Raw genomic sequence first — 113,344 nt, forward strand, 5'->3', positions numbered from 1 at the left:
GGGTGGTGGGTGTTGGATCTGATTTTTTGCGGTGTTCTTTCGGCCCTGCCTACACACATCCTTCTGCCTGACTCAATGCGCCAAATGCGCCTTGGGAAACAGCTTGCGCAAAATTCCGGTACGCCCGCACAGCACCGACACGCCATAAAAAGCGCTGGCAGTCAGTACGATCGACGGCCCGGACGCAACGCCGGCGTGGTAGGACACGATCAAGCCGATCAACCCCGACAGCGTGGCGATCAACGTCGAGATCAACATCAAGGCGCTCAGCGAGCTGGCCCAGAAGCGCGCAGCGGTGGCCGGCAGCATCATCATGCCCACGGCCATCAGAGTGCCGAGCGCCTGAAAACCAGCGACCAGATTGAGCACCACCAACAGCAGAAACAGCACGTGATACAGCGAGCCACGGCCGCCCACCGCGCGCAGGAAGCCGGGGTCGAAACATTCCAGCACCAGCGGCCGGTAGATCACCGCCAGCAGCAGCAAGGTAAACGAGGCGATGCTGCCGACCATGTACAACGCGTCGTTATCGATGGCCAGAATGGTGCCGAACAACACGTGCAGCAGATCGACGTTCGAGCCATGCAGCGACACGATCAACACGCCCGCGGCCAGCGACGTCAGATAGAAACTGGCAAAGCTGGCATCCTCGCGCAGGCTGGTCAGGCGGCTCACCAGCCCGGCCAGCAGCGCTACCAACAACCCAGCGATCAAGCCGCCAAAGCCCATGGCCGGCAGCGACAGGCCGGCGAACAGAAAGCCCACCGCCGCCCCCGGCAGCACCGCATGGCTCATGGCATCTCCCACCAGGCTCATGCGCCGCAGCATCAGCAGCACCCCCACCGGCCCCGAGCCGATGCCCAAGGCCAGGCACGCCACCAACGCGCGCCGCATAAAACCGAACTCTACGAACGGCTGGACCACCGCGGTGTACAGGATCATCCCTGACCTCCCATGCCCGTCGTGCCGCACAGCTCGGCATCGGCGCTCCAGAACTCGCCCATCTGCCGGGCCTTGCGCAAGTTATCGACGCTCAGCGCCGTTGCGGTGTTGCCCCAGGCAATCAGCTCGCGAGCCATCAGCAAGGTCTGCGGGAAATGGTCGCGAATTTGCTGCAGGTCGTGCAGCACCGCGATCACCGTGCGCCCCTGGCCGTGCCAGACCCGCACCAACGCGAGCAAGTCGGCGGTGGTGCGCGCATCGATCGCGGTAAAGGGTTCGTCCAGCAGGATCACCGCCGCGTCCTGCAACAGCAGCCGGGCGAACAGCACGCGCTGGAACTGCCCCGACGATAACGAGCCGACACCGCGCTGCGCGAAACCTTCCAGCCCCACCGCCCGCAGGGCCTCCTGGGTCTGCTCGGCGTGGCGCCGGCTCAGCCCGCGAAAGGCGCCGATGCTGCGCCAGGCGCCCATGGCCACGGTGTCGGCGACCGACAACGGGAAACTGCGGTCGATCTCGGCCGCCTGGGGCAGATAGCCCAGCTCGCGAGTCGGCAAGGCGCCACGGTCGACGCGCCCGGCCGCCGGGCGCAAGGTGCCGGCGATGGCCTTGATCAGGGTCGACTTGCCCGCACCGTTGGGGCCGACGATAGCGGTCAGGCTGCCCGCCTCGAAGCGCCCGCTCAAATGATGCACCGCGGGGCGGCGCTCGTAGGCGACGGTCAGATCGTCAAGGGCGATAGCGGCGCTCATGGAATGGCCACCGCCCAGACGATGGCCAGCCACAGCACGGCGAGCATGACGATTGCCAGCATCAGCCGCTGGCTGACCGAACGCGCCAGCGCGCTGGCGGTGATGGAAGGAAGGCGAGGGTTTTTCAAGGCGGGTTTTCCGGAATCAATTTGATACAATATAACATCTCTTTTTATAAACACGAGATGAAAATGCAGCCATGTTCCGCCCAGCCCTACGGACCCTGTGGGAATGAGGCTGGCAACACGCGTGCTAACACATCAGCATCACCACCGCCTGAAAAACCGAACCATTTGCCCCACGCCGTCCTCGAACAGCAACAACTGTCGAGAAGCTGCCATGCGCATCGGTGTCCTCACCCACCTCAAACACCCGGTTCGTCAACCCTTCCCCGGCGGCCTGGAGGCGTTCACCTATGATGCGACGCTAGGCCTGCGCGACCTCGGCCACGACGTCACTCTGTTCGCCAGCTCCTCCAGCGCCGCAGAACTGCACGCGGTACCGATCCTCGATGACAGCACCTACCAGCACGGCAACCGCCCGCTCGCCAGCGAGTACATCGACGAGCACCATGCCTACCTCAAGACCCTGCTGCAGATCGACCGCTACGGTTTCGACGTGATCTTCAACAACAGCCTGCACTACGTGCCCGTGACCATGGCGTCGCTGATCCACACGCCCATGCTCACGGTGCTGCACACACCTCCGTTTTTCGAATTGGTCGAGGCCCTGAGCAATACGCGTCGCAGCGGCTGGTTCTGCACCTGTTCGACTGCCAATGCCCGCGCCTGGCGCGCCCAGGTGCCGGACTGTGAAGTGATCGCCAACGGTATCGACCTGGATTTCTGGTACCCGCGCGGCACGGTCGGCGAGCATGTGCTGTGGTTCGGCCGACTGATCCCCGATAAAGGCCCACAGCTGGCGATCGCCGCAGCGCTGCAGGCCGGCGTACAACTGCGCCTGGCTGGGCAGATCACTGATCAGGCATTTTTCGACGAACAGATCGCCCCGCACCTAAGTGAACAGATCCGCTACCTCGGCCACCTCGATCGCGAGGCGCTGGCCGCCGAACTGGCCAGCGCCTCGGCGGCGTTGGTCACGCCCTGCTGGGAAGAACCCTTCGGCCTGGTAGTGGCCGAAGCCCTGGCCTGTGGCACTCCAGTCGCCGCCTTCGCCCGCGGCGCGTTGCCCGAACTGCTCAACGAGGACACCGGGGCCCTGGCCCCGGCCGGTGATGTGCCGGCGCTGGCCGAGGCCCTGCTCGTCGCCCGCGGCAAATCCCGCGTAGCCTGCCGTGAACGTGCCGAGGCGCAATGGAGCCATGCGCTGATGCTCAAACGTTACGAGAAGCTCCTCTACGAAGTGATGGCCGCCCATGCCGAACAGCAGCGCGACAATCGATCAACCGCGCCAGCCATGCCGGCCAGAGCGCAGCTGGGTGGCCATAATGGCTGAGGCGCCATTCTCAGGCGCAGACGCCACCCCTCAGGTCGGTTACTACGTTCACCACCACGGCCATGGCCATTGGCGCCGCGCCCAGGCCATCGCCGAACACCTCCAGTGCCCGGTCACGCTGATCGGCAGCCACCTGCCGCCGCTCCCGGCACCGCTCCAACGCCTGGACCTGCCCGCCGACACCGCCCCAGGCATGCAGGTCGAACGCTTCGCCACGCTGCACTACGCGCCCTTGGCCGTCGACGGCCTGCGCGAGCGCATGGCGCTGCTGACGGACTGGATGAACCGCCACTGGCCGTGCCTGCTGGTGGTCGATGTTTCGGTCGAGGTGGCCCTGCTCGCGCGCCTGCTGGGCGTTCCGACGGTGTACATCCGCCAGCACGGTCAGCGCGACGACCCTGCCCACCTGCAGGCCTATGCCTGTGCCTCGGCCCTGTTGGCGCCGTGGCCGGCCTTGATGGAAAGCCTCGATGCCGAGCGCCCAGGCACCCCCGCCATCGTGGACCACACTCGCTACAGCGGCTGGCTGTCGCGTTACCCTCAAGGCCGCAACGCCGCCGCTGAAACCGGCCGGGTACTGGTGATCATCGGCCAGGGCGGCACCGCCATCGGCACTTGCGAGTTGCTCGCCTTGGCCCAGGCTTGCCCAAGCTATCAATTCAGAGTCATCGGCTTGGCGCCCGACCACGGCCGGCTGTGCGCCGCCAACTTGGTCGATCTGGGCCAGGTGCCTGAGCCCTTCGACGAACTGTGCCGCGCCGAAATCGTCATCGGCAGCGCCGGCGATGGCGTGGTCTCCGAAGCCGCCAGCCTGGGCTGTCGCTATGTGGCCATTGCCGAATCGCGACCGTTCGATGAACAGCTGCACCAGGCCCGACGCTTGCAGGCTTTAGGCCTGGCCATCGGCCTGGATGCCTGGCCTGCTGCCGAGCACTGGCCGCAACTGCTGCAACAGGCTCGCGCCCTGGACCCTGGGCAATGGCAACGCGGCGGCCCGATGGCTGATTCGCCCGCGCACGCGGCACGGATCATTGAAGACACCCTGCGCGAACACTTCGTCAGTAGCCCCGCGTCGTAAGGCAAGCGTCGATCTGCGCCTGACTGGGCAGGCGCAGCACTTCAAGCTCGCTCGCCGTCCAGCGCACCAGCCCGCGCTCCACGAAGCCCTGCAGCCAGCCCTCCATCGGCCAGCGTTGCCATTGCCGATAAAACCGCTGGGCGTTGGCGACGATGGCTTCAAGGTGATTGAGCGGGGGATCGTACATCGGGTGGTATTGATGAAAGGCCAACGCCGCGGCGCTCAACAGCGTCACCCCTTGCGCCTGCGCCCGAAACGCAAAGTCGGTGTCCTCACCGCCATAGCCTGCGTACCCCTCATCGAAGCCGCCGATGCGCGCGAAGGTCGCGGCGCTGCACGCGAAGTTCAGCGACCAGAACAGCGCATAAGGCATGGCTGTGCCCGGCGCCGTCCGATGCACCGCCAACGGATGCGCCACCGCGTCACGCAGCAACGACGCCGCGCTCCACTGCGCAGTGCTGGCAGCCTCGGGCAGATAGCGCACCTCGCCCAAGTGCAGGGCCTGCGGGTGTGCATGGAGCGCCTGGGTATAGGTGGCGATCAAGTCGGCCGCCGGGATGCAATCGACATCGAGGAACACCCACTCTGCGCCCTGGCCAGTCACAGCGTTGCGCGCTCGCGCCAAGGGCAAGCGTCCATCAGGCTCGTCAATGCGCAACGCATGGATCGGGAAGTGCGGGCTGTGCAGTGCCAGCGGCGGCTGATTCATGAACACCACCCACAGCCCGGCGATCGGCTGGGTCGAACGTTCGAGGCCGAGAATCAGATTGCGCAGTTGCCGCTCGCGGCCGTGGACCAGGGTGATGACGTTCATGCAGCGCTCCGAAGGATCAGTCAGCAATGGACCCTGCCCGCACAGAGATGATTCCCACCCGTCAGCGCTGCGCCGGCCCAACGCACCAATGGCCCCAGCGCTGGTCTAAACAGACTACCCGTCGCAGGAGCGCTACGCATATGACTCTTCCCCGCCCACCGGATGCCGTCCCCGATCCCGCCGATCCCGATGACGAAGACCTGATCAACGATCCGGGCAATGAAGACCCGGGGTCCATCGAAAAGGACGCGCTGGTGCCTCTGATCGAGGATGAAGACGCGCCCTGATCGCGTCCGCAAGCGCTCCAAGGGGCGGTAATCGGCAGGCCCGTCCCGCTGCCAGCGGCTCCGGCGCGCACTGCTTTTCGCAAATCCGCCCCGCGCGCTATATGCTGGCGGATATTTTCCATTGCGAGCAGCGCGCACCCTCGCCTGCCGACCCAAGGCCTGCCAATGACAACGACGTCCTCCAGCGCTGTGCAGCGTGATCACCGCCCTTCCAGCAGCCTGGCGTTCCCGGTGGTCGGCATCGGCGCCTCGGCCGGCGGCCTGCAGGCCATCAAGGAATTCTTCGAGTACGCCCCGCGCGATACCGGCATGGCCTTCGTGGTCATTTTGCACCTGTCCCCCGATCACCAGAGCGTCGCAGGCAAGATCATCCAGGACTCCACGCGCATGCCAGTGCTGCAAGTAAGCGAAGGCGTGCCCATCGAAGCCAACCACGTCTATGTGATCTCCCCGGCGCAAACACTGAGCATGGACAATGGCTGGCTGCGCATCGAGCCGCCGCAACCGCGCAACGGCGTGCATGTGGCGATCGATCTTTTTTTCCGCGCGCTGGCCGACGTGCATCAGGAGCGAGCCTTTTGCATCGTGCTTTCGGGCACCGGATCCGACGGCGCCGTGGGCCTGACACGCATCAAGGAACAGGGCGGCGTGACCATGGCCCAGGCGTTGGACGATGCCGAGTTCGACGCCATGCCGCGCGCCGCCATCGCCACGCAGATGGTCGACCTGGTGCTGCCCGTGGCACAGATGCCGGCCAAACTGGTGGAGCTCTGGCACAACTCGCGCTTCATCCAGCTGCCATTGCCCAGCGAAGACACGCTGTTGCGGCCTACCAGCGAGCGCGAGGCCGTGGCCGCCGAACAATTGCTGCAGGACATCCTCGGGCAACTGCGCACCGGCACCGGTCACGACTTCAAGCACTACAAGCGCGCCACGGTGCTGCGCCGCATCGAGCGCCGCATGCAGGTCACCGCCCAGCCCGACCTGCGCGCCTACTATCTGTACCTGCAGGACCGCCCTGAAGAGACCCGCGCGCTGCTCGACGACATGCTTATCGGCGTCACCAACTTCTTCCGCGACCACGAAGCCTTCGACGCCCTGGAGCGCGATGTGCTGCCCCTGGTGGTCAATGGCGGCGACGGACCCCGGCCGGAAAAGGACGAGATCCGCGTGTGGTCGGCGGGTTGTTCGACCGGCGAAGAAGCCTACAGTCTGGCCATGGCGTTCGGCGACCGCATGCTCGCCGACGACAGCCAGGCCAAGCTGCAGGTATTCGCCACCGACATCGACGAGCGCGCCATCAGCCATGGCCGCCTGGGCCTCTACAACCAGGCGATCATCACCGACGTGCCAGCCGCGCGCCTGCGTCAGTACTTCCTCAAGGAAGAAGACCACTTTCGCATCCGCAAGGAAGTCCGCGAGCGGGTGTTGTTCGCCAAGCACAGCCTGCTCTCGGACCCACCCTTCTCGCAGATCGACCTTATCACCTGCCGTAACCTGCTGATCTACCTCGACCGCGAGGTGCAGCGCGAAATCCTGCAGATGTTCCACTTCGCTCTGCGACCGGGCGGCTACCTGTTCCTCGGCTCGTCAGAATCGGCCGATGCCTGCCCCGATCTGTTCGCGCCCCTGGACAAACGCAACCGCATCTTCCGCGCCAAGACCGGCACCGCCACCAGCCGCCGCACCCCAACCATGCCGCGCGGCGGCTACGTGCGCAGTCAGCCCACTATCAAGCCGGATCAGGCACTGGCACCGCGCAAGCTGTCGGTGGCCGACATCCACCTGCGCGCCATCGAAAAAAGCGCACCGCCCAGCCTGATCGTCGACGCCAACGCCGACATCCTGCACATGACTGAAAGCGTCGGCCGCTATCTGCGCATGGTCGGCGGCGAACTGAGCCGCAATCTGCTGACCCTGATCCACCCCGACCTGCGCCTGGAAATCCGTACCGCGCTGTTTCAGATGCACCAGAGCGGCGCAGCGGTACGCTCGCGCCAGGTCCAGGTCGAACGCGAGGGGCGCTCCTACCTGATCGAGCTGACCGCCCAGCCTTACAAGGATGCCGAAGTCGAAGGCGAGTTCGCCCTGGTGCTGATCGCTGAAACCGAGCTCGATGCCGCCGAACAGCACGTACGGGCCGCAGTGCAAACCGACAACCAGGTGCTCTCCAACCTCGAGCGCGAGTTGCAGCGCACCAAGCTGCACCTGCAGGACACCATCGAACAGGCCGAGGTCTCCAGCGAAGAACTCAAGGCCTCAAACGAAGAAATGCAGGCCATCAACGAAGAGCTGCGCTCGGCCACCGAAGAGCTCGAAACCAGCAAGGAAGAGCTGCAGTCGATCAATGAAGAACTGCTCACGGTCAACTACGAGCTGAAGACCAAGGTTGAAGAAACCGACAAGATCAACGATTACCTGACCAATCTCATCGCCTCCACCGACATCGCCACGGTGTTCGTCGACCGCAGCATGCGCATCAAATGGTTCACCCCGCGCGCCACCGAGATCTTCAGCATGCTGCCGGTCGACACTGGCCGTTCGCTGCTCGATATCACCCATCGCCTGGATTACGTCAACCTGGCCGGCGACGCCGCCAGCGTGTTCGAGACACTGAACTTGATCGAGCGCGAGGTCAGCAGCACCGATCAGCGCTGGTACATCGTGCGCCTGCTGCCTTATCGCTCCAGCGAAGACCACATCGACGGCACAGTGCTGACCTTCATCGATATCACTCAGCGGCGCCTGGCCGAAGAGGAACTGCGCCGCAGCGAAGAGGCCATGCGCCAGGCGGTGAGCCAACGCTCCACCAGCCTCAAGGACGAGTTTTTCGCGGTCATGTCCCACGAACTCAAGCATCCGCTCAACCTCATCCAGCTCAACGCCGAACTGCTGCGCCGCTTGCCCGACTTCAACAAGCCGGGCCAGGTGGCCAAGTCGCTGGACACCATCCGCGATGCGGTCAGCAACCAGGCGCGGATCATCGACGACCTGCTCGATGAAGCCCGCGTGCGCACCGGCAAGCTCAAGCTGATGCGCGGCCCGCTCGATCTGGTCAGCGTGCTGCGCGGCATTCACAACGTGGTCAATCTCGACGAGCTGGGCCATGAGGTGCATCTGCAAGTGCCCGGCGCCGCAGAGCCGGCACTGATCATCGACGCCGACCCGACGCGCCTCGAACAGGTGCTGTGGAACCTGATCAACAACGCCCTGAAGTTCACCCCGTCGCCAGGCAAGATCTGGATGGTCGCCGAGCGCGACCACGACATGGCGCGGGTGCGCATCATCGACAGTGGCGTCGGCATCAGCGCCGAGCACCTGGGCAAGGTCTTCGATCTGTTCGGGCAGGCCGGCGGCGCCCACTCCACCTATCAGCGCGAAGGTCTGGGAATCGGCCTGTCGCTGGTCAAGCAACTGACCGAAGCCCACGGCGGTCGCGTTCAGGTCGAATCCGACGGCATTGGCCGCGGCAGCACTTTCACCCTCTGGCTGCCATTGAACCTGCACGAGTGCGAACGTCCGCCGGTGGAGTTCAAGGAACAGGCCGGGCGCCTCAAGGGCTTGACGGTGCTGCTGGTCGACGACGCCCCCGAAGTGCTCGAAACCTTGCAGATGCTGCTGGAAATGGAAGAAGCCCAGGTCACTGCCTTCAGCGACCCGCTGCTGGCGCTGGAAGCCGCGAGCCGGCAGCTGTTCGACCTGATCGTATCGGACATCGGCATGCCGAAGATGAACGGTCACGAGCTGATGAGTGCCCTGCGTATGCTGCCCAACACCAAGGACACCCCCAGCCTGGCCCTGACCGGCTATGGCGCCAACGACGACGCGCTCAAGGCCCGCAGCGCCGGCTTCACCCGGCACCTGGGCAAGCCGGTGGCCTATGACGACCTGATCGACGCTCTGGAAGAGATCCGTGAACCACTGCGCTGATAAGGCCCTTGGCGTGACCCCAAGGTCCCGTGAACCGGGTCACGCTTCGGGTCATTGACTGGCCAAAAACTGGACGTTCGTCGGAAATCCGCCAAACTTCATTCATCTACCGTGCTACGGGTCCGATACACCGGCTGTAGACAAAAGACTTCAGGGACGTGTCCGGGCCCGCTCGTCGGCCTCATGAACACAGTCGTCGGCAATGTCGCCGCGCACAGGCAAAACCCACGCCAAGGTATCGATGAGCAAAGGACTTCACTCTCCGTATTCGCGCAAGGACCCTTGGTGGCGGCGCTACGGCCATTTTCTGCTGCCGGTCTGCGTCTTGCTGATCGGCCTGGCGCTGTCGGTGTTCGTCGGTCTGCTGGACCTGCAACACCGTGGCAGCGAAGAGCGCGCCGACATCCGCCTGCGCCTGAGCCTGCTCAGCGCCCAGGCACAGACCCAGGTGCGCAACACCTTCAGCCAGACCGAAGGCATCACCCAACTGCTGAGCGTCGACGGCGGCATCAGCGCCGCGCATTTTCACGGCATGACCGACGAGGCCAAGGCCGCGGTGCCGGCGTTGCAGCACATCGTCCTGGCCCCCAAGGACGTGATCAGCGACGTCTGGCCACTGGCAGGCAACGAAATCCTCATCGGCCTGGATTTTCGCAATATCCCCGATCAATACCCCATGGTGCACCTGTCGCGGGCGCTGGGTATTCCCATCCTCACCGGCCCCATCGACCTGATCCAGGGCGGCCGCGCGCTGGTCTACCGGCGCCCGGTGTTCCAGGCTTCCGGCACCGGCTCCACGCAATACTGGGGCATGGTCTCGGTGGCCGTCGACGTCGATGCGCTGATTCGCGCCACCGGCATGAATACCGACGGCCCGCTGGCACTGGCATTGCGCGACCGGCAGAACAGACCCGTGTGGGGCGACCAGAGCAGTTTCGACAACGATCCAGTGACCACCGGCGTCGAAATCCCGGGCGGGCGCTGGCAGCTGGCGGGCGTACCGCGCGGCGGTTGGTCGGCGTTCACCCTCCTCGACTCCACGGTGTTCGCCCTGAGCCTGTTCGCCACCGCGATATTCACCGCGTTCGCACTGCAGATGAGCCGCACCCAGATCCTCATGCGCCGGCGTAACGACGAGCTCAACGGCGAGATCAACGAACGCCTGCAGGCTGAGCAGCGGCTGGCGCAACTGGCCCACTACGACTCGATCACGGGCCTGGCCAACCGCGTGCTGTTTCGCCAACGGCTGGTCCAGGCCATCGAATCGGTGGTGGGCCAGCGTTCCTTTCTGGCGGTGATGATTCTCGACATCGACGGCTTCAAGTCCATCAACGACACCCTTGGCCACGCCATGGGTGACCTGCTGCTGCGCCATGCCACCCAGCGTTTCGTCGACAGCGTGCACGGTGGCGATACGGTTGCGCGACTGGGTGGCGACGAGTTCGGTTTCATCCTCCAGCACCTGGAGCATCCCGAAGACGCCGTGCACGTGGTGGGTCAGTTGTTGCGTTCGCTGGCCCTGCCCTTCGATCTCAATGGTAACGCCGCGCTGGTGACCGCCAGCATCGGCGTTGCAATCTGCCCGCTGGACGGCAGCAACGCCGAGGACCTGCTGCGCCATGCCGATACGGCGATGTACAGCGCCAAGGAGTCGGGCCGTAACGATTTTCGCTTCTACCAGGCGGCCATGACCCAGCAGATCAAACGCCGGGTCGACATGGAGCACGCGTTGCGCCGGGCCTTGGGCCAAGGCGAGTTCGAGGTCTGGTATCAGCCGCGCCTGAACCTGTCCAACGGCCAACTCGAAGGCGCCGAAGCGCTGCTGCGTTGGCGCGATCCGCAACTGGGGCTGATCATGCCCAGCGATTTCATCCCGCTGGCCGAGCGTACCGGGCAGATTATCGCCATCGGCGAATGGGTACTCGACCAGGCCTGCCAGCACATCCGCGACTGGCGTGCTCAGGGCTGCCTGATCGACAGGGTGGCAGTCAATGTCGCGGCGCCGCAGATCGAACGCAGCGATTTCGTCGGTACGGTGCGCGCGGCGCTGTCGCGTCACCAATTGCCCGGCGAAGCGCTGGAAGTGGAAGTCACTGAAAGCCTGCTGCTCGAAAGTCACGAGGCGGCCAGCGGCGTGTTGCGCGAATTGCAGAGCATGGGCGTGACCACTGCCATCGACGACTTCGGCACCGGCTACTCGTCGATGGCCTACCTCAAGCGCCTGCCCATCGACCACCTCAAAGTCGATCAGGCGTTTATCCGCGATCTGCCTAACGACCAGGGCGACGTGGCGATCGTGCAGGCGATTATCGCCCTCAAGCGCGCGATGAATTTTCGCATGACCGCCGAAGGCATCGAGACCCGTGCCCAGTACGAGTTTCTTCGCGACGCGGGCTGCGATGCCGGTCAGGGGTATTTCATCAGTCGGCCGCTGCCGGCGGCGGAGTTCGCCAGCTGGCTGTTGCGTCATGGGGCGTGCGCGGTCGTGTGAGGGCCATCGGTGGCCTTGCCATGAGGAGGGATATTCCTCAGTGCATCGGTATCTGCGCCCTCCGGCGAGCGGGGCCGTGCAACCCTTATTCCGTTTCGTCAGCCGAATGGCAGACCGGCTATTTCCGTCCAATGGTCGGATCGATATCGCCGCACGCAGGTCAAATATTTGGATCGGATCGCGCCAGCCTTCGCGACATTTCTCAATTGGCAGAACATTCGTCAAACATGAATGGCTGTCCCCCCGCCTTATCAAGGAATCGACAATGGCCTCAATCGAAGAAGTGCTCGACAGCCTGGATCCACCACTGAAGCATTCCTGTGAACGACAGGGCAGCAGCTTGCGGCTGGTCCTCACCGACCCCGCTGTACACCAAAGCGTGGAGCGGCGCCTGACGCCCAAGGAGCTGCAAAACTCCTTGGCATTCCAGATGGTGCTGCTGTACGCCGTCAACGAAATACGCGGATTAGGCTCGCACGCCAGACTTGAGGTCCTGCCGCCAGTGGATCCGATCAATTTGGACTGACCGTCCTGAATCCGCCTTGGCAGCGCAGTCTTCATCTACGAAGTTCGAACCTTTGCTTGCAGCCTCTCGTCGTAACTGCAGGGCCCGTTCAATCGAGGCCCTGCCCCTAGGTGACGAGGACTGCGACATGAACATCATCCATCCCCAGGCAGCCCGCTATCGCCCTTACGCTGACGCCTCCGGAGGCTGGGGCTCGGCGTTTTCGGTGATGAACATTCTCTGGCGCCAACAAGCCCTCGCCCAGGCCCCTTTGGCCTTGTTCAAGCAGAACAAGCCTGATGGCTTCGCCTGTGTCAGCTGCGCCTGGGCCAAGCCCGGCAATCCCCACGCGCTGGAGTTCTGCGAAAACGGCGCCAAAGCCACGGCGTGGGAGTTGACGTCCAAGAAGACCGGTCCGGATTTCTTCGCCCAGCACCCGGTCAGCGAACTGCGCAACTGGAGCGACTACGACCTCGAGCGCCACGGGCGCCTGACCCATCCGTTGCGCTTCGATGCCGCCAGCGGCCATTACCAGGCTGTCGAATGGGAGCAGGCCTACCGCGAGATCGGTGCGCAATTGCGCACGCTCGCGCCCGACAGCGTGGTGTTCTACGCCTCTGGTCGCGCTTCGCTCGAAGCCTCGTTCATGTGGCAGCTGTTCGCCCGTGCGTTCGGCACCAACAACCTGCCCGACAGCTCCAACATGTGCCACGAGAGCACCTCAGTGGGCTTGCAGGAGAGCATCGGCGTGCCGGTGGGCACGGTGACCCTGGCCGATTTCGAGCACACCGACTGCATCTTTTTCTTCGGCCAGAACGTCGGCAGCAACAGCCCGCGCATGCTCCATCCGCTGCAGGAAGCGCGCAAGCGCCAAGTGCCGATCATCACCTTCAACCCGATACGCGAGCGCGGCCTGGAGCGTTTCGTCAATCCACAGTCGCCGACCGAAATGCTTGGCCCGGAATCGACCATCATCAGCACCCAGTACCATCAGGTGAAGATCGGCGGCGATACTGCGGCGGTCATGGGCATCATCAAAGCGCTGCTGGCGATGGACCGCCAAGCGTCGGCCCAGGGGCGCGCGGCAGTGCTCGACCACGCATTCATCGCGCAGCACACCGAAGGTCTCGACAGCCTGGTTGCCGAGGCCGACGGGCACGAGTGGGCGCAGCTCGAACGGCGTTCGGGCCTCGATCGCGGTGCCATGGAGGCCGCCGCCACGGTCTATGCGCGCAGCGACAAGGTGATGATCGTCTACGGCATGGGCATGACCCAGCACCGCCACGGCGTGCAGAACGTGCAGATGCTGGTCAACCTGTTGCTGCTGCGCGGCAACATCGGCAAGGTCGGCGCCGGGATCTGCCCGGTGCGCGGCCATTCCAACGTGCAGGGCCAGCGCACGGTAGGTATTACCGAAGACCCGGCCAAGGTGCCGAAGGACAAGCTCGAAGCGCTGTTCGGTATCCAGGTGCCGCCCCACAAGGGCCTGGCCACAGTGGACGCCTGCAAGGGCATTCTCGATGGCAGCGTGAAGGGCTTTATCGGCCTGGGCGGCAACTTCCTGCGGGCCGTGCCGGACACCAGCCGCATGGAGCCGGCTTGGGAGGGCCTGAGCCTGAACGTGCAAGTGGCCACCAAGCTCAATCGCACGCATCTGTTCCCCGGCAGCAACGGCTGGCTGCTGCCGTGCCTGGGGCGCATCGAAAGCGACCGACAGGACGGTGTCGAGCAGGTCTACAGCACCGAAGACAGCACCGGCTGCGTCAGGGCCTGGAAAGGCACCAGCACCCCGGCCAGCGAGCACCTGCGCGCTGAAGTGGCGATTATCGCCGCCCTCGCCCAGGCCACACTGAGCGGTGCCGAACGCGTGCCGTGGGAGGCTTGGCGGCGGGACTATGCCCTGATCCGCGCGGCCATCGCCGAGGTCTACCCGCAGATCTTCCACGACATGGAAACGCGCATGTGGGAGCCCGGCGGTTTCCATCGGCCATTGGGCGCTTATGAACGCAAGTGGACCACGCCGTCGGGCAAGGCGCAGTTCGTCGCCCCGCAGGGTTTGGATGAGGACGATGATGTCGCCACCTCGCCAAGCCGCCGCGACGTGCTGCAACTGATGACGCTGCGCAGCAACGATCAGTTCAACACCACGGTGTATGGCTACAACGACCGCTTTCGCGGGGTGCAGGGGACACGCACGGTGATTTTCCTCAATCGCAGCGACATCGTCCGTTTCGGCCTCGCGGCGGGAGACTGGGTGACGGTACGCACGGCTATCGAGCCCGAGGTGCTGCGGGAAGTGGGGCCGCTGCAGATCATCGCCTACGACATCCCGGCTGGCTGCGCGGCGGCCTACTACCCTGAGTGCAACGCCTTGGTGCCGCTGTGGCACCACGCCGAACGCAGCAAGGTGCCAGCGGCCAAGTCGGTGCCGGTGACCCTGCGCAAGGTGCAGCCGGGGCCTGCGGATCTTGAGCATGCGCTGCCGACGAAAGACCAGGTGGCCTGAAAGGGCTGTAACAAGGTTGATGGGCCCTTTTGCCGCCGAACGCGCACCCTATGCAAGCAAGGGTGCGCGTTCGGCGACGACAGGGCCCATTGGATTCAGCCCATAGCTAGGATCAGCCTAACGCGGCTCATGCATCGGGCAACCGTTGTGCGTGGCGCGAAACCCCGACGACATCTCATACGCCGGCTTGCGCACGCGCATCACTCCCCCCAGCGGCCGATGCTGCGCCAACCCGTGCCAAGGGCTGAACGCCATGCCGTCGTCGATATCCCTGACCCCTTCGCTGCTCCAGGCCGGCTGCGCCGGGACTTCAATGCGCGCCACCGTCACATAGGGGCTGAGGTCTTCGGGCCAGGTCACCGAGGCGTCTTCGATCGGCATCTTCTCGGCATCGGTGGCCAGCTGGATGCGCACCTCCCAGATCCCGCCCTGCGTGCTGAAGTACTCGCTCACCGCCTGGCGCAGGCCATCAGGATTGTCGTCCAGATCCACCGGCTGGTCGGTCAAGGCCGTCAGCGACGGCGCCACCGGCACCACCGCCAACTTGGCGTAATACGGCCCGTAAAGGAACGGCACCACGGTGTTGAAGCTCTCGCCCAGGACATGGGTCTTCGGGTGGCCACCCAGGCTCTTGAGGGTCCCGCTTTCACCGCCCATGGACTCGATGGCCGACTCGACGCCACGCAACACGGCCGACAACGCCTTTTTCAATCCGGGGCCTTTGTCGGTGGTCTTGGCCAGCAGTTTCAGGGTCTTGAGGAACGCCTTGGGCGTCGGCGCGGTAAAGGCCTTGGCGTTCTGCATGACGAAGTCCTGAGTCACGTCACCTTCGCTGCCCGGCAACCGCGCGCCCTCTACGCCAATGATCTTCAGCGCCAGTCCGCGAGGGGTCGAGACTTTGTCGTCGAGCACGTCGCCTGGGTTGGTGGAAAAGCGCAGGACCACCGGCAGTGTGCCCGGCGTGGCGAATGCGCCCTGGGCAAACTCCGGCGCCAGATTGTCCAGCACGGTGATATGGCCGCGTAGCAGCCCGTGACCCTTGGCGTGCACGCTGCGGTAGGCGTGACCGTGATCATCGAAGGTGGTCTGCATGATGCCGCGCAGGGTGTCGGCCAGCTCCTTGGCGGTTTCGGCTTCGTCTTCCGGGATTTGCTCGAAGGACGGCTGAAACGGAATCGGGTGCACAGTGGATCGGGTCGCGGGAAGATCGCTCATCGGTGTTTCCTCAGGGGCTGGTCATCACGAGCAACGGTGCTGAGCACTATGAATGTGCTACTCGCGAGTCGCTGCACTGCGGATGACTGGCAGGCGCGTGCGGATGTTCAAATGGCTTGCTGATTATGACGACCAGTGGCTCGGCAATGGATTTGCAGGAGGCTGGTAGCGCTTGCGACAACGCCCCTGATGCTCAGACGCGCATCGACACCGCTGGATGGCCCTCGCACAACGATGCGTTACATCCGTTTGAACGGCCACCGCACGCACAATGTCGGTATGGATAACGCCGGCCTGTCCGGCCCAACCCTGCGAACGAGGTAGTTATGGATTTGGCAATCAAGGGGCGCGTGGCGCTCATCACCGGCGCCAGCGGCGGCATCGGCCTGGCCACGGCCAAGCAGCTCAGCGAAGAAGGCGTACACCTGATTCTCACCGACCTGAAACTCGATGCGCTGCAAAAAGCCGCTGCAGGCCTGCCCGGCGAGCCGCTGTTGCTGGCCGCCGACATGACCCAGCAAAGCGAGGTCGACAACCTGATCAAACAAGGCGAAGCGCGCTTTGGCCAGGTCGATATCGTCGTGCACACGGCCGGTGTGACCGGCGCCAAAGGCGACCCGCTGGAACTGTCCGACGAGGACTATCAAGAAGCCTGGAGCACCGACTTTTTCTCTGCCGTGCGCGTCGCCCGCGCCGCCATCCCGCCCATGCGCGCCCGCGGCTGGGGCCGACTGGTGTGCATCACCTCGGAAAACTCGGTGCAACCCTACTGGGAAGAGGCCGTGTACAACGTGGCCAAGGCCGCACTGGGGGCGTTCATCAAGAACCTCTCTTACAAAGAGGCCGCCCACGGCGTGCTGTGCAACACCGTGGCACCCGCGTTCATCGAGACCGGCATGACCGACGGCATGATGAAAAAACGTGCCGAAGAGCTAGGGGTATCGTTCGAGCAAGCCATTCAAAGCTTTCTCGAAGAAGAGCGCCCAGGCATCGTGCAGAAACGCCGCGGCAAGGTCGAAGAGGTGGCGGCTGCCATCGCTCTGCTGGTGTCGGACCGCGCTTCGTTCATCAATGGCTCCAACCTGCGGGTCGACGGCGGATCGGTGCAAGCCATTCAGAATTGATCCGCAGTTAGCGGACCTGGGGCCGGTGGTGATAATGTCCCGGCCAGTGCTGCGCTCATCTGCCGAGCTATTCGAGGATCCCGCACCTTGGCCCCAAAACCCTCCGTCATGCTCGCGCTGGTGCTCGCCCTGTCCGCAGGGTCGGCACTTGCGCAGCCGCTCAGCTTCACGACGTACCAGCAACAGACCATCGCCTGGATGCAGCAGCACCGCGCCTTCCAGACCCCCGACCACGCCGCCGAAATCGCCTGGAACGCCCCGCGCGAATGGCGCCCCAGTGGCACCCCGAAAAAAGGCATTCTGCTGGTGCACGGCCTCGGCGACTCACCCTGGTCGTTCAACGATATCGGCCCGCAGTTGGCCAAGCAGGGTTATCTGGTGCGCACCCTCCTGCTGCCCGGCCATGGCACTCAGCCCAAGGACATGCTCGATGTCACCCTGGCGCAGTGGCAACAGGTCGTACGCGAGCAAGCGCAAGTGCTGCGCCAGGAAGTGCCCGAGGTGTATCTGGGCGGTTTTTCGACCGGTGCCAATCTGGTGCTGGACTACGCCTACCAACACGACGACATCGCCGGGCTGGTGCTGTTCTCCCCAGCCTTTCGGCCGCGCAACGGCTATGCCTGGCTCACCCAGTACATCGGCTGGTTTCGGCCCTGGCTGGCCAAGCCCGACAGTGGCGTGCGGCCTATGCAGACCCCAGTGCGCTACCTCAACGTGCCCACCAACGGTTTCGCGCAGTTCTACCGCAGCGCCCTGCTCGCGCAATCTGACCTCAAGCGCGGCGTCTACACCAAGCCGGTGTTCATCGCTATTACCCAGCACGATTCGGTGCTCGACGCCGACTACGTGCTGCAACAATTCAACCGTCGCTTCACGAACCCCGCCAGCCGCCTGGTGTGGTACGGCAGCAGCCCGGCCCAGATCGACGCCCTGCCCAGAGTGCTGGCGCGCAGTGATTATCTGCCGGACCAGCGCATCGCCCAGTTCTCGCACATGAGCTTGCTGTTCTCGCCCGACAACCCGTTGTATGGCAGCCACGGTAGCCAGCGCCTCTGCTGGAACGGTCAGGACGCCCCCGACATGCAGAAGTGCCTGAAGGGCGAACCGGTATGGTATTCCGACTACGGCTTGCGCGAGCCGGGCAAGGTGTTTTCACGCCTGACGTTCAATCCGTATTTCCAGTGGCAGGCGCAAGTGATGCTGCAGGTGCTTGATGGCAATGTCGCGGCGCTGGCGCAATAGATGACGAGCGTCTAAACGAGGGGGCGGTGTAAATGCTCAGCCATTGGCCGCCCACAGCGGCCATACACCGCATCCAGTCGTGGGGCGCTGTTGCGCACTGAGCGGACCGCATCCTTCACGGCGAAAACCGCACTCTTTTGATGCCCAGCAGTGCCCCCGCGCCCCACGACGGCGTCATTTGCCGCGCCCTGATCCGGCAAGTTGCCTTGGCCGGTTCGACACGCCGATTTGCACGCCGGAAGTAATGCCACTGCTGGCCACAGACAGCGCGTTGCCGACCCCTGAAACCACTCCGGATGTAATCGCACACGCCAGTGGCATTACTTCCCGAACGCTCTAGATCAGCTCCTTGCGCCGTCAAAACTGGCATGCGTCTCGCAATACTTATCCTGAAACACAAGTGTATTCACTTTGGAATGCACCGTTGTCAGTCGATCAGGAGAGCACCAGATGCCGATTCAACGTTTCAACAGCAATGCGCGCATGAGCCAGATGGTCATCCACAAGGACTTTGTGTTCCTTAGCGGCCAGGTGGCCGACGACACCAGCCTTGACCCTGCCGGTCAGACCACCCAGATCCTCGCCAAGATCGACGCCCTGCTCGACCAGGCCGGCTGCGACAAGACTGCCATCCTCAGCGCCACCATCTGGCTGGCCGATCACAACGACTTCGGCGCCATGAACGAGATCTGGGACGCCTGGGTGCCCGAAGGCCATGCCCCGGCACGGGCGTGCGTCGAGTCGGCGCTGGCCTTCCCGCAGTACACCGTCGAAATCGGCGTCATCGCCGGCCTCTGATCCGCTGCGAGGAAACCCGCTCATGGCCACCACCCTCGTTCTAGGTGCCGGCGTCATCGGCATCACCACTGCGTACTACCTGGCCAAGGCCGGGCGTGAAGTGACCGTGGTCGATCGCCAGCCCGAGTCGGCGAACGAAACCAGCTTTGCCAACGCCGGCCTGATCGCCCCAGGGCACTCCTATACCTGGGCGTCACCCAAGGCGCCGAAGATCCTGCTCAAGTCGCTGTTCCAGGAAGGTCAGGCGCTACGCCTGAAACTCAGCGCCGACCCGCAGATGTGGTCGTGGGCGGCCAAGTTCCTGAGCAACTGCAACGCCGAGCGCTCACGGCTCAACACCTCGCGCAAGCTGGTGCTCTGCCGTTACTCGCAGCAGCAATTGCAAACGCTGACCGCCACCGAAAGCCTGCACTACGACCGTCTGAGCAAGGGGCTGCTGTACCTTTACCGCGATGTGCCATCCTTCGCCAAAGGCTGCGCCAACATGCAGGTGCTGGCCGATGGCGGCATGCCGCTGGAGATCATCGATGTCGATCGGGTCATCGCCCTGGAGCCGGCCCTGAGCCACGCTCGTGATCATATCGCCGGGGCGATCTACTGCCCCACCGACGAGAGCGGCGACGCCCGGCTGTTCACTCATGACCTCACCGAGCGCTGCAAGGCCATGGGCGTCAATTTCGAGATGAACCGTACGATTCAAGGTTTCGAACACAGTGGCGACGCGATCCAGGCCGTGCTCACCGACAAGGGCCGACTGACAGCCGACGACTACGTGCTCGCGCTGGGCAGCTACGCCCCCATCCTCGCCCGGCCGCTGGGTTATCGCCTGCCGATCTACCCGGTCAAGGGCTACTCGGTGACCTTCCCCAGCGGCCCGGGCTATAACCCGCCGAACATGGGCGGCGTCGATGAGAACAATCTGGTGGCCTACGCACGCTTCGGCGACCGCCTGCGCTTTACCGCTACGGCGGAGTTCACCGGCTACCAGACTCACCACTCCCCCGCCGACTTCGAGCACATGTTGCAGGCCGGCCGCCAGCTGTTCCCGGAGGGCGCCGATTACACCCAGCCAAGCTTCTGGGCCGGCTTGCGCCCGATGACCCCCGAAGGCACGCCGATCATGGGCCGCAGCCGCCATCGCAATCTGTTCCTCAACGTCGGCCACGGGCACATGGGCTGGACCATGTCCTGCGGCTCGGCACGCATCCTTACCGACCTGATGCTAGGCCGCAGCCCTGATATCGACCTCACCGGGATGACCCTGTCATGAACCTCAGCGCTACCACGGCAAAACCTTACGATCACTTCAGCTTCGCCATGGACAACGGTATCGCCGCCCGCGCCAGCCTCGGCCTGGTGGTGCTGGCCACCGACCAGACTATCGAACACGAATGGCGCCAATTGCTGACCCAGCCAGGCGTCGCGCTGTACCACAGCCGGCTGTACAACGACGCGCAGATATCCCCCGAAAAACTGGCGCTGATGGAGGCCGATATCCCCGGCGCCGTCGACCTGATCCTGCCGGGCCAGCCCCTGCAAGTGGTCGCATTCGGCTGCACGTCGGGGACCATGGTGATCACCGAGCAGAAAGTCTTCGAGGCCATCCGCCGCTCGCGCCCCGACGTCGCCTGCACCACGCCCCTGACCGGCGCCATGGCCGCCTTGCGTGCCTTGGGTGCCAGGCGCATCGCCTTGCTGACCCCCTACGTCGCGAGCATCAATCAGCTGTTCTGCGACTACATCGAGGCCGCTGGCGTCCAGGTCACCCGGGTCGGCAGTTTCAACCACGACAACGACAATGAAGTCGCCCGCATCGACAGCGCCTCGTTACGCGTCGCGGCGCTGCAACTGGGTGCCGACCCTGAGGTGGACGCGGTGTTCGTATCCTGTACCAGCCTGCGCATGGTGCAGCTGATTCCAGCGCTGGAGGCCGAACTCGGCAAGCCGGTGATCTCCAGCAATTACGCCATGGCCTGGCATGCCCTGCGGCTGGCCGGCGTGGATGAAAAACAACCTGAACTGGGCCGTTTGTTCGAGCAGTGAACCTCATGAATAAAAAACTTGCAGCGCCCTTTGCACAGCCTGCCAAGGAAACCGTCAAGCGCTCGGGCCTGACGGCCACCGACGTGTACCACCAGCTCAAGGAGATGGTCATCCTGTTCAAGATCCGCCCGGAGGAAAGGGTCAACGAAAGCGAACTCGCCGCTGCGCTGGGCGTCAGCCGCACACCGTTGCGCGAAGCCCTGCACCGCTTGGTGGCCGAGAACATGCTGACCCTGGTGCCCAACCGCGGCTTCTACGGCCGCAAGCTGGTGCGCCAGGAAGTGTTCGACCTCTACGAGCTGCGCAACGCCCTGGAGATGTCCGCCATCGCCCTGGCTCTGGAGCGCGCCAGCGATGAAGCTATCGAGTCGTTGCGCAGCTCCTGGACCGAAGTCATGGCCCTGGCCCCGCAGCGCAGCACCCTGGAGCTGGTACTCGAGGATGAGGCCTTCCATGTGGCGCTGGCACAGCTGTCCGGCAACCAGGAAATGGCCAACTCCCTGAGGGCGATCAACGCGCGCATCCGCTTCTTTCGCTGGATCGATCTGGAGGAACGCCGCGCCGAGCTCTACGACGATCACCTGGTGATCCTCGATGCCCTGCAAAAACGCGACGCGCCGGCCTGCGCGACCCTGGTCCGCGAGCATATTTCACAACGTATGGAAGACATCGTCACGTTCATTCAGGCAGGCGTCGTGCGCCTGTATGCCCCCCATTAGCACATCCCTATAGCGGTCAATCGGAGAGCACCACCATGTCCCCACGGCATCTGTTTACCCCGCTGTTCACCGGCCTTGCCCTCACCCTGCTGGCGTTCCAGGCCAGCGCCGTGACCCTCGGCGCCGTGCTGCCCCTGACCGGTTCGAGCGCCAGCATCGGCGACGATCAGCGCCGCGGCATCGAGCTGGCCGTCGCCGATATCAACGCCAAAGGCGGCGTGCTGGGCGAGCCGCTGAAGGTCACCATCGAAGACTCCGGCGATGGCGCCACCGGCGCCCTCGATGCGGCCACCAAGCTCAACACCGTCAACAAGGTGCCCGTGGTGCTGGGCGAGTATTCATCCAGCGTGTCGATACCGTTGGGGCAATACCTGGTCAAGCAGGGCCTGGTGCATTTGAACATCGGCAGTTCGAGCCCGGCGATCCGCAAGATCGGCGCCACCTCCTACAGCCTCATCGGCCTCGACGATCTGTCGGCGCAATTCGCCGCCAAGGACGTGCTTGGCATGGGCTACCGCAAGATCGCCTTTATCGCCCCCAATGGCGCCTATGGCCAGGGGATCGCCGAGCAGTTCAAGAAGTACATCGAGGCCGGCGGCGGCAGCGTGGTCGCCCAAGTGCTCTATACCCCCGGCCAGTCGAGCTACCGCCGCGAGCTGCAGCAAATGCAGCGCAGTCAGCCCGATGTGTTCGTCTACAGCGCCTATGGCCAGGAAGCGGCGGTGATCAACCGTGAATCCTTCGACCTGGGCATTGCCAAGACGCCCTGGTACGGCATCTACCTGAGCATGTGCACCACCGACACCCCGCCACAGATCGCCAACGGCCAGATCGGCATGGAGGTAGCCAGCCTCGGCCCGACCGGCAAGGCCTTCGCCAGCGAGTACCAGAGCAAATACGGTTTCGCCATGAAGTCCTCTTACAGCAGCTATGCCTATGACGGGGTGATGTTGGCCGCAGCCGCCATCACCCAGGCCAAGTCCGCCGATCCGAGCAAGATCGCCGCAGCGATCAAGACCCTGGGTAGCACCTTCGACGGCGCGACGGGCACCCTGGCGCTCGACGCCGATGGCCAGCGCACCGAGCAGCCGTACGACAAGCTGGTTTACAAGAACGGCGCTTTGCAGCCGCGCACCTAAGGGCTGCCATTGCGAGAAGCCTCATGGCTTTTGCGTGAGCCGTACCGGCCTCTTCGCCTTCGAGCGCGCAACCCCCTCAGTGCATAGCGCCCCAGCGCCGTACACCTGAGGGAACGCAGCTTGCTGGCGAAGGGGCCAGCCACATCACCCACATCGGCAAGCCGGGCTCGCCGACTGGATCGAAGGCAAACAAGGAGCACCCCATGCTGCAATTCTTGCTCGACACCCTGGCGCGCACCGCCGATCTGGCGTTGATCGCTCTGGGGCTGAGCCTGGTCTACGGGCTGGCGAAATTCCCCAATGTCGCCCATGTGCAATACGCCATGCTCGGCGCCTTCATCGCCGTCGCGCTGCAGCGTAGCGGCTGGCCGTTGCCGCTGGCGGTGGGTGCCAGTTGCGTGTTGATGGGCAGCCTTGCGGTGCTGCTGCACATCGGCGTGTTCCGCCGCCTGCTGCGCTCGGGGCCAGCGATCGCCATGATCGGCTCGTTGGCGCTGTCGATGATTATCGGCGCGCTGGTATTGGGTATCGCCGGCTCCAGTCCGCTGTCCTATCGTTTGCCCATCGAGGCGCCGTGGTCACTGGGCGATGCGATGCTGGCCCGCAGTCAATTGCTGTCGATGATCACCACGCTGGTGCTGCTGGTGCTGTTCGCCCTCCTGCTGTTCAAGACTCGCCTCGGGCGCTCGATGCGTGCCCTGGCCTGCAATGCGCCGTTGGCCGCTGCGGCCGGTTTGAACGCCGACGGTATCATCTACTGGGTCAACTTCATGAGCGGCGCCCTGGCCGCGTTGGGCGGCAGTTTGCTGGCGATGAACACCAGCGCTTACACCAACCTGGGCAGCGACCTGCTGCTGCCGATATTCGCCGCCGCGATTCTCGGCGGCCTGGGCAACCCGCTGGGCGCCGTACTCGGTGCACTGCTGATCGCCCTCACCGAGACCCTGGTGACCAACCTCAACGTGGGCTGGCTGTACGGTCAGGCGATGGCCTTCATCCCCGTGAGCTACATCGGCGCAGCGTCGTTCCTGATTCTGCTGCTGGCCTTGATTTTCCGCCCTTATGGTTTGTTCGACCGGGAGGTCCGCCGTGTTTGAGTTCTGTCTGCATGTGCTCACCCTGGCCTGCATCTACGGCCTGATCGCCTTGGCCCTGAACCTGCAGGCGGGATATACCGGGCTGCTGAATTTCGGCCATATCGCCTTCGTCGGTATCGGTGCCTATGCCGTGGGCATCGGCCACCTGGCCGGTTGGGCACTGCTGCCCAGCGTCATGGGTGGGGTGCTGGTGGCCATGGCCCTGGCCTGGCTGGTGGCTCGATTGGGGCGCAATCTGGCCAGCGACTACTGGGGGATCGCCACCCTTGCGGTGGCGGAGATCGTGCGCATCGTCGCCCTCAACCAGGACAGCCTCACCGGCGGTGCACAAGGTATCAGCGCCCTGCCCTCGCTGTTCAGCGCCAGCAGCAATGCCCACCAGGAGCTGTACATGGCATTGCTGATGGTGCTGCTGGCAGGGCTGTTCGCCTGGCTCAGTGTGCGCCTTGGCAACAGCCGTTTCGGCCGCGCCCTGCGCCTGCTGCGCGAACAACCACAACTGGCCACTTGCCTGGGCTATGACCTGCTGCAACTCAAGACTCGTGCCCTGATGGCCAGCGCCGCGCTGGCGGCATTGGCCGGGGCGTTGCTGGCCTGTTACACCAGCTACGTGAGCCCCGATTACCTGCTGGCGGCGCAGACGTTTCTGGTCTGGAGCATGGTCATGATCGGTGGCTTGGGCAGCGTGCGCGGTATCCTGCTGGGGACGCTGCTGGTGCAATGCGCGTACTCATTCGTGCCCTTCGCCAAGGACTATCTGAACATCGGCAGCGATGTCGCCGGCGCGCTGCGGCTCGGGCTGGTGGGCGTCATCCTGCTGGTCTGCCTGTTGTGGCGCAGCGGCGGCCTGCTGCCTGAACGCCTGAGGATCATGCCATGAACGCGTTGCTCAAGGTCACCGGGGTGGCCAAGGCCTACGGTGGCAACCGGGTGCTGGAATCGATCGATTTCGAGGTCCGGCCGGGTGAAATCATCGGGGTGATCGGCCCCAACGGCTCCGGCAAGAGCACCTTGCTCAATGCCATTTCCGCCTTCACCCCGATCGACAATGGCGAGATCCTGTTGCAGGGCAAGGCACTGCACGGCATGGCTGCGCACCGCATCGTCGAACAAGGCCTGGCGCGTACCTTCCAGCTCCCGGCCATGCCGGAAAAGATGACCGTGATGGAAGTCTTGCTGGCCTCGTCCACCATCCATCATGGGTTCTGGGGTAGCTTGCTCGGCAGCCGAGGCCATCGTCAGGCCGAGCGCGCCGGCCATGAGCGCGCCGAGCAGTTGCTCGACGAATTACTGCTGCGCCAGGTCCGCGACAACGCAGCGGCGGCCTTGTCCGGCGGACAGAAAAAACTACTCAGCGTGGCCTGCGCGCTGATGGGCAAGCCGCAACTGTTGATGCTCGACGAGCCCACCGCCGGCGTGCATCCCAACCTGCGCCGCGACATGGTGCAGACCCTGCAACGCATCAACCGCCAGGGCCTGGCGATGATGATCGTCGAGCACGACATGCACTTCATTCGCGACCTCTGCCACCGCTGTATCGTGCTTGATCGGGGGCGCATCGTCGCGGTCTGCACCCCTGCCGAGCTGTCATCCAACGCGCATGTACTGGAGGCTTATCTGGGCCGCGGTGCCAGTCAACCCAAGGAGGCCATCGCATGATCAGTGTCAAAGAGCTTACCGCCGGCTATACCCCGGGCATCGACATCCTCAACGGTATCGACCTGGAGGTAGGGCGCGCCGAAATCGTCACACTGCTGGGGCCCAACGGCTGCGGTAAGTCGACGCTGCTCAAGTGCATCGCCGGTTATCTGTTTCCACGCCAAGGGCAGATCTATCTTGAAGGCGACGACGTCGGGCGTACGCCGGTGCACCTCAAGGTGCGCCACTGCGCGCTGGGCTTCGTGCCGCAGACCGAGAACGTCTTCGCTGCCCTGAGCGTGCGCGAGAACCTGCTGATCGGAGGCCAATTTCTGCATCCCCGTGCCTGCCAGGAGCGCTTGCAGCAGCTCTGCGAGTTATATCCGGTGCTGGCGCGCAAGCTGGATGCAGCGGCGGCTTCGTTATCCGGTGGCGAACGGCAGATTCTTGCCCTGGGTCGCGCGCTGATGCCCAGCCCGCGCACCTTGCTGCTCGACGAGCCCTCCGCCGGGCTGTCGCCCAAGGTGCTCGCCGAGGTCTTCGAGGCCATCGAGCACACCCGTCGCAAGGAAGTGGTGGCGATCCTCATGGTCGAGCAGAACGCCATGGAGGCGCTGGGCATCTCCGATCGCGCCTATGTACTTGCCCAAGGCCAGGTCGCCCTCACCGGCCCGGCCCGGCAACTGCTCGAGGACCCGCGCATGCGCGAACTGTACCTCGGCGACCGGGCAGCCTGAGGTGCGCTCCCCACGCGACTATGTCGCCTACGTGATCATCATGGCGCCGCTGCTCAACAGCGTGAGCGGCATCGCCATCGACTTGTTCGCTCCGAGCATGCCGGCCATTGCCCGGCAATTCGGGGTCAGCGATGGAGTACTGCAAGGGAGTATCTCCATCACGCTGATCGCCTACGCCTTGGGCCAGCTGTTTTTCGGTCTGTTGGCCGACGGCCGCGGCAGGCTGGCGGCATTGCTGCCGGGCCTGGGCCTCTTCGTTGCGGGCAGCTTGCTGGCGATGCTCGCGCAGAACATCGAGACGTTCCTGCTGGCGCGGGCACTGCAGGGTTTCGCCGTGGGAGCGTGCCAGGTCTGCGCCAGGGCGTTGCTGGTCGATAACGTCAAGGGCGAACGGTTCTTCGTCGCGGTGGTGTACCTGAGCCTGGCGTGGGGACTGGGGCCGGTATTGGCGCCGTTCATTGGTGCCCTGGTGGAGGAGTATCTCGGCTGGCGCTGGAACTTCGCGCTGTACGCGCTCTACAGTACGGCCCTGTTGCTGTTCAGCCTGCGCCTGCGCGAGTCGTTGCCCATCGCTGCACGCAAGACGCTGCGTCAGTCACTGGGCGGCTACCGGATCATCCTCGGCAACGGGCGGTTCCTCAGCGCCACACTGGCGCTGGGTACCAGCCTGTCGATGTTTCTGATTTGGAACATCATCGGGCCCTTTATCGCCCAGTTGCAGCAGCGCAGCCCGACCTGGTTCGGCGCGACGGCGTTGGCCGCCGGCCTTGCCTATTTGCTGGCGACGCTGCTCAACCGGGTGTTGATCAAGCGTTGCAGTGCCAAGGCGCTCATGAGCGGCGGCCTGCTCATCGGCGGGCTGGGAATCGCAGTAATGCTGATCCAGCCGACCGGTATCGGCATCCCGACCTTGCTGACCGGCGTCCTGCTGAGCAACTTCGGCCAGGGCCTGCTGTTCTCCAACGTCGTGGCCTTCACCATGACCCTTTACCCCGACCGCGCCGGTGCCACGGCCAGCCTGCTGGGCTGCGGCATGATGATCTGCGCCGGCCTCAGCTCGGCGCTCACCGGGCATCTATCGATTACCAGCAATACCTTGGTGGCGCTGTTGTTCGGCGCCTTGCTCGGGCTGCAAGGCCTGGGTGTCTGCATCGTTCTGCGTCCTCGACGCGCAAGGGAGATTGACCATGAACGCCACGCCATCCACTGATGCACGTAGCCTCGATCACCAAGTGTTGCAGTGCCTGCGACAACGGGCGGTGTGCGCCGTCGAGCAAGGTTTCAGCGTGGCGCAGGTCGCCGCCACCTTTGGCCTGAACCGCCGCACGGTGTTTCGTTGGGTGGCGGATTACCGACGGGCCGGGCCAGGGGCGTTACTGGCCAAGCCGATTCCGGGCCGGCCGAAACGCATCCGAGAGGAGCCGCCAGACTGAACGCATCTGGAAAGACCCGCGGGGCCGGTAGCGATACCGGCCCCGCTGTGTTTGTGGCCACCGACGGGAGCCTTGTGCAGTGCATCGCATTGGAGCGCTGCACCGTTTTCAGGCCTTTGCAATTGTCCGCTGGCAGCACCCTGTGAGTATAGGTTCTGGTTCGCCTGGAACGCTGTCACTGGTACTGAAACCGATCCGTAAGTCGTGACACTCGCCTTCCAGTCATCATCGTGCATCGAGCGTTATTACGCCCACCCAGCAACCATTATCCCGCTATCCAGTGGCATTACTTAAGGTGCTACGCGCATCGCCGTGGCACTACTTAATACCTTAAATTAACGCTGCCCATTTAAATAAAATGGCACAGATATCGCTTCACTCTCATTGTTCAATTATCACGCATCAAACCCATGCCTCTCAGGAGTAGAGCCGATGTCTTCTATTGTCCGTCGTTATACCGGTGCTTATTCAGTGGCCCCCACTATATTCAATGAACGCGGCGCACTTGATCTGGAGGGTCAAAAACGCTGTGTTGACTTTATTATCGATGCCGGCGCCGATGGTCTGTGCATCCTGGCCAACTACTCCGAACAATTCTCGTTGACCGACAGCGAACGCGAGATGCTCACCCAGACCCTCCTCGAACATGTCGCCGGGCGTGTCCCGGTGGTGGTCACCACCACCCACTTCAGCTCGCAGATCTGCGCTGAACGAACCCGCCGCGCTCAGGAATACGGCGCTGCGATGGTAATGATCATGCCGCCCTATCACGGCGCCACCATTCGGGTGAGCGAGCCGGTCATGCATGACTTCTTCAGCACCGTGGCCGATAACCTGGATATCCCGATCATGTATCAGGACGCGCCCATGAGCGGCACCAGCGTATCGGCAGCCAGCCTGGCGCAGTTGGCCAAGGACATCCCCGCAGTGTGTTATTTCAAGATTGAAGTGGCGCAGTCTGCCAACAAGCTGCGCGAACTGATCCGCCTGGGCGGCGACGCCATCGAGGGGCCCTGGGACGGTGAGGAGGCCATAACCCTGTTCGCCGATCTGGAAGCTGGCGCCACCGGTGGCATCCTCGGCGGCGGCTATCCTGACGGCCTGCAACCGATCCTGCGCGATTACGCCGCCGGGCGCCGTGAAGAGGCCAAGGCGCAATACGCGCGCTGGCTGCCCTTGATCAACTTCGAAAACCGCCAGGCCGGGCTGCTCGCCGCCAAAGCACTGTTCAAGGCCGGGGGCATCATCAAGTGCGATGCCCCCCGCCATCCGCTGGTGCCGCTCAACGATCCTACCCGCGCAGGCCTGCTGGAGATCGCCCGCGACCTCGATGCGCTGGTGCTGCGCTGGGCTTGAATCCGTCGTTCGGGCCCGGCCCCGTGCCGGGACTCCATTTTCGCGTGCAGAGGGGCTTCCCGATGACAACGCAAGCGCTCCCCTTGCAGCAGGTGACGGGCAAGATCGCCCGTCGGCTGTTGCCGTTCCTGTTGCTGATGTACATCGTCGCGTTTCTTGATCGCGCCAATGTGAGCTTTGCCAAAGTGGCCTTCCAGGCCGATAACGGTATCTCGGACGCTGCCTTCGCCTTTGGCGCCGGGGTATTCTTCGTCGGCTACGCGTTATTGGAAGTGCCCAGTAACTTGATGCTGCATCGATACGGCGCCAAAGTCTGGATGTGTCGCATCATGGTGACGTGGGGGCTGGCGTCGGCAGCCATGATGTTGGCGAGCAGCGAAACAAGTTTTTATATATTAAGATTTTTGTTGGGCGTCGCCGAAGCAGGTTTTTTCCCTGGCGTTATTCTTTATCTGACTTATTGGTTTCCTGATCGCGCCAGAGCCAAGGCCATGGGTATATTTTATTTCGGTGCCCCCTTGGCATTCATTCTTGGCAGCCCGCTGTCCGGTTTATTGCTTGAACTGGAAGGCTACGCCGGGTGGCATGGCTGGCAATGGATGTTTGCGGTCGAAGGGCTGCTAGCGGTGCTGGTCGGTATATGTGCTTATTTATACCTGGACGATAAACCCGTCAATGCACGGTGGTTGAACGCTCAGGAACTGCAAACGCTGAGCAACGCGCTGGCCCAGGAGCAAAGCAGCCTGCAGGGTCACGCCAGTACCCTGCCAGAAGCGTTGATGCGGCCGTCGACCTTGTACCTGTGCCTGACCTATTGCCTGATCCAGGCCAGCGTCTACGGCGTGGTGTTCTATCTGCCCAGCCAGGTCGCCACGCTGATGGCCAGTCAGGTCGGATTCAAGGTAGGCGTCGTGGCAGCGCTGCCATGGTGCGCGGCGTTGCTGGCCACCTACCTGATCTGCGCCTGGGCCGACCGCCACGGTCAGCGACGCCTGCCAGCAGCCCTGTGCCTGTTGCTGGGCGGGCTGGGCATCGCCGCTTGCGCGATGGTGTCCACGCCGCTGTGGGGGCTGCTGGCGCTGTGCGCGGCAGCGTCGGGATTCATCGCGGTGCAGCCGCTGTTCTGGACCTACCCGGCGCGAATCCTCAGCGGCTCGGCCGCCGCAGGGGGCATCGCCCTGATCAACTCCGTCGGCGCGCTGGGTGGGTTTCTGGCCCCCAACCTGCGCCAGTGGGCCGAAACCCATTACCACTCTGCGGCAGCCGGGCTCTATGCACTGGCAGCGCTGACGCTGCTGGGTGCGGTGATGATCCTGGGGCTTGATCGCCTGCACACCGCCGCGGTCAGGCGCCCTGCGCGCAACGCGGTGGCATAGCCCAATCGCGGTTTGATTTCCTGTCCCCCCTGATCATGAGGAATCCACCATGAGCATCCCTACCATCACACACGTGCGCGCTTATGTTCTGCGTGGCGGCGGCGCCGATTACCACGACCAGGACGACGGCCACTGGATCGACGATCACATCGCCACGCCCATGAGCAAATACCCGGAATATCGCCAGAGCCGCCGTAGTTTCGGCATCAACATACTCGGCACGCTGGTGGTCGAGATTGAAGACAGCGCAGGTAATATCGGCTTCGCCGTCACAACCGGTGGCGAGCCGGCCGCTTATATCGTCGAGAAGCACCTGGCGCGCTTCGTCGAGGGCGCGAAGGTCACCGATATCGAAAAAATCTGGGACCAGATGTACTTCTCGTCCCAGTACTACGGCCGCAAGGGCCTGGTGATCAACACGATTTCGGGTATCGACCTGGCGCTGTGGGACCTGCTCGGTAAAGTCCGCCAGGAGCCCGTCCACCAGTTGCTGGGGGGCGCCGTACGCGATGAGCTGCAGTTCTACGCCACCGGCGCACGGCCGGACCTGGCGCAGAAAATGGGCTTTATCGGCGGCAAGCTGCCCTTGCACCACGGACCGGCCGAAGGCGAGGCAGGCTTGCGCAAGAATCTTGAGGCACTGGCCGTGATGCGCGAACGTGTCGGCAAGGACTTCTGGCTGATGCTCGACTGCTGGATGAGCCTTGACCTCAACTACGCTACGCGCTTGGCCGAGGGTGCCCATGAGTTCGGGCTGAAATGGATCGAAGAAGCGCTGTCGCCCGACGATTACTGGGGCTACGCGGCCCTGAAGAAAAACGTGCCCAAGGGCATGCTGGTGACCACCGGCGAACATGAAGCGACCCGCTGGGGATTTCGCATGCTGCTGGAGATGGGCTGCTGCGACATCATTCAGCCGGACGTGGGTTGGTGCGGCGGCATTACCGAGCTGATCAAGATCTCGGCCCTGGCCGACGCCCATAGCGCCATGGTCGTGCCCCATGGTTCGTCGGTGTACAGCTATCACTTCGTTTCTACGCGCACCAACAGCCCGTTCGCCGAGTTCCTGATGATGGCGCCCAAAGCCGATGAGGTTGTGCCGATGTTCCATCCGCAACTGCTGGGCGAACCGGTACCGGTAAACGGCCGGATGCGGCTGTCCATGCTGGATCAGCCAGGCTTCGGCGTGACCTTGAACCCGGAATGCCAGTTGCACAGGCCCTATCGACACTGACCTCAAGGGCCGGCGCCGATACTCGATCGCCCGCCATGCGCGGGCGATTGCGGTTCAGCCTGCACGGCCTTGGACAAACACCCGCTGTGCGCCCGCCCATTCACTTTCAGTTAAACCTTCCGGCCCTTGCCCCCCTCCAACGTGACGACACTGCAATACCAAGGCCGAGGCTCGATAGCGCCTCGTCCTGCCCGTCATCGCGCTCAAGGACCCCGTGGATGCTTATCGACCTGCTGCAATGGCCCGCCATGGCCGTCACCGTTTTCGCTGCCTGGTTCACCGGTTCCAGCAAGCCCACCCGGCGCATGATCGGCTTCTGGTGCTTCGCGCTCAGCAATGTGTTGTGGGTGATCTGGGGGCTGCACGCCGATGCTTATGCCTTGATCATCCTGCAGGTATTCCTGGCGTTGATGAACCTGCGCGGCTTCAAGAAAAACCGCAAACAGAAGCATGACGTGGAAGACGACAGCCAATCCGATGAAACCGACGGCTCGCCCCAAGGCTCTCAAGAGCATTGATCCAGAGCCTTCGAGGACAAGCCATGAGCCAGTTCGACCGCCGCCAGATCCTGCAAATGATCGCCGTCACCAGCGCCGTTCCCTTTATCCCACCCGTGTTCGCCGCTGCCGACGGCATCGGTGGTGGTCGTGGACACCGCCAAATGGCAGATCATCGGATCATTTGCGACGCAAAAGGCACCCGACTCGGCGGCATTCGTACTGCGCGGATAACGCCGGCTTCAGGGTTTTTCAGCCGCCTTCAGAACGCTTCAAGGCGCCGCGCCTCGCAACCGGCTAATGTCGACTGGCTGGCTATATCCTGTAGCGAGGCCCCCCCGAAAGAATGTCTGTCAGATCGCTGTAGCGGACACATCGCATCGGGTACAGCCCCACCTTGCTGCGGGATGACTGCGCATTTATCCGATCACCGAATCTGACTCTCGCGCATCGCCGAGAGCGGGAGGCTTTGTGTCCGAGCACCACGACATCCAGAACAATTCACGCAGACAAGTCCTCAAGGTCGGCGCCACCGCACTGGCGGCAGGCTCCCTCTCGGCTATGGTGATGAGCAGCAGTGCAGCCCACGCGAGCCCCTCCCCAGACCACAACACCACAGGTGAAAAGCCCATGAGTCACTTCACGACCAGCGACGGCACCGAGATTTTCTACAAGGATTGGGGCAGCGGTCAGCCCATCGTCTTCCACCACGGTTGGCCGCTGAGCGCCGACGACTGGGATGCGCAGATGCTGTTCTTCCTGTCCAAGGGCTATCGCGTCATCGCCCACGACCGCCGCGGCCATGGTCGCTCGACCCAGACCGCCACCGGCAACGACATGGACACCTATGCCGCTGACGTCGCCGCGCTGGTCGCCCACCTCAAACTCAAAGATGCCGTGCACATCGGCCACTCCACCGGCGGGGGCGAAGTCGCCTGCTATGTGGCCCAGCACGGTGCCGGTCATGTCGCCAAGGCTGTGCTCATCGGCGCCGTGCCGCCGATCATGGTCAAGTCGGCGAGCAACCCCGGCGGCCTGCCGATCGACGTATTCGATGGTTTTCGCTCGGCACTCGCAGCTAACCGTGCGCAGTTCTACAAGGAGGTGCCGATCCCCTTCTACGGCTACAACCGTGACGGCGCCAAGGTGCTCGAAGGGGTCAAGGACAACTGGTGGCGCCAGGGCATGATGGGCGGCATCAAGGCTCATTACGACTGCATCAAGGCGTTCTCGGAAACCGATTTTACCGAAGACCTGAAAAAGATCAGCGTACCGGTGCTGGTGCTGCATGGCGACGACGATCAGATCGTGCCCATCGCCGACTCCGCCGAGCTGTCGATCAAGCTGCTCAAGCACGGCACGCTCAAGGTGTACAAAGGCTACCCACATGGGATGTGCACCACCCATCCGGAAGTGATCAACCAGGATCTGCTGGCGTTTATCAAGGGCTGATGACTGGGCGCGGGCACCGGCCCGCGCTCATCCCCTGCGGTCCATTTGATTGCATGGACTTTCTCACGGGTTAGATGTTCAAAGTTGAGGACGACGACCTGGATGTTCCAGGGTTGCCTCCCCCAACAGGACGACACATGACCTTCTACATCTTCCTTCTAGCCTGCTGTGCTGCGGCCTCCACCGGCATGATTTTCAAGCCCGGTGCCTGGTACGAATCCCTGAAAAAACCCAGGTTCACTCCGCCAAACTGGGCGTTCCCTGCGGCGTGGGTGACGATCTACCTGTTACTTTCGTGGGCGGGTTATCGGCTCACCTTGCTGGCCGACAGTCAAACGGTACTGGCCTTGTGGGCGGCGCAGATCGCGCTCAACACGCTGTGGACCCCGGTGTTCTTTGGCGCGAATCGCCTGGGTGCGGGGATGGTGATCATCGGTGTTCTCTGGATCGTCGTGGCGGCAATGGTCTTGCTGGCATTGAGGCTGGACGTGATCACCGGGCTGATTCTGTTTCCTTATCTGGTGTGGCTCACCGTCGCCGCTGCGTTGAATTTCTCTATCTTGCGGCACAATAGATGACCCCGTACGAGCATGCACGCCGAGCCGAGGGTCAAAAATCGATATTTTGCGACCCTCTGCCAAATCCCTCGGATTGACCGGGCGCATCGAGGCCAGTTCGTGGCAAAATCGCCGCCACTCCCCGTTTGCAACAATCGCAATAGAGCGCTCGGGAGCCTCGCTGTGGAGCATGCCGTGTCTGTTGATGTTGATCATTCTTGGTTGGGCCGCTTGCCTGCGCCGGCGCAGTGGGCATTGCTGGTGCTGTGCGCCGCAGGTGCGGGCCAGCTGCTGGCCAGCGTGCAGGTCCCTGCCGGGCGCTTCCTCGGGCCGATGGTGGCGGCCATCGCTTTCGCCTTGAGCGGATGCACCGTTCGTTTACCCAAGGTAGCGTTTCAGGGCGGCCAGAGCGTGATTGGCCTGATGGCGGCGCACTCGATCACTACCGGGGTGCTGGTGGCATTGACTCAGGCCTGGCCGGAGATGATTTTTGCCACCGTCAGCACTATCGCCCTGAGCCTCTCAGTGGGCCTGGCCATGGCGCACTTCGGCGACCTGCCTGGTACCACGGCCATCTGGGGCAGCACCCCAGGCGCAGCCTCGGCGATGATCTCCATGGGTGAGCAATACGGTGCAGATGGCCGCGTGGTAGCGGCCATGCAGTATGTACGGGTCGTGTGTGTCGTGGTCTGCGGCGCGCTGGTCAGTCATTTCATGGGCATCACCTCGACCCATGCGCTGGCGGTGGCATCGACGATGCAATGGTTGCCCTTCACAGGGGGGCTGGTGGTCATTGCCATCGGCATCGTTTTTGGTAATCGGCTGCCGGCCGGAGCGCTGTTGATTCCTTTGGCACTCGGTGCCGTCTTGCAATTGACCGGCGTCCTGCACATCGCCCTGCCCGGCTGGTTCACCGCACTGGCCATGGCCGCCATCGGAGGCTATGTGGGCCTGCGCTTCGACCGCCCGACGGTGCTCTATGTGCTCAAGCGTTTGCCGACCATGATCTGCTGTTCGATGCTGCTGATTGCCGTAAGTGCTGCGCTGGCCTATGTCATCGCGCTGCTGCTGCACAAGGACTATCTGTCGGTGTATCTGGCCACCAGCCCCGGCGGCCTGGACTCGATGGCGATCATCGCGGTGGACAGCCAGGCCGACGTGAGCCTGGTGCTGGCGATGCAGGCGCTACGCTTGTTTACGGTGATTCTGGTGGGGCCGTTTCTGGTCAAATGGGTGATCGAGCGGGTCAGCCGGCTGGCTTGAAGCGCAGCGTTTCACCCGCGCTGCAGTGTTGCCAGCCCCTGCACCACTTGCTGGGCCAGCGCGGGCGTATCGACACCGATCACCCGCCCGCCCTGCTTGAGCATCCGCCCATCGGCGATCACCGTGTCCACGGCGCTGGGCGTTGCCGACTGCACGACGCTGGCATAGGGATCGAGCACCGGCAGCATGCCCAGCCCGCGAGGATCGATGAGGGTCAGGTCGGCGCGCTTGCCAGGTGTGACCGAGCCGATCTGCGCCCCCAGGCCCATGGCGTCGGCGCCGCCCTGTGTGGCCCAGAACAGCACGTCGCGGGCCGTGAGAAGTTGCTCGTTGGCGCTGCTGCCAATGGCCAGATTCAGTAGCGTCTGCATGACCATGAACAGGTTGGCGTTGCCGCTGAGTACCAGAGTGTCGATACCCAGAGTCACCGGGATCTTTGCTTCGTGCAACGCGGCCACCGGCGCCAGGCCGTAGCCGACGCGCATCTCGGTCAGGGGCGTGAGGCACACCGAAGCGCCGCTGTGGACGATGGTGCGCAGGTCCTCGGCGTCGGCATGAGTGGCGTGCACCAGTTGCACCGACGGGTCGAGCACGCCTTTTTTCGCCAGTTCCTGGATGGCCTTGTTCTTCTGCATCTGCGGGGTCACCGCGATGTGGGTGGAGATGGGCAGGCCATGGGCCTTGGCAAAGGCGAACTCGGGCTCCCAGATCGGCGCTGCGGTGCGCTCGGGGCCGCGAATCGCCATGCCCAGGTCAACGCGCGTTCCGGCCCTGAGTTGAGCCTGCACCCGCAGGATATCGGCGTAGTCCACCGGCGCGGTGGCAGCCAGGTCCTGAGCGTAGCCATACCACAGGCGACCGCGCAGGCCGCTGTCGAGCATGGCTTGCAGTTCTGCCTGGGCGAAGGCCGGCGTCCGTAGATTGTGCGACCAGTTGTTGACCGTGGTGATACCACTGTTGATCGCTTCGGCCAGCCCCAGACGTACGCCCAGTGCGCACAGTTGGGGGGTGAACTGCTTGCTGACGGCCAGCTGGGATTTGAAGAACGGCTGGCCTTGCGGAGCCGGCGAACTGCTGCGCAGAAAGCTGTTCCACAGGTGCCAGTGGCTGTCCACCAGGCCGGGGATGAGGATCATGCCAGTGGCGTCGAGCACCTGAGCGCCCTCTTCGGCCAGGTCCTTGCCGACGGCGATGATCTTGCCGTTATTGATGAGCACGTCAGCATCGGGCAGTTCACCGAGCGTCGGGTCCATGCTCAGTACAGTGGCGTGACGGATCAACAGGTGAGTTGAAGGCGGCAGCGTCTCCGGCTGGGCGGCGCACGCCATGTTCGGCAGCGCCAGTCCTGCGCCCGCGACAGCGCTGAGTTTGAGCAAGGTTCGACGGTCGAGGCTGGCGGTATCTGGCACGAAAGCTCCTGTGTTCATGGGATAGTTGTGGCGAGGGGCTTATTCATTAATGGGACCAGCATTCACATAACTGCGCCAGATTTCGGCGCTATGACGAATCTGCGCCTCCAGCGCCTGATGATCGGCAGCGGTCCTCGGCGGCTGGGTGGGGGTCAGGTGCTCGGGTACCAACTCGGTCGCCACTGCGCCACTGAACCCACCCTCCACCAGCGCCTCATGCTGGGCCTTGAAGTCGATATGCCCGGTGCCGATACCACCCCGCTCGGAATCGGAGATGTGGTAGATCGCCGTGAAGGCCCCATGCTCGCGCAAAGCCTGCAGCGGGTCGGGCTCGTCGATGTTCATGTGAAAGCTGTCGAGGATCATCCGCACGTTGTCGCTGTCCATCTCTGCCAGCAACTGTCGGCACTGCGCGGCGGTATGAATCAACGGCACTTCATAGTGATTGCACACCTCGTACAGGGTCCGCACGCCGCGGCTGGCGGCATAGGCATCAACGGCCTTGCAGCAGGCCAGCAGACGCGCTCGGGCCGATGTCGGGTCCTTGCAGCTGAGCGTCCATTGCGACAGCCCCTGCAAGGTCACAGGCACCGGACCCAACTCGGCAGCAAAATCCACCACCTGACGGTAATAGGCGATGGCTGCATCCTGGGTGGCCTTCGCCGGCTCGGGCGGGCCGGCGTTGAACGGATCGACGGCGATGATGCCGATACCCGCCGCCCTGGCCAGTTCACGCAACAGCGCGGGCGGCCCATCACGAAAATCTCCCGCATATTGAATGCTGTCCATGCCCAGCGCCTTGGCCTTGGCGATGACTGGCGCGGCGGCGCTGATACCCAGCGTCCAGGTGACGATGCCGACGCTCATGACTGCGCCCCCACCAGGGATTGCCCTGCCACCGTCGGCACGTCCTCGCGGGTGCCCAGATACGCCGGCAACTGCACCTTGTAGATCTTGAACGGCATGTCCACCGTGCTCTTGCCGTTGGGTCCGCGGTTGTAAGCCAGACGCGCGCTTTGCGGCACCGGGATATACAGCTCGCGCTGGCGAGTGATCATCAGGGCGTCCGGGTTCCACAGCAACGGGTCCTGCACCAGCACGCGCAGGCTGCCATCGGGCGCCAGTACCGTGACCCGCGGCTTGTCGTTTTCACCGAAGTACAGGTTGCCGGCGCTGTCGATCGGGGTGCCGGTGGTGGGCCCGGTGTCGTAGACGAACTCGACCTTGTCGCCTAGCGCCTTGTCGGTCACCTGGGTATCGCGCAACGCGTCGGTCGGCACGCGCCACAGCGGTCCGCTCATGGGCTGGAAATACAGCCATTTGCCGTCCGGGCTGATCTCCAGCGGGTCGCTTTGCACCTGGGTGTCACTGCCGTCGGATGTCTGCAAGGGCCGTCCGTGCTCACCGATGGGCCGGCGCTCCGGGTTCATCTTGGTCGACGGGTGATCCGCCAGGCGTCGCAGCGATACGCCGGTGCGCAGGTTGATGATGACAAGCGCGCCCAGGCCGGAGTCGGTCAGGTAAGCATGCTCGCTGTCCAGGCGCAGGTCGTTGAGATTGCCGCCCGCCGGCAGCACGCTTTCAGGCAGGCTGATCGAACGCAGCAGCTTGCCGTCGCGGGTATCGAATTGCAGGATCCGCTGGCCGGGGTTTATGCCCTTGGGGCCTGCGTCTTCGCCCATGTCGACGGCCCACAGGGTGTGGTCGTCGAAAATATGCACGGTGTTGATATTGACCAGCGCCTGGCCATGAGGCTTGCCCGGCGCCCAGCGATTCCACTCGCCGCCCGGGAACGGCTTGAGGGTGCCATCGGCCAGGACTTCGGCAATCGAGGGGGTGTTCTCGTAGCCGGGCCAGCGTGGCAGGCCGACGAACAGACGGCCATCGGCGGTTTGCGCAACGGCGTTGCAGACCCAGTCAAGGCGCGCCACTTCGATCAGCGGCTGACCGACCTTGACTATCGCCTCGCCAGCCCGGCTCAGGTTGCTGGTGGCCATCGCCAAGGTGCCAGACGCCACGGCAGCGGCTTGGCAAAAATTGCGTCGGTTGAACATTCGTTACCCTCTGGTAGTGGTCCCATGGCTGTCGGCGCTGCTGCCGTGACACGCCGTATTACCTATGGGACCGCTCTGGAACGGGCAAGATTCTATGAAACAGCCAGCTCTATTTGACGTGAAACCTTCAGTCCATTCGCTGATGCCAGCCTGGCCACGGTATGCACGTGGGCTGCCTCGAAACGTTCTGCGCGGAGGTTGTGAGCTGTCAGCCACATAGGGCTTGGCGCGAAGGGCTGTCGAATGACAGATGCGCATTGCAGATAAAGCAGCAGCGAGGGAGCCGATCCCTCGCTGCAGGGTTTACGCCAGCGGCTTGCCAACCAGCGCAGGCACCGTCTCACGATTGCCATACAACGCCGGCAACTGCAGCTTGTAGATCTTGAACGGCCGCACCAGCCCGTCGACGCCACCCGGCCCGCGGTTGGCCGCCATGCGCGCACTCTGCGGCACCGGGATGTACAGCTCGCGGGTGTTGGAGATGATCATCGCATCCGGGTTCCACAGTTTCGGATCCTCGGCCACCACCCGCAGGCTGCCATCCGGCGACAGCACGGTGATCCGCGGCCGGTCGTATTCGGCCAGATACAGGTTACCGGCGCTGTCGATGGCAGTGCCGGTCAGCGGCCCGGTGTCGTAGACGAACTCGACCGTGTCGCCCAGGGCTTTTTCGCTCATCTGGGTGTCGCGCAACGCTTCGGTCGGCACGCGCCAGAGCGGTCCGCTGAGTGGCTGGTAGTACAGCCATTTGCCGTCCGGGCTGATCTCGATCGGATCCGAGTGCACCTGGTGGTCGCTGCCATCGGGCATCTGCAGCGGGCGGCCCTCCTCGCCTATCGGCCGGCGCTCGGGGCTCATCTTGGTCGATGGATGATCGGCCAGGCGGCGCACCGACACACCGGTGGCGAGGTTGACGACGATGATCGCGCCCAGGCCGGAATCGGTCAGGTAGGCATGACCGCTGTCCAGGCGCAGGTCGTTGAGGTTGGCACCGGCCGGCAGCACGGCGGGCGCCAACGTGATCGAGCGCAGCAGCTTGCCGTTGCGGGTATCGAACTGCAGGATCTTCTGCCCAGGGTTGATGCCATGTGGGCCGGCATCCTCGCCTTGGTCGATGGCCCACAGGGTGTCGTCGTCGAAGATGTGGATGGTGTTGATCTTGACCAGCGCCTTGGCGTTCGGCTTGCCCGGTTCCCACTCGTTCCAGTCGCCGCCCGGAAACGGCTTGAGCGTGCCATTGGGCAGCACTTCGGCGATGGAGGGGGTATTTTCGAAGCCGGGCCAGCGTGGCAGGCCGACGAACAGCCGACCGGTGGAGGTCAGGCCGACGGCGTTGCAGAGCCAGTCAAGATGGGCGACTTCGGTCAGCGGCTGGCCGACCTTGGCCATGACGGCGGCGGCGTTGGCCAGATGGCTGGAGGCGACCGCGAAGGCGCCGCAAGCCAGGACGGACGCCTGGCAAAAATTGCGTCGGTTGAACATTGCTATCCCTTTTATTGGTTTTGTCGAGCATCTCGAGGTGTCTACACGGGGCCTTTTGGGCAGTATCCCGCTAGACGTACGATATACGATGACCAAACTCACGGGACGGTAAAACGCAAGGCCTGCGCCTGTTTTGAAGGGAAACGGTCAAAATAATCGACCGTTTGTGGTGGTATCGATCAGCGCGGTGTCTAGGAGTCGAGTGCTCAGGGCGCGGCGACCTGGCGGCATTTGAAGCCTTGGGCTTCGTCCCGATCCACCCGCGCCTCAGCCTTGGCCGCGCACACCTCGGGGTTCTGCAGGGCATTCCACAGGATTGCCGGAGCTTGCTGGGCGACCTGATACATGGCTCGGCACACGTAACCGGCCTTGGGGTCGGCGGGCAGCAGCCAGAGGGCGCGGCTGTCGGCGCCCCGCTCGCAGATGACGCGGGTGGACGTCGCCACTTGCACCGGCGCAGCGGGCGGCAGTGCCGGCGTCGGTGCAGGCGCCGAGCGGCCTTCGTGGCTCAGCACTACGGTCGGGTAGAACACGCCGCGCGCGATGCCTTGGGGCATCTGCCAACTGAGTGTCCACCCCTGATCAAGGGCCAGCGAGCCTTGCGCGCGTGGCACTGTCGGTACCTGACTGCCCTGCTCGAACGCGGGAAAGTCCATGCCGACACCGGGGGCTACGGGCTGCAGTTGGTCAAGTGTTCGCCCGGCGCGGCTGGCCGCCGCGGGCAGACTCTGGCACTGCACTCGGGCTGAAAAGCACAACGGCTGCGAGCCGTCTTGCAGCACTACGGCGGCGCCGCTGTCGAAGAACGCCGCGCGCAAGGCCTGCTCGTCGCCACCCGCTGCCGCGACGGCCACCCCACCCAGAGCGGCAGCGAGGCTGGTGCTGTGGACCAACTGCGCCGCGGTGCCCTGCGGGTCGCTGCCCAACTCGGCCTCCCACAATCCCTGCCCCGCCAACAGACCGACGCGCAGGGCCTGAAGCGCCGTGCCACCGGGCTGACGGTAGGCCCACCAAGCCGCGTAGGCGGCGGCGCCCGCCGGGCCGCCATAAACGCTGCGGCCCAGCTGCGCTTCGGCACTGGCGTAGGTATAGCTGCGCGCTACACGTTCGGCCGCCAGCTCGTTGCTGGCCTCGTCACGGGTGCCGGCCTGCCACAGATCTTCTATCAACCGCTGGGCGGCGGCATCCTGGGTCGCCGTGTCGGCATTGGCGAGAAAGTGGTCGATCAGAGGTTTTGCCTGCGGCCCAGCGCGTGTCGCAATCGCTGCCTGCGCCGCGTCTGGATGCATTTGCAGCGCGACGGTGCGGATATCCCCCAGCGCCTGCTCGGCAACCGCCTGCCAGCCGGGCAGCAAAACGCCGCCGCTGATGGCAGGCTCGGCGCTGGAGGCGGGCTGGATGGCAAAAAGGCACAGGCAAGGCACAAGCAAAAGCGGTAAGCGTGAGGTCATGGAGTCACCCGGGGTTGGCGCACTGTGGGGCGTCGACGACCACTACCTGAAGACGTAAAGCTGGCGCACAGCATACAGAGCGCGTGCGGGGCTGGCGACAACTGAGGGGGATGATTGCTAGGATACTGCAGTGCACCTGCCCGGCCAGAGGATGGCCATGAACGGGAACACTTGAAGAAAATGGCAGGGGCGGCTGGATTTGAACCAACGCATGGCAGGATCAAAACCTGCTGCCTTACCGCTTGGCGACGCCCCTGTATCTGGTAGCGCAACATCGAGATGTTGCATTCCCGCATCAAGCATTGAAGGCTTGTCTGCAAGAACGGCGAGGAATTTACCAGCTTTCATCCGATCCGCCAACCCCTGAAACAAAAATATGTTTCCAGAACAGTCAGTTACTGTTCGCCGGGGTTCATTGCCTAGGGATATCGGCTCGCAGGCCGGGCCAATCCGAGGGTATCGCGCAGCGTCGTGCCTGGGTATGCACGACGGAACACCCCGGCGTCCTGCAAGCGTGGCACCACCTGGCCGAGAAACAGATCGTCCTCTTCCTCCAGATACGGCGGCAGGATCACAAAGCCGTCGCATGCCCCTGCCTGGTACCACTCGATCAACTGATCGGCCACCTGCTGCGGTGAGCCGACCGGCGAGAAGAACGACAGGCTTTCGGCATACCACTTGCCCACCTCGCCCACCGTCATGCCGCGCTCCACCGCTTGCTCGATCACGTACTGAAAGCGCCCTTTGCTGCCGGTGATCTGCTCGCTGATGTCCGGCAGCAAGGCATCTTGAGGATACTGCGCGAGGTCGAAGTTCATGCTCGCCGACATAAAGCTCAGGCCGGCTTCAGGACGGATCAGGGCCTTGAGCAAGGCATCCTTCGCTCGCGCATCCTCGGCATCGCGGCCGACCACCGGGACGATCCCCGGCAGCACCTTGATGGCGTCCGGATCGCGGCCATAGGCGATGGCCTTGTCCTTGATCATTCGGTAGAAATCCCGGGCGCGCTCCAACGTCGCCTGGACCACGAACACCACTTCGGCGTGTTGCGCGGCCAGGTCGATAAAGGCCTGCGACACACCCGCCTGGATCAGTACCGGTTGGCCCTGGGGCGGACGCGGGATGTTGATCGGGCCGCGCACATCGAAATGCTCGCCGTGATGGTCGACATAGTGGAACTTGGCAGGGTCGGCGTAGAGTCCCTCGCGGGTGTTCTTGACCAACGCGTCGTCACCCCAGCTGTCCCAGAGTTTTTGCACCACTTCGATGAACTCGCTTGCACGTCCATAGCGCTCGCCATGAGCGAAATGCTCGGTGCGACCGTGGTTGCGCGCCTCGCCATCGCTGACCGAGGTGACCACGTTCCAGGCCGCGCGACCGCCGCTGATGTGATCGATATTGGCGAGCATGCGCGCGGCCGTGTACGGCGCCGAGTAGGACGACGACACGGTGCCGCCGATGCCGATCTGGTCAGTGACAGCCGCCAATGCGGCCAACAGCGTCAGTGGCTCGGGGCGCGCTACCGGGCGGTATTTGACCGTCTCCGAGAAGTGCCCGCCGTAGTTGTCGTCGATCGACAGCTTGTCGGCCACGAACAGCATGTCCAGGCAGGCGGCTTCGGCGCGCCGGGCGATTTTCTTGTAGAGGCGCCAGTCGACACCGCCACTGGCGGCGGAGTCGGGATGGCGCCAGCCGCCCTGATGGGTACCGGCTTCAAGATACAGGGCCAGGTGCATCATGGTTTGCGTGCCTCGTTGGCGGCCGTGACCGGTGCGGTGAAGAAGCTGCTATCGACCAGGGTAGCGGCGTCGAGGCGCTGTTTGATCAGGCCGGTTTTCACGTACAGGTCGATGGTGTCCTGCTGGCGCTTGCGAATCGCCGCCACGTCAGTCAACGGCAGGTTGACCTCGCGCTCGACCTTGGCCTGCGCCACCGCATCCGGCAAGCGCAACAGCTGCGCGATCACCGTCGCGTAGGGCTGGGGATGATCGGCGCCCCACTGCCGCGCCTTGGCCAGGCGCTGGGCGAAGTCCTGCAGCTCGGCATGCTTGGTGGCAATGGCCTGATCGGAGGCCACCAGGTAGTTGAGGGACGGGTACGTCTTGCCATCGGCGATGATCCGCACCTGGGATTGCTCGACGGCGAAGGAAATGTAGGGCTCCCAGGTGGCGACCGCGTCCACCGCGCCGCTGCTCAGGGCCAGGGTCGCCTCGGCGGGCGTGGTGAAGACGAATTGCACGTCCTGCTCGCCAAGGCCGGCGTCGGCCAATGCTTGCAGTGCCAGGGCATGCCCGGAGGAGCCTTTGACGGTGGCGATCTTTTTCGCCTTGAGGTCGGCGACGCTGCGCACGCTTGAATCCTTGCCGACGATCAAGCCGTTGCCCAGGTAGCCGGAGGCAAAAATGGCTTTGGCCTTGACCCCCGAAGCGGCGGCAAAGGTCAGCGGTGCATCGCCCAGCAGGCCGGCATCCAGGTGATTGGAGTTCAAGGCTTCGAGCACCGGCGCGGCGTTGGCGAATTCGTGCCATTCGATCTTGTAGCCAACGCCCTGCAACACCCCGGCGGCTTCCATGACGGCGCGGGCATTGCCGCGCTGATCGCCGACATCGATGTCCGCCCGCGCCACACCGCTGACGGCCAGTGCCAGTGCAAGTCCGAGGATCAGTTTGTGTTTCATGCAGTGCGCACCCATGGCCGAAAAACCGCCAGCCTAGGGCGCGCGATGGAGATAACCAAATAACATTAAAATATATGCTTATTATGCGCGTTGTTTTGTTCAGGGTTGTTGGTACGGCAATACACCTATGCACACAATATCGCCCTCATCCCCGCATCAACACGCCCCCTGACCGAGTACACTGTTGCGCCCAGCCGCCACCAGGAACTCTGTGCATGAAAGTCGGCATCATCTCCGATACCCATGGCCTGCTGCGCCCCGAAGCCATCGCCGCCTTGCAGGGCTGCGAGCACATCATTCACGCCGGTGACATCGGCAGCGCCGACATCCTCACTCAGTTGGCGGGTATCGCGCCGCTGCACGTGGTGCGCGGCAACAACGACCTCGCCGCGCCCTGGGCAACGTCCATCGCCGATCATCTGCGTTTCGACCTAGGCGGCTGGCACACCTTGCTGGTGCATGACATCGCCGACGTGCCCGCCTTGATCGATCCCGCCGTGGGGCTGCCCGCGGTACGCCTGATCGTCACCGGCCATTCGCACAAGCCGCTGATCGAATGGCGCGGGCAAACCCTCTATCTGAACCCCGGTAGTGCCGGGCGCCGGCGCTTCAAGCTGCCAGTGACCCTGGCGCTGCTGGAGCTGACCGACGAGGCGCTTGAACCCCAATTGGTCGCCTTGCTGGACTGAAGCAACAGCGCCCTTGAGTCCGGCCCCCAGAGTGACGAAAATGGGTGGATGATCGCCTTCACTATTACTGAGCTGCACAATGACTGAGCTGCACACCCTGGAGACAGCATGATCGAGGTAACCGAGGTTTCCATCGCCGCGTTGCGCGCCGCGCTCGAGTCCGGCCAGACCACGTCGGTCGAGCTGGTTGGCGCCTACCTGGCCCGGATCGACGCCTTCGATGGCCCTGGCACGTCTACCGCCCTCAACGCCGTGGTGGTGCGCAACCCCCAGGCGCTGATCGAGGCCCAGGCTGCCGATGAGCGCCGGGCACGCGGCGCCACCCTCGGCCCGCTGGACGGCATCCCCTATACCGCCAAGGACAGTTACCTGGTCAAGGGCCTGACGGCGGCGTCCGGCAGCCCGGCCTTCGCCCACCTGATCGCCCAGCGCGACGCCTTCACCATCGAACGCTTGCGTGCTGGCGGCGCCATCTGCCTGGGCAAGACCAACATGCCGCCCATGGCCAACGGCGGCATGCAACGTGGCGTGTACGGCCGTGCCGAGAGCCCCTACAACGGTGATTACCTGACGGCGCCTTTCGCCTCGGGCTCGTCGAATGGCGCCGGCACTGCCACGGCCGCGAGCTTCGCGGCCTTCGGCCTGGCCGAAGAAACCTGGTCGAGCGGTCGCGGCCCGGCGGCCAATAACGGGCTGTGTGCCTACACGCCATCCCGAGGGGTGATCTCGGTGCGCGGCAACTGGCCGCTGACGCCGACCATGGATGTGGTGGTGCCCTTTGCCCGGACCATGGCTGATCTGCTCGAAGTACTCGACGTGATCGTCGCCCCCGACCCCGACACCCGTGGCGACCTCTGGCGCCTGCAGCCCTGGGTACCGATCCCGCCGGTCTCAGCGGTGCGCCCAGCTTCGTATCTGACCCTTGCCGCCCAGCCCGAGGCGCTCGCCGGCAAACGCTTCGGCGTGCCGCGCATGTACATCAACGCCGACGCCGAGGCCGGCACCAGCGAAGCCCCCGGTATCGGCGGTCCGACCGGCCAGCGCATCAACACCCGGCCCACCGTCATCGCCCTCTGGCAGCAGGCCCGCGCGGCCCTCGAAGCCGCAGGCGCGCAAGTGCTGGAAGTGGACTTCCCGCTGGTGTCCAACTGTGAGGGCGATCGCCCCGGCGCGCCCACCGTGTTCAACCGCGGCATCGTCTCGCCGGAGTTTCTTCACCATGAATTGTGGGACCTGAGCGCCTGGGCCTTCGATGATTTCCTGCGTGCCAACGGCGATCCGGCCCTCAACCGCCTGGTCGATGTCGACGGCCCGCTGATCTTCCCGCACGACCCCGGCACCCTGCCCAACCGCGAAGGTGACCTCGCCGCGGGCATGGACGAATACGTGCGAATGGCCGAGCGCGGCATCACGCCGTGGAACGAGATCCCGACGCTGGCCGACGGCTTGCGTGGCCTTGAGCACACCCGACGCCTGGATCTCGAAGACTGGATGGACGCGCTGGGGCTCGACGCGGTGATCTTCCCCACGGTTGCCGATGTCGGCCCGGCCAACGCCGATGTCGATCCACAGGCCGCCGACATCGCCTGGAGCAACGGCGTCTGGGTCGCCAACGGCAACCTCGCTGTGCGCCACCTGGGTGTACCGACCGTGACCGTGCCCATGGGCATCATGGCGGACATCGGCATGCCCGCCGGGCTGACGTTCGCCGGCCGCGCCTATGACGACTCGTCGCTGCTGCGCCTGGCGGCGGCGTTCGAAGCGACCGGGTCGCGCCGGCAGATTCCGCAGCGCACGCCTGCACTCTCACCCGCGGACAGCGCGCAGGACGCCTAGCACTGCAGCATGCGGCAGCCTTCCTCGGGCAAGCCGACCCAAAGCCCATCGCCCACCTGCGGGCGATGGCCCTGGCTCGATGTACCGACGTATGGCGACGCCCGCGCAGAGATAGTCATACTAGGCATGTTCCCGACACATGCCTGATCCCTTGATGTGTGAGTACTGATGAAACGTCCTGTACCGCTACCCGCCCTGCACACTTTCATGATCACAGCACAGTGCTGCAACTTCACGCGGGCGGCAGAACTGCTGTGCCTCACTCAGGGCGCGGTCAGTCGGCAAATCGCCGGCCTCGAGGAGCACCTTGGCTACGCGTTGTTCCTGCGCCAGCCACGCGGCTTGAAGCTGACCGATCAAGGTCGCGACCTGTATCCGCGCATCGAGCAAGTGTTCAATCTGATCGACGAGGCTGTCGAGCAGGTCGGCAGCAAACGCAAGGCCCTGCAACTCAAGGCGCCGACCTGCATGATGCGCTGGCTGCTGCCGCGCCTGCTGCAGTGGCAAAAGGAGCGTCCCGATGTGCCGGTGGAACTCACCACAACGGTGCAGCACAAGGTCGATTTTCGCCGGGAATCTTTTGACGCAGCGGTCATCTTCGGTCCGCCACCCGACGCCGACAGCGGCGCCTTGCATCTATTCGATGAGCAACTGACCCCGGTCTGCTCGCCGCAATTGCTCGAAAGCGGCGCCCCACTGCGCTACCTGCAGGACCTTGAGCACCATATGTTGCTGCACCCTAGCCGTGGCGAACAGGACTGGGAAGTCTGGCTCAGCGCAGCAGGCGGCAAGCTGGCGGACGTGCGCAAAGGTCAGCATTTCGAGACGCTCGATCTGGCGATGTCGGTGGCGGCCCAAGGCACGGGGGTGGCGATCGGTGATTGGGCGCTGATCGGCGACGACCTGCTGCACGGCCGACTGGTGACGCCATTCGAGCTGAAGGTGCGTACCGGTGCCGGCTATTACCTGGTGGCGCCACCGCGCCTTGAACAGGCTGCGGGCCTGGGTGATCTGCTCGGCTGGCTGCAAGTACAGGCCAGTCGGCGCTGAGCCCGTGGTGCAACGTGGGTCAAGCGGTTGCTAGCGCGGCAGATAGTGCGGGCATTGCTGCGGTGATCGAGTACCTCAAAGGCTGAGCATCAAGCAGGCCGCCCCATCAACATCATCCGCGCCGCCAGCGCCACCATCACTGCGGCGAAGCCATAGGAGCCCAAGCGCCTGGAGATCGGCAGTTGCTTCAGGCGTCGGTGAGCCGCTCCGGCAAAGACGCCCAGCAAGAAGTGAAAGACCAAGGCGATAGCCGCCAGGCACAGGCCTAGCGTCACCAATTGCACGCCGGCGTTCCCCGCTGCGGGCGTGACGAATTGCGGCAGGAACACCATGAAAAAGACCAGCGCCTTGGGATTGAGCAAGCTGTTGAGCGTGGCCCGGATAAAGATCGAACGCAGTGACGCCAAAGGCACCTGGGTGCCGCTCGCCGCGGCCGGTCTGGATCTGACCGCCAGCCACCCCAGCCAGAGCAGATACAGCGCGCCCGCGCCACGAATCAAGTCGAACGCAGGCGCCCAGCTCATGATCAGCGCGCCCACCCCGACCGCTACCAGTAACGTCAGGATCATATCCGCCAGGGTGATACCTAGCGCCGCCGCCAGACCGGCACGCCAGCCATGCGTGATCCCATGGGTCATGACGAAGGCCATGTTCGGCCCCGGCACTGCCAACAGAATCACCACGGCACCGGCGAACACCCACAAGCTGGTCGCTTCAATCATCCTGATGTCTCCCGTTCAAGGCCTGCAACGGTAACTCAGTCGAGCGAAGAATCATCGGCACAGTGCAATGGAAGTTATGCGCAACAGTCATGTCCGACGCTCGGTATGAAGATCAATCCTCAGGCCGACTCGCAAAACCGGATGCGATTGCCGAACGGGTCCGTCACCGTCATCACCCTGCCCCAATCGAGTGTTTCGATCTCAGGTTTCATATAGGTGTAATCCTTGGCGGCCAACTCGTGCTGCAAGTCATCGATGCCGGTCATGGTCACGAAGGTATTCGCACCCGGACATGCATCGCCATGGTGTTCGCTCAGATGCAGCACCAGGCCGGCACGGGACACTTGCATGTATAACGGGAAATTCTCGCCAAAGCGGTGTTCCCAATCGACCTGAAAGCCAAGGAACTGCAGATAGAATTCCTTGGCTTTGGCCACATCGAAAATGCGCAGGATGGGCGCGGTCTGGGTGAACTTGATATGAGCTGAATCAGGCATTGGCGTCCTTGAAATCCCGAGCAGAAACAGTACGTTTCCATACGAGCGGCGACAATATCAGCACCCGAACGAGAAACGCTACCCGAGACTTATAAAAGGTCTCCAGTCACTGATGATTGAGTGCCACGTACCAGGAGTTATGTTCGGACATTCCATGCCCCCCCGCCAGCGACCGGGCGTCGATGGCGGCGGTGCACGCCTTATTGGCTCGTCACACTCTGCGCAGCCCCCTGGTCAGGCTGTTGCTTCGCCAGGTCGCCGAAGTCGCGCAAGCTCGACGGCTGGTACGGGTCGCCGATATAACGCGTGCGCGCCACGAACGCCGGGCTGACCAGGCTCTTGGAGCGATCGTGCTCGTCGAAGCTGAGGCCGGCCATGTCAGCCCAGGTATGGATCAGGCTCGAGCTGCTGTACGGTCGGTCGAGGGCACCCGCGAAATTCCAGTCGTGGGTCGCACGCCACTTCGGCGACGCCCAGGCCATGAAGGGGATGGTGTACATCGGCACCGTAGGTCGGCCTTCGTTACGCCCCAGGCTGTCGTGCTTGCCAGAGTCGTAGACGTCTTCGCCGTGGTCGGACAGGTACAGCAGGAAGCCGTTGGGGTCGGTGGCGCCGAACTGCTTGATGATGCTCGACACCACGAAGTCGTTGTACAGCACGGCATTGTCGTAGCTGTTGTAGGTCTTGACCTGGTCGTCGCTCAAGCCCGGCGGGGTGCCGTCGCGGCCGCTGAACCTGGCGAATTCCTGCGGGTAGCGGTAATCGTAATTGACGTGCGTACCCAGCAGGTGAATCACGATCAGCTTGCGCGGCGCCTTGTCGGCTAACACCTTGGCGAAGGGTTCCAGCACGTCGCCATCGTACTGCGCGGCGTTCTGGTTGCGGTTGTTGTTGAGATAGACCTGCTCGTCAGCTTGCTGCGAGAAGGTGGTGAGCATGGTGTTGCGCTTGGTCAGCGTCTGCTGGTTGGTGATCCACCAGGTCTTGTAGCCGGCCTGCTTCATCACGTCGACGATCGACGGCGTGGTGAGGAACAGATCCGGATGCTTCTCATCGGCGAAGGTCAGCACCTGTTGCAGCGCTTCGATGGTGTACGGGCGAGGACTGACGACGTTGGTGAAGACGCTGAGCTGATCTTTCATGCGATCCAGCTCGGGGTTGGTTTCACGCGGATAGCCATACAGGCTCATGTGGCCACGGTTGGTCGACTCGCCAATGATCAGCACCAGCGTGGCGGGCAGCCCGGCACCGCTGTCCACCAGATGGGTGAGCGGAGGCACTTTGGCATTGGCCTCTAGCATGGCTTCCATACCGCTCAATTGCTGACGGTAGTTGCGATAGCCGATCAGCAACTGCCATGGCACCGCGGGCTCGATGCGGTCTTCGAATTTCTGCCAGGCGTCGGCGAGAGTCGGCGTGCGAGGGATCTGCTTGGCGATCGGCAGCGCCACGAACAGGGCCAATAGCACCAGGCTGACGATCAGCGCTTTGGGCCGGGCCAGTTGCACTGGGCGCACTCGAGTCCACAGCAGCGCCGCACCGGCGGTATAGGCCAGGAATGCCGGGACCATCCACCAGACGAAATACTGGCTGAGGTACTCGCCAGCTTCGGCATCGTTGGATTCGAAAATGACGAAGATCACGCTTTGGGAAAATTCCTGCTGGTAGATCAGGAAGTAACCGAAACTCAGCAGCGAACACAGAAACAAAACGAACCCCAGCACGCCGGCAATCAGTTTTGCGCGTTTGGGGAACAGCAAGACCGGGATCAGCCACAGTGAACTCAGGAAAAACGCATCGCGAAAACCAGCGAAGCCGCTGGTGCCGTTGAGTTGGATCAACGCTTGGGTGACGCCGGAGAAGTACCAGAAAAACACGAAAAGCCACGCCAGGCCTTTCCAATCGAAGCGGCGCTTGGCGGGAGTCTTGGGGATATCGGTGGTCATCGGCTTTCCAAATACGACATTGACCGCACGCAGATAGTGGCGCAGTGCTATGCCGGGATTAAAACGGGTGCCGAAACCTAAGCCATCGAATGTGACATTTGTGTCAAAAAAGCTGATCAAAAATGTCACAAGCCCGCTATCTCTTGGATCAGAGACGTTGCGCGCTTTCAATAGGTGGGGGGATTGGGATGGATTCTTGCGGCTGGGGCCCCTTCAGCAACGGATCTCAACCATCCAAACACGGTCCGATGCCAAACGACCCTGCCATCTTGTTCAACAAGGAAGAGGTATGACAACATACAAGCTCACAATAAAAATCATAAAAGGATCCGCGTCATGCCCCGCCTCTCTCACCTCATCTCACCTCTGGTACTTGCCATGGCCCTGACTTCCGGCGCCGTTCACGCGCGCACATTCGTCTACGTTTCCAATGCCGCCGACGGCACCGTCTCGACCTTTCGCATGAACGAGCAGAGCGGTGAGCTGACCGCCGTGCAGACTGTAACCAGCGGCAAGAACGTCATGCCCATGACAGTCAGCCCGGATCGCCGTCATCTGTACGCCGCCGTGCGCTCCACGCCGTACAACGTGCAAAGCTATTCCATCGACACCCAGGACGGCCATCTGACCCTGCTCGCCACGACGCCAGTGGACGAGTCGCTGGCCTATATCTCGCTCGACAACACCGGCAAATCGCTGTTCGGGTCGTCGTACGACAACGACGTGCTGACCGTCAACCCCATCGTCAACGGCGTGGTCACCGGGCCCGCCACGCAGAGTCTCAAAACCGAGCAACACGCCCACTCCGTGCGCATCGACCACAGCAACCAATACCTGTATGTCGCGAACCTGGGTGGCCAACAGGTCTACCAGTACCGCTACGACGCAGCGAGCGGCAAAGTCACGGCCAACGACCCGGCCAAGGTCGCCTCCCCCCAAGGCATTGGCCCGCGGCACACCGAGCTGTCCCCGGACAACCGCTTTTTATACGTGCTGGGTGAACTGCACGACAGCGTCATCACCTACGCCCTGGATAGCAAAACCGGCCAACTTCACCAATTCGCCGTGACCGCCGGCCTGCCCGCCGACACCACGCTGGTACCTGGCGCGCCGCGCGGCCCGGACCGAGTCAAGACCCCAGGCATGCAGCCCCACGCCGACAACAGCAACGATATCTGGGCGGCAGATATCCACATCACCTCCGATGGCAATTTCCTCTACACCTCCGAACGGACCTCCAGCGTGCTGTCGCTGTTCAAGGTCAACAAGGCCAACGGCGCCCTCACCTTCGTCAAGACCTTCAAGACCGAAAAACAACCTCGCGGCTTTGGCATCACACCGGACAGCAAATTCCTCATCTGCAGCGGCGAGAAGTCCACCCAGGTGTCAGTTTTCGCCATCGATGGCCATAGCGGCGAACTGACCCTCAAATCCCAGGCCCCGGTGGGCAACGGCGCCAACTGGGTCTCCATCGTCAAACGCTAGGCTGCTGGACCGGTTGATGCCGCAATGACATTGACCGGTCATATTGGCTGAGCACACGACATTTCTGCCAATATGTAGTGACAATTATTTTTCACTACAAAAGTGATTGACGCCTTTCAAATGCACTTGCATGATGAGGCTGTCTCCCTGATCGGGAGCGCTGGCAAGGGGCAAGTGAAGGGGTTCGGCGAGCTGCCGAATCGTTTTGTGTGATGTGAACTGCCCACAAGGCAGCGTGATGAAGCTGAACCGGCATGACCGTCTGCAAGGGGCGCGCGGTGCTGGCGAGATGTTCTCATACTGCTCGGGCAGGCCCACGAAGGCCCTCCCCATCAGCATTCGAATCTCCGCCTGCCGCCCCGCACCGACATTTGTGTAGCGAGGCTGATTCGTCACTACTTCTCCTCCCCCTGACAACCCGCAGATGCGGCGAATGCTGTCGCAGACGTCGTGCAGCGCCGATCAACTGGCCAATTGGGTGCCATGTTTGAGCTCACCAACAGACAGATCAATGAGTGGTCAAAGGGGTTACAGATGAACCTGAACAATCAGCCTACCGTAGAACAACTCGCTCACCTTATTGCGCAGCAGCGTGACACCGTCGACTGCCATATCTTGTGGGTTTGCGAAGACGGCGATGTGCACATCGACCGCCTGGCCGACCACCCTGGTGAAAGCGAGTTCGAGCAAACCAGACCCAACATGCGCGCCCGGTTGAAGATGTATCGCCGCGGCCAGGGCTACCTGGGCAAAAAGGCCGCTGCGGATACCGAGTATGTCGGCCGCGTGCTGCAGACGCTGGAAGGCGTCTGGGGTGAGGTCAACGAAGTCAAAGTGGTTGATCGGTATTGCTGATCCCCAGGCCTATATGGCGTGGCACACTGTGCCGCATGACCTGCACCCCGACGAGCGATCGCCGGGGTGTTTTTTTGTCCGAGGATAGTTTCTACACTCCAGCGCCATTGCCGAGTCAAGTGCCGCCTCTGATGAGTCATCCGCTCCCCATTATCGAAGCACTGCGCGCTTCACAAACCGACGGCATCGCACGGGTCTGATGATCTGCACAGGCGAGCGCCGGCTCACCCCCGCCACAGCTTCACCACCCCACCCCCGCTCCCCAGCACCGGGTCACTGTTCGGAAACGGCAACTTGGCAATCTGCGCGATCTGCGCATCCGTCACGGGGTCACGATTGATATCGCCTTCCTGCCCCGGCGGGTAGGCGCCCACCACCATGAAGTCGTCGCTTGACCCAAGGTTGCAATGCCCGGTGCCAGCCGGCAGCAACAGCACATCACCCGCCTTGACCTCCACCACATGCCCATCAGGGCCGCCGAGCATGAGCCGCGCAGTGCCGGCGTATACCCCCAGCACCTCATGCCCATGGACGTGATAGTGATGATAGGTAAACACCCCATAGCGCCATTGCGGCGGCCAGCCGTTGGCCTTGAAGGTCTGCTCGAACTCGGCGGCCGGGTCACTGCCGGCCACCGCCATCGCGGCGGGATAGATCAGCACCGGCAATTGGGGGTTATTGGGAATGCCGCCATTGCGCTTGAGCATCAGTGTCTGCACGGCAGGTGCAGCCATAGCCTGCTTCATTGAAAGTCCTCCAGCGCCGAGCAAGCCCAGCGCAGTGAATGTGGTGAAGTGACGTCGGGCGATGGCCATGGTGCTCTCCGTAATACTGCGGGCGACAAGCTGAAACCGTTCTCAACGGTAATTCGATCTTGCTGATATCACAAGTTTCTTGCGGGGCGACCAACGGCAATTTCGCTTCAGAACAGTCCATCCAGAGGCCGCTCCGACCCGGATTCGCCAGCGATCTTGCAGTAGCCCGTCAGCTGCACGGTTGACGCGAGCGCGCGGCAAGCTAAGGTTGCAGTTGTCCGGACAACCGGATAACAAAAAAACAAGAGGACTTAAACCATGGGCGCCATCGAAATCAGTCCGCAACGCTACCGCGCCAGCTACGGCCGCTTCTTCGAAGAATTCACCGTCGGTGACGTCTATGAGCACCGCCCCGGCCGCACCCTGACCGAAGCGGACAACATCCACTTCTCCCTGCTGACCATGAACTTTCATCCCATGCACTGCGACGCCGCCTACGCCGCCAAAAGCGAATTCGGCCAGTTGCTGGTCAACAGTGGTCTGACCGTCGCGGTCGTGCTGGGCATGACCGTCAACGACGTCAGCGGCAAGGCCATCGCCAACCTCGGCTGGAAAGAGATCAACCTCACCGCCCCGGTATTTTGCGGCGACACCCTTTACGCCGAATCCGAAGTGCTGGAAAAACGCGAATCCAAATCCCGGCCCACCCAGGGCATCGTCACCGTCAAGACCCGCGCTTTCAAACAGGACGGCACCCCGGTGATGGACTTTATCCGCACCGCCCTGATCGCCCGAGTCGGCTTCGAAAACGGAGGCGAGAACAACCGCTGACCCCGACATCCAATAGCGATACCTCCGCCAAAAACAACAACTGGAGAGTGCTGTGATGACTTACGTGAGCTCAGGCGCGCGCCTCGATCGGCTGCCCTTGTCGCGCTTCCACTGGAAAATCCTCGGCCTGATCAGCGCCGGGGCCTGCATCGATGCCTATGACGTGTACATCGCCGGCGGTGTCAGCGCGGCGATGTTCAAGGACGGTTTTTCGACCCTGGCGCAGAACGCGCTGTTCGTCTCCGCCGGCTTCTTCGGCATGGTCATCGGTGCCGCGTTGGCCGGTTGGCTGGGCGATCACCTGGGCCGCCGCGCTTCCTATCAATTCAACCTGCTGCTGTTCGGCCTCGCCTCGCTGGCCGCCTGCTTCGCACCCAATATCGAAACGCTGATCGGCCTGCGCTTCATCATGGGCATCGGCCTGGGCGCCGAGCTGGTCATCGCCGCCGGCACCCTGAGCGAATTCATCCCGCCGCAGTTTCGCGGACGCTGGATCTCGTTACTGGCACTGATCGTCAACTCCGGCCTGGTGCTGGCCACCTCGATCGGCTACGTGGTGATCCCCAACCTGGGCTGGCGCTGGATGTTCGCCATTGCCGGCGTCGGCGCGGTGATCATCTGGGTGCTGCGCCACCGCATGCCCGAATCGCCGCGCTGGCTGGAATCCCAAGGGCGGCTGGAAGATGCCGAGCGCACGGTGAGCGATATCGAGGCACAGGTGATCGCCCAGCACGGCGCGATCGCCGATTGCCCGCGCACGCAAAACCTGGAAACCCCGAAAGCACCCTTCAGCGCCCTGTTCAGCCGCGCCATCCTGCCCCGCACCCTCACTGCGGCGATGACGGCGATTGCAGTCAACGTCGCCGTGTATGGCTTCGTCGCCTGGCTACCGACCTTCTTCGTCAGTGAAGGGCTGACGGTGGTCAAGTCGCTGGGCTTTACCACCCTGATGTCGTTCGGCGCGCCGGCCGGCGCTCTGCTCGGGCTGGCCATTGCCGACCGACTGGGCCGCGCTCGAGGCTTGGTGTTGTTCGCGGTCCTGGCCATCGTGCTGGGCATCATCTACCCGAACATGACCAGTGCAGTGGGCATCACCGGCGTCGGCTTCGCCCTGGTGACCTGCATCTACACCATCGTCACCTTCGGCCTGTTCGGCTACGTGCCGGAACTGTTCCCCACTCACCTGCGGCTGCGCGGTACCGGCACGGCGGGAGTCTGCGGACGGTTGGCATCGATGGCCACCTCGTACCTGGCGGTCATCCTGTTCGCCAAATTCGGCCTGATCGGCGTGTTGGCGATGGTCTCCAGCTGCCTGCTGTTGATGGCCCTGGCGATTCTGCTGCTGGGCGTCGACACCAACCAGAGCACGCTCGAAGACATCGCCCCCGGCGCTGACAGCAAACGCCTGCGCCGCACCCTGCACAGCACCGCCGGAGAAAGCCGATGAGCACCGCACAGTCCACCACCCTGGCCGAACAGCTCGGGGCCTTTGCGGCGCAACTGCGCCCTGACGATATTCCGGCTCAGGTGCGCGAACGCGCTTGCCACCTGATGCTCGACGCCACCGGCATCGCTTGCGCCTCAACCGGCTACGAATTCGCCCAGCGCACCCTCAATGCAGCGCGCGAGTTGGGTGAGGGTGACAGCGACGTGATCGCCATGGGTGCCAAGCTATCGTTGCGCGATGCGATCTTGCTCAACGGCGTACTGGTGCATGGCCTGGATTACGACGACACCCACGGCCGCGGCGTGATCCACGCCACGGCCAGTTGCTACCCGACGGCTCTAGGGGTGGCTGCCAAACTGAGCGTCAGCGGCGCGGACCTGTTGTGTGCCTACGTCGTGGGCATGGAGCTGGCTACGCGCATCGCCTCGGTGGCCAAAGGCGGCTTCCATCAAGTCGGCTTTCATCCCACCGGGCTGGTCGGTGCCTTCGCCTGCGCGGTGATCGCCGGCAAGCTGCAAGGCCAGAGCGCTGCGCAACTGGCCCACGCCCAAGGCATCGCCCTGAGCACCGCCTCCGGCAGCCTGGAGTTCCTCGAAGACGGTGCCTGGACCAAACGCCTGCACCCAGGCTGGGCCGGGGTCGCCGGCCTCACTGCAGCGACCTTGGCACGCCACGGCTTCATCGGCCCGAAAGCCACTTACGAGGGCCGCTTCGGGTTGTTCAACAGCCACCTGGGTGAACGCGCTGCGGAATGCGATTACAGCCTGGCCACCGCCGATCTGGGCGAGGTATGGGAGGTCACCCAGGTAGCGGTCAAGCCGCTGCCAGCCTGCCACTTCACCCACGCTTGCGCCGACGCCGCCATGCAGCTGCGCCAGCAAGGTGTGCGCAGCGAAGACGTGCACAGCATCGTCGCCCTGGTACCCAAGGAAACCGTCGGTATCGTCTGCGAGCCGGTGGCCAGCAAACGTCGGCCGAAAAACAGCTATGAGGCGCAGTTCAGCATTCCCTATGCCGTGGCCAGCGGCCTGCTGCGCGGGCGCTACGGCCTGGTCGAGCAAGAAGCCCAGGCGCTGACCGATCCCCAGGTGCTGGCGCTGGCCGACAAGGTCGAATACGCCATCGACCCGGCCTCGGGCTTTCCGCGTCATTACTCCGGCGAAGTGGTGGTGACCCTCAACGACGGCCGCGTGCTGCGTCACCGTGAAGCGATCAACCGCGGCAGCAGCGATCGGCCATTGAGCAATGCCGAGATCGTCGACAAATTCCGCGAGAACGCCGCCACCACCCAATCACCGCAACGCGTCGACGCCCTGCTCGATGCCGTCCTCCACCTCGAAGACCGCCCTGCCCGCGCCTGCTCCCAGGCACTGGCGGCCCGCGCTTGAACGCATAAGGAAACCACCATGAACGAATACGACGAACAGGAAAGCATGATCCTCGATGCCGTCGACCGCTTCCTTGAGGTCGAGGCCAAGCCCTATGTCCACGAGCTGGAAAAAAACGATATCTATCCCGAGGAGATGGTCGAGAAGATGAAAGCCATGGGCCTGTTCGGCTGCATCATCCCGCCCGAATATGGCGGCCTGGGCTTGTCGACCTCGACCTACGCAAAGATCGTCGAGCGCATCTCCTGCACCTGGATGTCGCTCTCGGGGATCATCAATTCGCACCTGATCGTGGCCAGCGCCATCCACCGCCACGGCACCGACTGGCAAAAGGAGTATTACCTGCCGCGCCTGGCCAGCGGCGAAATGCGCGCCGCCGTGGGCTTTACCGAGCCCGACACCGGCACCGACCTGCAGGCCATCCGCACCACTGCGCGACGCGAGGGCGACCACTACATCGTCAACGGCGCCAAGACCTGGATCACCAACAGCCTGCACGGCCATGTGGTGGCATTGCTGGTCAAGACCGACCCCACCGCCCAGCCGCGGCACAAGGGCATGAGCTGGCTGATCGCGGAAAAAGGGCCGGGCTTCAAGGTCGCGCGCAAGCTGGAGAAGCTCGGTTATAAAGGCATCGACACCTGCGAGCTGGTGTTCGAAGACTTCAAGGTACCGGTCAACTGCCTGATTGGCGGGGTTGAAGGGGTGGGCCTCAAGCAGGTGCTGTCGGGCCTGGAGCTGGGTCGCATCAATGTCGCCGCCCGCGGCGTCGGCGTGGCCCGCGCCGCCTTGCAGGAGGCGACCAGCTATGCGCAGATCCGCAAGACTTTCGGCAAGCCGATCTGCGAACACCAGGCCATCCAACTCAAGCTTGGCGAAATGGCCACCCGCGTAGAGGCCGCACGGCTGCTCACCGAGTCGGCCGCCAACGCCTATGACAAAGGCCTGCGCTGTGACATGGAAGCCGGCATGGCCAAGTACTTCGCCACCGAAGCGGCCCTGGAAAACGCCATTGAAGCCATGCGCATTCATGGCGGCTACGGCTACTCCAAGGAATACAACGTCGAGCGCCTGTACCGCGACGCACCGCTGCTGACCATCGGCGAAGGCACCAATGAAATGCAGCGCATCATCATTGCCCGTCAACTCATCGAGAGGAATCCGGTATGAGCCTGCCCCTTGCTGGCGTGCGCATCATCGCCGTCGAACAATACGGTGCCGGCCCCTTCGGCACCCAGCACCTGGCCGATCTCGGCGCCGAGGTGATCAAGGTCGAGAACCCGGTGGAAGGCGGTGAAGTCGGTCGTGCGGTCGGGCCGTATTTCTTCGAAGAAGGCGACAGCCATTTCTTCCAGTCCTTCAATCGCAACAAAAAAAGCGTGACCCTCAACCTCAAGGACCCGACCGACAAGGCCACTCTGATCGAACTGATCAAGACCGCCGACGCGCTCTACGACAACCTGCGCGGCGACCTGCCGGCCAAGCTCGGCCTGACCTATGCGGACCTGGCCGAGCACAATCCGAAACTGGTGTGCGCGCACCTGTCGGCCTATGGTCGCGAGGGTGAGCGCAAGGCCTGGCCCGGCTACGACTACCTGATGCAGGCCGAAGCCGGCTATTGCGCAATCACTGGGGAGCCCGGCGGCCCGCCGGCGCGCTTCGGCATCTCGATCATCGACATGATGACCGGCACCACTGCGGCTCTGGCCCTGCTGGCGGCCCTGGTGGGCGCGCGGGCTACCGGCATCGGCCGGGATATCGATGTAAGTCTGTATGACGTGGCCATGCACAACCTCAACTACCTGGGCACCTGGTACCTCAACGACGGCATCAAGACTGATCGGGCGCCGCGCTCCGCACACCCATCGCTGACCCCGAGCCAGATGTATCGGACTCAGGACGGCTGGATGTTCATCATGTGCAACAAGGAAAAGTTCTGGGGCATACTGGCGCAACTGATCGACCGTCCGGAGTGGGCCAGCGACCCGCGCTACTGCAACTTCAAAGCGCGCCTGGCGCACCGCGATCAGCTCACCGAGGAACTCGACGCCGTGCTGATGACCGCCACCACCGAGCAATGGCTCAAGCATTTCGCCGGGCAGGTCCCTGCCGCGCCGGTCAACGATGTCGGCCAGGCGTTGGACAATCCATTTGCCCGTGCCCAAGGCCTGATCGTCGAATCCCAGCACCCGGCGCGGGGTACCATCAAGACCCTTGCCTGCCCGATCCGCTGCCCTGGCGAGACCTTGCCCAGCCAGGCCGCGCCACGCCTGGGTGCGCATAATCAGAGCGTCTTGGGGCCGCTGCGCGCCGTGCCACCGCGCAAAGCCGCTGGAGTGATCTGAATGAGCCAGGATTCGCCTTCGCCACTGGGCGGCGGGCAGCCCCGCTACCTGCTGCTGGCGCAAGCCTTGATGGACGACATCAAGGCCGCACGCTACCCGCTGGACAGCCTGCTGCCCACCGAACACGAGCTGTGCCAGCAGTTCGGCGTCAGCCGTCATACCGTGCGCGAGGCGATCCGCAGACTCAGTGACCTGGGCCTGATTCACAAGCAGCACGGCATCGGCAGTCGGGTCAAAGCCGTCGAAGTCGCTGCACGCTATGTACAAGCCCATGCCGACATCGCTGACCTGCACCAGTACGTGCGCGATGTGCGCCTGGATATCCACGGCATCCACGATATCAGCGCCGACGCCGAACTGGCGCAGTGGCTGGAGTGTCAGCCCGGCCAGGAATGGCTCTGCGTCAGCGGCCTGCGTTTTCGCGAGGGCGACCAACTGCCACTGGCCTTCACCCATGCCTATATCGCCCGCGCCTACCGCAGCGTGGCGGAGGATCTGGGCGATGGGCGTGAACCCATCTACGCCTTGATCGAACGGCGCTTCGGCCTGCGCGTCACCGACGTGCGCCAGGACATCAGCGCCGTGCTGATCGATGCCGCCGATGCCCAGCGCCTGCAGGTGGCCGCTGGCTCGGCGGGGCTGCGGATCATCCGCCGCTACTACGGCCACAATCAGGAGTTGCTCGAAGTAGCAGTCAGCCTGCACCCCGGCGAGCGCTTCAGCTATTCCTTCAGCCAACAGCTCAAATGGCAGGGCGCGGCGTCCTGAAAGCGCCCGCCTGCTCTTTTTGACACACCACGGAGCCCACACCATGGCTGCTCGATCCTATCTGTTCGTCCCCGGCGACCGCCCGGAGCGCTTCGACAAGGCCTGTGCGGCCGGCGCTGATGTGGTGATCATCGACCTTGAAGACGCGGTCAGCCCAGAAGGCAAAGACGCCGCCCGCGACGCTATCGGCCAATGGCTGCGCGCAGGGGGCCGTGCTTGGGTACGCCTGAACGGCAGCGATACCGCGTGGTACGAAGATGACTGTGCCTTGCTCGACTGCCCCGGACTGCTGGGCGTATCACTGCCCAAAGCGGAAAGCGCCACGCAGCTGGCTGCACTGGCTGCGCGGCTACCGGGCAAACTAGGCATCCTGCCGATCGTCGAAACCGCCCGCGGGATCTGGAACGTCGCCGAGTTGGCGCAAGCCCCGAAGGTACTGCGCCTGGCGTTCGGCTCGGTGGATTTTCAGGTCGATACCGGAATCGTCGGCGACGATCAGGAGCTGCTGTTCGCCCGCTCGCAACTGGTGATCGCCTCGGCCATGGCGCGGATTGAGGCGCCAGTGGATGGCGTGACGGTCGATCTGAGCGACGCCACCCTGCTCGCGCATGAAGTGGAGCGCGCGCGCCTGCAAGGCTTCGGCGCCAAACTGTGCGTGCACCCCAAGCAGGTGCAGGCCATCAACGACGGCCTGCGCCCCCATGCCAGTGAAGTGCAGTGGGCGCGCTCGGTGCTGGACGTTGTGGACGCCAGCCAGGGTGTCGGGGCGCTGAGCCTAAACGGCAAGCTCATCGACCTGCCGGTGATCCTGCGCGCCAGACGCATACTCGAGTCGGCGTGAACCGACGCGGGGTTCACTTGCTCTCGCGGCTTTCCTTGTGGATCAGATACATCACATAGCCAAAGGAGCCCAGGGTCCCCGCGACAATGATCAACATGATCAGACCGTCCATCTTGCACCTCCACACCGTTGAATTCGGATGACAGCGCTATGGTGCGCCGCCGCTGATTTTCATAACAGCGGCAGATAGACGATAAAAAAGCGGATCAGATGGCGCAAAGATTCAGATCGACGACACCTGCGCCTCGACCAGCACCCGTTGCGCCCAGGCACCGAAAATCAACCCGATCGCCGACCACAGCACCGCCTGGATGCCCAAGGACGCCACGCGGAAATCCCACAGCTGCTCCGCCGAGAAATGCTCGGGTACGACATTGACCGGCGGAAACAACGCACCCGCACAGGCGACGATGATGATGTACAGCAGCGCCGTCATCGTCACCCCGCCCCACAGGCCGTATCGCGCGATAAATCCCCAGGCGCTGCGCACGGCAATGGCCATGGCTGCGACCGACACCAGCAGCATGAGGAAGAACAGCTCGGTGCGCTGACCGAGGGAATCCGGATCGCCCACCGAAGGCGGGTTGGCCGGGTATTTGAGGTCCGGCACCAGGATCACCGCAACGAACGCGACCAGCGCCAGCAGTGCCGACAGCCCCCGCGGCCCGATCGGCCCGACGCGATTCAAGGCGCAGGCGAACACCAGCGCGAACAGGCCGCCGAGTGCCGTGCCATAGACCACCACACCGCTGAACAGGCCATAGGATGCCTGCATCTGGCGGCTGACCAAGGCGGGTTCATCGGTGTCGTCACTGTGCATGTGCACCACGCTTTGCTCGAACGCGATGCCACTGTCGACCTGCGGCTCGCCGAACACCTTGGCGAAACCAAACGCCAGCACACTGGCGAGCAGACCAACGAACAGCCCCCTGACGAGTAAACGTCCAACCATTGAAAAACGCCTCGTGTCAGTGGCAACCAGGCCCAGCCGCTGACGACCATCGATGACGACGGGAAGAACAACGGCTGAGCGGAATTGGGCGGAGTCTAACGGCAAAATCGCGAAGCGCCTCTGGCGATCCGCGATTCTGAGTTTGTTTTCATGCAGCTACCGCGGCTACCGCGCGGGGTGTGCGGTGCCTGCACGCGAGCATCCCGGACATCACAGCGCCCGAGTCACCAGATCGCCAAAAGCCGCGACCGGCGCCTGCAGATTGCCGAGCAGGCGCGGTTGCACCAGCCACAGGTCCATCACCGGCTTGAAATCCTTGACCACCATCGCCGCCAGACGCTCGCGATGCACGCTGCGCTCCAGCAAGGGCCGCGGCACCAGGCCCAGGCCCATGCCGTCGGCTACCAAGCCCAACTGCAACTCGGTGCCGAAGGTTTCGAGGTTGACCTTGAGGCTCAGGCCCATGTCCCCCAATGTGCGCTGCAGCCCGGCGCGAAAACCGCAACCGTCGGGGTTGAGCACCCAGCCCTGGGCATAGCAGTCGGCGAGCTTGATCGGCTTTTTCGGCAACTGCGCCGCGGCGCACACCACCACCAGCTCCAGCTTGCCCAGCGACTGGCCGACGATGTTTTCAGGGAACACCTTGCCAGCCGGGAACAACACTGCGGCGGCATCCAGTTCGCCATTGGCGATCTTGTCGATCAACTGGCTGCCCCAACCGGTGGCCACCCTTGGCTGCAATTCGGGGTAGACCTGGCGCAACTGCTTGAGCGCATCGAGCAACACCGCATCGCCCAGGGTCTGCGGCACCCCCAGGCGCAGCAAGCCGGACGGGGGAGTATCACTGGCCACCAGCTCGCTGAGGGCATCCATCTCGCGCAGGATCGCCAGGCACTTCTGGTAGACCTGATGGCCCATCACCGTCGGCTTGAGCGGTTTGGTATTGCGGTCGAACAACTCCACACCCAGCGCTTGCTCGAAGTTCTGCACGCGGCGCGTGATGGCCGGCTGGGTCAGCGCCAGCGACTGCGCCGCGACACTGATCGACTGGCAACGAATTACCGCCACGAAGGCGTCTATGTCATCGATTTTCATTCGGTCTGCACATGAAAAAGCCAAAGGAAATATCCTCTAAGCATAATCCTTGTCCAGGCTCCTGACTACCTGCCGTGGCGGCTCGCACATCGTCGTTCGGCCGGCTCAACGCCGGGAACGACGCTGCCCCCAGCCCAGAGCGACGTAATCCAGCAGCAGGGCCAGCAGCAGCGCACCCCCGGCTATACCGAACAGCAGTTGATAATGACCGCCGGTGCCGTTGAAGATTAGCGAGTAGAGCAAACCGGCCAACGCCTGGAAGCTCGCGAACGCCACCGTCGCCTTGCTCCACGCCACTTGCTGAGCATGAGCGCTGTGCTTGAGTTCATGCACCCGCGCCAAGGCCAGCGGCACGATCCCAGGCGGGAACGAACCGATCACCAGCGCCAGCGCGCACAACAGCAAGGGTTGCTGGCTGACGCCCAACAGCCCCACCGCCACTGCCTGTACGACCAAGGCCCAGCGAATGCCGCGCCGCGCGCCCAGGCGATCCGCCAACAGGCCGTAGACCATCGGCCCCAGAATCGCGCCGATGCCGTACATCACCCACACCAGCGCTGCGACATGCGCGCCCTGACCAAGACCACGAGCGACGTAGTCCACCAGAAACACCATGGCCGGCACCAACCCGCTGGCCATCAGCGCGTACTGTGAGAACAGCAGGCGCAAGCCGCCGCCACTGGTATCGCTCGGCTTGTCCGGCTGCCCCGCAGATGTCGCCGCCGGGTTGGCCACCGTGGCGGCGGGCCAGGCAAACCAGCTCGCCGCCGTCAACACGCCCGCCACCAGGGCCAGGCCTATCCAGGTATCGCGCAAACCCCAGTGCAGCAAGGCCGGCACCAGCGTACCGGAACCGGCGATACCCAAACCGATGCCGACGAAGATCGCGCCACTGGCCAGCCCGCGACGGGCGACCGGTACATGGGGCAACACGGTGGACGCCACCAGGACCATGATCGCGCCGCCCGCGATGCCCGACAGCAACCGCCAGACGAAGAACCAGGCGAACGACAACGGCCAGGCACAGGCCAGAAACGACAGGCTTGCCACCACCAGCATCAGGCGCAACGTGTGTGGGTTGCCGATGCGCTTGCCCAACGGATGACCGAGCAAGGCGCCAATCAGATACCCCGCCAGATTGGCTGCACCGAGGTAGACCACGTCGGCCTGGGCAAACCAATGGGCTTCGATCAGTTGCGGAATCAACGGCGTGTAGGCGAACCGCGCCAGACCGATACTGACCAAGCTGGCGCACAGGCCGGCGAAGATATGCAGCCACACGCTATGGCGCGATTGCGGCGTGGCCGCGGCATAAGTGGACATGAGGAGGCTTCCTTGATGAGTAATGCGGTGATTCTAGGGGGAGCGCCTGCACCGCAGAAATCAACCGCACTGATAGCGATCATCGGCAGGGAGGCCGGCATCGATACGGATAAAAAGCGGCGGCGCTGGCCAGGGAGGAGACCGCTGCGCCGCCGAAAAGGGAGGAACACATGCACGAACTGGATTTGCATCTGCCTCCAGGATGACGGATTGCTCCAGCGGGGGTATTGCACCCCTGTGCTGAAAATAGCGCCGCCGTGCTGCCGGTAATGGAATGGTTCCCTGATTCGAGCGGCCATTGGCTCTTGGTTGTGGGGCCATTGGCCGGTAACTTGGCCTTTGAACAGCGTTGGGCCGAAAGGCCTCTTCGCGAGCAAGCTTTGCTCCCACAGATGTAAACCGCCCCTGAGTCGTACGCCTGTGGGAGCAAAGCTTGCTCGCGAAGAGGCCAGCCGAAGCGACCTGTAAACCCTGCTTGCCTTTGCTCAAGGAACGCCCCATGACCACCCGCCTCAACGCCTTCGACCAACCCATCGGCCCCGACGTTGCGGATTGGACGCCACGCCAGCGCCCACCGCGCCAGGTCCTGCAGGGCCGCACTTGCCGGCTCGAACCGCTGAATGTCGAAGCCCATGGCGATTCACTCTATGCCGCCTACTGCGCGCAGACCGATGGCAGCGACTGGACTTACCTGTTCGTCGGCCCCTTCCCCGACGCCGCCAGCTATCGCACTTACCTCGAAGGCGCCGCCGCCAGCGCCGATCCGCAGCACTGGGCCGTGGTCGACCAAGCCAGTGGCAGCGCCGTGGGCACACTGTCGCTGATGCGCATTGACCCCGTGCATGGCGCCATCGAAGTCGGCAACGTGACTTTTTCGCCGCTGATGAAACGCACCCCGGTATCCACCGAAGCCCAGTTCCTGTTGATGCACTTTGTGTTCGAAACCCTCGGCTACCGCCGCTATGAATGGAAGTGCGACGCCCTCAACGCGCCCTCGCGCCAAGCCGCGTTGCGACTGGGCTTCAGCTTCGAGGGCATTTTCCGCCAGGCCGTCATCTACAAGGGCCGCAGCCGCGATACCGCGTGGTTTTCGATCATCGACAGCGAATGGCCAGCCCGCCGTGCCGCCTTCGAGCGCTGGCTCGCACCGGAAAACTTCGACGCCAGCGGCCAGCAGCGCAGCAGACTTGCGCAATCCTGAATAACGACGATGCTGTTGTGGGAGCGGGTTCTACCCGCGAAGGTGCCGCTGACGACCACACAGAACACCCTTCGCGGGCGCAATCCGCTCCCATACCGCAATCCCTTTTCCTGGAAGAAGAGAGTATCGATTTGAAATTGGCAAACCCCACCCGGACGCTGATCGCATCGTTGTTGATCGTGAGTTGGACCTCGGTGCAAGCCGCCTCGGTAGCACCGGTCGCCGCCGAACACGGCATGGTCGTCACCGCCCAGCACCTGGCCACCGAAGTCGGCGTCGATGTCCTCAAGCACGGCGGCAACGCCGTCGATGCCGCCGTCGCCGTGGCCTATGCACTGGCGGTGGTCTACCCCGCCGCGGGCAATATTGGTGGCGGCGGCTTCATGACCCTGCAACTGGCGGACGGCCGCAAGACCTTTATCGACTTTCGCGAAAAAGCCCCGCTGGCAGCCACCGCCAACATGTACCTGGACAAGGACGGCAAGGTCATCCCCGGCCTGAGCACCGACGGCCACCTGGCGGTCGGCGTGCCGGGCACCGTGTCAGGCATGGAATATGTGCTGCACAAATACGGCACCCAGCCACGGGCCAAACTTATCGCCCCGGCCATCGCCTATGCCGAAAAAGGCTTCGTCCTCGATCAGGGTGACGTCGACATGCTGGGCACCACCACTGCCGACTTTCGCAAGGACAGCAAAGACCTTGCGCCGATTTTCCTGAACCACGGCGAGCCGTTCAAGGTGGGCGAAAAACTGGTGCAGAAGGACCTCGCCAAGACCCTGCGCAGCATCTCCAGCAACGGCGCCGACGGTTTCTATAAAGGGTGGGTGGCCAAGGCCCTGGTGGACTCGAGCAAGGCCGGCGACGGCATCATCACCCAGGCCGATCTGGACAAGTATCGTACCCGCGAGCTGCCACCGGTGGAGTGCGACTACCGTGGTTATCACATCGTCTCGGCGCCGCCACCGAGCTCAGGCGGCGTAGTGATCTGCGAAATCATGAACATCCTCGAAGGCTACCCGATGACCGACCTGGGCTATCACTCGGCCCAAGGCATGCACTACCAGATCGAAGCCATGCGCCACGCCTACGTGGACCGCAACAGCTACCTGGGCGACCCGGATTTCGTCAAGAACCCCGTAGCCCATCTGCTCGACAAAAACTACGCCGCCAGCCTGCGCGCCGCCATCGTGCCGAACAAGGCCGGTGTCTCCGCCGAGCTCAAGCCCGGCGTCGCCCCGCACGAAGGCAGCAACACCACCCATTACTCCATCGTCGATAAATGGGGCAACGCCGTGGGGGTCACCTACACGCTCAATAACTGGTTCGGCGCGCGGGTGATGGCGAGCAGCACGGGGGTCATCCTCAACGACGAGATGGACGATTTCACGGTCAAGGTCGGCGTGCCGAACATGTTCGGCCTGGTGCAGGGCGAGGCCAACGCCATCGCCCCGTACAAGACGCCGCTATCGTCCATGAGCCCGACCATCGTCACCAAGGATGGCAAGCCGCTGATGGTGGTCGGCACGCCGGGGGGCAGCCGGATCATCACCGCGACCCTGCTGACCATGCTCAACGTGATCGACTACGGCATGACCATTCAGGAAGCCGTGGATGCGCCGCGCTTCCACCAGCAATGGATGCCGGAAACCACCAACCTGGAGCCGTTCACGGTCAGCGCCGATACGCGCAAGATCCTTGAAAGCTGGGGCCACAAGTTCACCGGCGCACAACCGGCCAACCATGTGGCAGCGATACTGGTAGGGGCACCCGCGCTAGGCGCCAAGCCGGTGGGCGATAACAGGTTCTATGGCGCCAATGACCCACGGCGCAATACGGGCGAGGCGTTGGGGTACTGATCGGATTTTTTGCGCCAGCCAATCCGGCTCCTTGGCCGACGAACGCGCACCCTTGCACCCACAGGTACGCAACTGTTGATACTGTGGGAGCAAGGGTGCGCGTTCGGCGGCGAAGAGGCCCGCAAGCCAAAGAGCGAATCAATCCCCGTAATCAATCCTCAGCGGTCATAGCGCCAGCAGCAGTGCCCGCCCCCATGCCCGTGGTCCGGAAAGATGATGCAGCCACTCAGGCTGCTGAGCATCATCACGGTGGCCAGCATCAGTGCAAATCGACGGTACATGGTAATTCCTCATGGCAGTAATGACGGTGCAGCCCATCAACGTATCGGGCTACACACATTCAACGCCGCTCCCCGGCAAAATCCGTCGGTGCAAAAATAATTATTTTTTCGCGACGGATTGCGCCAGCCTTATGCGTTCAACTCAGCAGCTACGTTCACTGTGAACGCTGCATGAGGAGATGTCATGAGCCTTCTGGCCAAGTTGCGATACGCCCTGATCATTCCCGTGGCCGCCTCCGCGCTGGCAAGCGCGTTGGCAAGTGCACCGGTCCTGGCCCGCGAATATATGCAGCAACCTCCGCCGCCACCGATGCGTGAAGAGCGGGCGCCGATGGATCGCCAAGGCTATGCCTGGGATCGGGGCCACTGGAAGTGGGACGGCCATGCATATTTCTGGTTCCCCGGTCATTGGCAAGAGATGCGCGGCCCGGGTCGTTGGGAACCAGGACATTGGGAAGCACGCGGCCCGCAGTGGTTCTGGGTTGAAGGGCACTGGTTGCGCTGAGAGCCCTGGCACTGAGCGATCACGTGCCGAGCACCCTGGCGATGAACCATTTTGCGCGTTGTTGTCTGTATCGAGGGAGACACACAGAGCGTCTCCCTCCCGCATCTGTGATGCGAGGCTGCCGATCCAGTCAACCGCCCGAGAAACACCCTTTGAACGAACCTGATCCGGACGTCGAGTTGCTGGCCCGTATCGGCCACAACGAACCGGCCGCCATCGAGGAGATGGTCCAGCGCAAGTTGCCCCGCCTGCTTGCGCTGGCCAGCCGCCTGTTGGGCGATGCCGAGGAAGCCAAGGATGTCGCTCAGGAGAGCTTTGTACGAATCTGGAAGCACGCTGCGCATTGGCGGGCCGGCCAGGCACGCTTCGACACCTGGCTGCATCGGGTGACGTTGAACCTGTGCCACGACCGTTTGCGGCGACGCAAGGCGCAGCCACTGGCTGATGAGGACGATACCCGCGAACTGGCCGACACCGCGCCGCGCCCGGACGAACAACTGGAGGCTGCCGCGCAGAGCCACCAGGTCGCCGACGCACTGGCGGCCCTGCCCGACCGTCAGCGTGAGGCCATTGTGTTGCAGTACTATCAGGGGCTATCGAATATCGAAGCGGCAGCGCTGATGAACATCAGCGTCGAAGCGCTGGAAAGCCTGTTGTCACGGGCACGCCGCACGCTGCGCAACACTCTGGCCGCTTACCACGGCGACGCCCGACCAGGAGGGGGACAACGATGACACCGCACCGATTTAGCGAGTTGGCCGAGGCCTATGGCGGTGATCTGCGACGTTGGCCCAGTGCCGAGCGCGACGCTGCGCAAGCGCTGTTGGCGAGCGACGACGGCGCGCTGAACGCGATACTGCGCCAGGCCAGCTGGCTGGACGGGCAGCTCGATCGCCATCCATCGCCAGCCGTGTCGCCACACCTGGTGCACCGGATCGTTGCCGATGCCACGCGAGCGCCTTCCTTCTGGGCTCGATCGTTTTCCTGGCTGTTCGGCGCCAGCTTCGTCGGCGTTGGCCTGGCCGGTGTAGCCGCCGGCATCCTGGTGGCCTCCTTGACCTTGCCGCTGGCGGTGGAACATGAAGCCTTGCCCAATGTATTCGACTCAGGCGATGGCGACGTCGTGCTCAACCTGGATGCTGCCGAGGAAACCCCGCAATGACGGCCCGTCGACGTTTTACCCCGCTGCTCGCGGCATCCTTGCTGCTCAATGTTTTTTTGCTCGGCAGTATCGGCGGTGGCCTGTACCACTGGCGCAATCAGCAAGCAGTGCTCGAGCCGGACCATGCTCATGGCTTGCGCCAGGCCCTGGCCCAACTCCCCGAAGCCCGGCGCCACGAGTTGCGCCTGGCCCTACGCCAGAGCCGCAGCGACAATCAGAATCTTTTGGCCGCTCGCCGCGAGGCACGACAGGCGGTGGTCCAACGCTTGCGTGAGCCACGCCTGGACCGCGAGGCCCTGGACCGCGACCTGAGCAAGGCCCGCGAAGCCGACGGCGCCTTGCGCGCACAGGTCGACACGCTGCTGGCTGACTTCGCCGGCAACCTCGCGCCGGACGAACGACAGACCCTGGCGCAATCGGTGTACTCGCGGGATGAGTGAAACCTGGGATATCGGGGCTGAATGTTCCGCCCTTTTCGCGGGCAAGCCTTGCTCCTACAGTGGAAGCAGAGCCTAAGCAGTACACCTGTGGGAGCAAGGTTGCACGTTCGGCGGCGAAGAGGCCCGCAAGATTTGTACGGATACCGACGGAATTCCCCAACAGCCGCGTTTAACTCCCGTACACCGCGCTAAAGAGTGCCGGTGACTGTCCACAAGGATCTGCCATGAAGCCGATTTTCCGTGCCACCCTCGCTGCTACCCTGATTGCTGCCTCGCTGGCAGGCTGTGTCGTCGAGCAACCCCGCCCCCACCGTCCGCCACCGCCACCGGTTGAAGTCGTGCCGGTCATGCCCGCGCCGGGCCTGCATTGGGTCCCCGGACACTACCGTGAAGGCGAGCGCGACTGGATCTGGGTACCGGGCCACTGGCGCGAGCGCTAGACCGGTGCCGTGACAACCGGGCGCTATGGCGCCTGGTTCGATCTGGACGCATTCTGCAGGACAACATCGGCGACCCTGTGCCAAATGCGACGCAATCTAACTGAACGCGCCAACAGACTAGGCACTGTCACACGAGTCCCCCATAGTAGAGCGCTAACCCGTGCCCGGAGGTCAATCCGGGCGCGGGCGCTTTATGGAAATGATGGTCACATCCATTTTTCAGGGAACTCTCGAATGCATAAAATCAAGTCATTGCTTGCTGCAATTTCGCTGTGCTCTCCCCTGCTCGCCGCGCCCCTGGTGGCCCAGGCAGCCGACCCGCAAAGCTGTGAAACCGTGCGTTTGTCCAACGTCGGCTGGACCGACATTTCGGTCACCACCGCCAGCACCGCCGCCGTGCTCGAGGCCTTGGGCTACAAGACCACCACGACCTTGCTGGCCGCCTCGGTAACGTTCAAGTCGATGCAAGACGGCAAGATCGACTTCTTCCTCGGCAACTGGATGCCCTCAGGCGTCGATGTGATCGCCCCCTACCTGAAAGCCGGCACCGTCAGTACCGTACGCGTCAACCTGCAGGGCGCCAAATACACCCTCGCCGTGCCCGACTACGTGTATGACGCCGGCGTGCACAGTTTTGCCGACATCGCCAAGCACAAGAAGGAATTTCGCGGCGAGATCTACGGCATCCAGCCCGGTGGCGGCGGCAACAAGCTGATTCAAGGCCTGATCGACGGCAACAAGTTCGATCTGGGCAGCTTCAAGATGGTGCAGTCCAGCGAAGCCGGCATGCTTTCCCAAGTCGATCGCGCCACCAAGCGTAAGGACTGGATCGTGTTCCTGGGCTGGGAACCGCATCCCATGAACACCCACTACAAGATGAAATACCTCGAGGGTGGCGATGATTCCTTCGGCCCCAACTATGGCGGTGCCACCGTCGAAACCATCGAGCGCAAAGGCTATTCGGCTTCCTGCCCCAACGTCGGCAAACTGCTGACCAACCTCGAATTCAGCCTGCCGATGGAAAACGAGCTGATGGACAAGGTCCTGACCGACAAGAAGAGCCCCGAAGTCGCCGCCCGCGAGTGGATCAAGGCCAATCCGCAGATCCTCGACAAATGGCTGGCCGGGGTGACCACCCTGGATGGCCGGCCAGGCCTGGATATCGCCAAGGCCGCGCTGAGCAAATAAGCCTCCCCCGACCCCGGCACCCTGCGGGGGTCAGATGCAGTGCCGTCCTGATGACCGGTCGGCACTGCGATCGAACGTCTTGCGCAGCGCCACCTCACATGCTTATGCGCCCAATTCCGGGCCCAAGCGAGGTGACCATGAAAATCGAAGGCAACGATAGCCAACTCCGCGCGACAGACGACTCCCGCGCACCGGGCAACGTGCAGCTCGAGCCCGAAGAACTGCGAAGCATCCACGAACTGTTCGGCGGCGATGAAGAGATCCCACACGAAGACGACGAGACCGCCGCCGACCCCGAGTTGAGCCACGAGCAGGTCAAAACCCACACCGACAACGCGCTAGAGGACGAAACCAACAGCTCGCTGTATCAAGGCCAGCATCTGCCCAAATAGCCAAAGGCAGGCCGCCTCGCGGCCCTGGCCTTACAACGCTCGCGGCGTCAGCCCGGCGTTGGCAACCGGTGCCGGCGTCGGCACCGTGCGTGGCTCTTTAAGCAGCAGCCAATACGCCAGTGCCGAGCAGGCCGCCACTACCGCGCTGATCACGAAGGCCGATGAAAACGAGCCGCTCTGCTGCACGCTGAAACCCGTCAGGATCGGCGCGATCGAACCGGCCAGGTAGCCGCCGAAATTCTGGATCGAGCCGAACGAGGCGACACGCTCCGAAGGCACGATGGTGTTGACGATCATCCATGCCGTGGCGCTGGAGATGTTGATGAAAAACATCGTCAGGCACAGCAGCACCACACAGGCCACGACATTGGCGACGAAGGCCACGATCAAGGTGAAGAACGCCGCCGCTACCAGGCCGAGGATGACCATCAGCTTGCGGCTGGCCAGCACCTTCATACCGCGCTTGACCAGCCAGTCGCAGGCCTTGCCGGCGAACACCGTGCCGATGGCGCCGAACAGGTAGGCCAGCGACACCACCCAGGCGGTGCGATACAGGTCCAGACCATGCTCGCGCTCGAAATAACCCGGCATCCAGGTCAGGTGCAGCCAGATCATATAGATCACCCCCATGAAGCCCAGAAAAGCCCCCCAGGTATTGCGATCCTTGAACACTGTGGTCCAGGGGATCCGTGGCCGCTTGCTGCGCTGCATCGGTTGCGGCTCGGCGCGCCCGGTGTCGGCCATGTACTGCGCCTTGCTCTTGTAGAAGGCGAACCAGCACAGCGCCAGAACAATACCGATGGCACCGGTGAGGATGAACATCCCGCGCCAGCCCAGATGCACCATGAACAACGTCAACAGCGGGGGGGCCAAGCACGGGCCCATGCACGTCGAGGACCACACCCAGCCCGTGGCGGTGCCGCGCTCCTGAGTATCGAACCACTCCGACAGCGCCTTTGCCGCCGACGGAAACACCGGCGCTTCGCCAATCCCCAGCAGCACGCGCATGCCCAGCAACTGCCCGTAGCCACTGAACAGCCCGAACGCCGCTTGCGCCAGCGACCACAGAATCAGCGAGCCCCCAAGGGCCAGCTTGCTGCCCAGCCGATCGATCAGTGCCCCCAGCGGCAGCTGCGAAAACGCATAGGCCAGGGAAAACGCCGACAGCAGAAAGCCCATTTGCGTCGGGCTGATCAGCAGGTCTTTCTGGATGGAGGTATTGGCGATGGACAGTGCGCTACGGTCGAGGTAGTTCACCACACCGATCATGAAGAGGAAGACGATCGTCATCGTCTGGAAGCTTTTTATTGTTTTCATAAGCGCCTCTGCTGAGCGTTCGATGCCCGGACTCGAACGGTCGGGCACCGGTCACTCTAGAGAGGGCCGTCAGGATTGCCCAATGACATACCCGCATCGATCGATAACCTGGAGTTATCATCGCTGCGCCATCTCTCATCGGCGGCAGCCCTTGCCACAGGGATCTCCTCGGTCGTGGCGTCAACGCTGAACGATAACCAGCCGTTATCAACCATTAAGCATTTCTCATTGGAGATTATCGAACACCCGCACTAGGGTTCATACCGTCACGCCCTTCAAACCAATAACAACAGGGAAACCCCCAGCCCATGAGCCTCGAGCATAAACGCGTCCTCATCACCGCTGCCGCCCAAGGCATCGGCCGGGCATCGGTGCTGGCGTTCCAGCAGGCCGGCGCCCAGGTGATTGCCACCGACCTGCACATCGACAGCCTTCGCGACCTGCCTGGCATCCAGGCCCTGACCCTGGATGTGACCCAACCTGCAGCGATCGAATCGGTGCGCGAACAGATCGGCGACATCGACGTACTGTTCAACTGCGCGGGCTATGTGCACAGCGGGGCCTTGCTCGATTGCGACGAGCAAGGCTGGCAGTTTTCCTTCGACCTCAACGTCACCGCCATGTACCGCATGATCCGCGCCTTCCTGCCGGGAATGCTGGCAGCCGGCAGCGGCAGCATCGTCAACATGGCGTCGGTGGCCTCCAGCGTCAAAGGCGTGCCCAACCGTTTTGCCTACTCGGCCAGCAAGGCGGCGGTGATCGGCCTGACCAAATCAGTGGCTACCGACTACGTCGCACAGGGCATTCGCTGCAACGCGATCTGCCCCGGCACCGTCGATTCGCCCTCCTTGCGCCAACGTATCGCCACCCAGGCAAAAGCCGAAGGGCGCAGCGAAGACGAGGTGTACCGGGCCTTCGTCGCGCGCCAACCCATGGGCCGCATCGGCACTCCGGAAGAAATCGCTCGACTGGCGCTCTACCTTGCCGACGATGCCAATGCCTACACTACTGGCGGCGTGCACGTCATCGACGGCGGCATGAGCGTCTGACATCTGCTTTGCAACTCCTCTCGTATAGGGAACCCTCTGAATGAAACTGCTGCGTTACGGAAACAAAGGCCAGGAAAAACCCGGCTTGCTCGACAGCCAGGGGCAGATCCGCGATCTGTCCGCCCATGTCAGCGACATCGCCGGCTCCGCCCTCGACCCTGCCAGCCTGGCCACCCTCGCCCGCCTCGACCCAACCAGCCTGCCGCTGGTCACTGGCTCGCCGCGCATCGGCGCCTGCGTGGGGCAGGTCGGCAAATTCATCTGCATCGGCCTCAACTACGCCGACCATGCCGCCGAATCGGGCATGGCGGTGCCCAGCGAGCCGGTGATCTTCAACAAGTGGACCAGCGCCATCAACGGCCCCAACGACGACGTGCAGATCCCCCGCGATTCGAAAAAGACCGACTGGGAAGTCGAACTCGGCGTAGTGATCGGCAAGGGCGGACGCTATATCGACGAGGCCAACGCCCTGGAGCACGTGGCCGGCTACTGTGTGATCAACGATGTATCCGAGCGCGAGTGGCAGCTGGAGCGCGGCGGCACCTGGGACAAGGGCAAGGGCTTCGACACCTTCGGGCCGCTGGGGCCCTGGCTGGTGACCCGCGATGAAATCGCCGATCCGCATCAGCTCAATCTGTGGCTGGAAGTCGACGGCCATCGTTACCAGGACGGCAACACCCGCACCCTGGTGTTCCAGATCCCGGCACTGATCGCCTACCTGAGCCGCTGCATGTCGCTGCAGCCCGGCGATGTCATTTCCACCGGCACGCCACCGGGCGTGGGCATGGGCGTCAAACCCAACGCGGTGTACCTGCGCCCCGGCCAGGAAATTCGCCTGGGTATCGAGGGCCTGGGCGAGCAGCGTCAGCGTACCGTGCAAGCGGATTGACCGCTGCGCCAATGCCAGTCGAGCGCCGTGTGGCGCTCGACCACCAGACGACAATAATAAGGAAACCCCATGCGCATCCTGATCACCGGTGGCACCGGCTTCATCGGCAAGCAACTGGCCCAGCGCCTGCTCGATGCCGGGCAATTGAGCCTCGACGAGCAACCCGCACACACCATCGAGCGTATCGTGCTGTTCGACGCCTTCGCGGGTGAAGGTGTGCCCAGCGATCCGCGTATCGAGTTAGTGACCGGCGACATCAGCGACGCCGCCACGCTGGCCCAGGTCTGCGAGGGCGTCGATCTGGTCTGGCATCTGGCCGCCGTCGTGAGCTCGGCCGCTGAAGCCGATTTCGAGCTCGGCATGCAGGTCAATCTCTACGGCCTGCTCAACCTGCTGGAAACCTTGCGACGCCAGGGCCAGAGCCCACGCGTGGTGTATGCCAGCGGCTTTGCAGTGTTCGGTGGTGCCTTGCCGGAGGTGGTCGACGACGACACCGCCCTCACCCCACAGTCCTCCTACGGCATGCAAAAGGCGGTGGGCGAACTGCTGGTCGCGGATTACGCGCGCAAAGGCTTTATCGATGGCCGGGTGCTGCGCCTGCCGACCATCGTCGTGCGCCCCGGCAAACCGAATAAGGCGGCCTCGACCTTCTTCAGTTCGATCATCCGCGAGCCGTTGGTGGGCGAACCCGCGGTGTGCCCCGTGCGCCCTGACACGCAGGTGTATATCTCGTCGCCACGCCGCGCCGTGGAGTCGATGCTGCTGGCCATGACCCTGTCGCCACAGCGCCTGGGCAGCGAGCGCATCATCCCGCTGCCGGGCCTGACCACCACGGTTGCCGACATGGTCGCCGCCCTCGAACGGGTTGCCGGCTGCGCCGCAGTCGAGTTGATTCGCTGGGAAACCAACGCGACCATCCAGCGCATCGTCGAAAGCTGGCCCAGTCAGGTCGATGCGCCGCGGGCCCAGGCACTGGGCTTCAAGGCCGATGCCGACTTCGACAGCATCGTGCGCGCACACCTGGAGGACACGGCTCACGCCTAGATCAGCACCCGATTACAAATCGCCGACCACAACAATAACAACATGAGAACGCGCACCATGAACACACCGCTAGCAGACGTCAGCGACATCGAAAGACAAACCATCAGCCGCGTGACCAAGCGGCTGATCCCGTTCTTGATTCTGCTGTTCGTGGTCGCCTTCCTGGACCGTAACAACGTCGGTTTCGCCGCGCTGAAGATGAACGCCGACATCGGCATCAGCCAGGCGATCTTCGGCCTCGGCGCGGGGATCTTCTTCCTCGGCTATTTCCTCTTCGAAGTGCCCAGCAACGTCATGCTGCATCGCTTCGGCGCGCGGGTGTGGATCGCCCGCATCATGGTCACCTGGGGCATCATCGCCGGGGCCATGGGTTTTCTGCAGACCACCGGGCACTTCATCACCCTGCGTTTTCTGCTGGGTATCGCTGAAGCGGGGTTTTTTCCGGGGGTCATCTACCTGCTCTCGCTGTGGTTCCCGAGCCGCTATCGGGCGCGCATGATCGCCACCTTCTACCTCGGCGTACCCATCGCCCAGGTCATCGGCGGGCCGCTGTCGGTGGGCCTGATTCAACTAGGCGACGCCTACGGCATGGTCGGCTGGCGGTTGATGTATTTCGCCGAAGCGGTGCCGGCGATCATCCTTGGCGTGGTGTGCTACTTCTACCTCACCGATCGCCCGGCCGATGCCCACTGGCTGACCCTGGAACAACGTACCTGGCTGATGGACACCCTGGAGCGCGAAGAGCGCGCCAAGCCATTGGTGGTCGGCGTGCAGCCAACCAAGTGGCAAATGGTCAAAAAGGCCTTGGGCAATCGTCAGGTGTGGATGCTCGCCTTGGTGTACTTCGGCATCACCTCGGGCTCCAACGCCATGAACTTCTTTTTGCCCAGCGTGCTGCAGTCTTTCCGCGCGTCGTTCGGGCTGGAACTGGGGCTGATGCAAAACGGTTTGATCACGGCCATTCCCTACGCCCTGGCGGCCGTGGCGATGATTCTCTGGAGCCGACGCTCCGACCGCTTGCAGGAGCGTCACTGGCACGCGGGTGGCGCGGCCCTGCTGGCGGCGGTGTCGATCGCAGTGGCGTTGTTGATCAATCAGCCATGGATCATCGTGATTGGTTTCATCCTCCTGGCGGTGGGCGTGTACAGCGCCATCAACGTGTTCTGGGCGGTACCGGGCCAGGTGCTGACCGGGGTCGGCGCGGCGGCGGGGATCGGCTTGATCAACTCCATCGGCAACCTCAGCGGGTTCACCGGGCCGTACCTGACGGGCGTGCTGTACACCACCACGGGCAGTTATACCGCGGGCTTTCTGGTGATCGCGGCATTCGTGGCGGCGGGTGGACTGGGGATGATCTTCATGCCACGCAACAAGGTCAGCCTGGATGCGTCGAGTGCCGCTACCGAGCTACCCGAAATCGTGCGCAAGGCGTGATCCTTGCCCGCTGCCGATTTGGGCAACCAGGACCGGCCCCTTCGCGAGCAAGCTCTGCTCCCACAGGGTTCGGGCTTGCCATTGCAGTGTGGGAGCAAGGCTTGCCCGCGAAGAGGCCATCCGCATCACCGCGCCATCGATGCCTTTTCGCGAGCAAGCTCCCACAGCATCAGTACCGGCGACTATTGGCAGTCAATGACACACCAACCCCTGCCCCACCTTCAAGCTGTCGATCAGCACTGCATTGCCATGCAGTCCCCAGGCCTGTTCCTGCCCGCCGTCGCGTTGCCAACTGTGCAGTGCGGCGCGCAGGTAGGCCAGGCTCTGGCGGTCGTTGCTGGCCAGGTACACGCGGGCGTCGTCGCTGGCCTTGAGGCGGGTGTCGAGCATGCGGTAGAAGCGCCAGTCCGGTTGCGCCTGCAGGCGTTCGAGGGTATTGCGCTCATCGGCCAGCAGGCTGCAATCGCCGGCCATGAACGCCACCGCCGCGCGGATCGACGATGGATAGATTCGCGCTACGGTGCCCAGCTTCTGCAACGGCGCATTCCACGGGCTGCCTTCGGCCACGCAGACGCACGCCCTGCAGGCCGGTTTTCGGCAAGGGCGCATTGCGCAACGCCAACAAACGACCCTCACGGTAGTCGCTGGGCGGCCCGTCCAGCGCCCGGCTCTGGGCCTCCAGAGTGGGCAAGTCGAGGCTACCGGCGATCAGTACATCGATGCTGCCATCCTTGAGCAGCGCCTGTGGATCGCGGTCCGGCAATGCCCGCAGTTGCACCGGCACCTTCAAGTACGCCGCCAGCGCCCGCGCCAAGGCGCTGTCCATTTCATCCGGTTCGGAGACCAGCGCCTCGCGACTGTCGGTGGGCCGCGGGTAACTGCGCACGCCTACCCGCAGCACCTGGCGCGCCTGAGCCGCCTGCAACTGCGGGCCCGGCATGACGCTGTGTACATCGGGGGTACGCTGCAGCCAGACAATGGTCGCGGCCAGCCCCAGCCACAAGATGGCCGCCAGCGCCCACTGCGGCTTAACCACTGTGTTTGAGGCCTCGCCGCCAACGGGTGAAGCGTCGCTCCAGCAACGCCAGCAAAAAATTCAGCGCCAGGCCTACCAGTGCCAGCAACAGGATACCGGCGTACATGCTCGGGATCTGGAACACCTCCTGAGAGTTGAGCGTCAGGAACCCCAGGCCCGAATGCGCACCGATCATCTCGGCCGCCACCAGTGCGGTGATGCAATAGGCGCCAGCCAGCCGCACGCCGGTAAAAATCGACGGCGAGGCCGAAGGCAGGACGATCTTGAGGAACAGAAAGCGCCGGTTGGCACCCATTGACAGCGCCGAGTTGATCAGCAGCGTATCGACCTGCTTGACGCCACTGATGGTGCTCAACAGGATCGGCCAGAAGCACGCCCAGAAAATAATCGCGATTTTCGAGCCTTCACCAATGCCCAGAAACAGAATGAACACCGGAAACAGCGCCAGCGCCGAGGTCTGCCGAAACAGCTGCAGCAACGGATCGAGGATGCTCTCGAGCCGCGTAAACCAACCCATCAGCAAGCCCAGGCCGACGCCGAAGACGATCGCCAATGCCAGCCCCGCCAGGGACCGCAACAGGCTGGCCTCCAGGTGCTTGACCAATTGGCCGTTGGCCGCCAGATCGAATATCGCCGCCACCACCGCCGACGGTGGGCTGAGGTAGCCCGGGTTGACGATGCCCAGGCGCGGCAAGGCTTCCCATAACAGCAAGAACAGAACGATGCCCAAGCTGCTGTCGAGCAGCTTGCGCGAAGACGCTTTGAAACTCATGGATCACACTCCGATGCGATAACCGCCTAATGTCGCCACGCCTTGCCACGACTGTGGCGGCGCGGGCTCGCGGCTGTCTGCGCCATGGCTGACTTCGTCACGCAGAGCTTCCCAGGCGCGCTGGCGCAGCTCGACAAAGGCATGGGTGTTGCGCAGCCCCGGCGCCCGTGGACGCGGCAGGTCGATATCGAAAATTTCCTTGATGCGCCCCGGCCGCTGGGTCATCACCGCCACGCGATCGGACAGAAAGATCGCCTCGTCGAGGCTGTGGGTGATGAACACGATGGTCTTTTTGTACGACTCCCAGATCCGCAGCAACTCGTCCTGCAGGTTTTCGCGGGTCTGCGCATCCAGCGCCGCGAAGGGTTCATCCATCAGCAGCACGTCCGGCTGATAAGCCAGCGAGCGGGCGATCGCCACGCGCTGGCGCATGCCGCCAGACAGTTCGTGGGGGTAACGCGCGGCGAAGCCGTCCAGGCCGACCAGCGACAAGTACTCGCGGGCGCGTTCGAGGCGCTCGCGCTTGCCGACACCGCGGATCTCCAGCCCCACGGCGATGTTGTCGAGCACGTTGCGCCACGGCAGCAAGGCGTAGCCCTGAAACACCACGCCCTGGCTGCGGTTGATGCCTTGCAGCGGCTGACCGTCGATATCGAGCTGGCCGCCGGTCTTGCGCGTCAACCCGGCCAGAATGTTGAGAAACGTTGACTTGCCGCAACCGGATGGCCCGAGGATCGACAGAAACTCGCCCTCGCGCACCTGCAGGTTGAAATCATCCAGCACCGCCACGCGCTCTGCTCGGCCGGCTTCGTCGCGGGCCTGGTAAGCCATCTGCACGCCCGTGGCAACGATCTTGTGAGGTAGCGCAGCATTCATTAAACGGAGGCCTTGGCAAAGGGGTTGAACTGGTTGGTGTAGACGTCCTTGACCTGGATCGAGCCCTTTTTCAGCTTGCCCTCGTTTTCGAGGATATCGATGTAGTACTGGATCGGCGGCTCGGTCACTACCAGGTTGTCGACATAGGCGAAACGCTCCACCAGCTCGAGCTTCATGCCGATGCGTTCAGAGGTGATCTTGCGCGCGTCGTCCGGGTTGGCATTGACCCAGTTGGCCGCACGGGCGATGGCCGATACCACATCGCGGGTGGCCTCAGGGTGTTCGCGCATGAACTTGCCGTACACGCTGTAGGGCGCCATGCCGCCGAGGCCGCCGTCGAGGTCGTAATCGCTCCACAGCTTGCGCAGCGCCGGGTTGTGCTCGGCACCGCCCGAAGCAGGCGGGTGGATGATGGCGATGTCGACGTTGCCGGTGGCCAAGGTCTGCTCGGCCTGGTTGTCGGGAATCACCACCCAGTTGATTTTCTCGACGTTGACGCCCTGCTCGCGCAGGTACTTCTTGGTGACGAACTCGGCGCAGGCACCAAAGCTGTTGAAGCCGACGGTTTTGCCTTCCATGTCCTTGGGCTTGAAGATGCCCGAGTCGTTGCGCACGAAATACTTCATGTGCGGCGCTTCCTGCAGGGTCTTGCCGCCAGCGGCGACTACCTTGAGGTCCAGGCCGCTGGCAATCGCCGAAATGACCAAGGGCACCATGCGCGCGCCGAAGTCGATTTCACCGGTGCCGGTCAGCGGTATGACCTGCGGCGCGGCGATCTTGCCGATGTATTTGGGACGCGCGCGGCTGCCGTCGAAGTAACCGAGCGAGTCGGCGACGTAGATCAGGTCGAAGCTGGGGTTGTCCGGGTATTTGAACTCGACGACCTTGTCGCCGACGCTGCCGACCACGGCCGGCGCGCCACTGGCGGTCTTGGCGCCCTTGTCCGCCTTGTCGCAGCCACTGAGGCCCAGGCCCAAGGCGCCGGCGGCGCCCACGACGGCGCAATGTCTGAGGAACAGTCGGCGATTGTTATTCGGCTGCATGGGCGGGGCTCTCTACCTGTCGAGTGATGGTTCGGGTGGGTGCACGTATCAGGAAGAGCAGGACGCCCCCCTCGACCGGTGGATGATCACGGTTGCCGGTTAGAACCGGAAAGAATATTTAATTATTTATTTATACTCTTTTTCACATTCCGGCTCAGTGAACTCGCCGCCATAAGCTCAGCACTACTGGGTATTTATCGGCCCGCCGCGCCGATGGTTACGCTCGCCGCCACTCACTTGCGAGGACGTGCCATGCGCCTGCCATTCAAACTGCTCTCTACCGTGGCGGCAATCGCCGTCGCCAGCACCTTCACCTTGTCGACCAGTGCCGATACCCTCTACCCGCAAACCGTCCACATCGGCTACCAGAAAGGCAACAGCCTCGTGGTGCTGAAAAACAGTGGGACTCTGGAGCAGGCGCTGGCCAGTCATGGCGTCAAAGTGGTGTGGCAGGAGTTCGCCTATGGCCCGCCATTGGTCGAAGCCATCAACAGCGGTGATATCGACATCGGTTTCGTCGGCGCCACCCCGCCGGTATTCGCCCAGGCGGGCGCCGGCCCCGACGTCACCTATGTGGGTTACAGCGCGCCCTATCAGGACAACTACGCGATTCTCGTGCCCAAAGATTCCACCGCCCACAGCCTGGCCGACCTCAAGGGCAAGCGCATTGCCGTGGCCAAAGGCTCGGCCGGCCAGTATTTGCTGATCGCCGCGCTGGAGCAGGCCAAGCTGCAGCTCAGTGACGTCGACGAGGCCTATCTGGGCTACAGCGAAGGTCGCGCAGCCTTCGAGCGCGGCGATGTGGCCGCCTGGGTGGTGCCCGATCCGCGGCTGGCCGATACCGAGCTGTCCAGCGGAGCCCGGCCACTGATCACGGCCCGCAGCCTGCCGGTGCAGTACAGCTTCTACATCGCGCCGCGGGCCTACGCCCAACGCTACCCGCAGACCCTCGCCATGGTCCTCAAGGAGCTCGACAACACCGAGCGCTATGCCGGCGCCCACCAGGCCGAGGTGGCCAAACTGCTCAGCGACGACACCAAGGTGCCGGTGGCCGTCTGGACGCGGACCCTGGCGCGCCAGCCGTGGGGCGTGCATTTTCCGCTGACGCCTCAAGTGATTGCCGACCAGCAGCGGGTGGCAGATACCTTTTTGCGCAACAAGCTGATACCCAAAGAGGTCCATGTCGCCGATGCGGTGATCGACGTAGGGGCTGCGCAATGAGCCGCCAATTGCACTTGGGGGCGTTCCTCATGGGCGTCGGCCATCACGCCTCAGCCTGGCGCTTGCCGGGTGCCGATCCCGCCGCGCTGACTCGCCCCAGTTATTACAAGGCACTGGCGCAGACCGCCGAACGGGGCAAGTTTGACTATGTGTTTTTCGCCGACCGCCTGGCGCTATCGGATCGTTACGGCAACGATCTGCAGGCCAGCGTGCGCTATCTCACCGGCCCGCGGCTCGACCCGGTGACCCTGCTCGGCGTGCTCGCCGGTGCCACCTCGCACATTGGCCTGGCCGCTACCGCATCGACCACCTTCAACCATCCCTTCTCCCTGGCACGGACCTTCGCCAGCCTCGACCACCTGAGCGAGGGCCGTATCGGCTGGAACATCGTTACCTCCACCAACGACGGCGAAGCGCTGAATTTCAGCGCCGAGCCGATCCTGGAGCACGAGCTGCGCTATCGCCGCGCCCGGGAGTTCGTCGAGCTGGCCCTCAAACTGTGGGACAGCTGGGAGGACGACGCCTTGGTCCACGACAAGCTCGATGGGCATTTCGCCGATCCGGATCGCGTGCATTACGTCAACCACGCCGGTGAGTTCTTCGACGTCCGCGGCCCGCTGAACGTGCCTCGCTCGCCTCAGGGCCGGCCAGTATTGATTCAGGCCGGTTCCTCCGACACCGGTCAGGACTTCGCCGCCAGCGTCGCCGACGTGATCTTCACCGCCCAGCCCGATCTGCAAAAAGCCAAGGACTTTTACCGCACCGTGAATCAGCGCCTCGCCGGTCAGGGACGTGCGCCGGGGTCATTGAAAATCATGCCGGGGGTGATGCCGTTCGTGGGCAAGAGCCAGGATGAAGCCCAGGCGCGCTTCGCCGAGCTGGAAGACAACGTGCACCCGCTGGCCGGCCTGGCGCTGCTGTCCGACAGCATGAACCACGACCTCTCGATCTACCCGCTGGACGAGCCGCTGCCTGCAGTGCACAACATCCGTGGCAACCAGAGCCGCTTCAAGCTGGTCCAGGAGCTCTCGCAACGCGAAGGCCTGACCTTGCGCCAACTGGGCAAGCGCTTTGGTGGTAGCCGCTCGCACAGGGTGCTGGCCGGCACCGCCAGCGAGATCGCCGACGACCTGGAGCAATGGTTCAGCGAGCAGGCTTGTGATGGTTTCAACATCATGCCGCCGTATCTGCCGGATGCGCTGACCGAGTTCGTCGATCAAGTGGTGCCGCAGCTGCAAAGGCGCGGACTGTTCCGCAAGGAATACACCGGCACCACGCTGCGCGAACATCTGGGCCTGGAGCGGCCTTCGAGTCAATTTGCCCAACCATGAACAACCCTGTAGCGAGGGGGTTAGTCCTCCTGCCGTCGCTGACCCCGTCCGCTCAGCGGCAGCGCTCTCGCTACAGGGAAGGGTTATATCCATAGACCCCACAAGCCTTGGACGATCTGCATTTTCGGCATATATATTCAATTGGATATTATCCTTTTGCATATCTATCCAGGTCCCGCATGCACCCTCTTCGCCACGGTCTTACCCTCACCCTGCTCGCCAGCGCGCTGCTTGGCGGCTGCGACAAACCCGCCGCCCCAGCCGCCACTGCGCAAGCGTCCACCGAAGCGGCCAAGCCCCATGCAGGCGGCGATGTGTCGTGGGGAATCACCACGGAACCGGTGTGCTTCGACCCGCACCGCTCCGGGCAGCAGAACGCCTTTATCATCATCCGCAACTACGTCGATTCGCTGATCGGCAAGCAGGCCGACGGCAGCTTCGCACCGTGGCTGGCCAAGAGCTGGAACATTTCCCCGGACGGCCTGCAATATACCTTCGTGCTGCGTGACGACGTGACCTTCACTGATGGCGAGCCCTTCAATGCCGAGGCGGTGAAAGCCAACCTCGACTACATCAAGGACCCGAGACACACCGCCATCGCCGCTTGGTTCCTCGAGTACTACGACCATACCGAGGTCGTCAACGACCACGAAGTGAAGATCGTCCTCTCGCGTCCGGATTCAGCGATGCTCGAATCGTTGTCCAGCGTCAAACTCGGCTTCCTTGCGCCCAAGACCCTCGACAGCGCGACCGACTCCTGCGCCGGTGGCCCTGGGCTGGTCGGCACCGGGCCGTTCATCTTCCAGAACTACCAGCGCGGCCAGACTGCCCGCTTCGTCAAGAACCCTGACTACAACTGGGGTCCGGCCTACGCCAAGCACACTGGCGCCGCCTACCTGGACTCGGTGACCTACCGCTTCATCCCCGAATATGCAGTGCGTGCCGGCGCCTTGAGCTCCGGTCAGGTCGACTTGATCGAGGGCGTGCAGCCCACCGACATCTCGCTGTTCAAGGACGCCAAGGGCTTTCAGTATCTGGTCGGCCCGTCGGCGGAAACGTCTTTCACTCTGAACATCAACTACACCCACGGCGTCGCTACCGACGTGCGCGTACGCCAGGCACTGCGCGATGGTTTCGATGTCGATGCGCTGGTGAAGAGCCTGTACCTGGGCACGGTTCCCCGCGCGTGGTCCAATATCGGCCCCGACAACCCGGCCTACAACAAAGCGCTGGCAGGTACCTGGGGCAACAAGATCGACGCCGCCAACAAGCTCCTCGACGACGCCGGCTGGACCGGCCGCGATGCCGAGGGCTACCGCACCAAGGACGGCGAGCGCTTGCGCATCGAAGTCGGCTTCCCGCAGCCCTTCGTGCGTGACAACCGCGACGTGCTGATCCAGTCGATTCAGGCTGCGGTGAAGAAGAACATCGGCTTCGACCTCGACCTCAAGATCACCACCGGCGGCGACTGGGCCAAGCGTCGGGTCGATGGCACCTGGAGCATCTACCCCAACACGCTCAACCCGTCCGACACCGCCCTGTCGCTGCGCGATGTGCTCGGCAGTCCGGGTTTCTATAGCGGCGTGCGGGACAAGGCGGATCCGCTGATTCTGGATTTGATCGCCAAGGCGCGAGCCACTTCGGACCTAAAGGCTCGGCAGCCGATTCTGGACAGCATCCAGCAGCGCGCGGTGGACCAGGCCTATCTGATACCGCTGTTTGCGCCGAGTTATCAGATTGCAGCGAAAGATACGCTGCACGGGTTGGGGTTCGAGGCGCAGCTGGATTCGCCTTCCAATTTGTATGATGCGTGGGTGAGTCCGGCGAAGTAATCCGAGTCTACGGTCAGGCGCAAGCCCCACAGGTGCATGACTCATGAAGGGTGTGCACCGTGGGAGCAAAGCTTGCTCGCGAACAGGCCAGCCGACTCACCGCAGAGGTATCACGATCAACCGCAGCGGATCAAAAAGACTCCTTGTACGGCCGCAGATCCAGCTCCTGTGTCCAGGCACTGCGCGGCTGCGAATGCAGATACCAATACGCTTCGGCGATATCCTCAAGCCGCAACGCGCCCTCCTCGCCCAGCGCCTGCAACCGCTGCGGGGCACGGCTGCGCACCCGCTCACCATCGATGCTGCCATCGATTACCACATGGGCAACGTGCACATTCTGCGGCCCGAACTCGCGGGCGAAACTTTGGCTCAACGAGCGCAATCCAGCCTTGGCCGCCGCAAAGGCCGCGAACGGCGGCTTGCCGCGCAACGACGCAGTAGCGCCAGTAAACAACAGACTCCCACCACCGTTTTTCAACAGCGCGCGAGTCGATTCGCGAGCGAACAGAAAGCCACCGAAGGTCGACGCCCGCCAAGTTTGTTCGAATAATTCGGCGCTCAACTCCAGGCTCGGTGCAGACACCGAATTGCCCACGTTGAAGATCGCTACCCGCAGCGTGCCGAACGCTTCAAGGCGCTCGACAGCCGCGACGATATCCGCCTCGCTGCCCGCATCGCCCGGCAGTGCCAGAGCGACACCGCCCTGGGCTTCAATATCGGCCACCACAGCCTGCAGTTTGTCGGGACTGCGGCCACTCACCGCAACGCGATAGCCACCGGCCGAAAAACGCCGCGCCAGCGCCGCGCCCAGCCCTTCAACCGCACCGACACCGGTGATCCAGACGACCCCTTCGGCACCTGTAGACATGGAATTTTTCCTGTAAGAAAGACAGATGTTCCACTCTACTGATTACGCTTGAGCCAGCCCTAGAACTTCGCACGCTAAGGATATAGCCGGGACGATCGGATACCTGCAGACGGGCAAGGTGGCTGTATGGCGTTTTATCCATCGATCTGTATCTGACGCTCGTCGCTGCAGTCTCCTACTATCGCTTGCCACGACCGGACACAGGCAGGGATCAAGATGGCAGACGACATCGAACGGGCAGGTTGGACTTGTAGATCGCTCACACCAGACGACCTGGAAATGATCTGCGAACACCGCGAGCATATGTTCCTCGAAGCCGGTGGCGATCCTGAGACACTGAAAATCATGACCGAGCACTTTCGCCCGTGGCTACAACCGCGGCTCGCCGATGGCCGCTACTACGGCTTCGCCCTGCTCGACGCCGATCGCCCCATCGCCGCCATCGGCCTGATGAGCATCGACTGGCCGCCGCACCCTTCCCATCCCACTGATGACCGGCGCGGCTATGTGCTCAACGTCTTCGTCGAACCCAGCCACCGCCGTCGCGGCCTGGCGTCGGCATTGATGCAACTGGCCGATGCCGAGTTCAAACGCCGGGGATTGAGCTTCGCGATACTCCACGCGACGCAGGTCGGCAAACCGGTGTATGAGCGGTTGGGGTGGAAGGGTACGTCGGAGATGGCGAAGGTCATTGCCTGATTCAACCACCGCCATCCATCACGATAAGTCGAGTTTGCCCCGTCAGCATGCGCGCGGTTAACCGTCGGCCGGAATTCGATTACCGCACCGGCGCCGCACTGAACTGCCCTTTCTCCAACGACCGCGCATCATTGCCCGTCGCATCCCGTGCATCCAGGTCGGCGCCCTTCGCCGCCAGCGCATCGAGAATATCCTTGCGCTGAAACAACGCCGCGTACATCGCCGCAGTCTGCCCAGAGCCATTGCGCTCGTCCACCGCGCAATCGGCATTCATCAGCCGGTGCGCGATGCTCAGCTCGCCCTTGAAAATCGCCCCCATCAACGCCGTGTTGCCGCGTTTGTCCTGGCTGCACGGATTGGCGCCCGCGTGCAGCAACTGCTCCACTGCGGCCTGCTGGCCGTGGTAGGCGGCAAGGATCAGCGCGGTGTAGCCGTTTTCATCACGGGTATCGAGGTCGTAGTGGGCATCGATAAAGACCCCCAGGCGATCGGTGCTGCCCTCGCGGGCGGCTTCGAAATACAGGGCCTGGAGTTGTTGGCGGGTATCGCCCGCCGGCGCGTCGTCGGCAAAAGCGCTAGACGCCATCAGGCCCACGAACAGGAAAAAAATCAGATCACGCATGGCACATCCCTCACTCGCATTGCGGTCACCGGCCGCGCGATTGCGGCCGGTGACCCCACAGGTCAGTCCTGCAGACTGGCGGCCAGTTGCTTGACCTTGGCCAGGTCGCCTTTGGCGACTTTGGTCACACCCGTGCCATAGGCGGGATCGGCCTTGTACAGGTACGAGAGCATGATGTTCTTGCTCTCGGCATCGGTGTCGGCCAACGACTCGCCGAAGCTGTTGATCAGATCCTGTTGCTCCTTGGGCGAGTAAGAGCGATACAGATCACCGGCCTGCTTGAAGTTCTGCTCGCGCTGGATCTTCGCCTGCTGGGTCTTGCCGCTGACGGCCATCTGACTGTAGCGCGCGCTGTCGTCGGCCGGGCGCGGATTCAGGCGGCTGGGCTCGTAGTTGACGCCCGTGGTGGTGTGACCCGTGTTCAGCGCGCCGTCCTGGTTGCCGTTATTGACCGCCACCAAGGGGCGATTGATAGGCAGGTTCATGCCGTTGGCGCCCAGGCGATACATCTGCGTATCGGCGTAGGAGAACACCCTGCCCTGCAGCAGGCGATCCTCGGACGGCTCGATGCCCGGCACGACGTTGGCTGGCGACATGGCCACCTGTTCGGTTTCCTGGAAGAAATTGTCGACGTTCTTGTTCAGCACCAGTTGGCCGATCTTCTGCTCAGGTACGTCGGGCCAGATCTTGGTGGCATCCAGCGGGTCGAAGGCGAACTTGGCCAGGTCTTCAGGCTTGAGCACCTGGATGTACAGGTCCCACTTGGGGAAATCGCCTTTGTTGATGGCGCCCACCAGGTCGTGGGTCAGGTGCGCGTAGTCCTTGCCCTGGGTTTGTACCACCTGGGCAGGGTCGAGGTTTTTCAGGCCTTGCAGGCTCTTCCAGTGAAATTTCACGTAGTGCACTTCGCCCTTGGCGTTCACCAATTTGTAGGCGTGTACGCCATTGCCATCCATGAAGCGATAGCTGGCAGGCGTCCCCTCGTTGGAGTACAGCAGGGTCAGAGTGCGGGTGGCTTCAGGTACGTGAGAGAAGAAATCGAACCGGCGCGAATCGTCATCCAGGTTGGTGCGCGGATCGGGTTTGAAGGCGTGAACCATGTCCGGAAACTTGATCGCGTCGCGGATGAAGAAGGTCGGGAAGTTGTTGCCGACCAGGTCCCAGTTACCGTCAGCGGTATAGAACTTGGTGGCGAAGCCGCGCGGGTCACGCAGGGTTTCGGGTGAATGGTTGCCGTGAACCACCGACGAGAAGCGCACGAAGACCGGGGTATGGGTGCCAGGGGTGAACACCTTGGCCTTGCTCAAATCGCTGATGTTGCTGGAGGCGACGAACTCGCCGTGCACGCCAGTGCCGCGGGCATGCACCACGCGCTCCGGGATGCGCTCGCGGTCGAAGCGCTGCAGCTTTTGCAACAGTTGCACGTCTTGCAGCATGACTGGCCCATTGGCGCCGGCGGTCTGCGAGTTCTGGTTGTCGCCGACGGCGGCGCCATTATCACGGGTCAACGTGTCAGCGAAGGCTGACGAAAAGAGCATGCTCAACGCCAGCACGCTGACCGCGTGACCGGAAAAAGTAGTTGTTTTCATTAGGAAATCCCTCATGGATCTTATGGTTTGAGTCCATGAGGGTAACCACGCCGAGCGCTGTACCTAAATTGCTTGAGCCTATGGGCTCGATTGAAAGATATGCGGCGCCACGCGGGAACTTGATCTGCGGATCATGGTTCGCGCGCGTCATCCGGCACGGTAACGGTTGCTCGCAGCGACTCACTCACGGGAAAAAGCGATTCGCCGGCCGCGGCAACCCGAGATTCTCGCGCAACGTCTTGCCCTCATACTCACGCCTGAAAATCCCCCGCCCTTGCAGCTCGGGAATCACCTTGGCGACGAAATCGTCCAGGCCACCGGGCAACCACGGGAACATGATGTTGAAGCCGTCGCTGCCTCGCCCTTCCAGCCAGCCTTCCATCTCGTCGGCGATGCTGTTGGCAGTGCCAACGAAACTCAGCCCCGCATAGCCACCCAGGCGCTGCGCCAACTGGCGCACGGTCAACTTCTCGCGGTCGGCAAGCGCCAGTACCCGCTGTTGCGAGCTCTTGCTCTGGTTGGTCTCCGGGATCGACGGCAGATAGCCGTCCAGGTCGAACTTGCTGGCATCCACCCCCAGGGACACCGACAGCGAAGCTATAGCGCTCTGCTCGTGCACCAGGCTGTCCAGATGCGCACGGGTACGCCGTGCCTCCTCGAGCGTATCGCCCACCACCACGAAGGCCGCGGGCAGAATTTTCATGTGCTCGGGATCGCGCCCGAAGGCCGGCATGCGGCCTTTGACGTCGGCGTAGAACGCCTGCCCCTCCTCCAGCGTGCCGTGGGCGGCGAAGATCACCTCGGCTGTTTGCGCGGCCAGTTGCCGGCCGGGCTCGGAAGCGCCTGCCTGGACAATCACCGGCCAGCCCTGGGGCGGCCTGGCGATGTGCAGCGGGCCGCGCACCGAGAGGTACTCGCCCTTGTGGTCGAGGGTGTGCAGCTTGTCGGGGTCGAAGAAGATACCGCTGTCGGCATCGCGCACGAAAGCGTCATCGGCCCAGCTGTCCCACAGCCCGGTGACCACGTCATAGAACTCCCGTGCGCGGGCATAGCGCTCGTCATGGGCGCGATGCTCAGTGAGGCCGAAGTTGAGTGCCGCGTCCGGGTTGGAGGTGGTGACGATGTTCCAGCCGGCGCGGCCGTTGCTCAGGTGATCCAGCGAGGCGAAACGCCGAGCGATATGGAACGGCTCGTCGAAGGTGGTCGAGGCGGTAGCGATCAGGCCGATGTGGTCGGTGGCCTGGCTCAGGGCCGAGAGCAATGTGAAGGGTTCGAACGAGGTCGCGGTGTGGCTGCGCTTGAGAGCCTCGATAGGCATGTTCAGCAAGGCCAGATGATCGGCCATGAAGAAGGCATCGAAGCGGGCGCGCTCAAGCGTCTGCGCCAGGCGCTTGAGGCGCGAGAAATTGAAGTTGGCATCGGCCCAGGCACCGGGGTAGCGCCAGGCGCCGGTATGGATGCTGACCGGACGCATGAAGGCGCCGAGTTTGAGTTGACGGGAAGTGCTCATGGCATTGGCCCCTTGATGGTCAAAGGGCCTAGCATCGACCATGCAGGCGGGTTGGTCCAATAACCAATGGTCTATGCATAGAAGATTTCATGATAGGCGTGGAGAGGCGACTGGCCCCTTCGCAGGCAAGCCTGGCTCCTACGTTAGTGCATGATGCACATGTGGGAGCCAGGCTGCCCGCGAAGAGGCCGAACCTGCCCAATGCCGATATACACGCTAACCTTATCCCTCCAACCACAACCAATCTGCCGCCGATATATGGATATGCAGTTAAATTATTGGATTTACCTTTTTTAGATCAAATAGATTTATGCCATTCCGAAACACACAAGGCCTATCGCACATGTCCACACTGCCCTCGCTTCGCCAGTTGTTCGTCGCCACCCTGCTGGCTGGCCTTACCTGGACGGCCCAGGCCGCCGACCTGACCATCGGCTATCAGACCGGTACCGATCCGAGCAAGGTGCCGCAGGCCAACGGCGAGTATGAAAAAGCCACCGGCCAGAAGATCGACTGGCGCCGCTTCAACAGCGGCCCGGAAGTGGTCGCGGCGCTCGCCTCAGGCGATCTGCAGATCGGCAACCTCGGCTCCAGCCCGCTGGCCGCCGCCACGTCGCGCAACATCCCGATAGTGGCCTTTATCGTTTCGGCGCAGATCAACTCGTCCGAAGCCTTGGTGGTACGCACTGGCAGCGGCATCGAAAAACCCGAAGACCTCAAGGGCAAGACCATCGCTACGCCGTTCGTGTCGACCTCCCACTACAGCCTGCTCGGCGCCCTCAAGCACTGGGGCCTGACCAGCAAGGACGTCAAGGTGGTCAACCTCAACCCGACGGAGATCGCCGCGGCCTGGAAGCGCGGCGATATCGACGGCGCCTTCGTCTGGTCGCCAGCCCTGGGCGAGATCCGCAAGACCGGCAAGACCCTCACCGACGCCGCCGAAGTCGGCCGCTGGGGTTCGCCGACGTTCGAGGTCTGGGTGGCCCGCAAGGACTACGCCGACAAGCACCCTGACGTGATCGCCAAGTTCGCCGGTACCACCCTCGCCGCCTACGCTGACTACACTGCGCACAAGGCTGAATGGACCGCCGACTCGGTGCCGGTCAAGGCCATCGCCAGGCTTACCGGCTCCAACGCCGCCGACGTTCCCGAATTGCTGGCAGGCGCGACCTACCCCGACGCTGCTGCACAAAAAAGCGCCGCCCTGCTCGGTGGCGGTACCGCCAAGGACATCGCCGCCACCGCAGCGTTTTTGAAGGAACAGAAAAAGATCCCTGACGTACTCCCTGACTACAGCACGTTCGTCAGCGCCAAATACATCCCTTGAGGCCAGAGCCATGGCAACCCTTGAACTGCAAAACATCAGCGCCCACTACCCCGGGGCGCCGGAGCCGGTGCTCAAGGATCTGTCGCTGCGCCTGGAGCCCGACCAACTGGTGGTCGCGCTCGGGCCCAGCGGCAGCGGCAAGACCAGCCTGCTCAACCTGATCGCCGGTTTCGTCGCCCCTACGGCCGGCACCCTGACCCTCGACGGCAAGCCCGTTCGAGGGCCGGGTGCCGATCGCGGCGTGGTGTTCCAGGACGACGTGCTGCTGCCCTGGCAGGACGTGTTGACCAACGTCAGCTTCGGTTTGCAGCTGGCCGGCATCGCCCGTAACGAACGTGAGCGCCGCGGGCGCGAGCTGTTGCAACTGGTCGGCCTGGAGGGTTTCGAGCAGCGCAAGGTCTGGGAGCTTTCAGGGGGCCAGCGCCAACGTGTCGGCCTGGCCCGTGCACTGGCCGCCGAACCGCGGGTTTTGCTGATGGACGAGCCCTTCGGCGCGCTGGATGCCTTCACCCGCGAGCAGATGCAGGAGCTGCTGCTCAGCGTATGGCAACGCACGCGCAAGCCGGTGTTCCTGATTACCCACGACATCGAGGAGGCAGTGTTCCTGGCCACCGATCTGGTGCTGTTGGCGCCCCATCCGGGGCGCATAGTCGAGCGCTTGCAACTCGACTTCGGCCGCCGTCACGCCGCCGGTGAGCCGGCCCGCGCGATCAAGTCCGATCCAGCCTTCATCACCACCCGTGAACATGTACTCGCGCAGGTCTTTGCCTATCAACAAAGCCTGCAGCAAGCCAGCGCTCAGGAGCCCACATGAGCAGCATCGAACTGCTTGAAAGCACGACAGCCACCCAGCCCCCGCCCATACCGAAAGCACCGTCCAACGATACCCGCGGCATCAGCGCAGTGACCATCGCCGCGCTCCTGTTGATCTGGTGGGCCGTGACCCACTGGGGGTTCATCGACCCGCTGTTCCTGCCCGGTCCCGGCGCGGTGCTGGCCAAGGGCTGGGACGTGCTCAACAACGGCTACATGGACGTCACCCTGTGGCAACACCTGGGCTCCAGCCTGGGGCGCATCGGCATCGCGCTGGTGGCCGCGGTGCTGACCGCCATCCCGCTGGGCCTGGCCATGGGCCGCAACCGTATCGCCCGAGGCATCTTCGACCCGTTGATCGAGTTCTATCGGCCGGTACCGCCGCTGGCGTATCTGCCCTTGATCGTCATCTGGTGCGGCATTGGCGAGCTGTCCAAGGTGCTGCTGATTTATCTGGCGATCTTCGCCCCGATCGCGATTGCCACCGCCAACGGCGTGCGCACCGTCGACCCGGCGCGGTTGCGTGCCGCGCAGTGCCTGGGTGCCACCCGCGCCCAGCTGATCCGCCATGTGATTTTGCCCAGCGCCTTGCCGGACATTCTCACTGGCCTGCGCATTGGCCTGGGTGTGGGCTGGTCGACGCTGGTGGCGGCCGAACTGATCGCCGCCACGCAAGGTCTGGGTTTCATGGTGCAGTCGGCTGCGCAGTTTCTGGTGACCGACGTGGTGATCCTCGGGATTCTGCTGATCGCCGTGATCGCCTTTGCCATGGAGCTGGGCCTGCGTGCGCTGCAACGCCGACTGGTACCGTGGCACGGGCAATCCCACTGACGCGTATCAAGCGTAGCGCTTGCCGCCGCCATCCACATACAGCCGCGACGCGTTGACGAACGCCGCGGCATCGGACAGCAGGTACACAACGGCGTTGGCCACATCGGTGGGTTTGCCGGGCCCGGCGAGCGGCGTCAAGGGTTCGGACTTCTCAAGGCTCGCGCCCTGCAATTCGGCCAGGCGCGGCGACTCGATCGGCCCGGGCGCTACCGCATTGACCCGTACCCCGTGTGGCCCATAACGACGCCCCAGGCCCTGCACCAGCAAGTCCAGGGCAGCGTTGACGCTGGAGCCGATGAAATGCTGCGGCGACGGATCGATTCCACCTCGGCCGCTGATCACCACCACTGCGCCCTTGCCTGCAGCGATCAGATGCGGCAGCGCCGCGCGCACCGGCCGCACACTGCCCAGCAACTTGGCGTCGATCACCCGTTGCCAGTCCTCATCGGTCAACTCGAGAAATTCGCCGAAGGCGCCGACGTTGGTGCTGGTGACCAGCCCATCGATTCGGCCGTGTTCGGCCACGATGGCGGCGGCGGCCTGGTCCACCGCGTGGCTGTCGCCCACATCCAGCGGCAAGGCGAACACCTTGGGCCAGTCGGCGAACTGCGCGGCGGTCACCGAGCGTGAAGAGGCGACCACCGTAGCTCCCAGCTCCGCCAGCGCCAGCGCCGTGGCCCGGCCCAGCGCGCCCGTGGCACCGGTGACCCAATAGACTTTTCCTGCGAAATCCTGACTCATGCAGCGCTCCTTGGTTAGGACAAATAGCGCATTACGTTGCCGGGATCGGGGGCGGAACTCCAAGACCTGTTGGTTCTATTCAAAGAACTGGGGCGGGCTCTGGTATTCGTGCCAGCTGTAGAGGCCTCGTCGCCGCCCGGATGCACATCTCACGGCTCATTTCTACAGGGCATGACCAACGACGCAGGCTCCCACCTCGCCGCCGTGCCCGCAACAACGATATAGGCGTATATAAACCTGTTCGCGCGTACTTATTCCACAGATGTTGCCAGGCAGCGCCCGTCGCTGGTGCTGGGTGGCCAGAGTTATGCCCATAAACCGCTCACCCAGGACGCCCTGGCCCAGGCCGCGATCGCACTGGACAGCATCGAGGCGCTGCTGCAACGGATAGCCGGCGATTGAGACCATCGCGTACGCCATGGGCCGTTGTGGGCGGCGGTGATCCTCGCGGCCAAACAGCACGCGGTCGAATCAGCGCAACAGGTGGTCAATCTGGCACTGGAAATCACCTGAGCCGCGTCGTTGTCGAAGAAAAACGAGCTGGAGCGGCTGTACCGCGATGTCCGCGCCGGGAGTGTTCATCCGCCGAGTGCACACGCCAATTATGAAATCATCGGGCGGTCGTATTTGTTTGATGAGTGATAGGGGGTAGCATCCTGGCGGATGTGTACCCGATCGACCGCCCTCCGCCAGCCTGGCTTTACTCCGTCCATCTACCGGAATTTATCCATGACCACCGCGCCAGACACCCCTTGGCAACACCGCTACCGAACCCCCAGTGACACTGCGCGGGCCGCCAACCCGGTGATCGACGCCCTGCTCGACCATCGCAGCGTGCGCCGCTACCTGACCACGCCGCTGCCTGAGAACACCCTGGCGACCTTGGTGGCTGCGGCGCAGTCCGCATCGTCATCCTCCAACCTGCAGGCCTGGAGCGTGCTGGCCGTGCAAGACCCACCCCGCAAGGCTCGGCTCTCGGCCATTGCCAGCGATCAGGAGCATATTCGCCAAGCGCCGCTGTTTCTGGTCTGGCTGGCCGACTTCTCCCGCGCCCAGCGCATCGCCGACACCCGCGCCATCGAACTGCAAGCGCCGGCCTACCTCGACAGCCTGTTGCTGGGCAGCATCGACGCCGCGCTGGCCGCGCAGAATGCCGTGGTGGCTGCCGAGTCGCTGGGGCTCGGTACCGTGTACATCGGCGCGCTGCGCAACAACGTGCAGGCGGTGATCGACGAACTGCAATTGCCGCCGCTGGTGTTCCCGGTGTTTGGCTTGTGCGTCGGCTATCCGGACCCGCAAGCCCCGGCCGCAATCAAGCCGCGCCTGGGCCAGGACGTGGTCCTGCACCACGAAACCTACCAGGTCGATGATGCGGAGCCGCAGCGGATCGCCGCCTATGAGCAAGTCGCCGCCGATTTCAGCCGCGAGCAGGGTCAGGTCAGTGGCAAATGGGGCGAGCAAGTGGTGCAGCGCCTGCGCGACAAAGGCTCGCTGCATGGCCGCGAAATCCTCGCCGAGGTGCTGCGCAAACAAGGGCTGGGGCTGTACTGAAAGGCTTGGGGCGAAGCATCGATGCCGGTGCCAGGTTCAGTCTCATGATGTGCAGTGATGCAGCTGGCGTCTTCGCGAGCAAGGTTTGCTCCCACTTGTGGGATGACACTTTCTACACGAAACATCTCGCGCGATGTATGGTCACACCCCAGTGCGTCGTAGTGCTCTAGCGCACGGCGCGACCTTCCGGTTAATGGGGACAGATCATGAACACCCAAGCACTGATCGATATCGCCAACGCCCTTGTCGCAGATGGCAAGGGCCTGCTGGCCATGGATGAAAGCAGCTCGACCTGCCGCAAGCGCTTTGTCGAGCAAGGCATCGAAGACACCGAAGAAATGCGCCGCGCCTACCGCGAGCTGCTGATCACCACACCCAGGCTGAGCGACAGCGTCAGCGGCCTGATCCTCTTCGACGAGACCATTCACCAGGCGAAAAAAGACGGTACGCCGTTCGTCGAGGTGATCGTCAAGGCCGGGATGATCCCCGGTATCAAAGTCGACCTGGGCGCCAAGCCGCTGGCCGGGCATCCAGGCGAAACCGTTACTGAAGGCCTCGACGGCCTGCGTGCGCGCTTGCAGGATTACCACAGACTCGGTGCCCGGTTCGCCAAGTGGCGCGGGGTCATCAACATCGGCGACGGTATTCCCAGCACTGCCTCCATCGCCGTCAACGCCCATGCCCTGGCCCGCTATGCCGCGCTGTGCCAGGACGTCGGGCTGGTGCCCATCGTCGAGCCCGAAGTACTGATGGACGGCGCCCACTCACTGGCACGCTGCAGTGAAGTCACCGAAAAGGTTCTGCACGCGGTCTTCGCCGAACTGAACATCCAAGGCGTGTTGCTCGAAGGCATGCTGCTCAAACCCAATATGGTCACCAGCGGCGCCGACAGCGCCGAGCAGGCGGACGTGCATGCCGTCGCGGCAGCGACCCTCGACACCTTGCTGCGCTGCGTACCGGCCGCAGTACCGGGCATCGCCTTTCTCTCCGGCGGGCAATCGCCGGCTCTGGCTTCAGCGCATTTGAATGACATGCATCAAGGTCGCGTGTTGCCATGGGCGCTAACCTTCTCCTATGGCCGGGCCTTGCAGCAACCGGCGCTGAATGCCTGGAACGGTGAAGCGGCCAACGTGGCCGCCGCGCAAAAGGAACTGGAGCAACGCGCTGCGCTCAACCGCGCCGCCGTTCAAGGCCGCTACACTGCCGGGATGGAACCTAAATGAATGCAGCTGCACCGCAACTGAGACTATTTTTAGTGCGCCACGGCCAGACCGAATGGTCGTTGACCGGCCAACACACCGGGCGCAGTGATATACCGCTCACCGAACAGGGCGAAGCCGAGGCCCGTTCCGTGGCGCCGTTGCTGAGCAGCGTCAGCTTCAGCCATGTGTTCAGCAGCCCGCTGCAACGGGCGCGGCAGACCTGCGACCTGGCCGGGCTGGGCGATCAGGTGGAGATTCTGCCCGACCTCGCCGAGTGGGACTACGGCGCCTATGAAGGCCTGCGTACCCCGGAGATTCGGCAACAAAAACCCGGCTGGAACATCTTTCGCGACGGCTGCCCGCAAGGCGAATCCGCTGCCCAGATGACGGCCCGTATGGACCGCCTGATTGCACACCTCAAGACGCTTAGCGGCGATGTCGCGCTGTTCGCTCATGGCCATGTCGGCTGTGTGCTCGCGACTCGCTGGCTGGGCCAGGCGCTGACCGAGGCCGGGCATTTCCCCTTGGCCACCGCCTCGCTGAGCGTACTGACGCTAGACCCGAAACACGCCAACGTACCGATCATCGCGGCCTGGAATCTGACCCCCGGCCGAGGTTTCCTGGAGGGCTATACGCGCCCTGCCTAAAGGCAATACCGCGGCCCGTTCGGGCCGCGTCTATCGCGGAGAACAGCATGCGCAAGACACTTTCGACCGAACAGCTGCGCAAGATGGATGCCTACTGGCGCGCGGCTAACTACCTGTCGGTAGGGCAAATTTACCTTGCCGACAACCCGCTGCTCGAAGAGCCCCTGCGCCAGGAACACGTCAAGCGTCGCCTGCTCGGCCACTGGGGCACCACCCCCGGCTTGAACCTGCTCTATGTGCATTGCAACCGACTGATCCGCGACAACGACCTGAACATGATCTTCATCACCGGCCCGGGTCACGGTGGCCCCGGCCTGGTCGCCAACACCTACCTCGAAGGCTCCTACACCGAGCGCTACCCGGCCGTCGAACGCAGCCGCAACGGCCTGCATCGCCTGTTTCGGCAGTTCTCCTGGCCGGCGGGCATTCCCAGTCACGTCTCGGCGCAAACCCCTGGCTCGATCCACGAAGGCGGCGAGCTGGGCTATTCCCTGGTACACGCCTACGGCGCGGCGTTCGACAACCCTGACCTGATCGTCACCTGCGTGGTCGGTGATGGCGAAGCCGAAACCGGCCCGCTCGCTGCCAGCTGGCACTCGAACAAATTCCTCAACCCGGCCAGCGATGGCGCGGTGCTGCCGATCCTGCACCTCAACGGCTTCAAGATCGCCAATCCATCGGTGCTTGCGCGTATCGACGATTCCGAGCTCGATGCGTTGATGCAGGGGTATGGCTACGAGGCCCATCGGGTCGAAGGCGATGATCCGGAGCAGGTCCACCAGGCCCTTGCCGCCACCCTCGACACCGTGCTCGGCAAGATCCGTGATATTCAGAACGCGGCCCGCACGCATCAGGGTGATACCCCCCTGCCCCGGCCGCGCTGGCCGATGGTCATCCTGCGCACGCCCAAGGGCTGGACCGGGCCGAAGATCGTCGACGGCCTGCCGGTCGAAGGCACCTGGCGCGCACACCAAGTGCCCATCGCCGATTTCAAGGACCCTGAACACCTGCGCCAACTCGAAATCTGGCTCAAAAGCTACAAACCCGAAGAGCTGTTCGACGCCAACGGCCAGTTGCTTCAGGAATACGCCGAGCTGGCCCCCACCGGCCATCAGCGCATGGGTTTCAACCCTCATGCCAACGGCGGCGAACTGCTCGAGCCGCTGGCCATGCCGCACTTTCATGATTACGCGGTCAAGGTTGGCCAGCCTGGCAGTGTGCGGGCCGAAGCTACACGCGTGCTCGGCGGTTTTATCCGCGACGTGATGAAGCTCAACCTGGCAAGCAAGAATTTTCGCGTATTCGGCCCCGACGAGACCGCCTCGAATCGCCTCGAAGCGGTGCTTGAAGTTTCGGGCAAGGCCTGGATGGCCAAGGTCGAAGAGGTCGACATCAACCTCAGCCAGCAAGGCCGAGTGATGGAGGTGCTCAGCGAGCATCTGTGCGAAGGCTGGCTGGAAGGCTACCTGCTGACCGGCCGCCACGGGCTGTTTTCGTGCTACGAAGCGTTTATCCATATCATCGATTCGATGTTCAACCAGCACGCCAAATGGCTGAAGGAAACGCGCACCATCCCGTGGCGCAAGCCCATCGCTTCACTCAATTACCTGCTTACCTCTCACGTCTGGCGCCAGGACCACAATGGTCTGTCGCACCAGGATCCGGGCTTTATCGACCACGTCGCCAACAAGAAGTCCGAGACCGTGCGCATCTACCTGCCGCCGGATGCCAACTGCCTGCTGTCGGTGGCCGACCACTGCCTGCGCACCCATCACTACGTCAACCTGATCGTCGCCGGCAAGCAGCCGGAATGGCAATGGCTGGACATGGACGCCGCGGTGCGCCATTGCACCGCCGGTGCTGGCATCTGGGAATGGGCGAGCAACACCGGCGATGCCGAGCCAGACGTGGTCATGGCCTGCGCAGGCGACGTGCCGACCCTCGAGACCTTGGCCGCGGTGACGCTGCTGCGCGAATACGTGCCGGACCTCAAGGTGCGTGTGGTCAACGTCGTCGACCTGATGGTCCTGGAGACCCGCGCCGATCACCCCCACGGCCTCACGGATGTGGATTTCGACCTGCTGTTCACCGCCGACAAACCGGTGATCTTCGCCTTCCACGGCTACCCGGCGTTGATCCACAAACTGACCTACAGCCGCGGCAATCACGACAACTTCCACGTGCGTGGCTACCGCGAGGAAGGCACCACCACCACGCCGTTCGACATGGTGGTGCTCAACAACCTCGACCGCTACCAACTGGCCCTGGACGCGATCATGCGCGTACCGCGTCTTCACGCTGAGATCGACAAGGCGCAGAAGCGCTACTGGACCAGCATCGAGCGGCACAAGCTGTATGTCAGCGAACAAGGTGAGGACCTGCCGGAAATCCTCGATTGGCAATGGACGGCGCCATGAGCACGGTGCTGGCGTTGAACAGCGGCTCGTCGTCGCTCAAATTCGGGGTCTACCGTGTCGATGGCCAGCGTATAGACACCCTGCTGAGCGGCGAGGCCGAGGGCCTGGGTGAAGATGGCGCGACGCTCGGCGCCACCGGCATCGAGCAGGAGACGCTCGCCGACGCGAGCGTCAATGGCGTCATGCAGCGGCTCGGCCAGGTGCTCGAACGGGCGCGGTTACCGACGCTGGACGCAGTCGGTCATCGCCTGGTGCACGGCGGCCCAGAGCATCTGCAGCCGTGCCTGATCGATGCGCAGGTGCGTCAGCAACTGCAACAGGCCAGCGTGTTTGCCCCATTGCACACACCGGCGGCCCTGGAAGTGATCGACCAGGCCCGTACCCATTTCAGCACACTGCCCCATGTCGCCTGTTTCGATACCGGTTTTCATGCCGATCTGCCAGCGGTGGCGCAGACCCTGGCCTTGCCCCGCGCGCTGCATGCTCAGGGCATTCGCCGCTATGGTTTCCATGGCCTGTCCTGCGCCTCGATCGTGCGCCAGCTGGAGGACGAGATTCCGGAGCGGCTGATCATTGTCCACCTCGGCAATGGCGCCAGCGTCACTGCCGTGAAGCAGGGCAAGTCGGTGGACACCAGCATGGGGCTGACGCCCAGCGGCGGGATCATCATGGGCACACGCAGCGGCGACCTCGACCCTGGCGTGTTGATCTATCTGCTGCGGGAAAAAAAGCTCGACGTCGCGAAACTGGAACAGTTGATCGACCACCAATCAGGGCTGCTGGGCATCTCCGGGGTGGCCAGCGACATGCGCAAACTGCATCAGGCGGCGCCCGACAACGCGGATGCGCGGTTGGCTATCGAGATGTTCTGCCAAGCGGCCCGCAAGCAAATCGCTGCAATGGTTGCGGTGCTGGAGGGCGTGGACCTGGTGGTGTTCACTGGCGGGATAGGTGAGCATGACGACGAGGTGCGCCAGCGGATCGTCAACGGCCTGCAATGGCTGAATCTCGAGGGCAACGTTCGCACCCTGACCTCCCAGGAAGACGAACAGATCGCACTCCTGGCGGCGGCCTTGATCTGACGCCGATGACCCTGCATTCCCAGCGGCGAGGGGCGTTGCTCCGATACAGCGGGTCACACGAAAAGCCTGTGACACACCCACCGCATCGGGACCCAGCCCCCTCGTCACAGGGTTGTAGCCAATTACTGCATGGGATCAGAACGTGGACTGAATCTGCACGCCGGCGACCACGGCATTGCGTACTTCACGCACACCACCCGGATGAGCGATGTACTGCAGGTTGGGGCGGATGCTCAGCCACTCGGTGGCCTGGATACCGTAGTTCAGCTCGATGTCGTACTCGGTGTGCTGTTCAGGCACAAAGTCCGCATCGTCGTAGCTCAAACCGCTGGCCTGATTGGCCGCACGGGCGTTGTGCAGGTATCGACTGCTGGCGTGCAGGCGCGCAACGCCCAGGCCCAGGGTATCGTCAGGACGCGCATCGAACGGCCCTTTGTACACCAGTGCCAGTTTCTGCAGGCTGTCCACCTGAGTGGTCGCCGCATCGAAGGCGCTGATGTTGGCATACAGCACCAGGCCACGCGAAGCGTCACCGCCGACCGTGGTCAGTTGCTGCTTGGCGGTCAACCACCAACCATGCTGGCTGTCATCGCGGCGGTAATCATTGCCAGTCACGGCCGCTGGCCGATTGTCGGCGTCCTTGTACAGGTCGTCAGCCTTGGCGGTGCTGTAGTAATACCCTGCGCGGTATTCACCTGGCAGCTGACCGAATGCAGGCGCCCACACCAGTTCCACCGGGATCATCGCCCCGGAGGTGCCAGCACCATTGAGCTTGAAGCCATTGTGGTTGTCGGCGTAGGAATCGTTGACAGCGAACACACCCACTTGCGCATAGACCTGATCCGTCACGCTGTACTTGACCCGTGCGCCCCAGGTGCTGACGGGGCTCTGGGTGAAGCTGTCCACGAAGTTGCCAGGTTGCGAATCGCAGAAGGCCAGGTTCTGGAACTCACAGTCCTCCACCGCAAAGTCATCGCCGACCGCGAATCGGCCGGCCTTGAGGTTCAAGGCATCGTCAAACCAGCCCTTGCTCAACCACAGCTTGCTCAGCCGCGTAACACTGCCGTTGCCCGAAACCTCCTGAGTCGCTGACAAACCTTCAACCCGCGGATCGTTGATGCGTTCGTCATTGAGGCTTTTGCCGTTGGTGTTGTTCAGTTCCAGCGCGAATGTCGCGTCTTGCCAACCCAGCAGCTTTTGCAGATCGAACTCTGCGCCCAACGTGAACTGATCGGCGTAGCGCGTGGTATGGCGTTTGTCGTAGCCGCCGCGCAGGTTACTGGCGGATTCACCGAGATATTCCATCTGGATATCGATGCCCTTGTCGAGCAGCGCGGTGCGCTCACCGCCCCAGTCCCCGGTCATCCATTGTGAATCCGCGGCAAAAGCACCGGCGGCGTGGCTGGCCGTGCTCCAACTGCAGGCTGCAGCGAGAGCGAAAACGAGTGGGGAATGGCGGGCAGGACGGGCAAGGGCCCGTTTGAATAGAAACATGATGGAAATCCATATCTGAATAGGCGTCACGGCATGACGGGCCCGAGCGCATTTATCGGGGTGGAGAAAGCGGCCGCGAATTTATCGCGTTTACGGTGAATGGAGGGCCAGCATGGACAAATTTTATCTTCTGGGAGGCTACGCTCAGGCCGACGGTTGCCCAAACACCTGAGAAGGCCGGCGCAAGGTCGGGTCGAATGGGTTGATGCGCGGGCCGATGGCGTTGGCTTCGCGCTTGAGCATCTCCACCACCGTCGGCAGGCGGTCGGGGCCCAGTCGATCGGTCAGGGTCGCGACGCTCAGCGCCGCCACCGCATGGCCATCGCGGTTCAGAATCGGCACTGCCAGGCCAGCCATGCCCTGCAGCACGTTGGTGTTGCGCCCGGCATAGCCCAGGCGCCTGACGTTGTCGATTTCCGAGCGCAGGAACACTTCGTCGTATAGCTGGAAATCCTTGAGCCGCGGCAGGTTGTAGCGAATCACCGTCTCGCGCTCGTCATCGGGCAGAAACGCCAGAATCGCCAGGCTGCCCTGCCCTACACCCAAGGCCACGCGCCCACCGATGTCGCCGGTGAAGGTGCGAATCGGGTACGGGCCTTCGCTGCGGTCCAGGCAGATGGCATCGAAGCCGCTGCGCGCCAGCAAGAACAACGAGTCGCCCAAAGACGCCGACAGCCGCAACAGGCTGGGCCGCACCAGGTCGCGCAGGTTGCCGCTGTGGCCGGCGCGCGCGGCCAGGGCGAAGAACTCCAGGCTCAAGCGATAACGCTTGCTGCGCGCATCCTGCTCGACCATGCCCTCGTCCATCAGGCTGCGCAACAAGCGGTGGGTGGTCGGCTGCGACAGGCCCACGGCCAAGGCAAGTTGAGTCACCCGTTCGCCGCCTTCTGGCACCTCGCCCAGGCAGCGCAACAGCGCGAACAATCGCGCGACGCCGCCGGGACCTGTTTCCTTGCTGCTGACATTCCGCTCAGTGGAATCCATTTGCGCGCGCGATCCTATATAAATTCATTAAATGAAAGAAAACGAAAATAATCTTCTCTCAGTGAAATTACTCATTGAGGCCATCCTATGCCTCGTCCTACTCTCCAGTCCACAGAGGCGAAATCAAAAACAACAGCCTGGCAGCCGACTCGAGATCGCGCGCCGAACTTCTTTGCAGTAACCCTTCGCTTCTGCCCCAGACCAAAGTGCCCGCCAAGGGCCGATAACGAGGTGGAACGCAGCCATGGCTTTTCTCCAACTTCAAGGTTTATGCAAACGCTACGGCGCGATCGATGCAGTGGTCGCCACCGACCTGAGCGTGGCCAAAGGCGAGTTCGTCTCCTTGCTTGGCCCCTCGGGGTGCGGCAAGACCACCACCCTGCAGATGATTGCCGGCTTCGTCGACGTCAGCGCCGGGAAGATCGTGCTCGACGGCCGCGACATCACCTACGCCAAACCCAGCACCCGCGGCCTGGGCGTGGTATTCCAGAGCTACGCGCTGTTCCCGCACATGAGCGTGCGCGACAACGTCGCGTTCGGACTGCGCATGCGCAAGGTCGCCGGCGCCGAGATCGACACCCGTGTCACTCGCGTACTGGAGCTGGTGCGTCTGCAGGCCCATGCCGAGCGTTACCCACGTGAACTCTCCGGTGGCCAGCGCCAGCGCGTGGCTCTGGCCCGGGCGCTGGTGATCGAACCGCCGGTGCTGCTGCTCGACGAGCCGCTGTCGAATCTGGATGCCAACCTGCGTGAAGAAATGCAGTTCGAGATCCGCCGCATCCAGTGCGAGGTCGGCATCACCACCTTGATGGTCACCCACGATCAGTCCGAAGCGCTGTCCATCAGCGACCGCGTGGTAGTCATGCAGGCCGGCCGGGTGACGCAGATCGACGAGCCGTACACACTCTATGAGCATCCGCGCACGCGGTTCATTTCCGACTTCGTCGGCAAGGCCAACCTGCTGCCCGGCCATACCAACGCCGACGGCCGCGTGCAAGTGCTGAGCACCCAGGGCACCGGCGATCTGCTGTTGAGCCTGCGCCCGGAAAAAATCGATCTGCTGCCCGCGGGCAGTGGCCGCCTGCCGGGGCGCATCCTGATCCGCTATTTTCTCGGCAGCCAGTGGTTGTATCGCCTGAGCACAGCCTTGGGCGAGGTCACTGTAGTGCGGCGCAACGACGGCAGCGCGCCGCTGGCCGAAGGCACCGAGGCCGGCCTCGACTGGCCCGACGAGCTGCTGCGCGTGCTGGCCCGGGACGAGGTGTCGGCATGAGTTCGGCCCCGCGCACCTGGACCACGCCGACACTGTTGTCGGCCCCGGCGCTACTGCTGTTCGGCGCCCTGCTGGTGGTGCCGCTGCTGTTGACGCTGGTGCTGTCGTTCAACGTCTTCGACTACAGCGTCGGGGTCAAAAGCGACGCCTGGACCTTGCATCAGTACGTGGCGGTGTTCAGTGATTCGTATTTCTACGAGATCTTCTGGCGAACCTTCTGGATCAGCGCCCTGGTGACCTTGCTGTGCGTGGCCATCGGCGTGCCCGAGGCCTACATCCTCAGCCGTATGGGCACACCCTGGCGCTCGCTGTTCCTGATTTTGATCCTCACCCCGTTATTGATTTCAGTGGTGGTGCGCGCCTTTGGCTGGAGCCTGCTGCTGGGCGCCGACGGCTTGGTCAACCAAGCCATCCAGGCGCTGGGTGGACGTCCGCTGAAGCTGCTCTATACGCCCTTTGCGGTGATCATCGCGCTGGTGCACGTGATGCTGCCGTTCATGATCATTCCGGTCTGGACTTCGCTGCAGAAACTCGACCCGGCCGGCGAGCAGGCGGCGCTGTCGCTGGGCGCCAGCCATGCCAAGGTCATGCGGCTGGTGGTACTGCCGCAGATCATGCCCGGCGTGCTGTCCGGGACCTTGATCGTGTTCGGCCTGGCGGCCAGTTCGTTCGCCATCCCCGGCCTGCTTGGCGGACGGCGCCTGAAGATGGTCGCCACCGTGGTCTACGACCAATACCTCTCGGAACTCAACTGGCCCATGGGCGCAGCGCTCGCCGTAGTCCTGCTGCTGGCCAACCTGCTGATCATGCTGTCCTGGAACCGAATGGTCGAAGGCCGCGTGAAGAAATCCCTGGGGGAATGACGATGTCCCGTAACGGTCCGCTTGCGCTGTCTTTTCATGCCTTGGTGGTGGTGTTCATGCTGGCGCCACTGGTGGTGGTGTGCCTCGTGGCCTTCACTCCGGAAAACACCCTGAGCCTGCCCACCCACGGTTTTTCGCTGCGATGGTTCCGCGCGGTATTCGAGCGCGCCGACTTTATCGATGCGTTCTACAACAGTCTGATTCTGGCGTTCGTCGCAGCCAGCCTGGCGACCTTGATCGCAGTGCCCGCAGCGCTGGCGATCACCCGCTATCGGTTTCGCGGGCGCAACTTTTTCAATGCGCTGTTTCTGTCGCCGATCATCATTCCGCACCTGGTGCTCGGTGTGGCCATGCTCAGGCTGTTCGCGCTGATGGGCGTCAACGGCAGCTTCGCGTGGCTGATGCTTGCCCACGTGGTGGTCATCACGCCCTATGTGCTGCGCCTGGTGATCGCCGCCGCCATCGGCATCGACCGCAGCGCCGAACAGGCAGCCGAATCCCTGGGCGCCAGCCGCTGGACGCTGTTCCGCCAGATCACCCTGCCGATGATCCTGCCGGGGGTGGCCGGTGGCTGGTTGCTGGCGTTCATCAACAGCTTCGATGAAGTCACCTTGTCGATCTTCGTCACCTCGCCCGCGACCCAGACGCTGCCCGTGCGCATGTACGTGTATGCCACCGAATCCATCGACCCGATGATGGCCGCCGTCTCGGCGCTGGTCATCGCCCTCACCGCGGTAACCATGATCGTCCTGGACCGTGTCTACGGGCTGGACCGCGTATTGGTAGGAAAACATTGATGACCTTGCTCAAGCGCCTGGCCGAACAGGACCGTCCGACATTGCCCTTCACCCTCGACGGCCAACCCGCTGTCGGCCTGCTGGGTGACACCCTGCTGACCGCCGTGCTGACCCAGGCCGACCACCTGCGCGGCAGCGACTTCAGCGCCGAGCCGCGCGCAGGCTTTTGCCTGATGGGCGCTTGCCAGGACTGCTGGGTCAAGCTTGGCGGCGGCCTTCGGGTGCGGGCGTGCTCGACCCTACTGGAAGCCGACCTGGTGATCGAACGCGAGCCGGGGCGCCAACTATGAGCACAGTGATCGTCGGCGCTGGCCCGGCCGGTATCAGCGCCGCGCACACGCTGGTGCATTACGGCATCCAGCCGCTGCTGCTCGACGAGGGCCTGCGCGGCGGCGGGCAGATCTACCGCCGCCAGCCGGCCAACTTCAAGCGCGATGCCAGGGCGCTGTACGGTTTCGACGCGGCCAAGGCCACGGCGGTGCATAAGGCCATGGACGACTTGGCTGACCAGATTGACTACCGCCCGCAGACGCTCGTCTGGAACGCCGAACATGGCCAACTCGATACCCTCTGCGACGGCCATGTGAGGCGCGTCGATTATCAACACCTGATCGTGGCCACCGGCGCTACCGACCGCATCCTGCCGGTGCCAGGCTGGAGTCTGCCGGGTGTCTACAGCCTTGGCGGCGCGCAGATCGCCCTGAAGTTTCAGGGCTGCGCCATCGGCCAGCGCGTGGTATTCGCCGGCAGCGGTCCGTTGCTGTATCTGATTGCCTACCAGTACGCCAAGGCCGGCGCCTGCGTGGTCGCGGTACTCGACAGTGCGCCCTTCAGCGCGCAGGTCCGAGCGGCGCCCGCACTGCTCGGGCAGCCAGCGACCTTTGCCAAGGGCCTGTATTACCGCGCCTGGCTCACCGCTCATGGCATCCCTGTGCACAGCGGCGTACAGGTCGAAGCCATCCACGGCGAACACAGGGTCAGCGGCCTGACCTCGAACGACGGCCAGACGCTGGACTGCGACGCGGTCGGCATGGGCCACGCACTGCGCAGCGAGACACAACTGGCCGACCTGCTCGGCTGCCAGTTCGCCTGGAGCGCGCTCAACCGCAGTTGGCTGCCACAACGCGACGCGTTGGGCCGCAGCAGCGTCGAAGGGGTTTACCTGGCCGGCGACGGGGCGGGCATCATGGGTGCCGACGCCGCGCAAATGGCCGGCGAACTGGCGGCCCTGGCACTGCTTGCTGACACCGGCGTGAACATCGACCACGGCCGGCGCAAGCAGTTGCTCGAACAACTGGCGAGCATCCAGCGCTTTCGTCACGGTCTGGAAAAAGCCTTTCCGTTCCCGACCCACTGGGCCGCCGAGACGGCTGACGCCACACTGATCTGCCGCTGCGAAGAAGTCAGCGCCGGCGATATTCGCCAGGTCGTCGCCGAAGGCCATTGGGAGATCAACCGGGTCAAGGCCCATTGCCGCGTCGGCATGGGCCGCTGTCAGGGCCGCATGTGTGGTGCTGCGGCCTGCGAGCTGGTCGCCCACTGCAGCGGCCGCAGGATCGACGAGATCGGCCGCCTCCGTGCCCAGGCGCCAATCAAGCCGCTGCCGTTCGGCGTCGAGGTGGACGCATGAGCGGGCCATTGAGCAGCGAAGTCATCGTCCTCGGAGGCGGCATCGTCGGCGCCTCGGCGGCATTCTGGCTGGCCCGGCACGGCACACCGGTAACCTTGCTGGAGCGCGATTTTTGCGGCTCGCATTCCAGCGGCGTCAACTATGGCGGGGTACGGCGGCAGGGGCGACCGCTGACCCAATTGCCATTGTCGCAACGTGCTCATGAGATATGGGGCGAGTTGCCGGGACTGCTAGGTATCGACGGAGAATACCTGCGCAGCGGCCATCTGAAACTGGCCCGCAGCGATGCCGACATGGAGCGATTGGTCGCCTACGCCCACGCCAGCCGTGGCTTCGGCCTTGATCTGCAGTTGCTTGATCGTCAGCAACTGCGCCAACGCTTCCCGTGGATCGGAGACGTGGCCGTCGGCGCCTCGTTGTGCCCCGACGACGGCCATGCCAATCCGCGACTGGTGTCACCGGCCTTTGCCCAAGCTGCAAAGCGCGCGGGAGCAAGGGTATTCGAGCAAAGCACCGTGGAGACTGTCGAGCATCATGGCACGCTATTCAAGGTGCGCTGCGCCAACGGTTTGCAGGCCGAGGCGCCGTGGCTGCTGAACTGCGCCGGGGCCTGGGCCGGCACGGTGGCAGGCTGGTTCGACGAAGCCGTACCGATGCATTCGGGCCACCCGGCGATGCTGGTGACTGAACCGCTGGCGCGGGTGATGGACGTCAGCACCGGCGTCGAAGGCGGCGGCATCTATGCCCGTCAGGTCGCGCGCGGCAACTGCGTGCTCGGCGGCGGCCAGGGCTTTGCTTTGGATGCGAGCACCGCGCGCCCTGGCCAGGCGGCGGTGCTGGACATTCTGCGCAACGCCGCCGAGCTCTATCCTTTTTTGACCGGCGCCCAGGCGATTCGCACCTGGAGCGGCACCGAAGGTTACCTGCCCGACCGCGAACCGGTGATCGGGCCCAGCAGCACCACGCCTGGCCTGCTGCACGCCTTCGGCTTCGCCGGAGCCGGTTTTCAGATCGGCCCGGCAGTCGGCGAGGCCCTCGCGCAGTGGGTCTGCGAGGGCCGCAGCGCACAACCGCTCGACGCGTTTTCGATTCACCGTTTTCCATCCATTGCCTAGAGGAAGGTTGCACCATGAACCACGTCAAACGTTGCACTGCATCCCTGTCGCTATTGGCCCTGCTCGGCGCCGCTACCGGCGCCCAGGCCGACCCGACCCTGTACCTGGGCATGAACGGCGGCACCATGGAACGGCTGTACGCCGACAAGGTGTTGCCGATTTTCGAGAAGGCCAACCACGTCAAGGTAGTGATCGTCCCAGGCACCTCTTCCGACATCCTTGCCAAGGTCCAGGCCAGCAAGGACAACCCCCAGATGCACGTGATGTTCCTCGATGACGGCATCATGTACCGCGCCATCTCCATGGGCCTGTGCAACACGCTCGAAGACAGCCCGGTGCTCGCCGACATCCCGGCCAAGGCGAAGATCAAGGAGCAAGCGGTAGCCGTGACGCTGGGTGTGACGGGGCTGGCCTACAACAGCCGCCTGTTCAAGGAAAAAGGCTGGCCTGCGCCGACCTCGTGGATGGATCTGGCCGATCCGCGCTTCAAGGACAAAGTGGTGTTCCAGTCGCTGGCCTCGTCGACCTTCGGCCTGCACGGCTTCCTGATGTTCAACCGCATCCAGGGTGGCAGCGAAACCAACGTCGAGCCGGGCTTCACGGCCTGGCCCAAAACCATCGGGCCCAACGTGCTGGAATACATCGCCAGCTCCGCGCAGATCTCCGAGATGGTGCAGACCGACGAAGCCGCGCTGTTCCCACTGACCCCGACCCAGGTCAGCGCCCTGAAGCTCAAAGGCGTGCCGGTCGAATATGCCCAGCCCAAGGAAGGCGCGGTGGTGCTCAACGTCGCCGAGTGCGCGATCGCCCACAACGACCAACCCGAACTGGCGCAAAAACTGGTGGCCTTTCTGCTCTCGCCAGAGGCCCAGTCGCCGGCATTGGAAGAAGGCGACCAGATCCCCTCCAACCCGAAAACCCCGACCACCGACAAGACTCGGGCGGGTGTCGAGGCCATGGACAAGTACCTCGAGACCGCGATTTCCATCGACTGGGATCAGGTCAACCAACAGCGGCCTGCATGGAATGCGCGTTGGAGCCGGTCGATCGAGCGATAGGCATTTGTGTGCGGGCTTCATGGCTTTTTCATTAGCAAATAACCACAAGTTCTTTTACGAACGACTCGCGCCTACCTATGGTTCCAAGGCTGCACGGCCCTCGGCAGGCGTTGCCGGGGCTCGCCTCGGCGACCGCGCTCGCTGGCGACCGCTTCAACCTCAGACCCAAGGTCCTGCCATGCACATCGTTACCCTGCCAGACACTCCGCTGCTGGCCACCTCTATTCGCGCCACGGCGCAAGTCTTCGAAGACCCACGCTCACGTGCGCTGCTGGCACGCCTGGAGCAGATCGCCCCCAGCGATGCCAGTGTGCTGGTAATCGGTGCCACCGGCACCGGCAAGGAGCTGGTAGCGCGCCACGTACACCAGCTCAGCGATCGGCGCCAGGGACCGTTCGTGGCGGTAAACTGCGGGGCGTTCGCCGAGAATCTGGTCGAAGCAGAACTGTTCGGCCACGAGAAAGGCGCCTTCACCGGCGCCCTCACGACCAAAGCCGGCTGGTTCGAGGAGGCCCATGGCGGCACCCTGTTCCTGGACGAGATCGGCGATTTGCCGATGGCCATCCAGGTCAAGCTGCTACGGGTCTTGCAGGAGCGCGAGATCGTACGTGTGGGTTCACGCAAAAGCATCCCGGTGGATGTGCGGATCGTCGCGGCGACCAACGTCGCGCTGGAAAAGGCGGTCGCGGCGGGACGCTTCCGTGCCGATCTGTATTACCGCATCAACGTCGCGCGGCTCGACTTGCCTGCGCTGCAGGCACGCCCCGGCGACATCCTGCCGCTGGCTCGGCATTTTGTGGCGCGCCATGGCCGGCGTCTGGGGGCTCGGCATATCGAGCTGGAGCTGCAGGCCCAGCAAAAGTTGCTGCGCTACTCGTGGCCCGGCAATATCCGCGAGCTGGAGAATGCCATCCATCACGCGCTGCTGGTGTGTAGCGATCAGCGTATCCGCGAGGCCGACCTGCAGTTGTCCGAACTGCCGGCCGTGTTCCACGATTCAGCCGCGCAGCCCGCCGCTGCCGTTGACGCCCCACACACGGCCGACGCCTTGCTGCAGCGCGCCTTCGATCAGCTTTTCGAGGAACAGCCCGAGCGCCTGCATGAGCACGTCGCCGATGGGCTGGTGCAGGCGGCCTACCGCTACTGCCAGCACAACCAGGTGCACACCGCCGAGCTGCTGGGCCTGAGCCGCAACATCACGCGGGCGCATCTGATTCGGATCGGGGCGCTGGTGGTCAACAAGCGGCGGGCGCCGTTGCTGGATCTCGACAACCCGCCGTTGGCGCATTTCTCGATTTGAGACCGATCCTGTAGCGCGACGTCATGCGCTACATGTCGCGG

The 113,344-nt window shown here is 63.5% G+C and carries 106 protein-coding genes and 1 tRNA gene; 73 read left to right on the forward strand and 34 right to left on the reverse strand.

Going from position 1 to position 113,344, the window contains the following annotated elements:
- Positions 1-72 precede the first annotated feature (72 nt).
- Genes LIX93_RS13705 through LIX93_RS29575 form a run of 3 tightly spaced genes read right to left on the reverse strand, consistent with a single transcriptional unit; the run spans position 73 to position 1,822 of the window.
- Positions 73-942 carry a metal ABC transporter permease gene (locus LIX93_RS13705; RefSeq protein ID WP_226504596.1) on the reverse strand — a complete coding sequence of 290 codons (870 nt, stop codon included), beginning with the start codon at positions 940-942 and terminating at the stop codon, positions 73-75.
- Positions 939-1,694, reverse strand: coding sequence for an ABC transporter ATP-binding protein (locus LIX93_RS13710; protein WP_226504597.1), 756 nt, complete (start codon positions 1,692-1,694; stop codon positions 939-941). The genes LIX93_RS13705 and LIX93_RS13710 overlap by 4 nt, the downstream gene beginning before the upstream one ends.
- Positions 1,691-1,822: a hypothetical protein gene (locus LIX93_RS29575; protein ID WP_260524785.1), complete on the reverse strand. Its 132-nt coding sequence runs from the start codon at positions 1,820-1,822 to the stop codon at positions 1,691-1,693. Before LIX93_RS29575 ends, LIX93_RS13710 begins: the two co-directional genes overlap by 4 nt.
- Before the next feature lie 211 nt (positions 1,823-2,033).
- Between LIX93_RS29575 and LIX93_RS13715 the strand changes: the two genes are divergently transcribed.
- The gene (locus LIX93_RS13715; RefSeq protein ID WP_226504598.1) at positions 2,034-3,149 is read left to right on the forward strand and encodes a glycosyltransferase; all 1,116 of its coding nucleotides are present in this window, start codon (positions 2,034-2,036) and stop codon (positions 3,147-3,149) included.
- Positions 3,142-4,227, forward strand: a complete 1,086-nt coding sequence (locus LIX93_RS13720; protein WP_226504599.1) for a hypothetical protein — start codon at positions 3,142-3,144, stop codon at positions 4,225-4,227. Before LIX93_RS13715 ends, LIX93_RS13720 begins: the two co-directional genes overlap by 8 nt.
- Here the strand turns inward: LIX93_RS13720 and LIX93_RS13725 are convergent.
- Positions 4,208-5,041, reverse strand: coding sequence for a galactosyltransferase-related protein (locus tag LIX93_RS13725; protein WP_226504600.1), 834 nt, complete (start codon positions 5,039-5,041; stop codon positions 4,208-4,210). The genes LIX93_RS13720 and LIX93_RS13725 overlap by 20 nt on opposite strands.
- 140 nt (positions 5,042-5,181) lie before the next feature.
- Between LIX93_RS13725 and LIX93_RS13730 the strand changes: the two genes are divergently transcribed.
- The 5 genes from LIX93_RS13730 to LIX93_RS13750 all read left to right on the forward strand — a co-directional run bounded on the left by LIX93_RS13730 (position 5,182) and on the right by LIX93_RS13750 (position 14,760).
- A complete protein-coding gene (locus LIX93_RS13730; RefSeq protein WP_226504601.1) occupies positions 5,182-5,328 on the forward strand; it encodes a hypothetical protein in 147 nt (48 codons plus the stop codon).
- A gap of 165 nt (positions 5,329-5,493) precedes the next feature.
- Positions 5,494-9,258 (forward strand): CheR family methyltransferase, encoded by a 3,765-nt coding sequence (locus tag LIX93_RS13735; protein ID WP_226504602.1) that lies wholly within the window; start codon positions 5,494-5,496, stop codon positions 9,256-9,258.
- A 241-nt stretch (positions 9,259-9,499) separates the two neighbouring features.
- Positions 9,500-11,749, forward strand: a complete 2,250-nt coding sequence (locus LIX93_RS13740) for an EAL domain-containing protein (protein ID WP_226504603.1) — start codon at positions 9,500-9,502, stop codon at positions 11,747-11,749.
- A gap of 265 nt (positions 11,750-12,014) precedes the next feature.
- On the forward strand, positions 12,015-12,275 hold the full coding sequence (locus tag LIX93_RS13745; RefSeq protein ID WP_226504604.1) for a hypothetical protein: 261 nt from the start codon (positions 12,015-12,017) through the stop codon (positions 12,273-12,275).
- A 127-nt stretch (positions 12,276-12,402) separates the two neighbouring features.
- Positions 12,403-14,760: an FdhF/YdeP family oxidoreductase gene (locus LIX93_RS13750; protein ID WP_226504605.1), complete on the forward strand. Its 2,358-nt coding sequence runs from the start codon at positions 12,403-12,405 to the stop codon at positions 14,758-14,760.
- Positions 14,761-14,877: 117 nt separating this feature from the next.
- Here LIX93_RS13750 and LIX93_RS13755 read toward each other — a convergent pair whose 3' ends face one another.
- Positions 14,878-15,975 carry a catalase family protein gene (locus tag LIX93_RS13755; RefSeq protein ID WP_226504606.1) on the reverse strand — a complete coding sequence of 366 codons (1,098 nt, stop codon included), beginning with the start codon at positions 15,973-15,975 and terminating at the stop codon, positions 14,878-14,880.
- Positions 15,976-16,301: 326 nt separating this feature from the next.
- On the opposite strand from LIX93_RS13755, the gene LIX93_RS13760 reads away from it, so the two are divergent.
- The 21 genes from LIX93_RS13760 to LIX93_RS13860 all read left to right on the forward strand — a co-directional run bounded on the left by LIX93_RS13760 (position 16,302) and on the right by LIX93_RS13860 (position 35,680).
- Positions 16,302-17,099, forward strand: coding sequence for an SDR family oxidoreductase (locus LIX93_RS13760; RefSeq protein WP_226504607.1), 798 nt, complete (start codon positions 16,302-16,304; stop codon positions 17,097-17,099).
- 108 nt (positions 17,100-17,207) lie between these two features.
- On the forward strand, positions 17,208-18,341 hold the full coding sequence (locus tag LIX93_RS13765) for an alpha/beta fold hydrolase (RefSeq protein WP_226504899.1): 1,134 nt from the start codon (positions 17,208-17,210) through the stop codon (positions 18,339-18,341).
- A 450-nt stretch (positions 18,342-18,791) separates the two neighbouring features.
- Positions 18,792-19,139 (forward strand): RidA family protein, encoded by a 348-nt coding sequence (locus LIX93_RS13770; protein ID WP_226504608.1) that lies wholly within the window; start codon positions 18,792-18,794, stop codon positions 19,137-19,139.
- Positions 19,140-19,161: 22 nt separating this feature from the next.
- Positions 19,162-20,409: a D-amino acid dehydrogenase gene (locus tag LIX93_RS13775; RefSeq protein ID WP_226504609.1), complete on the forward strand. Its 1,248-nt coding sequence runs from the start codon at positions 19,162-19,164 to the stop codon at positions 20,407-20,409.
- Positions 20,406-21,182: an aspartate/glutamate racemase family protein gene (locus LIX93_RS13780; protein WP_226504610.1), complete on the forward strand. Its 777-nt coding sequence runs from the start codon at positions 20,406-20,408 to the stop codon at positions 21,180-21,182. Before LIX93_RS13775 ends, LIX93_RS13780 begins: the two co-directional genes overlap by 4 nt.
- A 5-nt stretch (positions 21,183-21,187) precedes the next feature.
- On the forward strand, positions 21,188-21,901 hold the full coding sequence (locus LIX93_RS13785; protein WP_226504611.1) for a GntR family transcriptional regulator: 714 nt from the start codon (positions 21,188-21,190) through the stop codon (positions 21,899-21,901).
- Positions 21,902-21,936: 35 nt separating this feature from the next.
- On the forward strand, positions 21,937-23,040 hold the full coding sequence (locus LIX93_RS13790) for an ABC transporter substrate-binding protein (protein WP_226504612.1): 1,104 nt from the start codon (positions 21,937-21,939) through the stop codon (positions 23,038-23,040).
- Between the two features lie 203 nt (positions 23,041-23,243).
- On the forward strand, positions 23,244-24,137 hold the full coding sequence (locus tag LIX93_RS13795) for a branched-chain amino acid ABC transporter permease (protein ID WP_226504613.1): 894 nt from the start codon (positions 23,244-23,246) through the stop codon (positions 24,135-24,137).
- Complete coding sequence (locus LIX93_RS13800) at positions 24,130-25,017, forward strand: branched-chain amino acid ABC transporter permease (protein WP_226504614.1); 888 nt, start codon at positions 24,130-24,132, stop codon at positions 25,015-25,017. The genes LIX93_RS13795 and LIX93_RS13800 overlap by 8 nt, the downstream gene beginning before the upstream one ends.
- Positions 25,014-25,796: an ABC transporter ATP-binding protein gene (locus LIX93_RS13805; protein WP_226504615.1), complete on the forward strand. Its 783-nt coding sequence runs from the start codon at positions 25,014-25,016 to the stop codon at positions 25,794-25,796. Before LIX93_RS13800 ends, LIX93_RS13805 begins: the two co-directional genes overlap by 4 nt.
- The gene (locus LIX93_RS13810; protein ID WP_226504616.1) at positions 25,793-26,512 is read left to right on the forward strand and encodes an ABC transporter ATP-binding protein; all 720 of its coding nucleotides are present in this window, start codon (positions 25,793-25,795) and stop codon (positions 26,510-26,512) included. Before LIX93_RS13805 ends, LIX93_RS13810 begins: the two co-directional genes overlap by 4 nt.
- Before the next feature lies 1 nt (position 26,513).
- Positions 26,514-27,722 carry an MFS transporter gene (locus tag LIX93_RS13815; RefSeq protein WP_226504617.1) on the forward strand — a complete coding sequence of 403 codons (1,209 nt, stop codon included), beginning with the start codon at positions 26,514-26,516 and terminating at the stop codon, positions 27,720-27,722.
- Positions 27,700-27,945, forward strand: a complete 246-nt coding sequence (locus LIX93_RS13820; RefSeq protein ID WP_226504618.1) for a helix-turn-helix domain-containing protein — start codon at positions 27,700-27,702, stop codon at positions 27,943-27,945. Before LIX93_RS13815 ends, LIX93_RS13820 begins: the two co-directional genes overlap by 23 nt.
- Positions 27,946-28,377: 432 nt before the next feature.
- Positions 28,378-29,301, forward strand: a complete 924-nt coding sequence (locus tag LIX93_RS13825) for a dihydrodipicolinate synthase family protein (RefSeq protein ID WP_226504619.1) — start codon at positions 28,378-28,380, stop codon at positions 29,299-29,301.
- A 62-nt stretch (positions 29,302-29,363) separates the two neighbouring features.
- On the forward strand, positions 29,364-30,677 hold the full coding sequence (locus LIX93_RS13830; protein ID WP_226504620.1) for an MFS transporter: 1,314 nt from the start codon (positions 29,364-29,366) through the stop codon (positions 30,675-30,677).
- A 49-nt stretch (positions 30,678-30,726) separates the two neighbouring features.
- Positions 30,727-31,911 (forward strand): L-rhamnonate dehydratase, encoded by a 1,185-nt coding sequence (rhmD, locus tag LIX93_RS13835; RefSeq protein WP_226504621.1) that lies wholly within the window; start codon positions 30,727-30,729, stop codon positions 31,909-31,911.
- A 218-nt stretch (positions 31,912-32,129) separates the two neighbouring features.
- Entirely contained in the window at positions 32,130-32,429 is a 300-nt protein-coding gene (locus LIX93_RS13840) for a hypothetical protein (RefSeq protein ID WP_226504622.1), read from the forward strand.
- Between the two features lie 23 nt (positions 32,430-32,452).
- Positions 32,453-32,848 carry a hypothetical protein gene (locus LIX93_RS13845; RefSeq protein WP_226504623.1) on the forward strand — a complete coding sequence of 132 codons (396 nt, stop codon included), beginning with the start codon at positions 32,453-32,455 and terminating at the stop codon, positions 32,846-32,848.
- Positions 32,849-33,038: 190 nt separating this feature from the next.
- Positions 33,039-33,860 (forward strand): alpha/beta hydrolase, encoded by an 822-nt coding sequence (locus tag LIX93_RS13850; RefSeq protein ID WP_226504624.1) that lies wholly within the window; start codon positions 33,039-33,041, stop codon positions 33,858-33,860.
- Positions 33,861-33,997: 137 nt separating this feature from the next.
- The gene (locus LIX93_RS13855; protein WP_226504625.1) at positions 33,998-34,438 is read left to right on the forward strand and encodes a TspO/MBR family protein; all 441 of its coding nucleotides are present in this window, start codon (positions 33,998-34,000) and stop codon (positions 34,436-34,438) included.
- Between the two features lie 174 nt (positions 34,439-34,612).
- Positions 34,613-35,680 carry an AbrB family transcriptional regulator gene (locus tag LIX93_RS13860; RefSeq protein ID WP_226504626.1) on the forward strand — a complete coding sequence of 356 codons (1,068 nt, stop codon included), beginning with the start codon at positions 34,613-34,615 and terminating at the stop codon, positions 35,678-35,680.
- An 11-nt stretch (positions 35,681-35,691) separates the two neighbouring features.
- On the opposite strand, the gene LIX93_RS13865 is transcribed toward LIX93_RS13860, so the two are convergent.
- The 8 genes from LIX93_RS13865 to LIX93_RS13900 form a co-directional block, all read right to left on the reverse strand.
- Positions 35,692-37,089 (reverse strand): amidohydrolase family protein, encoded by a 1,398-nt coding sequence (locus LIX93_RS13865; protein WP_226504627.1) that lies wholly within the window; start codon positions 37,087-37,089, stop codon positions 35,692-35,694.
- 39 nt (positions 37,090-37,128) lie between these two features.
- On the reverse strand, positions 37,129-37,956 hold the full coding sequence (locus LIX93_RS13870; protein WP_226504628.1) for a sugar phosphate isomerase/epimerase family protein: 828 nt from the start codon (positions 37,954-37,956) through the stop codon (positions 37,129-37,131).
- The gene (locus LIX93_RS13875; RefSeq protein ID WP_226504629.1) at positions 37,953-39,143 is read right to left on the reverse strand and encodes a major royal jelly family protein; all 1,191 of its coding nucleotides are present in this window, start codon (positions 39,141-39,143) and stop codon (positions 37,953-37,955) included. Before LIX93_RS13875 ends, LIX93_RS13870 begins: the two co-directional genes overlap by 4 nt.
- Positions 39,144-39,446: 303 nt before the next feature.
- Positions 39,447-40,625, reverse strand: a complete 1,179-nt coding sequence (locus LIX93_RS13880; protein ID WP_226504630.1) for a major royal jelly family protein — start codon at positions 40,623-40,625, stop codon at positions 39,447-39,449.
- Between the two features lie 206 nt (positions 40,626-40,831).
- Complete coding sequence (locus LIX93_RS13885) at positions 40,832-42,076, reverse strand: hypothetical protein (RefSeq protein WP_226504631.1); 1,245 nt, start codon at positions 42,074-42,076, stop codon at positions 40,832-40,834.
- Positions 42,077-42,257: 181 nt separating this feature from the next.
- Positions 42,258-42,332 (reverse strand) — tRNA-Gln (locus tag LIX93_RS13890).
- Between the two features lie 163 nt (positions 42,333-42,495).
- Positions 42,496-43,815: an LLM class flavin-dependent oxidoreductase gene (locus LIX93_RS13895; protein WP_226504632.1), complete on the reverse strand. Its 1,320-nt coding sequence runs from the start codon at positions 43,813-43,815 to the stop codon at positions 42,496-42,498.
- Positions 43,812-44,753, reverse strand: a complete 942-nt coding sequence (locus LIX93_RS13900; protein WP_226504633.1) for an aliphatic sulfonate ABC transporter substrate-binding protein — start codon at positions 44,751-44,753, stop codon at positions 43,812-43,814. Before LIX93_RS13900 ends, LIX93_RS13895 begins: the two co-directional genes overlap by 4 nt.
- 215 nt (positions 44,754-44,968) lie before the next feature.
- Here LIX93_RS13900 and LIX93_RS13905 point away from each other — a divergent pair, with 215 nt between their 5' ends.
- From LIX93_RS13905 to LIX93_RS13915, 3 genes are all read left to right on the forward strand, one after another.
- Complete coding sequence (locus LIX93_RS13905) at positions 44,969-45,442, forward strand: metallophosphoesterase family protein (RefSeq protein WP_226504634.1); 474 nt, start codon at positions 44,969-44,971, stop codon at positions 45,440-45,442.
- Positions 45,443-45,550: 108 nt separating this feature from the next.
- The gene (locus LIX93_RS13910; RefSeq protein WP_226504635.1) at positions 45,551-47,278 is read left to right on the forward strand and encodes an amidase; all 1,728 of its coding nucleotides are present in this window, start codon (positions 45,551-45,553) and stop codon (positions 47,276-47,278) included.
- A 168-nt stretch (positions 47,279-47,446) separates the two neighbouring features.
- Positions 47,447-48,328 (forward strand): LysR substrate-binding domain-containing protein, encoded by an 882-nt coding sequence (locus LIX93_RS13915; RefSeq protein WP_226504636.1) that lies wholly within the window; start codon positions 47,447-47,449, stop codon positions 48,326-48,328.
- 89 nt (positions 48,329-48,417) lie between these two features.
- On the opposite strand, the gene LIX93_RS13920 is transcribed toward LIX93_RS13915, so the two are convergent.
- The 3 genes from LIX93_RS13920 to cptA all read right to left on the reverse strand — a co-directional run bounded on the left by LIX93_RS13920 (position 48,418) and on the right by cptA (position 51,493).
- Positions 48,418-49,050, reverse strand: coding sequence for a LysE family translocator (locus LIX93_RS13920; protein WP_226504637.1), 633 nt, complete (start codon positions 49,048-49,050; stop codon positions 48,418-48,420).
- Positions 49,051-49,169: 119 nt separating this feature from the next.
- A complete protein-coding gene (locus LIX93_RS13925) occupies positions 49,170-49,547 on the reverse strand; it encodes a glyoxalase superfamily protein (RefSeq protein ID WP_226504638.1) in 378 nt (125 codons plus the stop codon).
- A gap of 200 nt (positions 49,548-49,747) precedes the next feature.
- Entirely contained in the window at positions 49,748-51,493 is a 1,746-nt protein-coding gene (gene cptA / locus LIX93_RS13930) for a phosphoethanolamine transferase CptA (RefSeq protein ID WP_226504639.1), read from the reverse strand.
- A 336-nt stretch (positions 51,494-51,829) separates the two neighbouring features.
- Here cptA and LIX93_RS13935 point away from each other — a divergent pair, with 336 nt between their 5' ends.
- Positions 51,830-52,978, forward strand: a complete 1,149-nt coding sequence (locus LIX93_RS13935; protein WP_226504640.1) for a beta-propeller fold lactonase family protein — start codon at positions 51,830-51,832, stop codon at positions 52,976-52,978.
- Between the two features lie 534 nt (positions 52,979-53,512).
- Positions 53,513-53,833 carry a hypothetical protein gene (locus LIX93_RS13940; RefSeq protein WP_226504641.1) on the forward strand — a complete coding sequence of 107 codons (321 nt, stop codon included), beginning with the start codon at positions 53,513-53,515 and terminating at the stop codon, positions 53,831-53,833.
- Positions 53,834-54,057: 224 nt separating this feature from the next.
- Here LIX93_RS13940 and LIX93_RS13945 read toward each other — a convergent pair whose 3' ends face one another.
- Positions 54,058-54,579 carry a cupin gene (locus tag LIX93_RS13945; RefSeq protein WP_226504900.1) on the reverse strand — a complete coding sequence of 174 codons (522 nt, stop codon included), beginning with the start codon at positions 54,577-54,579 and terminating at the stop codon, positions 54,058-54,060.
- Positions 54,580-54,906: 327 nt separating this feature from the next.
- Between LIX93_RS13945 and LIX93_RS13950 the strand changes: the two genes are divergently transcribed.
- Genes LIX93_RS13950 through LIX93_RS13985 form a run of 7 tightly spaced genes read left to right on the forward strand, consistent with a single transcriptional unit; the run spans position 54,907 to position 62,208 of the window.
- A complete protein-coding gene (locus tag LIX93_RS13950) occupies positions 54,907-55,419 on the forward strand; it encodes a MaoC family dehydratase (protein ID WP_226504642.1) in 513 nt (170 codons plus the stop codon).
- Positions 55,420-55,474: 55 nt separating this feature from the next.
- The gene (locus LIX93_RS13955; protein WP_226504643.1) at positions 55,475-56,866 is read left to right on the forward strand and encodes an MFS transporter; all 1,392 of its coding nucleotides are present in this window, start codon (positions 55,475-55,477) and stop codon (positions 56,864-56,866) included.
- The gene (locus LIX93_RS13960) at positions 56,863-58,254 is read left to right on the forward strand and encodes an MmgE/PrpD family protein (RefSeq protein ID WP_226504644.1); all 1,392 of its coding nucleotides are present in this window, start codon (positions 56,863-56,865) and stop codon (positions 58,252-58,254) included. The genes LIX93_RS13955 and LIX93_RS13960 overlap by 4 nt, the downstream gene beginning before the upstream one ends.
- Before the next feature lie 18 nt (positions 58,255-58,272).
- Positions 58,273-59,424, forward strand: a complete 1,152-nt coding sequence (locus LIX93_RS13965; protein WP_226504645.1) for an acyl-CoA dehydrogenase family protein — start codon at positions 58,273-58,275, stop codon at positions 59,422-59,424.
- The gene (locus LIX93_RS13970) at positions 59,421-60,599 is read left to right on the forward strand and encodes a CoA transferase (RefSeq protein WP_226504646.1); all 1,179 of its coding nucleotides are present in this window, start codon (positions 59,421-59,423) and stop codon (positions 60,597-60,599) included. The genes LIX93_RS13965 and LIX93_RS13970 overlap by 4 nt, the downstream gene beginning before the upstream one ends.
- Positions 60,600-61,367, forward strand: coding sequence for a GntR family transcriptional regulator (locus tag LIX93_RS29660; RefSeq protein WP_275948751.1), 768 nt, complete (start codon positions 60,600-60,602; stop codon positions 61,365-61,367).
- A gap of 43 nt (positions 61,368-61,410) precedes the next feature.
- Complete coding sequence (locus LIX93_RS13985) at positions 61,411-62,208, forward strand: CoA ester lyase (RefSeq protein WP_226504647.1); 798 nt, start codon at positions 61,411-61,413, stop codon at positions 62,206-62,208.
- A 223-nt stretch (positions 62,209-62,431) separates the two neighbouring features.
- On the opposite strand, the gene LIX93_RS13990 is transcribed toward LIX93_RS13985, so the two are convergent.
- The 3 genes from LIX93_RS13990 to LIX93_RS14000 all read right to left on the reverse strand — a co-directional run bounded on the left by LIX93_RS13990 (position 62,432) and on the right by LIX93_RS14000 (position 65,578).
- The gene (locus LIX93_RS13990) at positions 62,432-63,160 is read right to left on the reverse strand and encodes a CbtA family protein (protein ID WP_226504648.1); all 729 of its coding nucleotides are present in this window, start codon (positions 63,158-63,160) and stop codon (positions 62,432-62,434) included.
- Positions 63,161-63,370: 210 nt separating this feature from the next.
- Positions 63,371-64,255: a LysR family transcriptional regulator gene (locus tag LIX93_RS13995; protein WP_226504649.1), complete on the reverse strand. Its 885-nt coding sequence runs from the start codon at positions 64,253-64,255 to the stop codon at positions 63,371-63,373.
- Between the two features lie 105 nt (positions 64,256-64,360).
- Complete coding sequence (locus LIX93_RS14000) at positions 64,361-65,578, reverse strand: YbfB/YjiJ family MFS transporter (protein WP_226504650.1); 1,218 nt, start codon at positions 65,576-65,578, stop codon at positions 64,361-64,363.
- 499 nt (positions 65,579-66,077) lie between these two features.
- Between LIX93_RS14000 and LIX93_RS14005 the strand changes: the two genes are divergently transcribed.
- Complete coding sequence (locus LIX93_RS14005; protein ID WP_226504651.1) at positions 66,078-66,779, forward strand: GNAT family protein; 702 nt, start codon at positions 66,078-66,080, stop codon at positions 66,777-66,779.
- Positions 66,780-66,910: 131 nt separating this feature from the next.
- Positions 66,911-68,638 (forward strand): gamma-glutamyltransferase, encoded by a 1,728-nt coding sequence (gene ggt, locus LIX93_RS14010; RefSeq protein ID WP_226504652.1) that lies wholly within the window; start codon positions 66,911-66,913, stop codon positions 68,636-68,638.
- A gap of 158 nt (positions 68,639-68,796) precedes the next feature.
- Here ggt and LIX93_RS29585 read toward each other — a convergent pair whose 3' ends face one another.
- Positions 68,797-68,919, reverse strand: coding sequence for a hypothetical protein (locus LIX93_RS29585; RefSeq protein ID WP_260524786.1), 123 nt, complete (start codon positions 68,917-68,919; stop codon positions 68,797-68,799).
- A 184-nt stretch (positions 68,920-69,103) separates the two neighbouring features.
- Here LIX93_RS29585 and LIX93_RS14015 point away from each other — a divergent pair, with 184 nt between their 5' ends.
- The 7 genes from LIX93_RS14015 (at position 69,104) to LIX93_RS14045 (ending at position 73,046) form a co-directional block, all read left to right on the forward strand.
- Positions 69,104-69,424 carry a hypothetical protein gene (locus LIX93_RS14015; RefSeq protein ID WP_226504653.1) on the forward strand — a complete coding sequence of 107 codons (321 nt, stop codon included), beginning with the start codon at positions 69,104-69,106 and terminating at the stop codon, positions 69,422-69,424.
- A gap of 110 nt (positions 69,425-69,534) precedes the next feature.
- Positions 69,535-70,158: an RNA polymerase sigma factor gene (locus LIX93_RS14020; protein WP_226504654.1), complete on the forward strand. Its 624-nt coding sequence runs from the start codon at positions 69,535-69,537 to the stop codon at positions 70,156-70,158.
- Entirely contained in the window at positions 70,155-70,586 is a 432-nt protein-coding gene (locus tag LIX93_RS14025) for a hypothetical protein (RefSeq protein ID WP_226504655.1), read from the forward strand. Before LIX93_RS14020 ends, LIX93_RS14025 begins: the two co-directional genes overlap by 4 nt.
- A complete protein-coding gene (locus LIX93_RS14030; RefSeq protein WP_226504656.1) occupies positions 70,583-71,026 on the forward strand; it encodes a periplasmic heavy metal sensor in 444 nt (147 codons plus the stop codon). The genes LIX93_RS14025 and LIX93_RS14030 overlap by 4 nt, the downstream gene beginning before the upstream one ends.
- A gap of 224 nt (positions 71,027-71,250) precedes the next feature.
- The gene (locus LIX93_RS14035) at positions 71,251-71,466 is read left to right on the forward strand and encodes a hypothetical protein (RefSeq protein WP_226504657.1); all 216 of its coding nucleotides are present in this window, start codon (positions 71,251-71,253) and stop codon (positions 71,464-71,466) included.
- 234 nt (positions 71,467-71,700) lie between these two features.
- Positions 71,701-72,654: a choline ABC transporter substrate-binding protein gene (locus LIX93_RS14040; RefSeq protein ID WP_226504658.1), complete on the forward strand. Its 954-nt coding sequence runs from the start codon at positions 71,701-71,703 to the stop codon at positions 72,652-72,654.
- 137 nt (positions 72,655-72,791) lie between these two features.
- The gene (locus LIX93_RS14045) at positions 72,792-73,046 is read left to right on the forward strand and encodes a hypothetical protein (protein WP_226504659.1); all 255 of its coding nucleotides are present in this window, start codon (positions 72,792-72,794) and stop codon (positions 73,044-73,046) included.
- Positions 73,047-73,076: 30 nt separating this feature from the next.
- On the opposite strand, the gene LIX93_RS14050 is transcribed toward LIX93_RS14045, so the two are convergent.
- On the reverse strand, positions 73,077-74,363 hold the full coding sequence (locus LIX93_RS14050) for an MFS transporter (protein WP_226504660.1): 1,287 nt from the start codon (positions 74,361-74,363) through the stop codon (positions 73,077-73,079).
- A gap of 308 nt (positions 74,364-74,671) precedes the next feature.
- Between LIX93_RS14050 and LIX93_RS14055 the strand changes: the two genes are divergently transcribed.
- The 4 genes from LIX93_RS14055 (at position 74,672) to LIX93_RS14070 (ending at position 78,779) form a co-directional block, all read left to right on the forward strand.
- Positions 74,672-75,412 carry an SDR family oxidoreductase gene (locus LIX93_RS14055; protein ID WP_226504661.1) on the forward strand — a complete coding sequence of 247 codons (741 nt, stop codon included), beginning with the start codon at positions 74,672-74,674 and terminating at the stop codon, positions 75,410-75,412.
- Positions 75,413-75,452: 40 nt separating this feature from the next.
- Positions 75,453-76,301, forward strand: coding sequence for an ureidoglycolate lyase (locus LIX93_RS14060; protein ID WP_226504662.1), 849 nt, complete (start codon positions 75,453-75,455; stop codon positions 76,299-76,301).
- 69 nt (positions 76,302-76,370) lie between these two features.
- Complete coding sequence (gene denD, locus LIX93_RS14065) at positions 76,371-77,345, forward strand: D-erythronate dehydrogenase (protein ID WP_226504663.1); 975 nt, start codon at positions 76,371-76,373, stop codon at positions 77,343-77,345.
- Between the two features lie 57 nt (positions 77,346-77,402).
- Positions 77,403-78,779 (forward strand): MFS transporter, encoded by a 1,377-nt coding sequence (locus LIX93_RS14070; RefSeq protein ID WP_226504664.1) that lies wholly within the window; start codon positions 77,403-77,405, stop codon positions 78,777-78,779.
- A gap of 192 nt (positions 78,780-78,971) precedes the next feature.
- Here LIX93_RS14070 and LIX93_RS14075 read toward each other — a convergent pair whose 3' ends face one another.
- Genes LIX93_RS14075 through LIX93_RS14095 form a run of 5 tightly spaced genes read right to left on the reverse strand, consistent with a single transcriptional unit; the run spans position 78,972 to position 82,506 of the window.
- Complete coding sequence (locus LIX93_RS14075; protein WP_226504665.1) at positions 78,972-79,253, reverse strand: hypothetical protein; 282 nt, start codon at positions 79,251-79,253, stop codon at positions 78,972-78,974.
- Complete coding sequence (locus LIX93_RS14080) at positions 79,222-79,815, reverse strand: hypothetical protein (protein WP_226504666.1); 594 nt, start codon at positions 79,813-79,815, stop codon at positions 79,222-79,224. Before LIX93_RS14080 ends, LIX93_RS14075 begins: the two co-directional genes overlap by 32 nt.
- Positions 79,808-80,587: an ABC transporter permease gene (locus LIX93_RS14085; RefSeq protein WP_226504667.1), complete on the reverse strand. Its 780-nt coding sequence runs from the start codon at positions 80,585-80,587 to the stop codon at positions 79,808-79,810. The genes LIX93_RS14080 and LIX93_RS14085 overlap by 8 nt, the downstream gene beginning before the upstream one ends.
- Before the next feature lie 3 nt (positions 80,588-80,590).
- Entirely contained in the window at positions 80,591-81,463 is an 873-nt protein-coding gene (locus tag LIX93_RS14090; protein ID WP_226504668.1) for an ABC transporter ATP-binding protein, read from the reverse strand.
- On the reverse strand, positions 81,463-82,506 hold the full coding sequence (locus LIX93_RS14095) for an ABC transporter substrate-binding protein (RefSeq protein ID WP_226504669.1): 1,044 nt from the start codon (positions 82,504-82,506) through the stop codon (positions 81,463-81,465). The genes LIX93_RS14090 and LIX93_RS14095 overlap by 1 nt, the downstream gene beginning before the upstream one ends.
- Before the next feature lie 252 nt (positions 82,507-82,758).
- On the opposite strand from LIX93_RS14095, the gene LIX93_RS14100 reads away from it, so the two are divergent.
- From LIX93_RS14100 to LIX93_RS14110, 3 genes are all read left to right on the forward strand, one after another.
- Positions 82,759-83,727 (forward strand): aliphatic sulfonate ABC transporter substrate-binding protein, encoded by a 969-nt coding sequence (locus LIX93_RS14100; RefSeq protein WP_226504670.1) that lies wholly within the window; start codon positions 82,759-82,761, stop codon positions 83,725-83,727.
- A complete protein-coding gene (locus LIX93_RS14105; RefSeq protein WP_226504671.1) occupies positions 83,724-85,058 on the forward strand; it encodes an LLM class flavin-dependent oxidoreductase in 1,335 nt (444 codons plus the stop codon). The genes LIX93_RS14100 and LIX93_RS14105 overlap by 4 nt, the downstream gene beginning before the upstream one ends.
- 179 nt (positions 85,059-85,237) lie before the next feature.
- Complete coding sequence (locus tag LIX93_RS14110; protein WP_226504672.1) at positions 85,238-86,890, forward strand: ABC transporter substrate-binding protein; 1,653 nt, start codon at positions 85,238-85,240, stop codon at positions 86,888-86,890.
- A 130-nt stretch (positions 86,891-87,020) separates the two neighbouring features.
- Here LIX93_RS14110 and LIX93_RS14115 read toward each other — a convergent pair whose 3' ends face one another.
- Complete coding sequence (locus LIX93_RS14115; RefSeq protein WP_226504673.1) at positions 87,021-87,758, reverse strand: SDR family NAD(P)-dependent oxidoreductase; 738 nt, start codon at positions 87,756-87,758, stop codon at positions 87,021-87,023.
- A 216-nt stretch (positions 87,759-87,974) separates the two neighbouring features.
- On the opposite strand from LIX93_RS14115, the gene LIX93_RS14120 reads away from it, so the two are divergent.
- A complete protein-coding gene (locus tag LIX93_RS14120; RefSeq protein ID WP_226504674.1) occupies positions 87,975-88,457 on the forward strand; it encodes a GNAT family N-acetyltransferase in 483 nt (160 codons plus the stop codon).
- Positions 88,458-88,536: 79 nt separating this feature from the next.
- On the opposite strand, the gene LIX93_RS14125 is transcribed toward LIX93_RS14120, so the two are convergent.
- From LIX93_RS14125 to LIX93_RS14135, 3 genes are all read right to left on the reverse strand, one after another.
- On the reverse strand, positions 88,537-89,079 hold the full coding sequence (locus LIX93_RS14125; RefSeq protein WP_226504675.1) for an ankyrin repeat domain-containing protein: 543 nt from the start codon (positions 89,077-89,079) through the stop codon (positions 88,537-88,539).
- A 62-nt stretch (positions 89,080-89,141) separates the two neighbouring features.
- Positions 89,142-90,617, reverse strand: a complete 1,476-nt coding sequence (gene katB / locus LIX93_RS14130; protein WP_226504902.1) for a catalase KatB — start codon at positions 90,615-90,617, stop codon at positions 89,142-89,144.
- A gap of 235 nt (positions 90,618-90,852) precedes the next feature.
- Positions 90,853-92,178 carry an LLM class flavin-dependent oxidoreductase gene (locus tag LIX93_RS14135; protein ID WP_226504676.1) on the reverse strand — a complete coding sequence of 442 codons (1,326 nt, stop codon included), beginning with the start codon at positions 92,176-92,178 and terminating at the stop codon, positions 90,853-90,855.
- Positions 92,179-92,521: 343 nt separating this feature from the next.
- Here LIX93_RS14135 and tauA point away from each other — a divergent pair, with 343 nt between their 5' ends.
- From tauA to tauC, 3 genes are read left to right on the forward strand one after another with little or no spacing between them, the layout of a single operon-like run.
- The gene (gene tauA / locus LIX93_RS14140) at positions 92,522-93,505 is read left to right on the forward strand and encodes a taurine ABC transporter substrate-binding protein (protein ID WP_226504677.1); all 984 of its coding nucleotides are present in this window, start codon (positions 92,522-92,524) and stop codon (positions 93,503-93,505) included.
- Positions 93,506-93,515: 10 nt separating this feature from the next.
- Positions 93,516-94,319, forward strand: a complete 804-nt coding sequence (gene tauB / locus LIX93_RS14145) for a taurine ABC transporter ATP-binding subunit (RefSeq protein WP_226504678.1) — start codon at positions 93,516-93,518, stop codon at positions 94,317-94,319.
- Positions 94,316-95,149 (forward strand): taurine ABC transporter permease TauC, encoded by an 834-nt coding sequence (gene tauC / locus LIX93_RS14150; protein WP_226504679.1) that lies wholly within the window; start codon positions 94,316-94,318, stop codon positions 95,147-95,149. The genes tauB and tauC overlap by 4 nt, the downstream gene beginning before the upstream one ends.
- Before the next feature lie 6 nt (positions 95,150-95,155).
- Here the strand turns inward: tauC and LIX93_RS14155 are convergent, their stop codons facing one another.
- The gene (locus tag LIX93_RS14155; protein WP_226504680.1) at positions 95,156-95,890 is read right to left on the reverse strand and encodes an SDR family oxidoreductase; all 735 of its coding nucleotides are present in this window, start codon (positions 95,888-95,890) and stop codon (positions 95,156-95,158) included.
- A 729-nt stretch (positions 95,891-96,619) separates the two neighbouring features.
- Between LIX93_RS14155 and LIX93_RS14160 the strand changes: the two genes are divergently transcribed.
- From LIX93_RS14160 to LIX93_RS14180, 5 genes are all read left to right on the forward strand, one after another.
- Positions 96,620-97,441 (forward strand): NADPH-dependent oxidoreductase, encoded by an 822-nt coding sequence (locus LIX93_RS14160; RefSeq protein ID WP_226504681.1) that lies wholly within the window; start codon positions 96,620-96,622, stop codon positions 97,439-97,441.
- A 206-nt stretch (positions 97,442-97,647) separates the two neighbouring features.
- Positions 97,648-98,664 carry a class I fructose-bisphosphate aldolase gene (locus LIX93_RS14165; protein WP_226504682.1) on the forward strand — a complete coding sequence of 339 codons (1,017 nt, stop codon included), beginning with the start codon at positions 97,648-97,650 and terminating at the stop codon, positions 98,662-98,664.
- On the forward strand, positions 98,661-99,290 hold the full coding sequence (locus tag LIX93_RS14170; RefSeq protein WP_226504683.1) for a histidine phosphatase family protein: 630 nt from the start codon (positions 98,661-98,663) through the stop codon (positions 99,288-99,290). The genes LIX93_RS14165 and LIX93_RS14170 overlap by 4 nt, the downstream gene beginning before the upstream one ends.
- Positions 99,291-99,337: 47 nt before the next feature.
- Complete coding sequence (locus LIX93_RS14175) at positions 99,338-101,707, forward strand: phosphoketolase family protein (protein ID WP_226504684.1); 2,370 nt, start codon at positions 99,338-99,340, stop codon at positions 101,705-101,707.
- A complete protein-coding gene (locus tag LIX93_RS14180; protein WP_226504685.1) occupies positions 101,704-102,789 on the forward strand; it encodes an acetate/propionate family kinase in 1,086 nt (361 codons plus the stop codon). Before LIX93_RS14175 ends, LIX93_RS14180 begins: the two co-directional genes overlap by 4 nt.
- 135 nt (positions 102,790-102,924) lie before the next feature.
- Here the strand turns inward: LIX93_RS14180 and LIX93_RS14185 are convergent, their stop codons facing one another.
- Both LIX93_RS14185 and LIX93_RS14190 read right to left on the reverse strand, forming a co-directional pair.
- Complete coding sequence (locus LIX93_RS14185; RefSeq protein WP_226504686.1) at positions 102,925-104,154, reverse strand: carbohydrate porin; 1,230 nt, start codon at positions 104,152-104,154, stop codon at positions 102,925-102,927.
- Positions 104,155-104,427: 273 nt separating this feature from the next.
- Positions 104,428-105,267: an IclR family transcriptional regulator gene (locus LIX93_RS14190; RefSeq protein WP_226504687.1), complete on the reverse strand. Its 840-nt coding sequence runs from the start codon at positions 105,265-105,267 to the stop codon at positions 104,428-104,430.
- A 244-nt stretch (positions 105,268-105,511) separates the two neighbouring features.
- Here LIX93_RS14190 and LIX93_RS14195 point away from each other — a divergent pair, with 244 nt between their 5' ends.
- The 8 genes from LIX93_RS14195 (at position 105,512) to LIX93_RS14230 (ending at position 113,303) form a co-directional block, all read left to right on the forward strand.
- Entirely contained in the window at positions 105,512-106,540 is a 1,029-nt protein-coding gene (locus tag LIX93_RS14195) for an ABC transporter ATP-binding protein (RefSeq protein WP_226504688.1), read from the forward strand.
- Positions 106,537-107,403, forward strand: a complete 867-nt coding sequence (locus LIX93_RS14200) for an ABC transporter permease (protein ID WP_226504689.1) — start codon at positions 106,537-106,539, stop codon at positions 107,401-107,403. The genes LIX93_RS14195 and LIX93_RS14200 overlap by 4 nt, the downstream gene beginning before the upstream one ends.
- 2 nt (positions 107,404-107,405) lie before the next feature.
- Positions 107,406-108,200, forward strand: coding sequence for an ABC transporter permease (locus tag LIX93_RS14205; RefSeq protein WP_226504690.1), 795 nt, complete (start codon positions 107,406-107,408; stop codon positions 108,198-108,200).
- Positions 108,200-108,490 (forward strand): (2Fe-2S)-binding protein, encoded by a 291-nt coding sequence (locus LIX93_RS14210; protein ID WP_226504691.1) that lies wholly within the window; start codon positions 108,200-108,202, stop codon positions 108,488-108,490. Before LIX93_RS14205 ends, LIX93_RS14210 begins: the two co-directional genes overlap by 1 nt.
- Positions 108,487-109,830 carry an FAD-dependent oxidoreductase gene (locus LIX93_RS14215; protein ID WP_226504692.1) on the forward strand — a complete coding sequence of 448 codons (1,344 nt, stop codon included), beginning with the start codon at positions 108,487-108,489 and terminating at the stop codon, positions 109,828-109,830. The genes LIX93_RS14210 and LIX93_RS14215 overlap by 4 nt, the downstream gene beginning before the upstream one ends.
- Entirely contained in the window at positions 109,827-110,945 is a 1,119-nt protein-coding gene (locus LIX93_RS14220; protein WP_226504693.1) for an FAD-dependent oxidoreductase, read from the forward strand. Before LIX93_RS14215 ends, LIX93_RS14220 begins: the two co-directional genes overlap by 4 nt.
- Positions 110,946-110,959: 14 nt before the next feature.
- A complete protein-coding gene (locus LIX93_RS14225; RefSeq protein ID WP_226504694.1) occupies positions 110,960-112,003 on the forward strand; it encodes an ABC transporter substrate-binding protein in 1,044 nt (347 codons plus the stop codon).
- Positions 112,004-112,181: 178 nt separating this feature from the next.
- Positions 112,182-113,303, forward strand: a complete 1,122-nt coding sequence (locus tag LIX93_RS14230) for a sigma 54-interacting transcriptional regulator (protein ID WP_226504695.1) — start codon at positions 112,182-112,184, stop codon at positions 113,301-113,303.
- Positions 113,304-113,344 lie beyond the last annotated feature (41 nt).

Origin of the sequence: Pseudomonas sp. MWU16-30317, assembly GCF_020515695.1 — a bacterium.
Taxonomy (GTDB): domain Bacteria; phylum Pseudomonadota; class Gammaproteobacteria; order Pseudomonadales; family Pseudomonadaceae; genus Aquipseudomonas.

What these genes read in the sequence shown, in the direction of transcription:
- LIX93_RS13705 (WP_226504596.1), bottom strand. Translation starts at nt 942, where the DNA reads ATGATCCTGTACACCGCGGTGGTCCAGCCGTTCGTAGAGTTCGGTTTT.
- LIX93_RS13710 (WP_226504597.1), bottom strand. Translation starts at nt 1,694, where the DNA reads ATGAGCGCCGCTATCGCCCTTGACGATCTGACCGTCGCCTACGAGCGC.
- LIX93_RS13715 (WP_226504598.1), top strand. Translation starts at nt 2,034, where the DNA reads ATGCGCATCGGTGTCCTCACCCACCTCAAACACCCGGTTCGTCAACCC.
- LIX93_RS13720 (WP_226504599.1), top strand. Translation starts at nt 3,142, where the DNA reads ATGGCTGAGGCGCCATTCTCAGGCGCAGACGCCACCCCTCAGGTCGGT.
- LIX93_RS13725 (WP_226504600.1), bottom strand. Translation starts at nt 5,041, where the DNA reads ATGAACGTCATCACCCTGGTCCACGGCCGCGAGCGGCAACTGCGCAAT.
- LIX93_RS13730 (WP_226504601.1), top strand. Translation starts at nt 5,182, where the DNA reads ATGACTCTTCCCCGCCCACCGGATGCCGTCCCCGATCCCGCCGATCCC.
- LIX93_RS13735 (WP_226504602.1), top strand. Translation starts at nt 5,494, where the DNA reads ATGACAACGACGTCCTCCAGCGCTGTGCAGCGTGATCACCGCCCTTCC.
- LIX93_RS13740 (WP_226504603.1), top strand. Translation starts at nt 9,500, where the DNA reads ATGAGCAAAGGACTTCACTCTCCGTATTCGCGCAAGGACCCTTGGTGG.
- LIX93_RS13745 (WP_226504604.1), top strand. Translation starts at nt 12,015, where the DNA reads ATGGCCTCAATCGAAGAAGTGCTCGACAGCCTGGATCCACCACTGAAG.
- LIX93_RS13750 (WP_226504605.1), top strand. Translation starts at nt 12,403, where the DNA reads ATGAACATCATCCATCCCCAGGCAGCCCGCTATCGCCCTTACGCTGAC.
- LIX93_RS13755 (WP_226504606.1), bottom strand. Translation starts at nt 15,975, where the DNA reads ATGAGCGATCTTCCCGCGACCCGATCCACTGTGCACCCGATTCCGTTT.
- LIX93_RS13760 (WP_226504607.1), top strand. Translation starts at nt 16,302, where the DNA reads ATGGATTTGGCAATCAAGGGGCGCGTGGCGCTCATCACCGGCGCCAGC.
- LIX93_RS13765 (WP_226504899.1), top strand. Translation starts at nt 17,208, where the DNA reads ATGCTCGCGCTGGTGCTCGCCCTGTCCGCAGGGTCGGCACTTGCGCAG.
- LIX93_RS13770 (WP_226504608.1), top strand. Translation starts at nt 18,792, where the DNA reads ATGCCGATTCAACGTTTCAACAGCAATGCGCGCATGAGCCAGATGGTC.
- LIX93_RS13775 (WP_226504609.1), top strand. Translation starts at nt 19,162, where the DNA reads ATGGCCACCACCCTCGTTCTAGGTGCCGGCGTCATCGGCATCACCACT.
- LIX93_RS13780 (WP_226504610.1), top strand. Translation starts at nt 20,406, where the DNA reads ATGAACCTCAGCGCTACCACGGCAAAACCTTACGATCACTTCAGCTTC.
- LIX93_RS13785 (WP_226504611.1), top strand. Translation starts at nt 21,188, where the DNA reads ATGAATAAAAAACTTGCAGCGCCCTTTGCACAGCCTGCCAAGGAAACC.
- LIX93_RS13790 (WP_226504612.1), top strand. Translation starts at nt 21,937, where the DNA reads ATGTCCCCACGGCATCTGTTTACCCCGCTGTTCACCGGCCTTGCCCTC.
- LIX93_RS13795 (WP_226504613.1), top strand. Translation starts at nt 23,244, where the DNA reads ATGCTGCAATTCTTGCTCGACACCCTGGCGCGCACCGCCGATCTGGCG.
- LIX93_RS13805 (WP_226504615.1), top strand. Translation starts at nt 25,014, where the DNA reads ATGAACGCGTTGCTCAAGGTCACCGGGGTGGCCAAGGCCTACGGTGGC.
- LIX93_RS13810 (WP_226504616.1), top strand. Translation starts at nt 25,793, where the DNA reads ATGATCAGTGTCAAAGAGCTTACCGCCGGCTATACCCCGGGCATCGAC.
- LIX93_RS13820 (WP_226504618.1), top strand. Translation starts at nt 27,700, where the DNA reads ATGAACGCCACGCCATCCACTGATGCACGTAGCCTCGATCACCAAGTG.
- LIX93_RS13825 (WP_226504619.1), top strand. Translation starts at nt 28,378, where the DNA reads ATGTCTTCTATTGTCCGTCGTTATACCGGTGCTTATTCAGTGGCCCCC.
- LIX93_RS13830 (WP_226504620.1), top strand. Translation starts at nt 29,364, where the DNA reads ATGACAACGCAAGCGCTCCCCTTGCAGCAGGTGACGGGCAAGATCGCC.
- rhmD (WP_226504621.1), top strand. Translation starts at nt 30,727, where the DNA reads ATGAGCATCCCTACCATCACACACGTGCGCGCTTATGTTCTGCGTGGC.
- LIX93_RS13840 (WP_226504622.1), top strand. Translation starts at nt 32,130, where the DNA reads ATGCTTATCGACCTGCTGCAATGGCCCGCCATGGCCGTCACCGTTTTC.
- LIX93_RS13845 (WP_226504623.1), top strand. Translation starts at nt 32,453, where the DNA reads ATGAGCCAGTTCGACCGCCGCCAGATCCTGCAAATGATCGCCGTCACC.
- LIX93_RS13850 (WP_226504624.1), top strand. Translation starts at nt 33,039, where the DNA reads ATGAGTCACTTCACGACCAGCGACGGCACCGAGATTTTCTACAAGGAT.
- LIX93_RS13855 (WP_226504625.1), top strand. Translation starts at nt 33,998, where the DNA reads ATGACCTTCTACATCTTCCTTCTAGCCTGCTGTGCTGCGGCCTCCACC.
- LIX93_RS13870 (WP_226504628.1), bottom strand. Translation starts at nt 37,956, where the DNA reads ATGAGCGTCGGCATCGTCACCTGGACGCTGGGTATCAGCGCCGCCGCG.
- LIX93_RS13875 (WP_226504629.1), bottom strand. Translation starts at nt 39,143, where the DNA reads ATGTTCAACCGACGCAATTTTTGCCAAGCCGCTGCCGTGGCGTCTGGC.
- LIX93_RS13880 (WP_226504630.1), bottom strand. Translation starts at nt 40,625, where the DNA reads ATGTTCAACCGACGCAATTTTTGCCAGGCGTCCGTCCTGGCTTGCGGC.
- LIX93_RS13885 (WP_226504631.1), bottom strand. Translation starts at nt 42,076, where the DNA reads ATGACCTCACGCTTACCGCTTTTGCTTGTGCCTTGCCTGTGCCTTTTT.
- LIX93_RS13895 (WP_226504632.1), bottom strand. Translation starts at nt 43,815, where the DNA reads ATGATGCACCTGGCCCTGTATCTTGAAGCCGGTACCCATCAGGGCGGC.
- LIX93_RS13900 (WP_226504633.1), bottom strand. Translation starts at nt 44,753, where the DNA reads ATGAAACACAAACTGATCCTCGGACTTGCACTGGCACTGGCCGTCAGC.
- LIX93_RS13905 (WP_226504634.1), top strand. Translation starts at nt 44,969, where the DNA reads ATGAAAGTCGGCATCATCTCCGATACCCATGGCCTGCTGCGCCCCGAA.
- LIX93_RS13910 (WP_226504635.1), top strand. Translation starts at nt 45,551, where the DNA reads ATGATCGAGGTAACCGAGGTTTCCATCGCCGCGTTGCGCGCCGCGCTC.
- LIX93_RS13915 (WP_226504636.1), top strand. Translation starts at nt 47,447, where the DNA reads ATGAAACGTCCTGTACCGCTACCCGCCCTGCACACTTTCATGATCACA.
- LIX93_RS13920 (WP_226504637.1), bottom strand. Translation starts at nt 49,050, where the DNA reads ATGATTGAAGCGACCAGCTTGTGGGTGTTCGCCGGTGCCGTGGTGATT.
- LIX93_RS13925 (WP_226504638.1), bottom strand. Translation starts at nt 49,547, where the DNA reads ATGCCTGATTCAGCTCATATCAAGTTCACCCAGACCGCGCCCATCCTG.
- cptA (WP_226504639.1), bottom strand. Translation starts at nt 51,493, where the DNA reads ATGACCACCGATATCCCCAAGACTCCCGCCAAGCGCCGCTTCGATTGG.
- LIX93_RS13935 (WP_226504640.1), top strand. Translation starts at nt 51,830, where the DNA reads ATGCCCCGCCTCTCTCACCTCATCTCACCTCTGGTACTTGCCATGGCC.
- LIX93_RS13940 (WP_226504641.1), top strand. Translation starts at nt 53,513, where the DNA reads ATGAACCTGAACAATCAGCCTACCGTAGAACAACTCGCTCACCTTATT.
- LIX93_RS13945 (WP_226504900.1), bottom strand. Translation starts at nt 54,579, where the DNA reads ATGAAGCAGGCTATGGCTGCACCTGCCGTGCAGACACTGATGCTCAAG.
- LIX93_RS13950 (WP_226504642.1), top strand. Translation starts at nt 54,907, where the DNA reads ATGGGCGCCATCGAAATCAGTCCGCAACGCTACCGCGCCAGCTACGGC.
- LIX93_RS13955 (WP_226504643.1), top strand. Translation starts at nt 55,475, where the DNA reads ATGACTTACGTGAGCTCAGGCGCGCGCCTCGATCGGCTGCCCTTGTCG.
- LIX93_RS13960 (WP_226504644.1), top strand. Translation starts at nt 56,863, where the DNA reads ATGAGCACCGCACAGTCCACCACCCTGGCCGAACAGCTCGGGGCCTTT.
- LIX93_RS13965 (WP_226504645.1), top strand. Translation starts at nt 58,273, where the DNA reads ATGAACGAATACGACGAACAGGAAAGCATGATCCTCGATGCCGTCGAC.
- LIX93_RS13970 (WP_226504646.1), top strand. Translation starts at nt 59,421, where the DNA reads ATGAGCCTGCCCCTTGCTGGCGTGCGCATCATCGCCGTCGAACAATAC.
- LIX93_RS29660 (WP_275948751.1), top strand. Translation starts at nt 60,600, where the DNA reads ATGAGCCAGGATTCGCCTTCGCCACTGGGCGGCGGGCAGCCCCGCTAC.
- LIX93_RS13985 (WP_226504647.1), top strand. Translation starts at nt 61,411, where the DNA reads ATGGCTGCTCGATCCTATCTGTTCGTCCCCGGCGACCGCCCGGAGCGC.
- LIX93_RS13990 (WP_226504648.1), bottom strand. Translation starts at nt 63,160, where the DNA reads ATGGTTGGACGTTTACTCGTCAGGGGGCTGTTCGTTGGTCTGCTCGCC.
- LIX93_RS13995 (WP_226504649.1), bottom strand. Translation starts at nt 64,255, where the DNA reads ATGAAAATCGATGACATAGACGCCTTCGTGGCGGTAATTCGTTGCCAG.
- LIX93_RS14000 (WP_226504650.1), bottom strand. Translation starts at nt 65,578, where the DNA reads ATGTCCACTTATGCCGCGGCCACGCCGCAATCGCGCCATAGCGTGTGG.
- LIX93_RS14005 (WP_226504651.1), top strand. Translation starts at nt 66,078, where the DNA reads ATGACCACCCGCCTCAACGCCTTCGACCAACCCATCGGCCCCGACGTT.
- LIX93_RS29585 (WP_260524786.1), bottom strand. Translation starts at nt 68,919, where the DNA reads ATGTACCGTCGATTTGCACTGATGCTGGCCACCGTGATGATGCTCAGC.
- LIX93_RS14015 (WP_226504653.1), top strand. Translation starts at nt 69,104, where the DNA reads ATGAGCCTTCTGGCCAAGTTGCGATACGCCCTGATCATTCCCGTGGCC.
- LIX93_RS14020 (WP_226504654.1), top strand. Translation starts at nt 69,535, where the DNA reads ATGCGAGGCTGCCGATCCAGTCAACCGCCCGAGAAACACCCTTTGAAC.
- LIX93_RS14025 (WP_226504655.1), top strand. Translation starts at nt 70,155, where the DNA reads ATGACACCGCACCGATTTAGCGAGTTGGCCGAGGCCTATGGCGGTGAT.
- LIX93_RS14030 (WP_226504656.1), top strand. Translation starts at nt 70,583, where the DNA reads ATGACGGCCCGTCGACGTTTTACCCCGCTGCTCGCGGCATCCTTGCTG.
- LIX93_RS14035 (WP_226504657.1), top strand. Translation starts at nt 71,251, where the DNA reads ATGAAGCCGATTTTCCGTGCCACCCTCGCTGCTACCCTGATTGCTGCC.
- LIX93_RS14040 (WP_226504658.1), top strand. Translation starts at nt 71,701, where the DNA reads ATGCATAAAATCAAGTCATTGCTTGCTGCAATTTCGCTGTGCTCTCCC.
- LIX93_RS14045 (WP_226504659.1), top strand. Translation starts at nt 72,792, where the DNA reads ATGAAAATCGAAGGCAACGATAGCCAACTCCGCGCGACAGACGACTCC.
- LIX93_RS14050 (WP_226504660.1), bottom strand. Translation starts at nt 74,363, where the DNA reads ATGAAAACAATAAAAAGCTTCCAGACGATGACGATCGTCTTCCTCTTC.
- LIX93_RS14055 (WP_226504661.1), top strand. Translation starts at nt 74,672, where the DNA reads ATGAGCCTCGAGCATAAACGCGTCCTCATCACCGCTGCCGCCCAAGGC.
- LIX93_RS14060 (WP_226504662.1), top strand. Translation starts at nt 75,453, where the DNA reads ATGAAACTGCTGCGTTACGGAAACAAAGGCCAGGAAAAACCCGGCTTG.
- denD (WP_226504663.1), top strand. Translation starts at nt 76,371, where the DNA reads ATGCGCATCCTGATCACCGGTGGCACCGGCTTCATCGGCAAGCAACTG.
- LIX93_RS14070 (WP_226504664.1), top strand. Translation starts at nt 77,403, where the DNA reads ATGAACACACCGCTAGCAGACGTCAGCGACATCGAAAGACAAACCATC.
- LIX93_RS14075 (WP_226504665.1), bottom strand. Translation starts at nt 79,253, where the DNA reads ATGGCCGGCGATTGCAGCCTGCTGGCCGATGAGCGCAATACCCTCGAA.
- LIX93_RS14085 (WP_226504667.1), bottom strand. Translation starts at nt 80,587, where the DNA reads ATGAGTTTCAAAGCGTCTTCGCGCAAGCTGCTCGACAGCAGCTTGGGC.
- LIX93_RS14090 (WP_226504668.1), bottom strand. Translation starts at nt 81,463, where the DNA reads ATGAATGCTGCGCTACCTCACAAGATCGTTGCCACGGGCGTGCAGATG.
- LIX93_RS14095 (WP_226504669.1), bottom strand. Translation starts at nt 82,506, where the DNA reads ATGCAGCCGAATAACAATCGCCGACTGTTCCTCAGACATTGCGCCGTC.
- LIX93_RS14100 (WP_226504670.1), top strand. Translation starts at nt 82,759, where the DNA reads ATGCGCCTGCCATTCAAACTGCTCTCTACCGTGGCGGCAATCGCCGTC.
- LIX93_RS14105 (WP_226504671.1), top strand. Translation starts at nt 83,724, where the DNA reads ATGAGCCGCCAATTGCACTTGGGGGCGTTCCTCATGGGCGTCGGCCAT.
- LIX93_RS14110 (WP_226504672.1), top strand. Translation starts at nt 85,238, where the DNA reads ATGCACCCTCTTCGCCACGGTCTTACCCTCACCCTGCTCGCCAGCGCG.
- LIX93_RS14115 (WP_226504673.1), bottom strand. Translation starts at nt 87,758, where the DNA reads ATGTCTACAGGTGCCGAAGGGGTCGTCTGGATCACCGGTGTCGGTGCG.
- LIX93_RS14120 (WP_226504674.1), top strand. Translation starts at nt 87,975, where the DNA reads ATGGCAGACGACATCGAACGGGCAGGTTGGACTTGTAGATCGCTCACA.
- LIX93_RS14125 (WP_226504675.1), bottom strand. Translation starts at nt 89,079, where the DNA reads ATGCGTGATCTGATTTTTTTCCTGTTCGTGGGCCTGATGGCGTCTAGC.
- katB (WP_226504902.1), bottom strand. Translation starts at nt 90,617, where the DNA reads ATGCTCTTTTCGTCAGCCTTCGCTGACACGTTGACCCGTGATAATGGC.
- LIX93_RS14135 (WP_226504676.1), bottom strand. Translation starts at nt 92,178, where the DNA reads ATGAGCACTTCCCGTCAACTCAAACTCGGCGCCTTCATGCGTCCGGTC.
- tauA (WP_226504677.1), top strand. Translation starts at nt 92,522, where the DNA reads ATGTCCACACTGCCCTCGCTTCGCCAGTTGTTCGTCGCCACCCTGCTG.
- tauB (WP_226504678.1), top strand. Translation starts at nt 93,516, where the DNA reads ATGGCAACCCTTGAACTGCAAAACATCAGCGCCCACTACCCCGGGGCG.
- tauC (WP_226504679.1), top strand. Translation starts at nt 94,316, where the DNA reads ATGAGCAGCATCGAACTGCTTGAAAGCACGACAGCCACCCAGCCCCCG.
- LIX93_RS14155 (WP_226504680.1), bottom strand. Translation starts at nt 95,890, where the DNA reads ATGAGTCAGGATTTCGCAGGAAAAGTCTATTGGGTCACCGGTGCCACG.
- LIX93_RS14160 (WP_226504681.1), top strand. Translation starts at nt 96,620, where the DNA reads ATGACCACCGCGCCAGACACCCCTTGGCAACACCGCTACCGAACCCCC.
- LIX93_RS14165 (WP_226504682.1), top strand. Translation starts at nt 97,648, where the DNA reads ATGAACACCCAAGCACTGATCGATATCGCCAACGCCCTTGTCGCAGAT.
- LIX93_RS14170 (WP_226504683.1), top strand. Translation starts at nt 98,661, where the DNA reads ATGAATGCAGCTGCACCGCAACTGAGACTATTTTTAGTGCGCCACGGC.
- LIX93_RS14175 (WP_226504684.1), top strand. Translation starts at nt 99,338, where the DNA reads ATGCGCAAGACACTTTCGACCGAACAGCTGCGCAAGATGGATGCCTAC.
- LIX93_RS14180 (WP_226504685.1), top strand. Translation starts at nt 101,704, where the DNA reads ATGAGCACGGTGCTGGCGTTGAACAGCGGCTCGTCGTCGCTCAAATTC.
- LIX93_RS14185 (WP_226504686.1), bottom strand. Translation starts at nt 104,154, where the DNA reads ATGACCGGGGACTGGGGCGGTGAGCGCACCGCGCTGCTCGACAAGGGC.
- LIX93_RS14190 (WP_226504687.1), bottom strand. Translation starts at nt 105,267, where the DNA reads ATGGATTCCACTGAGCGGAATGTCAGCAGCAAGGAAACAGGTCCCGGC.
- LIX93_RS14195 (WP_226504688.1), top strand. Translation starts at nt 105,512, where the DNA reads ATGGCTTTTCTCCAACTTCAAGGTTTATGCAAACGCTACGGCGCGATC.
- LIX93_RS14200 (WP_226504689.1), top strand. Translation starts at nt 106,537, where the DNA reads ATGAGTTCGGCCCCGCGCACCTGGACCACGCCGACACTGTTGTCGGCC.
- LIX93_RS14205 (WP_226504690.1), top strand. Translation starts at nt 107,406, where the DNA reads ATGTCCCGTAACGGTCCGCTTGCGCTGTCTTTTCATGCCTTGGTGGTG.
- LIX93_RS14210 (WP_226504691.1), top strand. Translation starts at nt 108,200, where the DNA reads ATGACCTTGCTCAAGCGCCTGGCCGAACAGGACCGTCCGACATTGCCC.
- LIX93_RS14215 (WP_226504692.1), top strand. Translation starts at nt 108,487, where the DNA reads ATGAGCACAGTGATCGTCGGCGCTGGCCCGGCCGGTATCAGCGCCGCG.
- LIX93_RS14220 (WP_226504693.1), top strand. Translation starts at nt 109,827, where the DNA reads ATGAGCGGGCCATTGAGCAGCGAAGTCATCGTCCTCGGAGGCGGCATC.
- LIX93_RS14225 (WP_226504694.1), top strand. Translation starts at nt 110,960, where the DNA reads ATGAACCACGTCAAACGTTGCACTGCATCCCTGTCGCTATTGGCCCTG.
- LIX93_RS14230 (WP_226504695.1), top strand. Translation starts at nt 112,182, where the DNA reads ATGCACATCGTTACCCTGCCAGACACTCCGCTGCTGGCCACCTCTATT.